Origin of the sequence: Kerstersia similis, assembly GCF_965139615.1 — a bacterium.
In the GTDB taxonomy this organism is placed as follows: domain Bacteria; phylum Pseudomonadota; class Gammaproteobacteria; order Burkholderiales; family Burkholderiaceae_B; genus Kerstersia; species Kerstersia similis.
In genome coordinates this window covers 1-99,322 of the sequence record NZ_CBCSIQ010000017.1, presented here as the reverse complement: position 1 = coordinate 99,322, position 99,322 = coordinate 1, and the positions used below count along the sequence as shown (strand labels likewise).

The window sequence follows — 99,322 nt, the reverse complement described above, 5'->3', positions numbered from 1 at the left end:
CTCTCACGCCCCCCACCCTGCTCCGCGCGCCACCCCCAGCAAACGCTGGGTGGAAATGACCTGGCCCGAGTTCGATGCACTGCCTGCCGACACCGTCGCCATCCTGCCTGTCGCCGCCATCGAGCAACATGGCCCGCACCTGCCGGTCTATGTCGATGCCTGCCTGAATGCCGGGGTGGTGGAACGCGCCATCGAACTGCTGCCCGACCACATCCCCGGCGTCTTCCTGCCCATGCAGGCCATCGGCAAATCCAACGAACACCAGGCCTACCCCGGCACCTTGACGCTCAGCACCGAAACCCTGATCGGGCTGTGGACCGACATCGCGGAAAGCGTGCACCGCGCCGGCATCCGCAAGCTGGTGCTGTTCAACTCGCATGGCGGCCAGCCACAAGTCATGGACATCGTGGCGCGCGAACTGCGCGTGCGCCTGGACATGTTCGTAGTCTGCGCCGCCACCTGGAGTTTCGGCTCGCCCGATCCCGAGGCATTCCCCGCGCTCGAACGCGAACATGGCATTCACGGCGGCAGCAAGGAAACCTCAATGATGCTGGCGCTGCGCCCCGACCTCGTCCACATGGACCGGGCCGACAACTTCGTCCCGGCCACCATCGCAATCGAAAACAACTACCGTCATCTGCGCGCCGAAGGAAAAGTCGGCTTCGGCTGGCAAACCCAGGACATGAACCTGTCGGGCGCCTGCGGCAATGCCCTGGATGCCGATGCCGAACGCGGCCAGGCGATTGTGGAGCACTCGGCCAGGGGGCTGGTGGAGCTGATCGCCGAGGTACACGCCTACCCGCTGGATGCCTTGAGGAGCCGCGCATGAAAACCGAGCCCCTGCTCCCCCTGGGGGCCTCGGCAGCCAACCAATGGCAGGTGAACGCCCGTCAGGCCGTGCTGGTGCGCCCGCCGCGCCACAGTCGGCCCTTGGCCTTCCCGGCGCTGCCGCAGCATCTGACCGTGGATGCCAGCCGCAGCGCACTCGTCGTCATCGACATGCAGAACGATTTCTGCCACCCCGATGGCTGGCTGGCCGCCGTGGCCGGCGTGGATGTCAGCGCCGCGCGTTTGCCGATAGCCCCCTTGCGCAAACTGCTGCCCGCAGTACGCCACGCCGGCATCCCCGTCCTCTGGCTGAATTGGGGCAATCGTCAGGATCGCCTGAACCTGAGCCCCTCTCTATTGCACACCTACAACCCGGCAGGACGGGGCACCGGCCTGGGCGACCCGCTCCCTGCCAACCAGGCGCCGGTGCTGCAGGCCGGCTCCTGGGCGGCCGCCATCGTAGATGAACTGCAGCCTGCGCCGCAGGACATCCAGGTCGATAAGTACCGCATGAGCGGATTCTGGGATACCTCGCTGGATGCCATTCTGCGCAACCTCCAGGTCTCGACCCTGCTCTTTGCCGGCGTCAATGCCGATCAATGCGTGCTCGCCACCCTGATGGATGCGAACTGCCTGGGCTACGACTGCATTTACCTGGACGACTGCTGCGCCACGACCTCTCCCGGCTTCTGCCTGGAAGCCACTCGCTACAACATACGCCAATGCTTCGGCTTCACCGCGCTCAGCACGGACCTGCTGCAAGGACTTGAATCATGCCGTTAACTGCCATCCTCAAATCCATGGCCGATTGCCCTGCCTACCGCATCTCGGCCAATGACACCAATTACTTTGCCTTGCTGTTCGACGGCGCAGGAGAAGACTGCGACCTCGTCGCCGTTGTGGAAATATTCGAACCAGGCGGCCGCACTCCGCCGAACGTCCACCAGCGCGCCCATGAAATGTTCTTCATCCTGGCAGGCGAAGGCGAAGCCCGGGCCGATGGCGCGGTGCTGCCCTTGAAAGCCGGCGATGCCTTGCTGCTCAAGCCCGGCGTGACACACGCCGTGGTCAACACCGGCCCTGGCAAGCTCTACAGCCTCACGGTCATGACCCCTGACGAAGACTTCGCTGCCCTGATCCGGCGCGGCATTCCGGTGGAACTGGGCGACGACGACAAGCGCGTCCTGAACGGTATCCATCACGGCATCAATCGCGACCTTGAGCGCTAGGAACCACCATGGACGAAAAACCGCATACGGCAGCCCCAGCGCCCGGCCACAGCCACCCAAGCCCCAGCCGGACGGCCTGCGATCCGTCTCCGGCGCGCGCCTACGCGCTGGCAGCCCTGCCCCTGCAAGGCTACAGCCTGGATGACGCGGCCACCGAACGCGTGGCCGCCGTCTTCGAGCAATTGGCCTGCCTGGCCGCTCCCCTGCAAGCGCTGGAGCTGCCTGCCGACCTGGATCCGGCGCCTGTGTACTCCCCCTGACCGGCGAACGTCACGGCAAGCCGGCCCCGCCTGAGTCCGACTTGCCGCATTGCCCCCGCGCCCACCCAATGAAAACCGCGTATCCGGAGCCCCAGATGAACTTCCCCGCCTTTGCCGATATCGCCCGCCGCATTGCTGACGGCGCCGTCCCGGCCACCCATTACGCAGCCCAGGCACTGGCCCGCATACGGACTAGGGACCCCGGCCAATGCTACACCGCCATCACCCAGGAACGTGCCTTGGCCGAAGCGCTCGTCTCCGGCGCGGCGCAAGCCGCAGGTAGCGATTTGCCGCTGGCGGGGGTGCCCTATGCCGTCAAAAACCTGTTCGATATCGCCGGCCTGCCCACCCTGGCCGGCGCGCACCTGCGCGAACAGCAACCGCCAGCACAGGCCGATGCCGAGGTCATCCGCCGTCTGCAGGCAGCGGGCGCCGTTCTGACAGGCGCGGTCAATATGGACGAAAACGCCTATGGCTTCACCACCGAAAATACCTGGTACGGAACCTGCCGCAACCCGCATGATCCTTCCCGCCTGGCCGGCGGCTCCTCCGGCGGCAGCGCAGTTGCCGTCGCCGATGGCATGGTCCCGCTGGCGCTGGGATCGGATACCAACGGCTCCGTACGCGTGCCCTCGTCGCTATGCGGCATTTTCGGTCTGAAACCGACCTTTGGCCGCCTGCCCCGCAATGGCAGCTTTCCGTTTGTACACAGCCTGGATCATGTCGGCCTGATGACCACCCGCGTGGCCGATCTGGCCACCGCATACGATGTGCTGCAAGGGCCTTGCGAAGACGATCCATACTGTGCCCGCCGCCCGGCCGAACCGGTGGCTGCGGCGCTGCAGGCGGCACCAGCGCGCCCCCTGCGCGTGGCCGTGCTGGGTGGCTATTTCCAGGCCTGGGCCAACGACGAAGCCAGGCGCGCCGTGGACATGGCTGCGCATGTGCTGAACGCCACCGACACGGTCACGCTGGCGCAGGCGGAACTGGCCCGCGCCGCCGCCTTCGTGATCACCGCAGCAGAAGGCGGCAACCTGCACCGCGCCACACTGGCCCGGCACTACCAGGACTATGAGCCGCGTTCCCGCGACCGTCTGGTCGCCGGCAGCCTGGTGCCGGCCAGCTGGGTAGAACAGGCTCAACGCCTGCGCCGCCGTTTCCACGCACAAGTGCTGACGCTGTTGCAGCACTACGATGTCCTGCTGGCGCCCGCCACCCCCACATCCGCACCGCTGATCGGTACCACGGCAGTCCCCCTGAATGACCATTTCGTACCGACCGCACAAGCTATGGGCCTGCTGACCCAGCCCATTTCATTCATCGGCCTGCCGGTCTGTGTCGCGCCCATCTGGCCGGGCCTGGGTGCAACAGCGCATCTGCCCCTGGGGGTACAGCTCATTGCCGCGCCCTGGCGGGAAGACCTCTGCCTGAACGCGGCACGCCAGCTGGAACAAGCCGGAATCGCCATGGTTCGCCAAGCCGCCTAGGGCCCCAGCGCACCGGAACATCCAAGAACGCAAGGCACATCATGACTCTCCCGCGCCACTCAACCGGGGTCGCCGTCGCGCCCCACGCCTTGGCCAGCCGCTCCGCGCAATCTGTCCTGCGCGACGGCGGCAATGCCATCGAAGCCATGGTTGCCGCCGCCGCCACGATCGCCGTGGTGTACCCGCATATGAACGGGATTGGAGGCGACAGTTTCTGGCTACTCGGCACGCCCAAGGCAAACAGCCTGATATCCCATGGCATAGATGCCAGCGGCGCAGCCGCCCGGGCAATCAGCCCGGCCAGCTATGACGGCCAGCCGCGCATTCCATTTCGTGGCGGCCAGTCGGCCATTACCGTCGCCGGCACCATCTCCGGCTGGGAGCAAGCCCTGGCCTATAGCCGCGCCCACTGGCAGGGCACCCTGCCGCTGTCCCGGCTGCTGGCCGATGCCATCCATTACGCCCGCGATGGCATCCTCACGACAGCCAGCCAATATCGCAACACCGTCGCCAAACGCGACGAACTGCTGTCCGTCGCCGGCTTTGCCGACACCTTCCTGATCAACGGCGCAGCACCCGCCACCAATAGCCTGTTCCGCCAGCCCAGGCTGGCCTTCACCCTGGAACGCCTGGTTGCGGACGGGCTGGACAGTTTCTACCGCGGCGACTTGGCGCAGGATATTGCCAGCGATCTGGCCCACTGCGGCAGTCCGTTGAACATCGCCGACCTGCAAACGCACCATGTCAGGCACGTGCAGCCTCTCTCGCTGCATCACACCCTGGGCACGCTTTACAACATGCCGCCGCCCAGCCAAGGCCTGGTGTCCCTGATGATTCTCGGCCTGATGGATCGCCTGGGCGCCAGCCATATGGATCCCCTGGGTGCGGACTTCGTCCATCTGGCCGTTGAAGCGGCCAAGCAGGCTTTCACCATCCGCGATGCGCACATCGGCGACCCGCGCTGCCTGCGCAGCGACCCAGCGTCCTTTCTCAGGCCCGCCGCCCTGGACGCCATGGCGGCCCGGATAGACATGCGCCAGGCGGCGCCATGGAATCAGGGCAAAGGCCCGGCCGATACGGTCTGGATGGGTGTCATGGATCACGCCGGCCGCAGCGTGTCGATGATCCAGAGCATTTATCATGAGTTCGGCAGCGGCCTGGTCCTGCCCACCACAGGCATCAACTGGCAGAATCGCGGGGCCTCCTTCTCTCTGGACAAACACCATATCAACGCACTGGCGCCGGGCAAGCACCCCTTCCACACCCTGAACCCGGCCATGGCGCGACTCGATGACGGCCGTACCATGGTCTATGGCACCATGGGCGGCGATGGCCAGCCGCAAACGCAATCCGCCGTGTTTGCGCGCACCGTACTGCACGGCTGGACACCCCAGGCAGCCATAGATGCACCGCGCTGGCTCTTGGGCCGCACCTGGGGCCAGCAGTCGGACACCTTGAAACTGGAAAACCGCTTTCCCGCCGCCACCGTGCAACAGCTGGCGGCGCGCGGCCACGATATAGAAATGCGTGACGCCTACGACGAAGCATTCGGCCATGCGGGCTGTCTCATCCGGCAGGCCGATGGCCGCTTCTACGGTGGCGCTGACCCTCGCTCCGACGGCTCGGTGGCATGGGTCTAGCGGTCGGCAGACGGAACACTTGCCTTTCTTTCGGAAAATCTGCTGCGGTACACGTTAAAATCGTGGGCTACCCTTCATTTTTTCTCTTGCCCCCGGGATAAACACCCGTCACGGCACCGCCCATGAAAGAAACCACACTCCGCCGCACCGGCATCGAGCCGGCCGCGCCCGCCCCCATTCCCGACACTGCCCAGACCCTGGCCCAGTTCGCCGCCGCCGACGGCTCGACGCGCAAACTCTACATCCGTACCTTCGGCTGCCAGATGAACGAGTACGACTCGGACAAGATGGCTGATGTCCTGCGTGAAAACGAAGGTCTGGAACTGACCGACGACCCGGAACAGGCGGATGTCATCCTGTTCAATACCTGTTCGGTGCGCGAAAAGGCGCAGGAAAAAGTCTTTTCCGACCTGGGACGCGTCAAACACCTGAAGCAGACCAAGCCTGACCTGATCATAGGCGTGGGCGGCTGTGTCGCCAGCCAGGAGGGCGACGCCATCGTCGCCCGCGCGCCCTATGTCGATGTCGTCTTCGGCCCCCAGACCTTGCACCGCCTGCCCGACCTGATCGCGCGCCGGCGCGAGGAAGGCCGCTCACAGGTGGATATCAGTTTCCCGGAAATCGAGAAATTCGATTCCATGCCGCCCGCCCGCATCGACGGCCCGACCGCCTTCGTCTCCATCATGGAAGGCTGTAGCAAGTACTGTAGCTTCTGCGTCGTGCCTTACACGCGCGGCGCAGAAGTCTCACGCCCCTTCGATGATGTGCTGGTGGAAATCGCCGACCTGGCCGACCAGGGCGTACGGGAAGTCACCCTGCTGGGCCAGAATGTGAATGCCTACCGTGGCGCCATGGGCGACACCGACGAATTCGCCGATTTCGCCCTGCTGCTGGAATACGTGCACGAAATTCCCGGTATCGAGCGCATTCGCTACACCACCTCGCACCCCAAGGAAATGACGCCGCGCCTGATCGCCGCGCACGGCAACCTGCCCAAGCTGGTGCCTTTCCTGCATCTTCCTGTGCAAGCCGGCAGCGACCGGGTGCTGGCGGCAATGAAACGTGGCTATACCTCGCTGGAGTTCAAGTCCATCGTGCGCCGGCTGCGTGCCGCTCGCCCCGGACTGACGCTGTCCTCCGACTTCATTGTCGGCTTCCCCGGCGAAACCGAAGAAGATTTCGAGAAGACCATGAAGCTGATTGCCGATGTGGGCTTCGACACCTCTTTTTCCTTCGTTTACTCCCGCCGCCCCGGCACGCCGGCCGCGGATCTCAGCGACGATACGCCGCAAGACGTCAAGCTCAAGCGCCTGCAGCGCCTCCAAGCGCTCATCAACGAGCAGGCCGGTGCCATCAGCGCCGCCATGGTCGGCACGACCCAGCGTGTGCTGGTCGAAGGCGTCTCGCGCCGCGATCCCAACGAACTGATGGCGCGCACGGAAAACAACCGTACCGTCAATTTCCCGGCGCCGCAGCGTCTCATCGGGCAAATGGTTGATGTGCTCATCACCCATGCCAATACCAACTCGTTGCGCGGGCGCATTGCCCTGCGCGAGCAGGACATCGCACCGGCCGTCATGGCAGAATCCATCAATGAGTGAAAACCACAGCCCCAAACCGCCCGCCACCGATATCCTGCTGGAAGGCGACAACACGCACCTGGCCAATCTGCTGGGCCCGCTGGACGAAAACCTGAAGCAGATCGCCAACGGCTTGGACGCCACGCTGGTACGGCGCGGCAACCGCATCAGCATCAGCGGCAAGGATGCCGGCATTGCCGCTCAGGCGTTGCAACGCCTGCATCAACGCGCCGCACAGCAGGCGCTGACGGTGGACGATGTGCAGCTGGAACTGGTTGAGCTGGGCGCCAGCCGCGCCGCCGCCAGCCAGGACTTCGACCCGGCCGACCTGCCCCCGGTGGATGATGCCAGCGGCGGTATCGCCCTGCGCACCCGCCGCAGCGACCTGCGGCCGCGTACGCCGCGCCAGCGCGAATATCTGGACAATATCCTCAAGCACGACATCACTTTCGGGATCGGCCCTGCCGGTACGGGCAAGACCTGGCTGGCTGTTGCCTGCGCCATTGATGCGCTGGAACGCGACACGGTACAACGCCTGATCCTGACCCGGCCCGCCGTCGAAGCCGGGGAACGCCTGGGCTTTCTGCCCGGCGACCTGACGCAGAAGGTGGACCCGTATCTACGGCCGCTGTACGACGCCCTGTACGACCTGATGGGCTTCGAAAAAGTGCAGCGGCTCTTTGAAAAGCACACCATCGAAATCGCGCCGCTGGCCTATATGCGGGGCCGTACGCTGAACCATGCCTTCGTGATCCTGGACGAAGCCCAGAACACGACGCCGGAACAAATGAAGATGTTCCTGACGCGTATCGGTTTCGGCAGCAAAGCCGTCATCACTGGCGACCCCAGCCAGGTGGACTTGCCCAAGGGTCAGCGCAGCGGCCTGGCGCATGCGGTAGGCGTGCTGTCCGAGGTCAAGGGCATTGCCACCACCCAGTTCACCAGCCGTGACGTCGTACGTCACCCGCTGGTTGCCCGCATCGTGGATGCCTACGAACGCCATGATGCGGAAAATGCCTGAACCGATGAAGCGCTCCCCTGATTCCGCCCCCAGCGCAGCAGCGCCGGCGCTATCGCTGGCAGTGCAGTACGCGGTTCAGGAAGCCCGCCTGCCGCGCTGGCGCCTGCGGCGCTGGCTGCAGCTGGCGCTGGCAGAAGCCGCGGCCGCCGCTGAGGCCGGCCTGGCCGATGCGCCCGGCTTCCAGGCGGCCAGCCTGACCCTGCGTTTTGTGGATGCCGAAGAAGGCCATGCCCTGAATCTCGAATTCCGCCAGCGTGACTATGCCACCAATGTGCTGACCTTCGAATACGGCACCGACCCCGAAGGGACTGCGCACGGCGACATCGTGATCTGCCTGGAAGTGCTGGAACGCGAAGCGGTCGAACAAAACAAGCCGTTCCTGGCGCATGCCGCGCACCTGACCGTGCATGGCGCGCTGCATGCCCTGGGCTACGACCACATCGAGGAAGATGAGGCCGAGCGCATGGAGGCGCTGGAAACCCGGATTCTCGCCCGTATGGGCCTGCCCGACCCCTATGCCCCGCGTTGATGAAAGGCGGCACGCCCTGGACAGGGCGTGGCCCGCCAGCCCTGGGCTGACTGGCAATAAGCTTTAATTTCTGGTAAATATTTCGGGGTTTTCTCGTATTTGCCCATAAATCGCCACATATCCCCGCTTTTATTGGGTTATGCTGGTTTTCCCATAATCAGTCCTCAGGACGATGTCAGACCCTTATCCTGCAACCAGTTCCGACACTTCGGAACGCAAATCGACCTCCGCCAAATCCCTGTTCCACAGGCTGTTTTCGCGCCAGCATATCGAGCTGGACAGCCTGGACGACGTCAAGGCGCTGATCGCCGCCGCCCAGGAACACCAGCTGCTCGACCCGGATACCCTCTCCATGCTCAACGGCGTGCTGGAGGTTTCCGAGCTGACCGCCGGTGACGTCATGGTGCCGCGCTCGCGCATCGACATGCTGGATATCGCCACGCCGGTTCCCGCCATGCTGTCCGCCGTCCAGGAAACCACGCACTCCCGTTTTCCGGTCTATGAAGACGACAAGGAAAACATCATCGGCATTTTGATGGCCAAGGATCTGCTGCGCTTGACGCTCAATCCTGAACTCGATGTGCGCAGCCTGTTGCGCCCTGCCATCTTCATCCCCGAATCCAAGCCCCTGACCGTCCTGTTGCGCGACTTCCGCAACAAGCGCAGCCACCTTGCCCTGATCATCGACGAGCATGGCGGCATCTCGGGGCTGGTCACGATGGAAGATGTACTGGAAGAAATCGTGGGCAATATCGAAGATGAATTCGATGCCGATACCCCGACCATCTTTCCGGAAAGCGCCAGCTCATGGCGCGTCGAGGCCACCACTGAAATCGAGGATTTCAACGAAGCCCTGCACGCCGATCTGCCTACCGACGACTATGACACGGTCGGCGGCTGGCTGGCTGATGAGCTGGATCGCATCCCGCACCGTGGCGACCGCCATCAGCATGGCGATCTGCTCTTTGAAGTCCTGCGAGCCGATGCCCGCCGTGCGCTGTGGCTGCGTGTCTCGCGCCAGGTTGCGCCGCAGGCCGAGCCCGAAAACAAGGAGGCGCGCTGAGGCAACCCCCAGCGCCATCCCGCCCGCACCCGCAACGGCTGCCGGACAGATGTCCGGCAGCCGTTTGCCTATGCGTCACCCCTGCGCTGACAGGCTACACTTCTGCCCAAGCTTTCCCTCCGGCCATGCGCCCCGGCCGCGACCGGCACCCGTATCAACCCGGCTGACGGCACCGCGCCCGAGCCCATGCCGCCCTTGTTTCTCCCTTGCTGACCACGATGAACCGCTCCCGGCACCCGGACGCCCCTCTGAACCGCCTGCCCTGGCTCCTGGCCGGCGCCCTGCTCTACGCCCTGGCCTTTGCCCCCGGCCCGCTGCCTGCCTGGCTACTGCCAGCCGCGCAATGGCTGGGCCTGGGCCTGCTGGCCCGGCATACGCTGCTGGCGCCGACCCCATGGCGCGCCGCCCGTGATGCCTGGCTGTTCGGCATTTTCTTTTTCGCGCTGGGCACCTACTGGATCTTCATCAGCCTGCATACCTATGGCGGCATCCCTGCCGTACTGGCAGTCTTGGCCGTCGTCGCGCTGGCAGCGGTCATGGCGCTCTACTTCGGACTGGCTGCCCTGGTCGCGCGCTGGCTCGCGCCTGCCGGACTGGGACTGCCGGCAATCCTGGCCTGGAGTGCTGCCTGGACAGGTGCGGAATGGCTGCGTGGCACGCTGTTCACCGGCTTCCCCTGGCTCAATGCCGCCTATGCCCAGGTGGATGGCCCCTATGCCGGCTGGGCCATTCTGGGGGGTGCCTATACCGTTGCATTCTGGGCGGCGTTTTCCAGCGCCGCGCTGCTGGTCTGGCTGCCCACCGGCCTTCAGGCCACCGCGCGACGCATGCCGGCGCTGGGGCTGGCGCTGCTCGCTGCCGTGGCAGGTGTACTGATGGCCCGCACCAGCTGGAGCGAAGCCGAAGGCGAACCGCTGCGGGTCGCGCTGGTACAAGGCAATATCGGGCAGGACATCAAATTCGATCCCATCCACATCGTCAATGCGCTGCAGACCCATTTGCAAATGAGCGCTGCCGCACTGGAAAGCGAATCAGGGGCGGATCTGGTCCTGCTGCCGGAAACCATGATCCCGCTGTTCCAGCATCAATTGCCCATGGCTTTCTGGGAACAATGGCGTGATCTGGCCGCCAGCCACAATGCCGTCGTGCTGATGGGCGTGCCGCTCTACTCCGGCCCGCCCGACCGCTATACCAATAGCATTGTTTCGCTGCACGGCGACACCGACCTGAATGCGCTCTATGCCGGTACGCCGGATGAGCACTACGACAAGCAGCACCTGGTGCCATTCGGGGAATTCATCCCGTCCGGGTTCCGCTGGTTTGTGGATATGATGGAAATGCCGCTGGGCGACTTCAACCGGGGCGCCATGTCTCAGCCCCCCTTCCCCGCCCATGGCCAGTCGGTCGCTGCCAACATCTGCTACGAAGACGTTTTCGGTGAGGAACTCCTGCCCGCTGTGCGGGGCGGCGCGACTCTGCTGGCCAACTTCAGCAATCTCGGCTGGTTCGGCAGCAGCTGGGCACTGCGCCAGCATTTGCAGATGTCACGCATGCGCTCCCAGGAAACAGCCCGGCCCATGCTGCGCGCCACCAATACGGGTGCGACAGCGATCGTCGATGAACACGGCCGGGTACAGCACAGCCTGCCCACTGCCTCTGTCGGTACGCTGTATGCCAACGTACAGGGCCGCAGCGGCCTGACGCCCTATGTCCGCACCGGCAACACGCCGATACTGGTCATCATTGTCCTGTTGCTGGCCGGATTGGGCGTGGCACGCTGGCGCCGCCAGACGGACACCAGGCAGCCCTGACTCTGCGTAATGTCCTTGTACAAGCCGCACCAGCCGTACGGATTTCACCTATTAGATGTGAGATAAAAGAAATTAGGAAAAATTCCTGACATTTGTTGCTTTTTTCTTTTCAGTCGTTAACAGCCGGCCGCCCCAGGCGAGAACGCCAATTCATATTATCTGCGTCGAAGTTCTTCGAAATTCTTCCTCGCAGGAGTTAAATATGTTCAAGCGTCTGGGTGCCGAGCTCTTCGGTACATTCTGGCTGGTTTTCGGCGGCTGCGGCAGCGCCATTCTGGCTGCGGCCTTTCCCGAGCTGGGCATCGGCTTCGCCGGTGTCGCGCTGGCCTTCGGCCTGACGGTGCTGACCATGGCCTATGCAGTCGGCCATATATCCGGCGGCCACTTCAACCCCGCCGTTACCTTGGGCCTGTGGGCCGGCGGCCGCTTCAAATGCGGTGAAGTCATCCCCTACATCATCGCGCAAGTCATCGGCGGCTTGCTGGCCGGTGCAGCGCTGTACCTGATTGCCAGCGGCAAGGTGGGCTTCGATGCCACGGCCAGCGGTTTTGCGTCGAACGGCTACGGCGAACACTCTCCCGGCCACTACTCGTTGCAAGCGGTGGTGATTGCCGAATTGATCCTCACGGCCTTCTTCCTGCTGATCATCATGGGCGTCACCGACAAAGCGGCATCAGCCGGCTTCGCTCCGCTGGCCATCGGCCTGGCGCTGACGCTGATCCACCTGATCAGCGTGCCCGTCAGCAATACGTCCGTAAACCCGGCGCGCAGTACCGGCGTCGCCCTGTTCCAGGGCACCTGGGCCGTCGAACAGCTTTGGGTGTTCTGGCTGGTTCCGCTGGTTGGCGGCATCGTTGGCGGCCTGATTTACCGCATCCTGTTCACCAAAACGCAGTAAGCGGCTGGCGCCAAACGGCAAGCAGCGAACCCTGCCGCTTGCCGGATCGCATCTCGTGCACCTCAGGCGGCTGGCGTCGCCAGCCGCTGGGGAGACACGGCATCATAGATCGCCAGGTGCATCTGGACGATCTTGCCGATATCGAATTCCGCTTCCGCCAGCAGGCGCCCCTGGCGCCCCATTTCCTGGCGCTGTGCGGGATCGTCGGCCAAGGCCATGACAGCCTGCGCCAGCGCAGCGGCGTCTTTCACCGGCACCAGCACGCCCGTTACACCCGGCGTGATGGCATCCCGGCAACCCGCAACATCCGTGGTCACCACGGCACGGCCGCAGGCAGCTGCCTCGACCAGCGACTTCGGCAAACCTTCCCGGTATGAGGGCAAGGCCACGATATGCGCCGACGCATACAAGGCGGCAATATCGCGCCGTTCGCCCAGCACTTCCACGACCCCTTCTTGCTGCCAGGCCTGCACATCGCCATCCGTCACCGAAGCCGGATTGCCCGGATCCGGCCGCCCAGCCAGCAGCCACTGCACCTCTGCGCCGGCCGCTGCCGACAGGCGTGCGGCGGCGACATACTCTTCTACCCCTTTGTCACGCAGCAAACGTGCCGCCATGACGACGCGTACCGGGCCGGCCGGCTCAGGCAGAGCCGGGTAGCGCTGCAGATCCACGCCTGATCCTCGGATCATGACCACCTGGGCCGCACGTACGGCCCCGGCTTGCAGCAAGGCATCGCGATCTTCCGCGTTCTGGAAAATGACGCGGCTGTTGCGGTGCCCCAATGCGCAGCGATAAAGCTGCAACGCCACCCGCCGTTTCCAGCCATTCTGACCCGTGAACAGAAAACCCAGGCCAGAGATGGCCGCGACCATACCAGGCACGCCGGACAAACGCGCCGCCATGCCACCATAGAGCACCGGCTTGATCGTGACCAGATGCACCACATCCGGCCGCACGCGGTGAAACAGGCGCCACAGCGACCACAGTGTGCGCAGTTCCTGCAAAGGGTTGCCGCCGCTGCGCGTCATGGGCAGGCTGTGATGCACCAGCCCGTGCGTCAAGACTTCCGGCACACTCGGTCCGGGCATGGTCGCCAGATGCACCTCATCCCCGCGCGCCAAGGCCGCCTGCGCCAATGGCAGACGATGCGAAAGAAAAAATGCCGGGTTATTCACGACGTACATCAAGCGGCGCGGCCGCTGTGGCGGGACCGGCCCGTCACTCGCCAGACGCCGCAAGGCAGACAAGCCCTGCCGCTCACGCAAACCACCCCAGACATCCTGATAACGCCGGGCCATCCGCTCCAGGCCGAAACGCGCCTTCACGCTGGCGCGACCGCTATCGGCCCCGGCGCCGCGCGCCTGCCAGGCCTGCGCCATGCCTTCTGCCAATGCCGCCGGATCTCGGGCAGGCACCAGCCAGCCATCCGGGCCGACAATCATCGCCGCATCACCGACATCCGTCGCAACCACCGGCGTCCCGCAGGCCATGGCCTCCGCGACCACATTGGGAAAGCCTTCCGCCAGGCTGGACAGCACATGCGTATCCAGCGCGCTCATCACGGCGGGAATTTCCTGGCTCGGCCCCGCCAAAATCACATCATCCTCAATGCCCAGGCGCTGCAACATATCCACCAGCGCCTGATTGCCGGCATCCATGTCCCTGCCCACCAGAACGCAACGCAATGGCGCATCCGGATACCTCTGCCGCAAACGGGCAAAAGCCTCCAGCAGATTGGCGTGATCCTTGAGCGGATCCCAGCGCGCCACACAGCCGAACAACCAGGTCTCCGGCCCCACCTGCCACGCCTTGCGCAAGCGCGTGCGGCCAGCCTCGTCGTGCGTAAACCGGGAAAGGTCATACCCGTTGGGAATCGTGACCAGTTTCTCGCCAACATAGCCAGCCTGCTCATGGCGCATGCGCGCATCCTGCGCGCAGCAAATGATCAGCCTTGGCAGCCAGGCTGAGCACCAGGCGCCCAGACGGAAGGTCAGGCGTGCCAGCCGGCTGCTTTTTTCCAGGCTGACCCCGGCATTGCGTATGCCCCAGACCACATTATTCAGGCCGACGCTGCGCGCAGCCAGGCCACCAATCACATTGCCGTGATACATCCAGGTTTGTACAGCATCCGGCTGCATGCTGCGCAGCAGATTGCGCAATTGCCGAAAGGCCTGCCACATCCCGCTGCCGCGCGTCGCACCCAGGGTGATGACCTCCGCGCCAGCCTGGCGCAGCGGCGCGCCATAGACCCCCTCGTCAGACAGGGAAATCACCGTATGCCGACAATGCGCCAGGCTGGCCTGCACCAGCCGCAGCAGCACCGCTTCCGCGCCGCCCTGGCCCAATCCGCCGATCACATGCACGACCCGCAACTGCCCTGCCGGTGTTGCTCCTGCCTGCGCCGTGCCTTCGCTTTGTTCACTCATAGACTTTCACTCCTCGTCGTCCGCTACTGCTGCAGGCAGAGATCAGGCTCCGGCCATTTGGGTTCAGGCCGGTGCCAGAACGCCCAAGTCCGCGAACAGCGCATCCCAGCGCGCCAGTACAGCCTCCAGGCTGTAGCGCTCACGCACATGGTGCGCGCCGCGCAGCCCCAGCTCGTCCCGCAACGAGGCATCCGCCATCAGGCGCGCCAGGGCAGCCTCCAAGGCTGGCGCATCACCGGCAGGAACCAGCAAGGCATCTTCACCCTGGCGGCTCATTTCCGCCGGTCCCGACGGACAATCGAAGGACACACAGGGCAAGCCCAAAGCCATGGCTTCCAGCAAGGCATTGGGAAAACCCTCCACCTCGGAACTCAATACAAACGCCTCACCGCCCGCGAGCGCATCCCAAGGCTGCGCCGTGCGGCCTGCCAGTTCCACGCGCTGCGTCAATGCCAGACGTTCTATCTGTTCCTGCAGGGCCTGCCTCAAGGGCCCCTCACCCCATATGCGCAACCGCCATTCAGGATATCGGGGCGCCAGGCGGGCAAACACGTCAATCAACAGATCAAACCGCTTGGCACGCGTCAGCCGTCCCATCGCCATCAGGGTGGGCGCTTCCTGCACCCGGTTCTCCAAATGCAAAGGCAGCGGCCGCCGCAGCAGCGCATCCGGCAACGGATTGGGCATGACTGCCAGCCGCCGGACACCGGGCAGGCTTTGCCGCACCCAGTCGGCGGCAGCTTCCGTCTGCACCGTGACCGCGCTAGCGCGCGGATACGTCCAGCGCCGCGCCCGCGCCAACATCTGGCTGACGTTGTGCCCGGCAGCGGGATGGGTACGCTCGCAGACAATCAAAGGAATCCGGCTGCCCAGATTGGCCAGCACCGCCGCCACATTCACGTTGGTCAGGAAGGAAACGATGACATCGGGCCGCTCGCGCCGGATGAAGCGCCGCAATGCGCACAAACGCCGCAAGCCTCGCAACGGGCCACGGCCGGCACCGCGCAGATCGGCCAGCCAAACCATCCGCACACTGCCCGATACTTCATACACGCATTCGCCACGCCCGGAATACGTCGGCATCAGCACCACGTCATCGCCCCTGGCGGTCCAGGCATTGGCCAGCGTTGCGGCAACGCGCTCGGCGCCCCCGCCATGCATGGAACTCAACAGGAAAAGGATTTTCATCGTGACGATGACAGCGGTTCTGCGCTGACTTCCTCAAACAGATTTTCCCAGCGGCCCAGCACGTTTTCCACGGAAAAGCGCTCGCGCACCGCCAATCCCTCTTGCGCCAGGCGGGCCCGGCGTGCCTCGTCCGGCATCAATTCATCCAGCGCGCGCGCCAGAGCCGCGCTATCCGCTGCCGGTTGCACCAGCACCCCATCCACATCATTGCGGATGATTTCACGCGGTCCGGTATCGCAGTCGCAGGCCAGCACCGGGCAAGCGCTGGCCATGGCTTCCAGCAAGGTGTTGGACAAACCTTCCACCCGCGAACTGAGCACATACAGATCCGCACGCTGATACCAGTCACCAATATTGCCTACCCGGCCAGGTAAATGCACCCGCCCTCGCAAGCCATGCCGCTCAAGCGCCAGGTCCAGCGCCGTGCGCTCTGCACCCTCGCCAGCGATCCAGAGATCCCAGTCCGGATACTTGCCGGCCACCTGGGCAAAAGCGTCGATCAGCAGATCGAAACCCTTCAGATAATGCAGCCGCCCGACGGCAAGCAAAACCTTGCGTCCTGCCGCTGGCGGCTCTACCCAGGGAGACATGTCCGTCAATGGCCATTGCACCGGATTCGGAATGACCGCCGTGCGCGTGCCGGGAATATTGCTTTCCAGCCAGCTGGCCGTGCTGCGCGTCAATGCCACCACCCGGCTGGCGCGAGGATAGCTGCGACGCCGCAGCCAGCGCCAGAGCCGCCCGATGGGCTGCGCCGGAGGATGCGTATGTTCCGTCGCCAGCACCCGACAAGGCAGGCCACGCGCTGCCAGGATTGCCAGGATGGACGAAGTCCGCATCATGCCCAGCACGATGTCGGGCTTGCGCTCCTGCAACAAGCGGCGCAAGCGGCGCAAGCGACGGACATTGGCCAGCAAGCCGTTCCAGCCGCCGCCGCTCGTGCCGGCTGTACCCAGCACCTCGCGGCGCACGCCCAGCTGCAAGGGGTAGGCGTCATCCACCGTATCGGTCTGGGTCACTACTGTCACCTGCCAGCCGCGGCGCGCCCATTGCGCCGCCAGCTCGGCGGCCACGCGTTCCGCGCCACCGCCACGCAGGGAATGGATGAAAATCAACAAGCGACGGGGCTGCCCCGCGCTCTGCGCCGTCAGCATATCGTTCGCATTACGGTTCATTGACGACTCCGTGGCGGCTTGGCCTGCACCGCCGGTTCCCGAGAAACAGGCGAGCTGCGCCAAGCGACTATGGCATAACAGGTAAAGGAACTGGCATACATCATGACTGTCGCCAGCATGATACCGGACACTCCCATGACAGGCGCCAGCACAAGGTTCATCACTGCCTTGACCGCGAAATTGGCGACGGCAATCGCGGCCATGATGCGGTAGCGCCGCTGGCTGGCCAGCAACTGCACCAGTACCAGCACACCGAAATAGAACGGCAGCTGCAGCAAGCCCCAGCGGAATACTTCCGTCACGATCACCGTATCCTGCGCGGTAAAGGCGCCGCGTTCGAACAGAAAACGCACCCCCCAGGGCGCCAGCACCCATCCTACCAGCACAGCCAGCAGACCCGCGGCAATCATGGCAAGCGACCATTTCAAGGCCATGGTGCGAGCCTGTGCCGCCTCGCCCCGATTCTGGATATCCGCCAGCACCGGCAAGGCCGCCCGGCCGACGGACACCGCGCCTATGCCCAGGATCAAGGCCAGCAAACGTGCGGCATAACCCAAGGTCGCATTGGCGTTCTGTCCGAGATTCGCGGCCGTGTATTGGTCGATAGGCCCGACGAAACTCATGGCCACCTGCCCGATCAGCATCACGCCAGCCGCTTCCATAATGCCATGCCAGCGCGGCGATGAGTGCCGCAACGACGGCAGCGCCAGCACGCCATCGGCGCGCCTGGCCAACCAAGCCAGCCAGACCGCCTGCAGGATGAAACCGAACAGGGAGCCCCAGAGCAACGGCCGCACGTCATCCACGGCCGGCGCGAGCAACAGGACGCAGACCAGCAGCAACAGTGCCGGCACGCCGTCCAGCAAGGTATTCACATGCCGTTCGTAGGCGCGCAGTCGGGCAGCGCTCAAGCCGGACCAGACCGTCAACGCGGCAATCGGTGCAAAACCCAGCACCAGGGTTTGCGAAAACTCACGGGTGGATGCCGACAACCCCTGCCCGGCAAACGCCAGCACCCAGGGCCATAATATCCAGGTCAGGCCGGCCAGCAACAAGGCCAGCAACATGCCCCAGCCAGTCATCTCGCGGATGAACAAGCGGCGCTCATCCAGGCTGCCACGGCGGCCTTGTACCAGAACAGGAATCAGCACCACAGACAGGACGCCCACCAGCGTCACCGGCAACCATGTCGCCATGGTCATGGTGAATTGGTAAGCATCCACGGCCGCGCTCACGCCATAGCGATAGGCGACGGCCATTTCCTTGAACGCACCCATCGCCTTGCCCAGCAGCAGAAAAAACGCCACACGGGAAGCGCCTTTCAGCACCCGGAGGTGATCCGGGTGCAAGCGAGGGCGGAACCGAGACAAAATAAAGGTTTCCTGCTAAGGCGCCGGCTCAGCGCAGAAAGCCGATATACCAGGGCATGGCCAGCTCCACGCCTTCGCGGATGGTAGCCGTCGGCTCGTAGCCCAGCAAGCGCTGCGCCTTGCCGATATCAGCCTGCGAGTGACGCACATCGCCCGCGCGGAAGTCGCGGTGCACCGGCGCCTTGCTGTACTCAACGCCATTGCTGCTCAAGGCGCCGCGCAGTATCTCGACCAGTTCGTTGAGCGAGGTACGGGCATTCACGGCCACGTTATAGACCTGATTGAGGCTTTCTTCCTCGGCCACCGCAGCCAGGATATTGGCTTGCACGGCATTATCGACAAAACAGAAGTCGCGGCTGGTCTCGCCATCCCCGTTGATGAACAGGTCTTCATTGCGGATCATCGACGCCACCCACTTCGGAATCACGGCGGCGTAGGCGCCCTCCGGATCCTGGCGCGGCCCGAAGACGTTGAAGTAACGCAGACCGACACTCTTCACGCCATAGGCACGACCAAAGACATCCGCGTACAGCTCATTGACGTACTTGGTCACCGCGTACGGGGACAGCGGGCGGCCAATCAGGTCTTCGACCTTGGGCAAACCCGGATGATCGCCGTAGGTGGAGCTGGAAGCCGCATAGACAAAGCTCTCTACGCCGGCTTCCTTGGCTGCGATCAGCATATTCAGGAAACCCGAGATGTTCACCGCATTGGTGGTCGCCGGATCGGCCAGCGAACGCGGTACCGAACCCAGGGCAGCCTGGTGCAGGATATGCTGGACACCCGCCGCTGCACGATGGCAGGTTTCGATGTCACGGATATCGCCCTCGATGAACTGGAAGCGGGCCCACTGCGCCGGCGTCACGCGCGACTGGACTTCATCCAGGTTGCGTTGGTAGCCGGTGGCAAAGTTGTCCAGGCCGACTACCGTCTGGTCGAGCTTCAGCAACTTTTCCAGCAGATTGGAGCCAATGAAACCAGCGGCGCCGGTCACAAGCCAGGTACGGGGCGTCTGCTGCAGCGCTGCCTGTACGGATTCGAAACGGGTCATGAATTCCTCTTTACAAACGAAGATCGGCGTCGTCCGCTGACAACACGTACTTCAAGTCATACAAAACGTGAACGGGCTTGCCCAGCTTGCGGATGGCAGCGGCGCCCATTTCCACGAACTGATGGTGCGACACGGCCAGGATGATGCCGTCGTATGCGCCAGCAGCCGGCTGCTCCACCGGCGTGATGCCGTATTCGTGCTGCGCTTCGGCCGGGTCCACCCATGGATCGTACACATCCACTTCGACGTTGTAGTCCTTGAGTTCCTTGACGATATCGACCACACGCGTGTTGCGCAGATCCGGGCAGTTTTCCTTGAAGGTCAGGCCCATGATCAGCACCCGGGCGCCCTGCACCTGGATACGCTGCTTCATCATGGCCTTGACGAGCTGCGACACCACATAGCGGCCCATGTCATCGTTCAGGCGACGGCCGGCCAGGATGATTTCCGGGTGATAGCCGATGGCCTGCGCCTTGTGCGTCAGGTAGTAAGGGTCCACGCCGATGCAGTGGCCGCCCACCAGGCCCGGACGGAACGGCAGGAAGTTCCACTTCGTGCCCGCCGCCTGCAGCACCGCTTCGGTATCAATGCCCATGCGGTTGAAGATCAGCGCCAGCTCGTTGATCAGCGCAATGTTCACATCGCGCTGCGTGTTTTCAATCACCTTGGCCGCTTCCGCCACGCGGATGCTCGGTGCCTTGTGCGTGCCCGCCACGATGATGGAGCCATACAGCTGATCCACCAGCTCGGCCACTTCCGGGTTGGAACCGGAAGTCACTTTCTTGATGGTGCTCACCCGGTGCTGCTTGTCGCCCGGGTTGATGCGCTCGGGGCTGTAGCCCGCATGGAAGTCCGTGCCGAACTTCAGGCCCGACACGCGCTCGAGCACCGGCACGCAGTCTTCTTCCGTCGCGCCCGGATACACCGTCGATTCGTAGATCACGATATCGCCGCGCTTGAGCACGCCGCCTATCGTTTCGCTCGCCTTGATCAAGGGCGTCAGGTCGGGGCGCTTGTAGTCGTCGATGGGCGTCGGCACCGTCACGATATAAACATTGGCCTGCGCCAGCTCGGACTTGTCCGCAGAAAAACGCAGCTGCGACGCTTCGGCCAATTCGGCTTCGCTGACTTCCAGGGTGTGATCCTTGCCCTGCTTCAATTCAGCAATACGCGCGGCATTGATATCGAAACCAATGACCGGGCGCTTCTTGCCGAACTCCACTGCCAGCGGCAAACCGACATAACCAAGGCCGACAACGGCCAACTTCACTTCATTCAGTTTCAAGATCATCCTCCCTGCCGCCTTTGCGACAAGCGTTTCAACAAGTGAATAGATTCAACGCCGCGGGCGGTTGGCCGACGGCAACAACAGCCAGCGCGGACGGCGCCAGGACACCAGGCGCGAATACAGCCAGATATAAGCGCCGGCAAAGGCCAGCATGCCGCCGCACAGCGCCCAGGCGTTATCCCACCAGAGCGTTGCCGGCGCCAGCACGACCAGCGTCAACACCCATAGATAAGGCGACGTCATGGCATTGCAAAATGCCGGCACTTCCTGGCGGCGATGGCGGCTGAACGTGGAACGCACCAGGCGGCGGAAAACCAGCTGGTGCAAATGCAGCGCATCGGGCTGATCGACCGGCACACCGCGTTTGAAACGACGCCGCCAGATCGAAAAAATGGTTTCAAAGATCGGGTAGAACAAGACCGCCAAGGCATAGAACGGCGACACCGAAGGATTGCGCACGACCAGCAGGACCGCCAGTTCGGCCAACATGAAACCCAGGAAATAAGCGCCGCCATCCCCTAGAAACACTCGCCCGAAAGGGAAATTCCAGACCAGGAAACCCAGGGTTGCCGACGCCAGCGCCGCAGCGATCATTGAGATAGGCATATCGCCCACCTGCAGGGCGACCAGGGCGAGCGACACGGCGATCAAGGTGGCCACCATGCCCGCCAGGCCATTCATGCCATCCACGATATTCAGCGCGTGCGTGCAACCGCCCACGGCAAACATGGTGAAAATCAGGGAAATCGGCCAATAGGCCAGAATGGCATCGGCCCAGCCGATCCCGACACGGCTAACACCGCCCAGCAACCACCAGGCGATCGCTGCCGACAGGAACGCCGCCAGCAGACGCTTGCTGGCTCCGATATCCTTGGTGATGTCTTCGAGCAAGCCGGCCACGAATACCGGTAGCGCCGAAACGAACAGGGCCGGCCACAGCCAGCCCAGGGTCATATTGCCCGGCCCCAGCACCAGCAGACCCGCCAGCGAACCCGCCAGGACAGCCAGCCCCCCCACGCGGGGCGTGGCGCGGCTATGGGAGGCCTGCGGCTTGTTCAGATCCGCATCACCGGTAAATGCGCCATGCCAGCGCTCGGAAGCCACGATCAGCCCTCCGACCACGAATGCCACGACACAGATGGATAGCCAGGTCACACAGTCCCCCGATAAATACTCAGAGCAATATTGGAAAGCAACACTACGCCCTGGTTCCCGTGAAGTTGCATTTGCGCAACAACACGAACAAATAGACACAGAAGCCCATGCGCGCGCAAGTCATCAAGCCTTGTGCGGCCTGCCCCATGACTACGCATGAGGACTGGCGATGGCGGCTCATTCTACTGCGCCTGCCCAAGCCATACATCACCTATATGAGCAAAAAAGACATCTCGCTTGCCGATTCTTGACAAAAGCCGACACGATGCACCAAAGCCGGTCAGATTGCCTGGGCAAAACGACTGGCAACAGGCGCATGGCGCCTGCGCCGGGACGGATTGGCAGGAACGCCGGCCCTTGCCGGCAACGGGCAAAAAAAAGGCCCGAGATTTTTCAATCTCGGGCCAAATCCACCAAAGGAGGAGGGTGGAGGAGACAACCGTGGCATGCCTTTCAGGTGATGCAGAAACTAGGGACTTTCCCTGTAGTACCTGCCCTGAATGAACCGGGGTTTTCACCGCGCCGCTTCATCTGTGGCATCCATGAGTTGAATATTAAAACAGTTTTTGGTGCAACGCAAGAACTCCATGTTGCCCGCTAACGTTTGATTGCAAAAGCTTATTTCCAAAATACGCTGCATCGCAGCATTTTTCCTGGGAAAAACATCGTCTCGCACCGACGAAATGGCAAGAGGGATAACCCTCGAGAAATATCCCTGGGCTTTCCCGAACCCTGGCCGGCAGCCATTTGCGGGACAAACGCCCCCTGCGATGACGCCGGGTTTTCCCTGCTTGCGCAACGCATCAAAGCCAGCGTCTATACCGGACTTCGCCCCAAGGTTATGATGTCGCCATCACACCACACTCGCTGACAAGGTTTCATCATCATGGAATGCACCATCGACTGGGGCGGCCCCGACGGTATGCTATTTGTGGCACGCACCGGGAGCGGCCATGTCACCACCATGGATGGCGCGCTCGAAGGCGGCGGCAACAATCTGGCGCCGCGTCCCATGGAGTTGCTGCTGGCAGGCGCCGGCGGTTGCGCATCCTATGACGTCGTTCTGATCCTCAAGCGTGGCCGCCATGCCATCAGCGGCTGCCGGGTCACGCTCCAGGCCGAGCGCGCCGAAACGGATCCGAAAGTCTTCACGCGCATCAACTTTCATTTCACCGTGACCGGCCGCAACCTGCCGCGCGCTGCCGTCGAACGCGCTGTCACGCTGTCTCACGACAAATATTGCTCGGCCTCCGCCATGCTCGGCAAGACCGCCGAACTGAGCTGGTCGCTGGACATCATCGAAACCCACCCCCAGGATAATTAAAGCCATGCGCCAGTACGAAGACTTCCTGCGCCACGTCCACGAAAATGGCACGATCAAGACCGACCGCACCGGAACCGGCACGCGGTCCGTCTTCGGCTACCAGATGCGCTTCGACCTGTCGCAGGGCTTTCCGTTGATCACCACGAAAAAGCTCCACACCAAGAGCATCATTCTCGAGCTGCTCTGGTTCCTGCGCGGCGACAGCAATGTGCGCTGGCTGCAGGAGCGCGGCGTCAGCATCTGGAATGAATGGGCGGACGCCGATGGCAATCTCGGCCCGATCTATGGCGTGCAATGGCGCTCATGGCCCACGCCCAGCGGCGGCCATGTCGATCAGATCAGCCAGGTGCTCGAACAGATCCGCTCGACCCCTGACTCCCGCCGCATGATTGTCTCGGCCTGGAACGTGGCAGAAATCCCGAACATGGCGCTACCGCCGTGCCATGCGCTCTTCCAGTTCTATGTGGCCGATGGCCGCCTGTCCTGCCAGCTGTACCAGCGCAGCGCCGATATTTTCCTGGGTGTTCCATTCAACATCGCCAGCTACGCCCTGCTCACCCATATGGTGGCCCAGCAGACCGGCCTGCAGCCTGGAGATTTCATCTGGACCGGCGGCGATTGCCATATCTACAGCAATCACGCAGAGCAGGTTGCGCTGCAGCTGTCACGCGAGCCCTACCCCTACCCGCGCCTGGAAATCCTGCGCCAGCCTGCCAGCCTGTTCGACTACGAGTTGGAAGACTTTCGCCTGGTCGATTACCAAAGCCACCCGCATATCAAGGGCGCCGTGGCAGTCTGAACACGCCCACGCCCGGCCATGCCGGCCCCGGACGCGGGCCTGGCATGGCAACCTGAAACGCCACGCCTATTCAACGCACCACGAGACGCCTGATGTCTGTCCTGCCTGCCGCCCCGACACTGATCGTCGCCTATGCCGCCAACCGCGTGATCGGACGGGACAACACCTTGCCCTGGCGGCTGCCGGGCGACCTGGCCCACTTCAAGCGCAGCACCCTGGGCCATCCCGTCATCATGGGGCGCAACACCTGGGAATCTTTGGGGCGCCCCTTGCCGGGCAGGCTGAATATTGTGATAAGCCGTAACTCTTGTTACGAAGCGGCCGGCGCCAGTGTCCATCCGTCACTGGAAGCCGCACTGGCGGCTTGCGCTGCCGAGGCATCGCCCTATATCATCGGCGGCGCGCAAATCTACCAGCTAGCCCTGCCTCTTGCCCGGCGCATCGTCGCCACGGAAGTTCACGCCAGCATCGAGGGCGATGCCTACTTCCCTCTGCTGCCAGCGAACGAGTGGAAAGAAACATCTCGCAGTGAACGGCAAACTGAAAATGGCTATGAATACGACTTTGTCGTCTATGAGCGCACGGCGCCGCCGGCTGCCGCCTGATAGCCGCCCAGAACTCAATCTTCGCAAACAGGAACCCCTTCGACCATGAAGAAAACCCCCATTGCCATCGCCGTTGTCGGCGTTCTGGCCGTCGCCTATGTCGGCAGCTCCTGGTATATCGGCACCAAGATCGAAAAGATGGTGGATACCCAGATCACGCGCCTGAATACCCGCCTGGCATCGGAGTTTGCCCTCAATGGCATCGACAAGCCGCCTTACATCGAAAAGATCAGCTACGAACGCGGCGTCTTCTCCAGCGAAGCGCGCTATCGCCTAGGCATCCGTGGCGAAGAAACGACCTTGACGCTGCATGACGCCATCAGCCACGGCCCCCTGCCCTGGGCCGCCATGAGCCATGGCATGTTCGCCCCGGCGCTGGCATTCAGCCATTCGACCGTGGACGCCAACGACCCCAACGCCGCAAAGCTCAAGACTTACTTCGGCGACAAAGAACCGTTCATCGGCTACACCCGCGTGGGCTTTGGCGACACCATCGCCTTTGACTGGACCATCTCGCCGCTCAAGCATGCGGCCGACGACGTCACGATTGATTTCGCCGGCATGAACCTGGTCGGCACGGCCTCGACCGATGGCCAGGAATGGGATGCCAAGGGTGGCAGCGACGGCCTCAAGGTCCAGGCCCTGCAGGTGGCGAACCCCTTCCTGATGTCTTTCGGCAAAATGGACTTTACCGCCAAGACCCAGCGCAGCGCTTTCGATATCGGTGTGGGCGACAGCTCCCTGTCGGTTGATGGCATCGCCATCAACAACATCGGCGACAACCCCGAGCACAACATCCTGATCAAGCGCATCGCTGTCCAGTCCGGCGTCGCACTGGAAGGCAAGAGCGCCTACAACCTCAACGCCGTTTATACGGTCAATGGCATTACCGTTGGCCAGCAGCCATTCGGCGATGTCGTCCTGGATGCCCGCATCAACCGCCTGGATGGCGCCGCCTTGCAGGGACTCAGCAAGGCTTATGAAGAGCTGATGAACAGCGGCAAGCTGCATAGCATCACCGACCCGACCGAAATCCTGAATATGCCTGGCGTGCAGGACAACCTGATCGGGCTGCTCAAACAGGCACCGCAACTGCTGATCTCGCTCAATGCCAGCAATACGGCAGGTCAATCGGCATTCGACCTGACGGTGGACACGGCCGCACCAACCAACCCTGCCCGCCCCGGCCCGGAAATCGTGCAACGTATCCATGCCACGCTGTCGCTGGACAAGGATATGGTGGCCAATACCTATCAAAGCGCCCTGATGCTTGACGGCGCCAGCGCCGAGGATGCCAAGGCCACCGTTGACGCCACGCTGCCCGCCGCGCTGGAAGGCCTGGTCGAAGAAGGCGCCCTGTCGCTGGCTGACAATGGCAAGTACACCGGCTACCTCACTTTCGAGAAGGGCAGCCTGGTCATCAATGGCGACGAAGTCCCGCCGTTCATGATCCCCTTGCTGATCGGCATGCTGGCAAGCGGCATCGACACGCCCGACTTCTCCCAAGGCAGCGCGCCTGAACTGGAAGAGTTCCGCTTCGAAGAAGAACAAGTCGCTCCTTCCCAGCAATAAATCTCCCATGCCGCCGGCAACGGCGGCCCAATGAAAAAAGCGCCTCATCCGTCAGGATGAGGCGCTTTTTCATATCGGTGCCAGCGGCTGGCAGGGCGGGCAACGCTGGCCATGCACAGGCGCACGGCGAACCGCACGAGACCACCCAGGAGGCTCAGCTGCCGTTTGCCACCGCCGCATAGCCCGCCGCATCCAGCAGGTGCTCGATATCTTCGATCGCGTCCGGCACGATGCGGAAGATCCAGGTTGTATAAGGATCGCCGTTCAGGCCGGAAGGATCATCCGCCAACGCTTCATTGAACGCCACAACGCGCCCCGCCACCGGCGCATGGATGTCCGAGGCCGCCTTCACCGACTCGACCACACCGGCGACCTGCCCGGCTTGCAGCGCCTGGCCGACCGGCACATCCCCCACGTACACGACATCCCCCAGCTGATCCTGTGCAGGATCGGAGATGCCCACGATACAGCTGTCGCCGTCGCGCAGAATCCATTCGTGGGTGGCGGCGTAACGCCTATCGTCAGGTATATGCATGCTTGGGTACCTCTGGACGGAAATCATGAAATCAAGCCGCGATCATACAGGATAGGCCTGTCACGCCGGCAAGAAAAAGCCATGCCCGGCAAGATGCCGGGCATGGCGGTCAGGGAATCACGTTCCCCGGCAACGGCCAGCACCAGATGGCGGCGCCAGCCTGTCAGTTGGCTATCAGGCAGCCAGCGCTTCTTCGTAGCGACGGCTGACTTCTGCCCAGTTCACGACATTGAAGAAGGCGCCGATGTACTCGGGACGGCGGTTCTGATACTTCAGGTAGTAGGCGTGCTCCCAGACGTCCAGGCCCAGAATCGGGGTACGACCGTCGATCAGGGGGCTGTCCTGGTTGGCGCTGCTTTCCACTGCCAGCTTGCCGGCCTTGTCCACCGTCAGCCAGGCCCAGCCGCTGCCAAAGCGCGTCAGTGCGGCCTTGATGAAGGCTTCCTTGAAGGCTTCGAAACCGCCCAGGTCATTCTTGATGGCTTCCGCCAGCTTGCCGGTCGGCTCGCCGCCGCCGTTGGGGGACATGACCGTCCAGAACAGCGAGTGGTTCGCGTGGCCGCCACCGTTGTTGCGCACCGCGCCCTGCACTGCTTGCGGCAGGCTGGCGAAATTGCGCAGCAGGTCTTCCACGGGCTGCTCGGCGATACCGGCGCCTTCCAGCGCGGCATTCACGTTGTTGATGTAGGTCTGGTGATGCTTGGTATGGTGAATCTGCATCGTCTCCGCGTCGATGTGCGGTTCCAGTGCATCGTAAGCATACGGAAGGGGGGGAAGGGTATAAGCCATTGAATTCTCCTGTTGTACTGCCGCAGCCGTCTGGAACAGGCGCAGCGCACCCTTCCAGGACTACAGCAACGTTGCTCTTCTTGCCATCGCAATAATGGCAGAATCCGGGGCATAACGTCCACTCATCCACGCAAACGGACGAGCAGCCGCACACCCTCAAGCATACGCGATCAACAGGAAAATGGCCTAGACGGCCCTAATCAGTGCAGGGTCAAGGCCAGCAGGCGCTCATGCTCCGGAAAGCGCCCTCGCAACTCCGCCAACACCCCTCTTGCCTGCTGGCCCCAACGCACCGACGCCTCACGCCAGCCCGGCGCCAGCGCGCCATCGTGAGCGGCCTGCGCCAGAATTTCGTAGGCCACGCAGACATGCTCTATCTGCATATCCCGGTGCCCCAGGCGCTCATACAGCCGCGCCAGATTGCGGTGGGATGCAAACAACGCCGACGCCCCGGCCTCGGCATCTGCAATATGGGGGAAACATGCATCCGCCAGACTGAGCGCCGCGCGGTATTGCGTCATGGCGGAATGGCCATCGCCACGCGCCAGCGCACGATCGCCGCGTTCCGTCAAACGGCGCCAGGGGTCAAGCGGGCAACGTTCGGAGAACGACGTTTCAGCCAGAATGGACGATTGGTGCATGGTCACCCCTGCGTAGCGGATCATATTCAAGGCACATATATGCTAATAATAATGCTTCGCATTAATAAAAACAATATATGCCCATGCCTCACCTCCCGGTGATCCGTATCGCTTCGTTACTGCCGCAATCGAGAACCGCCACCGGCCTGTATTTGCCTGCGCCCTGGCGGCTTTTTTCGGGCCGGGCCAAGCCCGGCGCCGGCGGCGCTACACCGCTTTCCCGCAGGCCACCGCCGACGCCCAGGCCCACTGGAAGTTATAGCCGCCCAGCCAGCCGGTGACATCCACAACTTCGCCGATGAAATGCAGCCCCGGCACGCGCCGTGCTTCCATGGTCTTCTGGTTCAATTCCCGGGTATCGACGCCGCCACGCATAACTTCGGCTTTCTTGTAGCCAGCCGTCCCCGAAGGCACCAGACGCCATGCCTGAATCGCCTGCGCCAACTGCCGCAACTGCCGGTCAGGGACATCCGCAAGACGCGCAGCAAAAGCGTCGGGCAAGCCTGCCTGCGCAGAAAGCCAATGTTCGGCCAAGCGCCTGGGCCAGAGTTGCGACAGCACCGTCCCCAGCTGCTGCCGGCTGCCAGGCTTGGCGCGCAGCAATTCGGCTTCCATATCCAGGGCAGGCGCCAGATCGACGCTGATGGGCTCGCCAGGCTCCCAGAAACTGGAGATCTGCAGCACCGCCGGCCCTGACAAGCCGCGATGCGTAAACAGCAAATCCTCCAGGAAGGCGCCGCCGCCACGCTTGGCCGCGCCGGCGGCAATGCCTACCTCGACCGCCACCCCAGCCAGGCCGGCATAAGGCTTCCAGTCTGCCGCATCAAACACCAGCGGCACGAGTGCGGGACGCGGCTCAATGATCTTCATGCCCCACTGGCGGGCCAGCTTGAGGCCGAAATCACTTGCCCCCAGCTGAGGAATAGCCATCCCGCCCGTCGCCACCACGACGCGCCGCGCCGTGATCAGGCCGGCACTGGTCTCCAGCGCATAGCCCTCGCCATCGCTACGTACCGCGTCGATACGGGTTTCCATGCGCCAGCGCACGCCTCCCTGATCGCATTCGGCGCGCAGCATGCCAATGATGTCTTCGCTACTCTCGTCGCAGAACAGCTGGCCCTTGTGCTTCTCATGCCAGCGGATCTTGTGGCCGCGCAGCAGGCTCAGAAAATCCTGAGGGGTATAGCCCGCCAGCGCGGAACGGCAGAAGGCAGGATTGGCGGACAGATAGTTCGCCGGCCCTGCCCCCAGGTTGGTGAAATTGCAGCGCCCGCCACCCGAAATACGGATTTTTTCCGCCAGCCGCGCCGCGTGGTCGATCAGGACCACGCGGCGGCCACGCTGGGCCGCCACCGCAGCGCACATCATGCCGGCCGCACCGGCCCCCAGCACGGCGACATCGAACTGCGGCTGCCTGCCGCCCATGGCTGCAGTAGTCGAGGAAGGTGCCGCAACCGGGGCCGGCGCCGGGTTTATGCCAGGCTGCTGCGTCACTCCCGTTCCCGGATGCAATCCACGTAATAGCGCACCGAGCCATCTTCACGCACTTCGGAACCCAGACCATGAATATCCACCCCGAAACCGGGGAAGCGCGCATTGAACTCCTGCGAGAAGAACAGGTAGTCAACGATGGTACGGTTGAAACGCTCGCCCGGGATCAGCAAGGGAATGCCCGGCGGGTAAGGCGTCAGCAGAACGCCAGTCACCCGGCCTTCCAGCTCGCTCAGCTCCACACGCTCGATTTCGCGGTGCGCCATGCGGGCAAAGGCGTCCGACGGTTTCAGTGCCGGTTCCATATCGCTCAGATAGACCTCTGTGGTCAGACGCGCGATATCGCCCGCGCGGTAGGCCACGTGGATCTGCTGGCACAGGTCGCGCACGCCCAGGCGCTCATAGCGCGGGTGATTGCGGCAGAAATCGGGCATGGCGCGCCAAAGCGGCTGATTGCGATCGTAATCATCCTTGAACTGCTGCAATGCCGTCAGCAGCGTGTTCCAGCGGCCCTTGGTAATGCCGATGGTGAACAGGATGAAGAACGAATACAGGCCGGTTTTTTCCACCACCACGCCGTGCTCGGCCAGATAGCGCGACACGATAACGGCCGGAATACCGCTTTCATCGAAGCGGCCGGAAATATCCAGGCCCGGCGTCACGATGGTGGCCTTGATGGGGTCGAGCATATTGAAGCCCGGTGCCAGGTCGCCAAAACCATGCCAGGTAGCGCCGGATTCCAGAATCCAGTCGTCGCGGTTGCCTATGCCTTCGGCGGCCAGGCGGTTCGGCCCCCAGACCTTGAACCACCAGTCGTTCTTGCCATACTCGGAGGCCACCTTGCGCATGGCACGGCGGAAATCCATGGCCTCGCGGATGCTTTCCTCGACCAGTGCGGTGCCGCCCGGCGGCTCCATCATGGCCGCGGCAACGTCGCAGGACGCGATGATCGCGTACTGCGGCGAAGTCGAGGTATGCATCAGATAGGCTTCGTTGAACAGGTTGCGGTCCAGCGTGCGGGTCTGGGACTCCTGCACGATGATCTGCGAGGCCTGCGACAGACCGGCCAGCAGCTTGTGCGTCGAGTGCGTGGCATACACCATGGCATTCTCGGTACGCGGACGATCCGGGCCGATGGCATGCATATCACGGTAGAACTCATGGAAAGCCGCATGCGGCAGCCAGGCCTCGTCGAAGTGCAGCGTGTCGATTTCGTTGCCCAGCACTTCCTTGATCATCTCGACGTTGTAGATGACACCGTCGTAGGTGCTCTGCGTCAGCGTCAGGATGCGCGGCCGCTTGTTGACGGCTTCACGGGCAAACGGATTGGCCTCGATTTTCCTGCGGATATTGTCCGGATGGAACTCTTCCAGCGGGATCGGGCCGATGATACCCAGGTGATTGCGCGACGGGCGCAGGAACACAGGGATCGCCCCCGTCATCGTGATGGCGTGCAGGATGGACTTGTGGCAGTTGCGATCGACCACCACCACATCGCCGGCAGCGACGTTCGCATGCCACACGACCTTGTTGGAAGTGGAGGTGCCATTGGTGATGAAAAAGCAGTGGTCGGCATGGAAAATACGCGCCGCGTTGCGCTCGGATTCTGCCACCGGCCCGGTGTGATCAAGCAACTGGCCCAGTTCATCCACGGCATTACAGACGTCGGCGCGCAGCATGTTTTCGCCGAAGAACTGGTGGAACATCTGCCCCACCGGGCTCTTCAGGAAGGCCACGCCACCGGAGTGGCCGGGGCAGTGCCAGGAATAGGAACCATCCTGGGCATAGTCCACCAGCTCGCGGAAGAACGGCGGTGCCAGGCTTTCAACATAGGATCGCGCTTCGCGGATGATATGGCGGGCCACGAACTCCGGCGTATCCTCGAACATGTGAATGAAGCCGTGCAGCTCACGCAGGATATCGTTCGGAATATGCTCAGAGGTACGCGTTTCGCCGTAGAGATAAATCGGGATCTCGGCATTGCGGAAGCGCAGTTCACCAATGAACGAGCGCAGATTCTTGATGGCGCTGGCGACGTCCTCGGGCGAATCGACATCGAACTCTTCGTCGTCAATCGACAGAATGAACGCACTGGCGCGGCTTTGCTGCTGGGCGAACGAACTGAGATCGCCATAGCTGGTGACACCGATGACCTCTACGCCTTCGGCCTGTATGGCTTCGGCGAGGGCGCGGATGCCCAGCCCCGACACATTCTCGGAGCGGTAGTCTTCATCAATGATGAAAATGGGAAAACGGAATTTCATCGGGTGCTCCCGGCTACAGGAAAAAACGGGGCGAGTGTACAGCCTGCGGGCGACCCACTGATGAAGCGCAGCGCGAATTCATCCAGGGCGTCGCATGTTACCGACACACTCCAAGGAAAAATGCCATCGCATCAAAAATGATGCGATGGCAGCGAGAAATGGTAGCGCCTGCCCCACCGGGGAACAGGACTTCAAAACCGGCACGCAACCGGCTCAAAAACACGCAGCAGTCCAGCCACTGCGCCTTGACACACCCTGGAAAACCGGGTCTGCAAATCAGGTGCGGGGCAGCGTGACGCCACGCTGTCCCAGATACTTGCCGCCACGGTCGCGGTAGGACACTTCACACACCTCGTCACTTTCCAGGAACAGGAACTGGGCACAGCCCTCGCCCGCATAGATTTTGGCAGGCAGCGGCGTGGTGTTGGAAAACTCAAGCGTGACATGGCCTTCCCATTCCGGCTCCAGCGGCGTCACGTTCACGATGATGCCACAGCGCGCGTACGTGCTTTTGCCCAGGCAGATCGTCAACACGTTGCGCGGAATGCGGAAATACTCCATCGTGCGCGCCAGCGCAAAGGAATTCGGCGGAATGATGCAGACATCGCCCTTGAAATCCACCAGCGAACGCTCATCGAAAGATTTGGGATCGACAATCGTGGAGTTGATATTGGTAAATATCTTGAATTCATTGGCACAGCGCACATCATAGCCATAGCTGCTGGTTCCGTAGCTCACGATACGCTTGCCATCTTCTTCGCGCACCTGACCCGGTTCATAGGGATCAATCATCCCCAGCGCGGCCTGTTCGCGAATCCAGCGGTCGCTCTTGATGCTCATTCTGTCGTGCTCCTTGATTAGCCTCGCATTGTAGCGATTGTGGCCGGCAGCGGGCAGCCTGCGCCGCCCTTTTTGCACGGGCACACCTGCCATTCTGCAGCCGGGGAGCACTCCCCGGCTGCAGGCCGCCTATTCCTGATAAATGCGGCGGTACGTGAGGCCCAGGCCATTGACCTCGCCCACGCGCAGGTCGGCCGACAAACGGCGCGACATCCAGTAGCTCAACCGCGCCACCAGCCCGGATCCCGACAAGGCCTGTTCGACCGTCAGCGCGAGGCCGTCAGAGAAACGCTTACTGGCAACCAGAAACTGGTTTTCCACGGTATCGTCATTGCCCGACGCCTGGCTGGCAACGGTCGTATCCGGCAACAGGCTACCCGCCGTCCCCATGGCGCCGGACTTGATCCCCACGTCATCGAGCCCCAGCTGTTTGTACATCGGCGTGCCGCCACTGAAGAGCGAAGCCCCCACCGCCAGCAGCAATGCCGCATCGTTGCCGCTCTGGTCCGGCCCGCGCCCCAGAATCAGCCAGGACAATTTCTCCACTTCGCTGACGTTCGGATACGACACCAGGGTAATGCGCGGCCGCTGGGCCGTGCCTGTGACCTTCACCCCCGCCTCCACCGTTTCCCCGCGACGCAGGGCCTCGATATCCAGCAGCGGATTGTCCAGCATGCCCTGGAAGGTGATGTTGCCGCGCGTCAGCTGCAGCTTCTGGCCGTAGGCCTCGAAACGGCCGCCACGCGTGCGCAAGGTTCCTGCCGCCGACAACTGGCCATTTTTCATCATCAGACGCAGCGAACCTGTCAGGCCGGAGTCGATACCCATGCCGGTCAGGTAGAAACGCGGCCCCAGATCCACCACCAGATCCATGGACATATCCAGGCCGTCATCGCTTGCCACATGCGGCGTCTGCGCCGTCATGATGTGTACATCGTCGTCCAGCGTCGGAACCGCGGACAGCATATCCGCGCTGACCCAACCGGCATCAGCCACGATTTTTCCGGTGATATCGACCTTGGGCAGTGCCGCTTCCACGTCAATCTTGCCGGAGAACATGGCATAACGATCATTACGCTGCACGATGGGATAGCGGAACAGCTCCACCTGCAACCTGCCAGCGGAATCCAGCAGGCGCCAGCGCCCAGACACATTGAGGAAACCGTTCTGCGCGTCTTCCTCTTCCGTGATCCAGGTACGGGTACGCCACTCCGGCGGCGTCACGCGCAGCACAGCCGGGAAGCGCAGACTGTCCAGGATCACGACATCGTTCTCGATCCGCAGGGACAGCGTGCCGTCCAGCAGGCGTATCCCGTCATCAATACGTACAACGCGCAGCTTCTGTCCCGTCACGCCGCCCTGCAGCTTCCAGTCGCCCTCCAGGGATCCCTGTGCCGTCAGATTGGCCGTCAATTCGCCGTTGATTTCCTGCGCATCGCCCGCAAACAGATTCACCCACGCAAGATCCAGCTTGTCGGTACGCAAGGACGCATTGATGCGCGCATCAGGCGCCAGTTCCGGCACGCCGTCGCGAGCGCCAAGCGTCGTGTCCGCCTCCGCCTGCACGCCCCCCAGCAGCTTGCTGCTCAGCGCCAGGCTGACATGCGCCCGACTGTCATGCCCGCGCCCGGGGGTGAGATCCACCTTGATTCCCAGCGTTTCCAGGCCCACCGCCTTACCGCTGCCACCGGGCAGCACCACATCTCCAGACCGGCGGGCAATGGATACATGACCGCCCAGCGTGCGGTCAAAGCGCAGGTCCCACGCGCCGTCCAGCACCAGGTTGCGCAACAGGCCCAGCTCCTCCGGCTCGCCCTTGATATCCGCCAGACTCAGCACCGCCATGATCCAATCACGATTCAAGGCCAGCGCGTCGATACGACCAGCCGTCTGCCAGCGCGCCCCGCCGCCACGCGCGCCCAGGCTTTCCAGCGCCAGCGCCTGACGGCGCGGCAGGCCCAGGCGCAGCGCCGTCGCACCGACCTGCCACTGCCATTGGCTGGCACTGGCGTCCGGCATGAATGCCACATCCATGGCCCGCTGCAAGGCAACACTCAGGCCGGCATGGCTGACATCCAGTTGCCGCAAGGTCCCGCGCCAGCCAGTCAAGCTTGGCTGAAAACCGCGCCCGCTGCCCCAGCCCCCCTCCAGGTTCACTTCAGCCTGCACCGGCGCCTCGCCCAGCGCCGTACTCTTGCGATCGCCCATGGCATAGCTGGCCTCCAGCCGGGCGCGATGCGCGCCCACCGTACCACCTACCGTGCCTTTGGCCTGCACTGCCCCCGGCAAGCCAGGCCACCAATTGGACAGATGCGATAGCGCCACATCCAGCTTCATGTCCGCCTGGGGCGTGCCCCAACCGCCCGCCAGGCTCACCCTATCGCTGCCCAGGGCCAACGCGACATCCACGCCGCTGGCGCGCGTCAACATCCAGTCCGGTGCCTGCAAGGCGTCCGACCACGGGAAATCCACCCTCGCCACGACCTTGCCACTCAGAGGATGGCCATTCCAGCGGCTCGTGTCGGCAATATTCAGCTTCAGATCCAGCCACTCCGGCCAGCTTTGGTCGCGCAAGGTCACATCAAAACTGCCGTCCATCGTCAGCAGCCCCGGCGGCACCGCCCCTCCCGACAACAAGGCGAGATCCAGGCGGCGCACCTGCAGATCCCCGCGCAAACGGTCGTGTTGCACACTGTCCGCCGTCGCACGGTTCAAGGCGACATTCAAATGCGCCGCCGAACCATCCGCCAGGGTCAATGCCAGCGCAGCATCCTGCAACGGAAATGCAGCTTCAAGCGCCAGCTGAGTCTTGGCATCTATGGCCAGCCCCGGCGCATTGCCCTGCAGTGCCAGCGCCATCTGCTCCAGTGAACCGTCCAGCTGTATGCTGGCCTTGGCCTCGCAGGCCGCATCAGTCGGCCGCCCGGGCAATTCTTTCAGGCACACCGGGGAATCCGCGCCGCGCCCCTGGGCATGCACCTCCAGCGCAAGATTCATGGGCCATGGCGCAGCCAGCTTCGCCAGGCGCGCTTCCCCAGAAATCCAGGCATCAGCCATCTCATGGCCGATTTCCAGGCTTGTCAGCCGCAGCTGGGCTTCGCTGCCTGCCGCCAGGCTGGCCTGCAAACTCTTGATCGTGATCGGCAAGGGTTCGCCGTTCTGCGTCAGGATGAATTCGCCCACCGCCACCTTATCGGCGCGGATATCTACCGGCAGGTTGACCGCCAACGGCTCATCGCTCTCCGGCTCATCCTCATCTTCGCCACTGAGCGCCACGCTCAAACGGCTGGCCGACAGTTCACGCACCCAAACCTGCTTCTCCAGCAGGAAGCGCCATTCGCCGCGCAACACCAGATCGCTGGCATCGACATCGACGCCGGGCAGGCTCAAGACCAGCTTGCCAATCTTCACGCCATGCCAGATATCCCCTTCGATATTCTCCACCGAACCGTCCAGCTGGGATACCGCCAGCCGCAGCGCAGCGCGCGTGCCCGCCTGGGTCAGCAGCACCCAGGCCACCAGTGAAGTCAAAAGAATGACGCACAGCACCACGGTGGGCAGCCCCCACCACAACAGGCGGCGCAGAAAGGAACGTCGCTTTTTCAAAATGCGATCCCCAGCGAAAAGTGCAGCCTCAAATCATGGTCCTGCTGACCATACGCCAGATTCAATTCGATCGGCCCGGCCGGCGTGCGCACGACACCCCCGACGCCATACCCCAGCTTCATGTGCATGTCCTGGAAGGAATCACTCACATCGCCCGCGTCAAAAAACACGGTCATGCCCAGCATATCGGTGAAGAAATGCATGTACTCGATACTGGCGACCGCCATGGTTGCGCCGCCCACCGTCGCGCCATGAGATTCGGCGCCTATCGACATATAGCGGTAGCCACGCACGGTGCGCGCGCCCCCGGTACGGAAACCGAAGTCGTCCGGCACCCGTGTGCGGCGCTGTGACCAGACCTTGCCGGCTTCACCACGCATGGTCAGCACATCGCGAGGGCCGACGGGCCACCACTGCTGCAGACGCAAGGACGCACGGGTATAAGGCGCGCCATCATCCAGCGTCAGGCCGACACCGCCCTGCAGGTCGATGACATTGCCTTTGCGCGGGTCATATTTGTCGTTGACGTCAATTCGCGTCCAGCCTGCCGTTCCCGAAAAAGTCGGCAGCTCATCGGCCTCGACATTGCCGATTTTCACCCGGTCGTGCGCCAGCAGCAAACCAAAGCGCGTCTCGTACTCCACCGGGTTATCGCCCTTGCCATAGCGCGTGCGCGTACGTGTCGCCCCCAGCGCGTAACGGGTCAGATCCAGGCCTTCGATATCCGAATGGCGCACCAACAAACCGATGCTGTCCTTCTGCCCCTGTGCGGTCGGCGGCAGGTACACATCCAGGAAGGCGCGCTGGCGTTTCCGATCCACCCCCAGGCCGGTTTCCATGATGACGGGATGGCCCAGCACCACGTTCTGCTTGTAGAGGGTTTCAAAGCGCACCCCGACATCGTCATCGACGCCCAACCCGAGCGCAAGCTCGCGCGCCGCCGCTTCCGCTACCGACACCTTGACCGGCACGATGATGTCCTCCGGCAAGCCGGGCGGCGGCGCCTCGGAGGGGTCGGTATCCGGGGTTTCGTCCTGCCCCGGCATCACAAATGCCCCCCGGAACAGGTTGGTTTCCTGCAGTTCCTGCTGCCAGTTCTCGAACTCGGCGCGGTTGTACAGTTCGTGCGGAGGGTATTCGACATAGCGTGTCACCAACCGTTCCGGCACACGCTTGAGGCCGTCGATTTCCAGTTCGCCCAGGCGTACGCGGGGACCGCTATCAACCAGTACATTCAGGGCCACCCGCGCATTCAGCGGATCGACATCCGCGCTGGTATGCGCCAGCCGTGCCCGGTAGAAATCCTTTGCCGACACACTTTCCAGCAAAGCGGTCTTGGACTTGCTCCAATTGTTATTGATGAATAGCTGCCCTTCCGGCAACTTCCAGGCCTCGATCAAGGCAGCCCGGCGCTCCGCGTAGTCTTCACCCGAAATACGCCCCTGGAAACGGATTTCCACGTTGGATACCGTGGCCCGCTTGCCCGGCTGAATCTCGATATCCCAGGTTTCGCCTGCGACATCCTCACCCACCTCCAGGGTCACGACCGGGCTGAAATACCCCTGCGTAGCCAGTGCCGACAATACCGCTTCGCGCGCCCGGCGCCGCAGGCGTGAAGCCTCGCCGCCGTCCTCGTCATCGTCCAGCCGGGCAATCGTATCCACGGCCTCGTGAATGATGCCCAGCACTTCTGGCGGCAAACCGCCAGGGTCGATGGTGACCTCCGGCCTGGCCCAGGCCTGGACGCAAAGCAGGGAGAGCAGGCTGGCGCATGTCAGTCTGGCCGCGAAACGCATCGTTCAAGCCCCCTTGACCACGACAGTCGGGATCTTCATGGAGCGATCGCGCGGCAAGCGTGCCACGCTGGCAGCAAGGCGCTGGGCAATCTGGTGATAAATGGCTGCCACCGGCCCGTCAGGATCCGCCACCACGCTGGGGCGTCCGGCGTCGGCCTGCTGGCGGATATCCAGCGCCAGGGGCAGGCTGCCCAGGAAGGGCAGTTCAAATTGCGCGGCCAACGCCTGCCCGCCCCCTTCACCGAAAATATGCTCGGCATGCCCGCACTTCGAGCAGATGTGCACAGACATGTTTTCCACGACACCCAGTACCGGCACATCCACTTTCTCGAACATGCGCACCCCGCGGCGCACATCCAGCAGTGCCAGATCCTGCGGTGTCGTCACCACCACGGCCCCCGTGACCGGCATCTTCTGCGCCATGCTGAGCGCGATGTCGCCCGTGCCCGGCGGCATATCGACAAAGAGGTAGTCCAGGTCGCTCCAGTTGGTCTGGTTCAACAGCTGATCCAGCGCCTGCACCACCATGGCGCCACGCCAGATCGCCGGCGCATCAGGGGCAATCAGCAGGCCGATCGAGTTGGCCTGCACGCCATACCCCACCAAGGGATCCATGGTCTTGCCATCGGTGCTGCCCGGCTTGCCTTCCAATGCCAGCAAGGCAGGCACGCTGGGCCCATAGATATCCGCATCCAGCACACCCACGCGCGCGCCCTGCGCGGCCAGTGCCAGCGCCAGGTTCACGGTTGTGGTGCTTTTGCCGACGCCACCCTTGCCTGAGGCGACGGCAATGATATTGCGGATATTGGGCAGGGGTTTCAGGCCGCGATGCACCACGTGAGTCTGCACCCGCCACCCAAGCGTCACTTCCGCCTGCACGGCGCCTGCGCGGCGCAGGGCCCCTTCCGCTTCCGCCTGCAGCACGGCATTGGCCGTTGCCACGGGATATCCCAGCGTCAGGCTGACGGATACGCGGTCGCCGTCAATGCGTACCGCCTGGTCTTTCAACTCATGATCCAGCGGCAATTCCGTTGCCGGATCAACAACTTCATGCAACGCGGCGCGGATTTGCTGTATCGTCAAACTCATGTCACTATGGCTCTTAGTGGTGTAACTTCAAATGCTGCCGGAAAAAACCGGTACCTACCCTAAAGAATAGCGGATCGGCCAGCGTTTCCACCGATTTACCTTGCAACGGGAACTTTTCGCCACGCCAGCCCTCAGTCCTATACCATGACCGATACTATCGCACGCTTCTTCCGTTACGTCCTGCTGTTCACGCTGGGACTGGTTGGCCTGTTCATGGCGCTGATTTTCATGATCTCCAGCGCCATCGCAGTCGGCATCCTGTACATCTGGGCACGCCTGCGCGGCCGCCCCTTTGGTGTGAAGGCCTACTGGCAACAGCGCAGCGCCGGCCGCAGCCCCCAGGCCCAGGCTTGGCAGCAGCCCCGCCGCCCCTATGGCAACAAGTCCGGCAAGGACGACATCATCGACGTGCAGGTCCGCGACCTGCCCTGACAGCATCACCAAGGTGAGCTTGCCCTGATAAGCTCACTGATACCGTCCTGCCCCCACAGCGCTGCATGCGCCGCCTTTCGATACCTGCCCGTGCATACGGGCAGGTGCTCAGCCAACGGCAGCAACATTGCCAGCCGGACATCGCCGCGCTGACCGCTGTCTGGTACACCACTCAGGCTATCCCTGACGCACCCCTTGTGCTGGCGAATAGCGCAGGTTTTCTGCTGTCAGCGCATTCGCATTGCGGTTGGCGAAATAGATCCAGCGGCCGATCATCACTATCAATGCAATCAACAGGCCAATCTGCAACAGGCCTACGGTTCCCTGCCGCATTGCATTGGCCGTGGCCGCGTCGAGGGCCTGGGCATGGCTGGCAAAAACCTGATGATCCAGGTCGGTCAGCAAACCGAACTCCACCATATCCGATAACCAGGCCACTGCGGACAATGCAATATTGGCCAGCAGCAGGCGGCGTATCCAGCGCGTGGAGCGCGTCAAATCCCTGAGTTCCGTCTATGCCTCATGCAGGCAAACCAGCCTGCCTGCCGCTCATCCCGGACACAAATAGGAATGATACTCTCTTTCAACAATTCAGCTGCTGATCAAGGCGCTTGCAGCACGGGTCAAGGAATGCAAAAACCATGGCAAAAATGACACAAGCCAGCGCAAAACAATGCGCTGGCTTGTGCTGAAACGCCGCAACGGCGGCGTTTGAATCTGGCGACCTTATCCCGTTGCCAGCGTAACGGCTCAGGCAGCCACTTCCGCCTGCCCTGCCGCCGGTTGGCGGATCAGGTAGTCGAATGCGCCCAATGCCGCCTTGGCGCCCTCACCCGCAGCGATGATGATCTGCTTATAAGGCACGGTCGTCGCGTCGCCGGCCGCAAACACGCCCGGCAGCGAGGTAGCGCCACGCGCGTCCACTTCGATCTCGCCATGCTTGGAGAGATTCAGTGCGCCCTTGAGCCATTCGGTGTTGGGCACCAGGCCGATCTGGATGAAGACGCCAGCCAGTTCGACCTTGCGGCTTTCACCGCTCTTGCGATCGGTATAGACCAGACCGTTGACCTTCTGGCCGTCACCCACGATTTCCGTGGTCTGCGCATGCAGGATGACTTCGACGTTCGGCAGGCTGTAGAGCTTGCGTTGCAGCACGGCATCGGCACGCAGCGCTTCGCCGAATTCGATCAGTGTGACATGACCGACTACACCGGCCAGGTCGATGGCCGCTTCCACGCCGGAGTTGCCGCCGCCAATCACCGCGACGCGCTTGCCCTTGAACAGCGGGCCGTCGCAGTGCGGGCAGTAGGCCACGCCATGGTTGCGGTATTCGCGCTCACCCGGCACGTTGATTTCACGCCAGCGTGCGCCAGTTGCCAGGATGACCGAACGGCTGCGCAGTTCCGCGCCGTTTTCCAGCTTCACCGCCAGCAGGCCATCGCCCTCTTCCAGCGCGACCACGCGCTGAAGATTCATGATATCGACGTCATAGGCCTTCACATGCTCTTCGAGTGCCGCAGCAAAGCGCGGGCCTTCGGTATGAGGCACCGAGATGAAGTTCTCGATGGCCATGGTGTCGAGCACCTGGCCGCCGAAACGCTCGGCCACCACACCGGTACGAATCCCCTTGCGGGCTGCATAGACTGCTGCCGCGGCACCGGCCGGACCGCCACCGACCACCAACACATCGAAGGCATCCTTGGCATCCAGCTGGGCGGCCTTGCGGGCAGCGGCGCCGGTATCGAGCTTGGCCAGGATTTCCTCGACCGATGAGCGGCCCTGACCGAACACTTCACCATTCAGATAGACCGTAGGCACCGCCATGATCTGGCGTTGCTCGACCTCGTCCTGGAACAGTGCGCCGTCGATGACAACGTTGCTGATGCGGGGGTTGATCACTGCCATCGCATTGAGCGCCTGCACCACATCCGGGCAGTTCTGGCAGCTCAGCGACATATAGGTTTCAAACTGGTACTCGCCATCCAGGTTGCGGATCTGCTCAACGACTTCCGGCTCGAACTTGATCGGATGGCCGCCGACCTGCAACAGGGCAAGCACCAGCGAAGTAAATTCGTGGCCCATGGGAATTGCGGCAAAGCGGATGCCGATATTCTCGCCCGGGCGATTGATACTGAAAGACGGCTTGCGCACGCCGGCCTCGTCGCGTTCGACGTAGCTCACGCGTTCGGACAGCGCTGCAATTTCCTGCAGCAGTTCACGCAGCTCCTTGGACTTGGCGCCATCGTCAAGCGAGGCAACGAGTTCCACCGGCTGCGTGACTCGTTCCAGATAGGCTTTCAACTGATTCTTGAGGTTGGCATCCAACGACATGAGAAGCTCCGGTATTCAATAGTTTGTATCCGTGGCAGCATGCCTTGTGAGCATGACACCGCTGTTGCCGGGGCGCCGCCTGAGCGGCTGCCCTGGCCGGGGGCTGGCACTGGCCTGCCCCCGCGGTACGGCCCTGGCTCTGCCTGGGCCGTTTCTCCGGCTCCGAGCGCGGAGCTTAGATCTTGCCGACCAGATCCAGCGACGGGGTCAGCGTGGCTTCGCCTTCCTTCCACTTGGCGGGGCAGACTTCGCCCGGGTGCGAAGCGACGTACTGGGCAGCCTTGACCTTGCGCAGCAGTTCGCTGGCGTCGCGGCCGATACCGTTGTCATGGATTTCGCACAGCTTGATCTGGCCTTCCGGGTTGATCAGGAAGGTGCCACGCAGGGCCAGGCCTTCTTCTTCGATCAGCACATCGAAGTTGCGTGCCAGGTTGGCGGTGGGGTCGCCGACCATGACGTATTGCACCTTCTTGATGGCTTCCGAGGTGTCGTGCCATGCCTTGTGGGCGAAGTGGGTGTCGGTCGAAACGCTGTAGATTTCCACGCCCAGCTTCTTGAACTCTTCGTAGTGATCAGCCAGATCTTCCAGTTCGGTCGGGCAAACGAAAGTGAAGTCGGCAGGATAGAACACCACGACCGACCACTTGCCGGTCAGCGATGCGTCGCTGACTTCGATGAACTTGCCATTTTGGTACGCTTGAGCCTTGAACGGTTTGATCTGGGTATTGATAAGAGACATGGTGATGATCCTGTTGTCTGGGTTGAACATGTCGGCACCGTTGCCGGTACCTCTCTTGCAGGCATATAGTGCCTTTTCTTTTCAGATATGAAAAGTGAATTAATTCTATCCCATTGATTGATTTTTTCAATGATACCCAAATGACGCCCGAGCTGGCCTGAAGCGGGCGCCAACCCGCGACAGCAGCGGAACATCCTCAAGGACAGCATAGCGCCGCAAGAGCCAGCCCATCTTGTTCGCCATCAAAACCGTACGCTTTCCCCAGGCTGCCGGCAAAAAGCGCCGCCAGGCCCTAAAATGGCCGAACCGGCTGAATCCGGCCGGCTTTTCTCCAACCTTTTTATAGTCGCCATGTCACGCACACTGTTCGTAACAACCGCCCTGCCCTATGCCAACGGCTCCTTCCACGTGGGCCACATCATGGAATACATCCAGGCTGATATCTGGGTGCGGGCGATGCGAATGGCGGGACACACGGTGCATTTCGTCGGCGCGGACGATGTCCATGGCGCCCCCATCATGCTCAAGGCCGAGAGCGAAGGCATCACACCCCAGGAACTGGTGGCGCGCTATGCCGCCGAACGCCCGATGTACCTGAACGGCTTCCATATCCGGTTCGATCACTGGCACAGCACGGATTCGCGTGAAAACGTCGAGTTGTCCCAGCATATCTACCGCAGCCTGCGGGACGCCGGCCTGATCGAAACGCGCACCATCGAGCAGTTCTATGACCCGGTCAAGGGCATGTTCCTGCCCGACCGGTATATCAAGGGCAGCTGCCCCCGCTGCAAGGCGCCCAATCAATATGGCGACGCCTGCGAAGTCTGTAGCGCCGTTTACAGCCCGACCGAGCTCATCGACCCGTATTCGACGCTGAGCGGCGCCCGTCCTGTGCTCAAGCAGTCCGAACACTTTTTCTTCAAGCTGTCCGACCCCCGCTGCGTGGAGTTTCTCAAGCAATGGACGACCGGCAGCAACGCACAGGGCGCGCGTCACCTGCAGGCCGAAGTGCTGGCCAAGACCCGCGAATGGCTGGGCGCCGATGGCGACAGCGAAAGCGGCCTGGCCGATTGGGATATTTCCCGCGACGCACCGTATTTCGGCATTGAAATCCCGGATGCTCCAGGCAAGTACTTCTATGTCTGGCTGGACGCGCCGGTAGGCTACCTGGCGTCGCTCAAGGCCTACTGCAACAAACAGGGCCTGGATTTCGACGCGCTGCTGGACCCGTCCGGCAATACCGAACAGATTCACTTCATCGGCAAGGACATCGTCTATTTCCATGCGCTGTTCTGGCCGGCCATGCTGAAGTTTGCCGGCCGCAAGACGCCGGACCAACTCAACGTACACGGTTTCATCACCGTCAGCGGCGAGAAGATGTCCAAGAGCCGGGGCACGGGCATTTCCCCGCTGCGTTATCTGCAGATCGGCATGAATGCCGAATGGCTGCGCTATTACATCGCCGCCAAGCTGAACAGCAAGGTGGAAGATATCGACTTCAACCCTGAAGACTTCATTGCCCGCGTCAATAGCGACCTGATCGGCAAGTACATCAATATCGCCAGCCGCGCGGCCAACTTCATCGCCCGCCATTTCGATGGCAAGCTGGCCTATCAGGGCGATGCCGCTGCCTTGTCCGCTTCGCTGCAGGCCGCTGCCGATCAGATGCGTGCCGACCTGGAAGCCCGCGAGTATGGCCGTGCCATTCGCGATGCCATGGCGCTGGCAGACCGCATCAATCAGGAGTTCGATACGGCGCAACCCTGGGTGCTGGCCAAGAACTGGCAGGAAGCCGATGCAGAACGCCAGGCGGCGCTGCAGGATATCTGCTCGCGTGCCCTGGCCGGATTCAAGGCGCTGACGGTCATGCTCAGCCCCATCCTCCCCGAGCTGTCGCAACGGGTAGCGGGCGAGCTGTTCGGCCTGGATCGCGGATTCGTCTGGCAAGACGCTGGCGAATTGCCGACCAGCGTGGCGCCGTTCAAGCATCTGATGCAGCGGGTCGCGCCGGAAATGCTGGATCAACTGTTCGAACCGCCGGCAGCGCCGGTGGTCGTGCCCGGTGGCGAACCCATCGCCGAGACCATCAAGATCGACGATTTCGCCAAGATCGACCTGCGCATTGCCCGCATCGTCGAATGCAAGCGTGTCGAAGGCTCCACCAAGCTGCTGCAGCTGACGCTGGACGCCGGCGAAGGCCGTCATCGCAATGTGTTCTCCGGCATTCAATCCGCCTACGAACCGGAACAGCTGGTCGGCAAGCTGACCGTGCTGGTCGCCAATCTGGCGCCGCGCAAGATGAAGTTCGGCGTGTCCGAAGGCATGGTACTGGCTGCCAGCCACGCCGACGACAAGGTGGATGCCGGCCTGTATATCCTCGAACCCTGGCCTGGTGCGCAACCCGGCATGCGTGTCGGCTGATACGCATGCCGCGCCGGGGCCGCATGTCTGCGTATCCGGCGCTCAACCCAACCGCCGTCCAAACAACAAGCCCCCGCGATCCCAACAGATCGCGGGGGCTTGTTGTTCAGCCTCGCCGGTACCGGCCCGCCTGATCCGCGGGGGCCTCAACGACTGCGGCCGGCGGGCTCAGGCCGCCGCTTCCTGATGTGCCAGCGGACTGGGCTGCAGCGCAGGATCCAGGGTTTCGCGCTCATCGAACACAAAACAAGTGCCCCGATAGCCCGGGCCGCCTGTTTCCTCGAAATACTTGAGAATGCCGCCATCCAGCTGGTAGATATTTTCTATCCCCTGTTCGGCCATGTAAATCGCCGCTTTTTCACAGCGGATGCCGCCAGTGCAGAAGCTGACGATTGTCTTGCCTTGCAGCTCGTCCTTGTGCGCCTGCACTGCCTGCGGGAACTGCGTGAAGCGGTCGATGCGCCAATCCAGCGCGCCCTCAAAAGTACCGGCATCCACCTCAAAGGCGTTGCGCGTATCGAGCATGACCACCGGCCTGCCCTCATCGTCGCAGCCCTGCTCCAGCCAGCGCGCCAGGGTACGCGGCGCAACCGCTGGCGCCCGCCCGCCTTCCGGACGAATGGCAGGCTCGTTCATACGGATGATTTCCCGCTTGATGCGTACCTTCATGCGCTTGAACGGTACATCGTCGGAAAGACTGTATTTGACTTCCAGGGACGCAAAACGCGGGTCGGCTCGCAGCTCGGTCAGCCACGCCTCGATATCCTCTGCACGTCCGGCCAGAAAAAGATTAATGCCTTCTTCGGCCAGCAGCACGGTTCCCTTCAGCGACAGCGCCAAGGCGCGCGCCAGCAGCCGATCGCGCAGGCCGGGCAAATCGTCCAGGGAAACAAACAGGTAAGCAGCAATATTGGTAACGGCGGCGGACATAAGGGAATTCTGCACTTCCAGCGGCGCATGGCGCCTGATCAAAAAGACAGCTGGCCAGGCACGACGGCATCTGCCGCTAGCCTGGCCAAGCATCAATTACTCGACAACAGAGCGTTGTTCCAGCACGCCATCCAGCACCCAGCGCACGGAAGAGGCATCTGCCGGCGGGTGATCTACCTGAATCTCGTTGATGCGCAACAGATAGGAGGTTCCCGGGTGGAAATCAAAACCGTCGATCTCGCCGTAGAACAGCTGCCATGGGGAATCCTTGCTGTCGCGCACCCGGTAGCAGGTCTGACGCGCCACGCCCGTGCAGTTTACCTTGTGATCATCCAGATAGATCTGGCGTTTGCTGCCTTCGTCCTGCAGCGTGCCGGAACGCCGCGAAAAGGACAGAACATCGCCATCATCGACGACCAGCACCAGATGACGCGGCTGGGCCAGCGGTTCCGGCGCCGCCGAAACGATGGATGCCAGCCCATGCAGGTAATCGGTTTCCAGTGCCATGACATCGGACATGCAAGCCATGCGGGTCGAGCCCAGACCGTCAATGGTGAGTGCGGCCGCGCCATCGGAGCGGAACTCGCCGAAATAGCGATTGCAGCCGCCAAAGCCGCTGACCCGCCCTTCCCGCGAGATATCGTCACGCGAGAATTCCAGCGTCAAGGCCCGGTTCATGCCTACACGCACCGGGATATCGCGCACCCGGCCATCCGCAGAGGCCCAACGCACCAGTTCCCAACTCGTGTCGTCATAAGGACTCTGAAACGAAACCGGCGCGGCCTGCTTCGCAGCCCCCGCGTCTTCGCCGGTGGACAGCGTGCCACACGCCGCCAAGCCTGCGCCCAGCGCCGCCCCGACCAAACACTTTATCGTGATACCCATGCGCCCCAACGCAATCTCCTGGAGATTCGCCTGTTCAAGTTCGTCGGCACGCAGGCCGTCGATAGGAATAATTCTGCATCCTGGATAACAGGCACACGCTGATTATATGTCCAAGCCACACGCTCTCTGGCCCCGGGCATCCTGCATCTGCACGGCCTGCATGGCGCCATTCGTTGCGCCGCGGTCTGCCCTGCAGCGAATCCGCCTCGTGTCTGGCAGAGTATCATGAGAGGCGTGCTTGGCTGTTTTTCAGTGCAGTCATAAGCTCATACGTTCAATGACCCGGGCCCCCATCATGCTTTCATTGACCTCTCTTGGCGGCGCAGGCACCGTCACCGGATCGAAACATCTGCTCACCCATGGCAATACCCGCTTGCTAATTGACTGCGGGCTGTTCCAGGGGCTGAAGAATCTGCGCGAGCTGAACTGGGAAGGCTTGCCACTGCCTGCCGATAGCATTGACGCCGTTGTTTTGACGCATGCGCACCTGGACCATTCCGGCTATCTGCCGCGCCTGGTGCGTGACGGTTTCCGCGGCCCGATCTATGCCACGGAAGCCACCTGCGATGTCGCCGCCCTGATTCTGCGCGACAGCGCGCACCTGCAGGAAAAAGATGCGGAGTACGCCAATCGCAAAGGGTATTCACGCCATGCCGTTGCAGAGCCGCTCTACCGCGTACGCGATGCGGACCGGGCCATCACGGCCATGCTGCCCGTGCCCTGGCACCAGACCATCGAACTGCCCGGCGGCGCAGCGCTGTGCATGCGCCGCGCCGGGCATATCCTGGGTGCCGCCAGCGCACAAATTGATCTGGCCGGGCGCCGTATCGTTTTCTCGGGCGACCTGGGCCGCTACAACGACCCAGTCCTGCCCGATCCCGAACCCGTGCCGGCCGCTGACTATATCGTCATCGAATCGACCTACGGCGACCGCATCCACGATGATGCCGACGCCATCGCCCTGCTGGGCGACATCATCGAACGTACCGCCCGCCGTGGCGGCACTGTCGTCATCCCGGCTTTCGCCGTGGGCCGGGCGCAATCATTGATTTACTTCCTGTGGAAACTGCGCCAGGCCGGCCGCCTGCAGAATATTCCGGCCTACCTGGACAGCCCCATGGCCGGTAGCGCCACTCAACTGCTGCACGCCTACCCGGAAGAACATCGCTTGCAACCGGGCGACTACGAAGCTGCCTGCCAGGCCATCGCCTATGTGAACGACGTCGAAGCGTCAAAGGCCCTGTCGGCCAATCGCTATCCCAAAGTGATCATTTCCGCCAGCGGCATGGCGACAGGTGGCCGGGTTCTGCACCACTTGGCCGCGTTTGCCCACGATCACCGCAATACCATCCTGTTTTCCGGATTCCAGGCTGCCGGCACGCGGGGACGCAAGCTGTTGCAAGGCGCACGCGAGGTGAAGATCCACGGCAACTGGGTGCCGGTACGCGCGGAAGTCGCAGAGCTGCCCATGCTCTCGGCCCATGCGGACAGTAATGAACTGATGCGCTGGCTGTCGGGTTTTCGCAGTCCCCCTCAACGCGTTTTCATCGTTCACGGCGAACCTGATGCCGCCGACGCCCTGCGCGTGCGGATCGAACGGGAACTGGGCTGGTCGGCCTGCGTCCCCCGCCAGGATCAGACATTCCAGCTGTGACCGATTACTCATGCTGACAGACGCTCATCGTTCCTGACCGTTGCCCATGACGCCGTCAAATACCGACCTGTCCTCCCGCGCTGCCCTCATCCCGACATCCCGCAGGCGCCAGCGGGTCATGACCGCCATGGCGCCCTGGCTGCTGCTGGCACTGCTGTTGCTGGCCTGGCACCTGCAGCGCTGCCTCACGACCTGGCAGCAGCGCCTGGGCCAGGAGTTCACCAGCCTGGTGCATTATGCCGATGTCCAGCAGCAATTCCTTCTGGCGCTGGACAACAGCAGCCGGCGCCTTTCCAAACTACCGCCCAGCCCGCTCGCGGAAACCGGTACCTTGCTCTCGCCCCCTCATCTCCTGCCCTATACCTATCAAGCCAGGCAGTCACAGGCAGACCTGCCTTATGCGCTGTTGTGCGCACATTCGCCCGGCTGCGCCGACATGAGCCCGGCCAAGCGCGACGCCTGGCATGCCCTGGGCAATTACCTGGCAGATTTCTATGCCTCGTTCTGGTCCGGCATGAATGCAGCCGGCCCCACCCTGCTGGTCAACGAAAGAGAGACCGGCAATAGCCTGGGCCTGCCCGCCGCAGCCCTGAGCGCGGCCAGGATGGACACTCCCGGCGTCATACCGCCAGCTATCGCCTGGAGCATTCTGGCTCAGGCCTATCCGAGCAGGCCGTCTGTCACGCCGACAGGGAGCATACGCTGGCTCCCGCTTTTTCCCGGCACGGACATCGTCGCGGGGGTCAATGCCATCAAGCTGCCTGCGCCGCTGTGGCCCGAGATCGAATCGACTGCCGCGCCGCATTTTGTCGCGGCCACGCTCTTTCACCTTAACGCCTATCTCTCTGCGCCCACACGCGAAGGCGTAATGCAACTGACCTTGCACGGTCAGACGCTGATTAGCACGGATGCCCTGCCCGCCATACCGGATGCCAGGCCCCTGCGCCTGACGGCGCAAGGCGTTGCCTTCCAGTTTTCATTGCCGCCCGCCAGCCATGCCGTCCTGCTCGTTCCCTACCACGCATTCTGGCGAGCCCCAGGCTGGCTCTCCGCCACGCTGCTGGTGCTGCTGCTTCTGGCCGGACTCTCCGGCTGGCGCGCCACGCACAGGCCAGGCCATGTCCCTGCGAAACTGCCCCAGCCTGCCCCGCCCCCTGTCACGTCGCTCCCCGGCCCGAGGACGATGCCTGGCCTGGAACCCTTTGATCCGCGCCAGTTGCTGCAATCCTGCGTCGATGCACATCAGCCCGCTGCACGTACAAAAGGGCTGCTGCTATTCAGCCATATCGACACGGATGTACCGGCCTGCGTGATTGGCGACCCAGACCGGCTGACGCTGATCCTGCATCAGCTGCTGGGCAATGCCATCCGCTTCACCGAAGCCGGCCATGTCATCGCCCGCCTGCATGCCCGGCCAGACGGCGCGGCCCGCACGACACTCATGTTGCAGGTGGCAGACAGCGGCCCCGGCATTCCCTCGCAACAATTGCAGTCTCTCTCCTGGCTGTTCCAGGCGCCGACCACGCCCGCCCTGCATGAATCCGATGCCATGCCGGGCCTGACCCTGGCGGCACGCCTGGCGCGTGCGCTGCCTGCCTCCCTCCGCATCACCAGCGAACCGGGTCTGGGCAGCAGTTTCAACCTGACGCTCACACTGCCGCTGGGCCCTGCCGACACTGCGGCAGCCAGCCCCCGCCTCGACGGATTGCACATCAGCGTGCGCAGCCCTCATGCCGAACTCACCACTTCCCTCTGCCAGTGGTTCCGGGCCTGGGGCGGCCATGCCTGGCCTGCCGGCACCATTTCCGGTCCGCCAGGGAAGCACCAGGTGCTGCTGGATGCCCTCATGCCGCAAATACGGCGGCCTGGGCATTGGGCCGGCTGCTATGCCATCGCCGGTATGGACGGTGCGCCCGGCACCGGGGCCGACCTCAGCCTGCCCCGAACCGGGGCCATGGCCATTGCCCGCGCCCTGCAGGCTGCCCTGCTCCGTCCGCCCGCCACGCCCGAGGAAAAGCCGCCGGCCACGACTGGCATGCAAACCCCCCCCCATCCGCCACAAAGCCGGATACACTCGCCCGATCACTAATTAAGCTGGACTTGATCCTAGCCAAGTCCGGCGTGCGATTCCGCGATACCATGTGTGCGGATCGCTGGCGCGATGCTTGATCTGCCGGCATGACGGCAACATGCATGTGCCCCTACCTGGATGAGTCGGATACCGGAACCTTCATGAAGACACTACGCATCGCTTTCGCCGACGATCACCCTATCGTTCTGGCAGGCTTGAGCAACCTGATTGCCAACGATCCGCGCTTCATTCTGTCCGGCACACTGGAAACCCCGACTGCGCTGGTGCAACATATCACCCAGCATCGCCCGGATATCGTGGTGACCGACTTTTCCATGCCCGGCGACGAGCATTACGGCGACGGCCTGAGCTTCATCGGCTATCTGGTACGCAACTTTCCCGCCACCCGCTTGCTGGTGCTCACCATGATTACCAGCCCGCCCATCATTGCCTCGCTCTACCGTGCAGGCGTCAGCGGCGTGGTCCTGAAATCCGACCAGCCCCATGACCTGCTGGAAGCACTGGATTGCCTCTATGACGGCAAGCGCTATCTGCGTGAAGATCAGCCACGGGATCTGGCACCTGAACCCCACAGCGACACCTCAAACGGTTCTACCGCGCAGCACGACCGGGCCACCAAACTGCTCTCGCCCAAGGAACTGGAAGTACTGCGGCTATTCATTGCCGGGCATTCTTTGACCCATATTGCGCAAACGCTCAATCGCAGCATCAAGACCATCAGTAATCAGAAGCGCTCGGCCATGCGGAAACTGGATCTGCCCAGCGATCAGGCGCTCATTGAATTCTGTGTCCACGCAGGCCTGTTCCGCTGAGAGTTCCGCCCCAGGTGAGGACACGGCAACTCCCCGGATGGCCCGCTTCGCCGGGCTTGCCTTCCGCACGCATGACTCCTGCCATGAGTGCCTCCAGGTACCCAAATACCCGGCTGTCGTGCCCGGTTCGCCTGCATGCCTGCCTGGGCGGCATCGTCCGGCACAGCCGCCTATCTTGACTTCGCCCGCCAGATCGGCTGTCATTACATCAGAATTTTATTTATTTCGACGGCATTGCCCTGGCGCTTAAGGCATGATGGCGGCTGATTCCCGCCCTTGCCGCTGGCCGTCGAGCGATGCCTGCACACCCCTGACCCGATGTAAGCATGTCACAGCCATCGCTCACTCCCATCCGGCGCTTGCTTCTGCGCCAAAGCACTGCGATCTTCGGCAGCAGCCTGCTGGTACTGTTGTTGAGCTGCATGTTGACCATGGGGATGCAATTTGTCCTGGAGCAAGAGCGCGCGGCCCTGACCGCAGACTTCACCACCACCATTGCCTACGTCCGCGAACAGGAGCAATTCCTGCGCCAGCTGCAGGACGAAAACACACGCGTCCAATCGCTGCTTGACCCCCAACCGACCCTGAGACGCCCCGCCACACCCTCAAGAAAAGAGCATCTGCCGGAGACAGGCCCGGCGTTTTCACTGCTGACCCGCAATACCGCCGAACCGATGTCCGCCGAGCAAAAGCGCGCTTTTCAAGCACTGGCATCGCACCTGACATCCATCTACAACACTTTCTGGGCTTTTTCCTATTACCCATCGGCAAATTTGCTCATGCTCAATGAGGACGGGCAGACCATCATTACCGTGCCCGCCATTGATGCCGCCAATACGCCGGAACCGCTGACGCCCGAGGTATTGCAGCAAATCAGCCAGGTTGCACAGCAGCATGCCACGACCTTGCGCGCCGATGTTCAGCGCATGGCCCCCGAGACCAGCGCCATCGTGCATTGGTACCCCATGCCCGGCATGCCGCACGAAATGCTGGCCTTCATTCCCTCGGGCGTACCGCCTTCGGCCTGGCCGGCAGGCAGCCCCGCGCCTGACGAGCACTACCTGGTCTCGCTGATGAACCGCCAGCGCCTGCTGACTGCCAGTGGCGCGCACGAAGCCAGCTCACATCTATTCTGGCTCTCCAATGCCCGGCAAGGCATTCTGCTGGGCGGAGAGAATGCGCCCGTCATGCGTCCGGACGGTTTCCGGCTGTCTGCGGAAGGACTGGAGCTTTGCCTGCGCAGCCAGCCCGGGGACTGGGTCGGCTGCTACCGCATCAGCTACGGCAGTTTCGTGGCCCACAATATATGGATCCCCGTCACAGGCGGCCTGCTCCTGCTGCTCTGCCTGCTTTGGGGCATAGGTTATTTGCGCTGGTATCAGCGCAGCATCATCGACCCGGCCCAGCAGGCCCAGGACGCGCTGCAGGAAAGCGAGATGTTCAACCGCGCACTGGTGGATACGGCCCCCGTCGCGCTTTGCCTGTTGAGCTGTCCGGATGGACACATCATTTTTGCTTCGCCCCTGGCGCGCCGTTGGCTGAGCCTGGTGCCGGATGCCACCGCCAACGGCAGCGCTTTGCAACGCCTGGCACTCGAAGCACTGGAACCCGGCGAAATCGAACAGGTGGATCTGCCGGGCGGGCTCAGCCTGCATGTGTCCTACTCGCCCATGCGTTATCGCAAGCAGGATGTCGTGTTGTGCGCGTTCACCGACATCACCACGCGCGCCGAGGAGCAGCGGGCGCTGGAGCGCGCCAAACAGGCGGCAGACGAGGCCAATGCGGCCAAATCCATGTTCCTCTCCACCATGAGCCACGAAATCCGCACGCCGCTCTATGGCGTGCTCGGGACGCTGGAATTGCTTGCCCTGACCAAGCTCGATACCGTGCAGCAGCAGCATGTGGCACGTATCCAGAGCGCTTCGCAACTGCTGATGCAGCAGATCAGCGACATCCTGGATATCGGCAAGATAGAAGCCAACCAGCTGCAATTGGAGCCTGATCCTTTCTCCCCTCGCCGGATGATGCAGGAATGTGTCGGCTCGTACGCTGGCATGGCGCAGCAGAAGCAATTGCTGTTGTTTTGCCTGACCGACCCGCAGGTTCCCGATATGCTGGAAGGCGACGCCGTGCGTATCCGCCAGGTGTTGTCCAACCTCGTCAGTAACGCCATCAAGTTCACCGAGGCGGGTCAAATCGTTGTCAGGCTCAGTCTGGTCCGGCAAGAGGATGACCATAGCATCTTGAAGTTCCAGGTCGCTGATACCGGCATCGGGATTTCACAGGAAGCGCAACGCGAACTGTTTTCTCCCTTTTTCATGGTCGAAGCCAGCCGCCACACCATCCGTGGCACGGGACTGGGGCTTTCCATCTGCGAACGTCTGGTGCACCTGATGGGTGGCACCATTCAAGTCACCAGTGAACCCGGCCTGGGCAGCCAATTCTCGGTTGAACTGCCGCTGCAGCACACCGATGCAGAAGTGCCCGCCGCACCCGTGCTGGACGGCCTGACAGTCCTGCTCCGCACGGCCAACCCCGAGTTGACTCGGAACCTGGAGTGCTGGCTGATTCGCTGGGGCGCACAGGCCGGTGCCGCGCCGGCGGTGTTGCCGATGCCGGATAAGGATACCTGGCTGGTCGATGTACAGATGCCTGCCCCCGACTGCCCACCGAACTGGGCAGCGCGTTACATGAGCCTGGCCCCCAGGGAGGGCACCGGTACCCACCCTGGCATAGATGCCTGCAGCGTTGATGAGATTGCAGCCGGCCTGGCGCGCCTGGGCCAACCGCCCGAGGCCGTGCATGTCGCGCCCACGCGGCGGCTGGCGCTCAAGGCGCTCATTGCCGAAGACAACCCCATCAACCAGGCCACGCTGACCCATCAGCTCGAACAACTGGGCTGCCAGGTCAGTGTCGCGTCCGATGGCGAACAGGCACTCGAACTCTGGCAGCAAGGAACGCATGATTTCGTGCTGACCGATATCAACATGCCCCGCATGAACGGCTACGAACTCAGTCGCGCACTCCGTGACCTGGGAGTCCGTGCGCCCATCGTCGGTATTACGGCCAATGCCACGCGCAACGAAGGCCGTCATTGCATGGAAAGCGGCATGAATACCTGGCTGGTCAAGCCCATCAACCTGAATTCCCTGTACCAGCAGCTGGCGCGCCTGTTCCCCGCAGCGGTGCATCCCGCCACACCGGCTCCCGCGACCTCGCCTGCCCCCGTGCCGGCAGCGCCGGAGCCGGCCCCAGAGACCTCGGCGGCCCCCACGCCACCTGCGGCTGCAACGGATTTCAGCCATACGCCCATCCATCCGGTACCCGAGGCCTATCGGACGCTCTTCCTGGACACGATGCAGGCGGATCTGGACAAGCTGGAGCAAGGCCGCCAAGCCGAGGATGTCGAGCGTATCCTCCACACCCTGCACCGCGTGGCGGGCGGCTTGACCAGCATCAACAATCAGCCCTTGGCCAGCGCCATCGTCCTGCTGCATGAACAGCTGCGCACCGACGGCCTGACACCCTCAACCCGCCAAGCGCTACAAAGCCTGGCGGATCGACTGGGCGAAATGCTGGCCAACACCTGAGGAGCGTATGGCGTGCGTCCGTGACGGCGCCGATGCACGTTACCGATACCGAGGGGATTGACTGATGCCGAGGTGCGTTACTGATGGCGTTTACGCAGCACTTTGCCAATATCCGCGGCCAGACGCTCGACCTGATCTTCGTGCAAGGCGGAAATGGTGACGCGCAAACCGCAGGCCGGGGCCTGCACGCCGAATACATCCCCGCTGCGCACCAGCCAGCCGTGGCGGGCCAGCAAAGCGGCATCGGCCTGCCCGGTCGGCTCAGGCAAAGGAATCCAGAGATTCAGGCCATCCACGGGCTCTGCGACGGCTACGCCTTGCGCCGCCAACGCCTGCTTCAGGATATTCCTGCGATAGCAGTACTCCTGCGTTGCCAGCCCCATGCGTCCCGCCAACGCGGGTACCTGCAGGCAGGCCACCGCAACCTCCTGCAACAGATGGCTGACCCAGCCCGTCCCTGGCGCCAGGCGCAAACGCAGTCGCTGCGATGTCTGCGGGTCGCTGGCGACCAGCGCCAGCCTCAGGTCGGGGCCCAAGGCCTTGGAGACGGAACGTACCAGCGCCCAGCGTGAGCTGGACGCCGGCACGACCTGCCAATAACGCTTGTACGCCAGCAGGGCAAAATGGTCGTCCACGATGACCAGGACATGCGGGTAGCGCGCCAGCACTTCCTGCAAGGCCTGCGCTCGCGCACTCGTCAGGCTGCAGCCAGTCGGATTGTGCGCGCGCGGTGTCACGATGACAGCCTGCGCACCTTGCTCCAACGCTTGCTCCAGCGCCTCCGGCCGCATGCCGTCACTATCCATAGGCACACCGACAGCCTGCAACCCGGCAATACGCAAGGTATTGATGCTGCTCAGGAAACAGGGATCTTCCACGGCAACCTTATCGCCTGCGACCAGATAGGCCGCCAGCAGCCGTTCAATGGCATCGACCGCGCCATGCGTGACATCCAGCGCGTAATCACCCGGACAATCCCGTCCCAGCCATTGCTGGCCATAACTCGCCAGTTCCGCATGCACGGGATCGCTCCCATACAGCTGATGCTGGTAGGGCCGGCGTGCCAAGGCCTGATTGATATCCGGCAACCAGGCAGGATTGGGATTGCCGCTGGCCAGATCCACCAAAGGCGTTCCTGCCATCCAGCCTTCCTGCTCACCGGGATCCAGTTGCTCACGGATCACCGTGCCACGCCGGCCTTGCGTCGTCGCCAGGCCCGCTATCGCAAGCTTTTTATATACCGCCGCAACCGTGTTGCGGTTGACGCCCAAGGTCACGGCCAGATCACGCACTGGCGGCAGCACCTGCCCAGGCTGCAACTGCCCCGCCTGCACCTGCAGGCGGATACTTTCAAAAATGCTGGTGACGGTTTTGCCCGTAATGCTCATTTTGACCTATGACAATATATAATTTGGCACAAGATGATTTTATAAGAACCTGTCATTTGGCCCGCCACGCGTTGATGGTTCTTGACACTCTGCCCCCAGGGATGGCGCCGTGAACGATATTTACCCTGCGCCGGCCTTGGCCGACGGCGTGCCGACCGGCACGCGCCAGGCGGCTGCGCCCTCCCGCCATCATCGAAAACCAGACCACGCACAGTTGCCACACGGCAGGCATCGGCCTTTTTGATCGCTTATTCCGGGATCCTTCATGCACACTTATCGCCTTATCATCCAGCGTCACGGCAAGCTGCTGGGACATTTTGAATCGGCAGTATCCTGGTCGCGCGATGCCATTGCCGACATTGCCAGCCGCTTCCCCCTTGCCGACGGCTATCAGCTCGAGCTGCTGATCGAAGACGGAGAACGCCGCATCGTGGAAAGCACGCCCGCCGGTGTACGGCTGCTGTCACGCGAACCGTTCTTCAAGCCGGCCCCCTGGCAAGCCGAGCAACCCGATTGATCGCCCCCCGGCTGCATCGCAGGGCCAGACCTGCCACGCACCACAAACAGAACGGCTGCGGATCCTCCCTGTATCGGGAGTCTCCGCAGCCGCAGCCCGCAGAAGATCAGAAACTATCAGCTCTTGTCTTGCGGCTGTGAATCATCCGGAACCAGATGGTGCGTTGCACGGCCACGCGGACGGATGAAGAAGTGCCCATCCGGCGCGTTATCGGTCGTCACCGGCACCAACTTCACACTCAGCTTCTTGCCATGCTTGTTATGCAGGGCATAGATCACGAACGGCACCAGGAACACCACGATGAAGCTTACCGCCAGCAGCGTCACGTAGATCTTCCCATCCGCAGCCGACGGCAGCGTGCTGGGCGGAACAAAGGAGATGCAGAAAGCGAACACCGAGACCACGAAACCGACGATGGCCATGATCAGCTTGAAGCCCTTGCCGCCAGGAACCGAGAAACCACGCTCCAGGTTGCCTTGCTTGCGAATCAGTTGGATGTAACCCAGGAACAGCATGAAATAGCTGCTCAGGTAAATCACCACTGTCAGAGACATGGCAACCAGGAAGGACATGTTGTTGCCGCCGCCAACGTTGGTCAGCACGATGATGGCCACGGTGGAGATCAGCAATTGCGTGATCACCAGATTGACCGGCACCTGGTTCTTGTTCACTTTGGCCAGGCCGGCAGGCAGAATGCCGCGCTGTGCTGCCACGAACAGACCACGCGACGGGCCAACGATCCAGGAAGCGATTTCAGCCAGCACGCCCAGCACCAGCAGCGCAGCAACACCACGCACCGCCCATTCCAGGTTGGGGCCATGATGCAGGATCAGCACTTCAAAGGTTTGCACCACACCGGCGGACAGGTTGATCTTGTCCAGCGGGATCACGGCTGCAACAGACAGGCCGCCGATCGAGCTGAGCAGAATGGCCGCAATCATCAGGATGAAAATTGCCAGCGGATAATCCCGGCCGGGATTGGCCATTTCATTGACGTGCGTCGCCGATGCTTCCACCCCCATGTAGCTCAGGATGAAGGCCACGAACACCACCAGCGTGCCCAGTTGGGTCAGATCCGGGAAGAAGGTTTCGGAGGTGAACTCGATCTGCAAAGGCGCACCGCTCATCAGATAGCTGATGGACAGGCAAACCAGGATGAAGACCGGCAGCAAGATCCCGCCGAAGAACCCGACCTTGGCAATACGCGCCGTGTACTTGGTACCGCCAAACTGGGTAATGGCCAGCGCCCAGAGGATGATCAGCGCCCCGATGGTTTTGGTCACCGGATCCTGATTCAGTGCCGGCCACGCCAGGATGTAGGAAAGCGCGCCGAGCACAAAGTAGAGCATCGTCACGAAACCGACGGCGATCTGCAGGTAGCCGAACATGATCGCGGCAAACCCCCATTTTTCACCCAAGGTATTGGATACCCAGGTGAATACACCGCCCTCTTCCCATCCTTTGACGGTTGCCATTTCCGCCGAACATAGGCCGACGGGAATAAACCAGAGCAAACCGCCCAGCACCAGGAAGAACACCAGGCTGAAGCCTGAGGTTGCAAAGGTGGGATATTCATAGGGTGCCATCACCATGGAAGCAGTGATGGAGAAGAAGCCCAGCAAGGAAAGCTGCTTGGCAGTGACACCTGTCTTTTTCACATCAGTCATGGTCAACTCACCGGAATAAAGGCATGAAACGCGTCGCGCCAGCCAGGAGGCCGCGCGCATGGCTCCGCTTTCCGTCCACGCATGGCGCGGAAAGCGAAGAACGAACATTGCTGCAAAATAGGCGGTGCAACAGGCACCGGCCCATACGGTATGACAACATTCCACCGGCACCCGGCGGACGCGGAAAAACACGGCAAGCTTCGTGCTCCGAAGAGCAGCGAAGTCCTGCCATTATGGTTCAAGGGTTATTCTCAGCTTTCCCTGAGATGAAACTATATGAAACAAAATCCACCGTTTTCATGCAGCGTTGCACTAGGATGACGCATGCCTCTAAAACCGCCTGAAAGCCGCTCAGACGCTGGATCCGGCACTTTCCAGCAGCGTGAAATCGAACAGCTTTTCGGGGGCTTGAACAAGAATTTCATGGGCGAGTTTCCGGCGCAACAAACGGAAGGATTCCGCGTCCCCCGGCTGCCGCGACGCAAGCAGTTCGAAGAATGCCGGCGGCAACACGCCCTCGCGCAATACAGCGCGTATCTCCTGCCCACGGCAGGACAAAACGAAGCTGTATGAACGGGCGCCATCCAGACTGTACCGTGCCCAGGGCAGGCTGGTATCCACCTGATAACAGCCACGCGTCACCACGCGCGCAATGAACTCGAAGGCATCGCGCACGCCCGGCCCAGGGTGGCCGCTCACGACTCGCAGCTCTGCACGGCCGGGCAAATCGCCGGACACGCGTGCCAACGCGCCATACATCCCCATATAGGTCACCGCCAACATCGCCAGCGCCCCCTGCCCATGGTAGGCGGCGACAGCGTCAAAGGGGATATCCAGCACGCTTTCTTCCCCCATGACCTGCACGACATACACATTGGGGAAAACGGCGGCAGCAGAAATTTCGGTCTGCATAAACACTCCAGGAAACATGGAAAACAGCAAGGGAAAAGCCTGCGCCGGAGCGACAGACGACATGGGGACGCATGCAGGCGCACACGGCCCCGATACAGGCAACAAGGGGAATGGACGACGACGCCCCTGGCCGGGACTACTCGCGCATGGGAAGAGACTGCCGCTTCAGCCAGGGTAGAAACCCATGCAGAAAACGCGTCGTCGCAGGCATGAAGTGGCTACCATGGTGGTACATCGGATCCAGCGAGCTCAGGATCAGGCGGCCGGGTGTTGAACGGCAGTCGTCATACAGCACGGAGCCGACACCCGCCTTGTCGATCAATGACACCGCCCCGGGCGGCGGGAGATACGCGCCATGCTGATGCCAGGTGGCATCAGCCAGCGTGATGTGGCGGAACAACTCGTGCTCCGGTGCGGCCAGGCGCAGGCCGGAATCGGCACCTGGCTCTTTCCACCACCAGAAATTGACCGGACTATGCACATACTGCACGCCGTCCAGCCATTGTTCGGCGCCGTTGCCGCCCATGACAACCAGCGTCTTGCCCTGTTGCAAGAAGTCGTGGAACAAACGACGGACACGCACCAGCTGGTCCACGGGCGAAGCACAGGACACGATGAAGATATCGCATGACGCCAGCGCCGCAGCATCGAGATCCCGCACATAGACGATGGCATCCAGGCACGCCGCCAATGCCGGCGTCCGGAATGTCCGATGGTGGTAGTAGGTGCCGGCATCCAGCGCGGCAATGACAGGAGCGCGCTGCGGCCCCTGCCCGGCCAGAGGACGGATTTCGGAAAGGAATGACATCAGTTTGCTCCCATCGCCAGCCAAGCGAGCAATTGCGGCACGATACGCGCCGCGGAGTCCTGCCCGTTCGCATACATCCAGAGATCATTGCCGGAATGCACCAGCAAACGACCGCCTCCTGGCAGGGACAGCAACCAGTCGATGGGCTGGCTGTCCGGGCCCAGCGTATTGAGCACCCGGGCGTCCGGCGGCGGCGGATTCGCGCCACGGGCATAAAAACCCGCCACGCCCCGGCGATACGTCAGATGCTCCGCGTCCACGCCGTCGAACACAGGATGCCGCTCCCCCCGTGCAACCTGCAAACCCGCCAGCCCTGGACAGGTTTGCACTTCAAACGGCTGCAGCCAGCGCAGGAAGGGATAGGCGATATGGCCATTGATGACCATCGTGCCGCCTGCCAGCAACCATTGCTCCAGCTGCGGCCGCAACGTCATCAGGAAGCGCTGATCGGCATTGGCCGGAATCAGCAGGGCTCGCCAGTTGGCCAAAGTCCCGGCGGCATCCGTTTCCAGGTCATAAAGATAAAGATTTTCCACCCTGGCGGCGGACCCGCCCGTCAGGGCTTCAGGCCCGCTGCCCTGGCGGCTGTTGAGATAGGCCACACGTTTCATGCCTCTGCTCCTTGGAACAAGGGGATCACACCCAGCACCAGCCGCCCTGCCGCGTCCTGCGCCTGCCCCAGGGCCACGGGCATTTGATAGACCCGCCCCAAGCGCTCCGGCCCGCACATCAGCGCGGTCGGCCCGGCCTCGCAGCTGTCCGGATAGAGCAGCAAGGTCTGATCCGCGATATGCAGCGCGTGCTGGGGGCTATGGGTGGAAAAAACGATGCAAAGCTGCTGTTCGCGTGCCAGCCGCGCCAGGATTCCCAGCACGAGATCCTGATTGCGCAAATCCAGCGCCGCCATCGGCTCATCCAGCACAATGATGGGACTGGCGCTAGCCATCGCTCGCGCGATGTGCACCAACTGCTTTTGCCCGCCGCTCAGTTCATGAAAGCTGCACTGCGCCATGCTTGCCAGGCCGACCGCCTCCAGGCAAGCCTCTGCCACGCGCATATCCGCCTTGCCTGGCGATTGCCACCAGCGCAGATGGCGTGCGCGCCCCATGGCCACCATGCTCAGCACAGGGTAAGGAAACATGGACTCCCCCTGCTGCGGCACATAGGCCGCATGGCCGCCCAACTGCACCTGCCCCGCGCCTGCCGGCAACAAGCCCAGCAAGGTGCGCAGCAACGTGGTCTTGCCGCGTCCGTTGGGGCCCAGCACCGCCATGATCTGACCTGCCGCCAGACTCAGGTTCAGGCCGCGCAGCAGCGTCCGGCCCTGGCCGGCAACACGGACATCAAGATTGCGAACATCAATCATGGCGCCATCCCCGCGCATGTGTACGCCGCAATAGCCAGGCGAATACCGGAGCGCCGATCAAGGCCGTCATCACACCCAGCGGAATCTCGGCGCTGCTCAAACTGCGCGCCAGGGTATCAACCATCACCATGTAGCTGCCTCCAACCAGCGCGGACGCTGGCAACAGAACCCGGTGATCCGGCCCGACCAGCATGCGTGCAAAATGCGGCACGACCAGACCGACCCAGCCCACCGTGCCGGAGACGGCCACACTGGCGGAGACCACCAGCGTCACGCAAGCCAAGAGCCCCCAGCGCAAAGGCTCCACCGCCACCCCTTGCGCACTGGCCTGCTCATCCCCCAAGGACAGAATGTTGATGCGAAAGCGCAAGGCATACAGCAACAGGCTGCCCGCCAGCATCGGCACCACGATCACTGCCAGCTTGAAATAGGACGCCGTGGCAAAACTGCCCATCAGCCAGAACACAATGGCAGGCAGTGAATCATTCGTGTCTGCGAAGTAAGTTACCAGCGAAATCAAGGCCGCGAAAAACGCACTGCACACCACGCCGGACAGCACCAGCATCAGCATGGTGGTGCGGCCTTGCGAACGCCCCATGTAATACACCGCCGCAACTGCCAGCAATCCACCGGCGAAAGCACTGCCCATGATGAGCGGCAGCGAGGTGAACAACAGAATGGCCAGGCACCCGCCCAGTGCCGCGCCGGACGAAATGCCCAGCACCTGCGGCCCGACCAGCGGGTTGCGAAATGCCCCTTGCAATGCCGCCCCGCACAAGGCCAGGCTGCTGCCGACCAGCACCGCCATCAGGATACGCGGCAACCGCACCTGCCACAGAACGCGGCGCTGCATGTCCGTGATATCCGGCAGCAGCGGCAGCCATCTGTCGGGCAGCACCGGCTCCAGCAACATGGCGCCGATCTGGCTCAGAGACAAGGCATAGCGTCCCGTCGCCAGGGCCAGCAGCATCATGGCCAGCAACAGCCCGCCTAGCAGCAGCCAGATCCAGGCGGCCGCAGCAGGTGTGCCGGTTGGCCGGGGCGCCACGGCGGGTTTTCCTGCGATTCGGATTCCGACATCAACACTCATCGCGCAAACCTTTCGTAGCCTTGCGCACCGGCATTGGCAGCCACATGCAGGACTTCGTCGATATCTTCCGGCGTTGCCGTGTAGCCATACAAATGCTGCAACTGCAGGGAAATTTCCTCACGCAAAGGCCAATCAAAGCGCGACGGATGCAGAATCAGGCTCAGCCATTGCCAGTACAGCGGCGACTCCTGGCTGGGCGGATCCCAGCGGTAGCCGGCTGCGGGAATTTTGTAAACACGACGCTGCTTCACGGCATCCAGATCGGCCAGCATCGGATCGGCATAGATCGTTGCCGGCGTCAGGCCGGGCTCAAAATTATTCAGCAGCAGCACTTCCGGATTCCAGGCAAGAATCTGCTCGACATTGACGATGTTGGCATTGCCAACGGCCGCTGCGACATTACGCCCGCCGGCCAGCTCCACATCGAACTGGAAATTGCCGCTGCCCCCTGCGACGGTGTACTGCGGCGCATGGCGCGACAGCAGCATCACGCGCGGCCGCTGATCCTGGGCAATGCCGGCCGTTACCGCGCGGATCCGGCGTTCGACATCGGTGCGCCAGGCCAATTGCGCCGCCGCCTTGTCTTGCGCGCCCAGGGCCTGCCCCATCAGCCGGATCCATTCGCGCGTGCGGGCCTCGTCGCCATAGAGCAGTGCCGCCACCGGCAGGCCGGCACCACGCAAAGGCGCAATCAAATCATCTCCCATATGCCCCCACTGCCAGACCAGATCCGGCTGGATCTGCAGCAGCGTTTCCACATTCGGTACGAAACCTGACCGTGTCACATCGGCGCGAATACTGTTGCTTGCCGGGAAAATCCGCGCCAGCAAACCCTGGCGCATGAAAGCATGTGCATCCGGATGCATGCCGGCCAGCCGTGCCGTGTCGCCCGCCAGGGAGAGGTACATGGATCCCGCCGGCATGGGCAAGGTCACCGCCCGCTGGACAGGCGCTGCCAGGATGACCGGCTGGCCCAGCATATCCTGCATTTCAATGCGGCCGGCGGCCGGCACAGGCTGAGCCAACCCCGGCGACGCCTGCAGCAAGGCCAGCATCCATACCGGCGCCAGGGCCAGCCGGCGCAGGCGCCGGGACTGCGCAAGACCGGGCATGGTGAATGTCATGGCCATCAGAAGCTGGTGCGCAGCGTCAGGTTGAAGCTGCGCCCCGGCGATACCAGCGGATTGAGCGCGGACATCGGACGGTTCACAACCGAACTAGTACTGGCGGAGCTGTATTCCTTGTCGAACAGATTGGTGATGCCGAACACCAGCTGCGTATTGCGGGCCGGGCTGATACCCAGGCGGTCCAGCTGCAGCTGCGCATACAGATTGACCAGCGCGTAACCTGCGGTGCGGTATTCGCTGGCCGCATCCCAGCGGTTCTGTCCCTTGGCGTACTGCACTTCACCCGTTACCGCCCAGGCCTCGTTGGCGCCCACATATTGCACGCCTGCCGAACCGCTCCAGGGAGCCAGGCCGACCAGAGGCACATCGGTGCGCCGATTGGTGCCATGCACATAAGCCACGCTGCCATGCAGGTTGACCTGTGGATCAATCTGCCATTTTCCCGCCAGCTCAAAGCCCTTGATGCGGGCCTTGCCGACGTTGCGCGTCTGGTTGGCCAGCGAACCCTCGTAAGTGGTTTGAACGGTTTCCAGGAAGTTCCGGTAGCGCGCGTCAAACGCGGCAAAATCCACAAAGGCCTTGGCCATGTGCAAACGCATGCCAATTTCTGCCGTGTTGGAATACTCGGGCTTCAGGCCAGGATTGGGAATGGTGTAGGTATCGGTATTGGCATTCCAGCCCGAACTGAACATTTGCGAGTGCCAGGGCATGCGAAAACCCGAACCGTAGCTGGCCGTCAGCTCCACCATCTCCGTCAGGAAATACGAAGTGCCGACACTGCCGGTCCAGGCATGCGTGCTGCTGTTTTTGGCATCCTCAAACAGCGGGCGCAGGGCTTCGTTTTCCAGGAAGGCGATTTCCACATCCGAGCGGTAGTAATCGAAACGCCCGCCTGCATTCAAGGTCCAGCCGGGCCGGGCCTCCCAGTTGCCCAGCACGAACATACCGACATTGGTTTGCGTCATGGAGCGGCCCGTCAATTGATAGCCGGTATCCGTCGAGGTGCCTGCGGCCACATTCTCGACCTGCACGCGGGTCTTGTTGCCCAGCCAGTGATCGTGGGCAAAGTCCACGCCGAACGCGGCATCCATGCCATAAGCGTTCTTGGGCGTTTCAAATGTGATGTGGCCACCAAAAATATTCGGCCCGCGCACATTGCTGGTCTGCGTGCGTATCGTGTTGCCATTATTGCTGACCGTCGTGGACGGCAGCTTGGACTCGAAGAAATTCAGATACAGGCTGGAATCTATCCGGCTGAACAGCCAATCGTCATACGTCCCTTCATAGCCCAGGCGCAGCTGGTGGATGCTGAGCGGATCACGCCGGCTCCAGGCCGTATCGCTCGTGCTGGCATTGGAGGTGCCGTCACGGATTTCGCCATAACGGTAGCCGAACTCATAACGCTCCTTGGCATTGGGCATATAGCCCGCGACAAACCCGCCGCTCGCCGTCTTGTAGTGACTGTTGGCAATGTCGCCTGCCGGCGTCTTGTAATCCTGCGCACGCCGTCCGGTCACATAGGCCATGAAATCGAAATTATTGCCCGCCGCCTCCAGGCTCACGCTGCCCTGCAAGCCGTTGCCATTGGAACGGTAGCCCACTTCGGCCTGTCCGCCTTGCAGCGTGAACGTATCGCCCAGCGTCCCCTTGGGCTTGCGCGTCACGAAGTTCACCATCCCCGACAGGCCGTCACTGCCATAGCGTATGGATGCCGGCCCACGAATCACCTCGACCCGCTCCAGTTCCGACGGCCCGACCATCATGAACTGGAAGGCCGGGCGGCCACGGAAACGGTCTCCGTTGATGAACATCGGAACCCGGAAGCCGCTGCTGTTCATGCCCCGCAGCACAATGGTGCCATCCAGGCTGCCGGTGCGGGAAATCGTCACACCCGGTACGCGCTCCAGCACATCCAGCGTATTCATGGCGCTGACCATATCCAGCTCATCACGCGTTACGACTGACGTATGCTGCGACGGCAAGGTCTCCAGCGTCACCGTCTCCGGCTCGCTGCCGATGGCGCGCACACGGGACTCGCTCCGGCGCAGCTTCTGCCAGTTGGGCTCACCCTCGTCGCTTTGTACGGTAATGGCCTCAAGCGTGCTGACCTGTGCCTGCGCAGCTGGCCAATAAATTGCCGCGCCTGCTGCAATCGCAGCACAAAGCGCTTCGCGCAGCGGAGTTTTCATGGGTGTCTGTATCATGGTCGTTCGTGAATGCTGAAAAAACGGACGCGCACGGCTCCGCCGTGCAGATGCGAGGCCGGGACCCGAGGCAACGGAACAGGCTCCGCGCTGATCGGCCCGACGACATACCTGCTGCCGGAACGGTTTGCTGTATTTCCTGGGGGAGAATCCGTCACTGATGGCCTGGCCAAACCCTCTGTGAGTGATTCCGGTCGTAAAATCATAAATAAGAATCAGTGCTTTTAATGTTAACCAACACACCCCTATTTCTGAAATGACGTTTGTCAAGTGTCAGACTGCTTCGTCAGTGACGGCTGAGCGCCTGCGCCAGCATCCCTGGTTCAGCCCGCTGGAAGCGGAAACCTTCCAGGCGCTGATCGCCCACTGTCGTGATGTGCAGTTCCAGGCAGGCCAGGAAATCTTCAGCCATGGCTCGCCCTGCACGGAATGCCTGCTGGTTTGCGAAGGCCAGCTGCAAGGGCTGCGCTACACCCAGGAAGGCGAAGAAAAGATCTTCGGCCATATCGCACCCGGCGCATTTATCGGCCTGCACTCCCTCTTTGCTGACCCGCCTCTGCACTGGCATACCATACGTGCCGAAACCCAGGGCCGCGGCTGCCTGCTGAGTGCCACGGCACTGCGCCAGGCCAGCCAGGCTGCCCCTGCTCTGGCCATGCATATCATCGAACACGGCGCGCGCCTGCTGCGCCATCACACAGAACAAATCGACTGGCTGACGTCCAGCACGGCAGAACAGCGCCTGGCAGACTACATCCTGCGCTTCGGCAAGCCGCAACACGATGACGCCCGCATCCAGCTGCCGCTTTCCTGGGCACAGATCGCCACCAAGCTCGGCATGCGCGCCGAAACGCTCAGCCGCCTGCTGGCCAAGTGGCGGCGTCAGGGTTTCATTCGCAGCCAGCGGGCTTCGCTCTATGTGCTCGACAGCAACGCCCTGCGTGAAATCGTGCGTACCGACCGCGTCATCTGAGCCCGACGGGCCCGGCACGGGTGCAGATGCAGTACATTGCCGCCATGGAACGCATCGCCATTTTCTATTCGACCGTCGATGGTCATACCCGTACGATCTGTACCCGCCTGCAAGCCGCCATGGCCGCGGCGGGACATGATGTCACGCTGGTTTCGCTGGATCAGCCGGATGACCCGAATTTCGCGCACCTGCAGGATTTCGACCGGCTGCTGATCGGCGCCAGCATCCGCTACGGCAAGCACCGTCCTGCCGTCTTCCAATTCGTCGCGCAGCAGCGCGCCCTGCTGGAAAGCAGGCCCGCCGCCTTTTTCACCGTCAATCTGGTCGCACGCAAACCTGGCAAGGACACGCCTGAAGGCAGCCCCTACCTGCGCAAGTTCATCGAACAGTCGGGCTGGCAGCCCAGCCTGACCGGCGCCTTCGCCGGACGGCTGGACTATGCCAGCTACGGCCCGCTGGACCGCACCATGATCCGCTTCATCATGTGGCTGACCAAAGGCCCGACCTCGGCATCGGCCCCTGTCGTGTTCACCGACTGGGCCAGCGTGGATGATTTCGGCCAGCGGTTCCTGGCCCTAAGCTGAACCGCCGCCCCCGGTGGGCCGGGGACCAGATACCTAGGCCTGACGCCTCAGGCTTCGGCCTGTGCCGCCGCTACGGCTTCAGCGGCCTTCTTCTTGCCCGCCGGTGCTGCGGCACTGGCCGCCTGCGCCTTCTGTTGCGCAACACGGGCGCGATACTTGGCCAGGAAATCGGCAATGCGGGTAATGGCTTCTTTCAGATCCGGCTCATGCGGCAGGAACACCATGCGGAAATGGTCTGGGCTGGGCCAATTGAAGCCTGTGCCCTGCACCAGCATGACGCGGGTCGCTTCGAGCAGCTCCAGGAAGAACTGGCGGTCATCCTGGATCGGATAGATTTCCGGATCCAGGCGCGGGAACATGTAAAGCGCAGCCTGCGGCTTGACGCAGCTGACGCCAGGGATGGCAGTCAGCATTTCATAGGCCAGATCCCGCTGACGGCGTAAACGCCCGCCTTCGCACACCAGATCATTGATGCTTTGGTAGCCGCCCAATGCCGTCTGGATCGCCCATTGCCCCGGCACATTGGAGCACAGGCGCATATTCGCCAGCATGTTCAGGCCTTCGATATAGTCACGCGCATTCTGCTTGTCACCCGACACCACCATCCAGCCGGCGCGATAGCCGCAGGCGCGATAGCTCTTGGACAAGGAATTGAAAGTCAGCGTCAGCACATCGGTGGACAGGCTGGCCAGGGCCGTATGCGTGTTGCCGTCATACAGCACCTTGTCGTACACCTCATCGGCCAGAATCACCAGGCCATGCTCGCGCGCGATGTCCACCAGGGACCGCAGGATGTGGTCCGGGTAGAGGACGCCGGTCGGATTATTCGGGTTGATGATGACGATTCCCTTGGTACGCGGCGTGATCTTGCGGCGGATATCGTCAAGATCAGGAATCCAGCCCTGGCTTTCGTCACAGAGATAATGCACCGGCGTGCCGCCGGACAGGCTGGTCACCGCCGTCCACAAGGGATAATCCGGCGCCGGAAGCAGCAATTCATCGCCATCATCCAGCAAGGCATTGGTCGCCATGGCGATCAGGTCGGAGGCGCCATTGCCCAGATAGACGTCGTCCAGCGTCACCCCCTTGATGCCTTGCTGCTGGGTGTAATGCATGACGGCCTTGCGGGCTGCGAAAATCCCCTTGCTATCCGAATAGCCAGCCGAATTGGGCAGATTGCGGATCATGTCCTGCTGCACTTCCTCAGGCGCGTCGAAACCGAATACGGCCAGGTTGCCGATATTCAGCTTGATGATTTTCTGGCCTTCGTCTTCCATCTGCCGGGCTCGCTCCATGATGGGTCCGCGGATGTCATAGAGAACGTGAGCAAGCTTGTGGGATTTATTGATCGGTTTCATGGTTGCGGCGCATCAGGGAGTTCGCGGCCGCCACAGGCATCGCGCGACAGGAGGCAGCGGTGCCGCCGGGGCGGGCGGAATTAAACAGGAACCTACAGGGCAGCCAGGGTCAGCAGGAGTACTGACGCCATGGATGGATGGCCTGTATTCGACTAAGTATATGCCCAGTCCGGCGCCGTGGGCGTTCCGATATGCACGGGATGTTCACCGCCCGCCACGTTACCGTGCGGCCGTGCGCCAGCGCCTGCTGCCAGAGCGCGCCGCGCGCGTGTCAGGGCTGCCCGGGAAAACGACGGCGCAGCGCCCATGGCTGGCAAAGCGGACTGGAATGTACTGCCGATGTGGTACGGAATGACAGTCCATTACTTCCCTAGAATGCGGATTCCTCCCCAAGCTGCACCGTGGTCAGGCCTGCCCGCCCCGAACAGACGGACTGGCCCGCTGGCCGCATCCTTGTTACCGCGCGCCGGACAGCCACAGGAACAGTCTTGGGCGGAACCGGCTGCTGCCGGCCAACCTTTCCTCACCGTATTTGGGGCTGCCCGATGAATACACTGCCTGACCGTCTCCGTCCCGCCGACTTCTTTCCCTTGTGCGTTGCCGCGCTCGTTTCCGTACTGGTGAACTATGGCGGCACCTTCGTGCTGGTGTTCCAGGCGGCAGGCCTGGCCGGCCTGTCACCAGCCCAGACCGCGTCCTGGGTCTGGGCTGTGTCGATTGGCGTCGGGGTCACGGGCATTCTGTTGAGCTGGCGCTACCGTGAGCCCATCATTACCGCCTGGTCCACCCCAGGGGTTGCCTTCCTGGCCACGGTCATGCCATTCACCCCCTATGGCGAAGTCATCGGTGCCTACATGCTGTCCGCATTGGGCTTCATTCTGCTGGGCCTGTCCGGCGCATTTGAAAAGCTGGTGCGCATGATCCCTGCCGGGATTGCCGCGGGCCTGCTGGCGGGTATCTTGCTGCAATTCGGCGTCAATGCATTCGGTGGCGCAAGTGCCGAACCCTTGCTGGTCATCACCATGGTCATGGCCTACGCCGTGCTCAAGCGCTACACCTCGCGCTTTGCCGTCGTCGGCATCCTGCTGATCGGCCTGGTCATGCTGATCGTGCAGCAACGGGTGGATTTTTCCGCGATCCACCTGCGCCTGGCCGCCCCCGTATTCGAGACACCGCAATTTTCCTTGCATGCGTTGCTGGGTGTTGCCCTGCCGCTGTTCATCATCACACTGACCGGGCAGTACATGCCCGGCATGCTGGTACTGCGCAATGACGGATTCAAAACCAGCGCCAACCCCATCCTGAGCGTGACCGGCCTGGGGTCACTGCTGATGGCTCCCTTCGGCGCCCATGCGTTCAATGTCGCCGCCATCACCGCAGCCATCTGTACCGGCCCGGACGCCCACCCGGATCCGCGCAAACGCTATGTCGCCGGCCTGGCCTGCGGCGTGTTCTATATCCTGGTCGGCACCTTCGGCGTCACCCTGGCGACCCTGTTCATGGTTCTGCCCAAGGCATTCATCACGACGCTGGCCGGCCTGGCGTTGCTGGGCACCATAGGCGGCAGCCTGGCGCAGGCCATGAGCGATGCACGGACACGCGAAACCGCGCTCATCACCTTCCTGGCAACGGCCGCCAATATCACGCTGCTCGGCGTGGGCGGTGCATTCTGGGGCCTGTTGGCCGGCCTGGGCGCCCACGTATTGATCCACGGACGCCTGCGGCCACGCGCCGTCAGCGCGGCCGGCTGACATCACCGGCAGGCCAGCACCTGCGCCAAGCGCCGCATGGCTTCGCGGATTTCATTATCGGTCAGCGAGGCATAACCCAGCAGCCATCCCTGACGGGGCGGCTGCCCCCTGAACAGACGGCTCAACCCAGGCAGCCGGATCCCCGCCTCGGCCGCACGCCGTATCGTTTCCGCCTCCTGCCAGCCCGGCAGCAGAAAACAGGGAACCTGCAGGCCACCGGCCGGCCTGGCGGCCACCACGACATCGCCCAGCTGCCGGCCGATTTCCTCCAGCATGACCTCGCGGCGCGCCGCATAGAGTTTGCGCATGGCCCGCACATGCGAGTTGTAATGGCCGTCGTCCATGAAGCGTGCCAGGGTCAGCTGCAGTATCTGCGGCGTATGTCCGTCCATGATGCTGCGCAGATTCGTAAAGGCCGCGACCAGCGCATCAGGCACCGCCATATAGCCTAATCGCAGGCCGGGATACAGGGTTTTGCTGAATGTGCCGACATAAATGGTACGACCATGGCGATCCAGGCCCTGCACGCAGGCAGTCGGCAAGCCGTCATAGTGGAACTCGCTGTCGTAGTCATCCTCGATGATCCACTTGCCGTTTTCCTCTGCCCAATTGATCAGGTCCAGCCTGCGTTCCAGCGGCAGCGTCGCGCCACTGGGATATTGGTGCGAAGGCGTCACGTACACCCCATTGGCGCCGCTGGCATCGGCGCGCAGCAAGTCCGTGCGTATCCCCTGCCCATCCACCGCAATAGGCACCACCCGCGCCTGTGCGGCGGAAAATGCCTGGTAGGCGCCGAAATAGCCGGGGTCTTCCATCAGAATGGGCTGCCCGGCATCGGCCAGCAGCTGCGCGCACAGATACAGCGCCTGCCGGGTACTGCTCAATACGATAATCTGCGCAGGCGTGACCTTCGCGCCACGCTCCAGATTCAGATAGGCGGCGATGGCGGCGCGCAAGGGCTCCTCGCCTTGAGGATCGCCATGCAACAGCATGCCGGTGCGGTGTTCCCGCAAAGCCTGACGCTGCAGGCGCTCCCAGATCAGGGTCGGGAAACTGCGCGTTTCAGGCAAGCCGGTCGCAAAGGCCTGGATCGCCCGCGTATCGTGTACGCCCCCCTGTGCCATCAGCTGCTCGCCCCGGCGGCTCAGCCCGGCCACCGGTGGCGTGCCAGCCGCCGGGCTGCCTGTGCGGCGCCCCCGGCGCGCAGCCGCACCGCGCAGCTCCGTTCCCAGCGTCTCAGAAACGTAGCTGCCGGAACCGCCACGCCGGACAATGAAGCCATCGCGCTGCAGCTGCACGTAGGCGTTCTCCACCGTTTCACGCGATATGCCCAGAGATTCCGCCAGCGTCCGGGTTGCCGGCAGCTTCAAGCCCGCCGACATGACACCATCCAGGATCAGATGACGCAGCGCACGCTGCAAGCGCAGGTGCAGCGCCTGGCGCTGCTGATCTGGCCGGGCCAACTGTATCTTCAGCGTTTCCAGTTCGAAAGTCCGGTTCATGGGCGGCACCGTATGCGTCTATCGCGCGCAGCCATTCAGGCCTTCAGCGCACGGGATGGATCAGATGGATATCCTCAGGCTCGAGACGGTACAGGCTGCTATCCGGCCTGGGCGCAAGCCGGGCGCCTTTGGCCAGATAAAAATCCACCGTCCTGCGTGTGGAGGTCGCGGAAATATACAGGCCTTCGCCGCCCAGCGCTTGCACATCCGCCAGGCAACGCTCGTACAGGGCCGACGCCAGGCCGTGCCCGCGCCAATCATGGCTGACATGCAGAAAGGCCATCTGCCGCAGCGTCGGCCAATCCCCTACCGGCGCACTGTCGAGCACGCTGGCCGCCACCAGGCGATTGCCCTCGAACACGCCACGAAATATCCCGCCACGCTCGAAACAGGCCAGCAACAGCGGCGCCTGGCTTTCCGGCTCGCCGTCCGGCCAGCCGCGCGTGTCGTAAAACTCGCGGCGCAGCGTCAATTGCCCATCCACTACGGCATAGACCTCATCGACCCGTTCACGGCGGTCTATGGTCCAGAGCGCCGGCAATTCGGCACGCGTCAAACTCCTGGTCACCAGCCCGTTGCCGGCGGTCACTTCATTCATGATTCTGTTCCCTGGCCTGCCGCTTCCAATGACATGCCGGCCAATCCCCTGGAGGGCAAACGTCGCGGCAGCAGCATGGCGCCTCTTGCACACAAAAACGCATGCTACCGAAGCCAGACGGCGGCGTACACCCGGCCCATGCGCTGGCGGCTTGCCGCAAGCACGCCCCTGACAGGCTACGAAGCCACACCGGGCCGCCCGATACGGACACGAAACAGGCTCGCCATCCCGCTCACCGCCCGTGCCATCATCAGGCGCCTACGGCAAGATCGTCCACATCCGCCAGACTGCCGCCAGCCGCCACGATTTTTTCATAGTTGCGTCGGCGCTGTTCATCCAGCTCCGTATTACTGACGCCGCGTGTCCAATACCCGGCAATGGCTATCTCGCTTTTATTCAGACCGGCCGCGCTGAAATGCTGGCGAATGGCCCGCATTTCGTCGCGCTCGCCAGCGCCCCACACGACATAGCGTCCGGGATCAGGCAGTTCGCGCGCGTGCCTGGCCAGCACGCCGCCCGCCCCGACACCGTGTGCATCCACACGCTGCAGATCAAGCCCTGCCATGACCGGCAGCTCAGCGAAGGCCGCGACATCCGGCGTGGCGACCCAGCCCACGCCGTGCAATCCCGCCGGGCGCTGGCTCAGCAGCGCATACAAGGCCGGAATGGCGGTGGCATCCAGAAACAAGGCGACCGGACGGTCATCCTTCTCGGGTATCAGGAAATGCGGCCGCGGGCCACTGAGCGCGAAGCGGCTGCCTGGCTGCAAATCTGCCACCCAGCGCATCATCGGGCTGCTACTGCCATGCATCACCACATCAAACTCCATCGTGGCGCTCTCGGCCTCGAAATGACGCAAGGTGTACACCCGCGAAGCATCGTCGTAATCGCTGCCCAGCCGCAAGCGGATCGCAACATTGGGCAGTTGCCAATCCGGGCTGGGCCGGGATGCATCCAGCCGCGCGCGGATACGCGTCACATCCGGCGTCGGGCGCTCCATCGCCTCGACCCGCGCTGTTGTATGGATCAAACCATGGTCATGGTCCGGTGTGCTGAGCATGCCCGTCGCCTTCCCGGGCGCCTGATTCGATGGCGTCATGAACACTTTCCTCGCAGGAACTCGATAATTAGTTACACCATAGTAAACTAATTGCACGACCCAATGGAAATGAAAATATTCCGCAACCGGCTTACCATTCCGGTATCCCCCAGGCCTTACCCCTTCAACACTCCCATGACCAGCGCTCCTCCTCCACGTGGCCGGCGGCCCGTCATCACCCTGGCACGCATCGCCCAGGCTGGCACGGAAATGACATTGCCGCATATCACCTTCACCGGCGTTGCCGCGCGTCTTGGCGTCAGCCACGTGGCCCTGTACAAATACGTCGCCAACCTTGATGAACTCAAGCAAGTCGTCGCTGATGCCATCTTCAACCAATGGCACATGCCTGCCCCCTGTACGGACGATACCGGCAGCCTGTCCGACTACCTGGCCGTCTTTGCCCGCTCCCTGCGCCAGCTCGTGCACCAGAACCCCGGCCTGGCGGGCTACCTGACCCGTCACGACCAGAAAACGCCCGCCATGCTGGCCCGTATCCTGGATCACCACGCGCAGATCGCCAGCGCCTACGCCATTCCTACCGAAACCGCCGGGTGGCTGCTGTCCACCGTGGCCTACCACTGCATTGCGCTAGCCGATACGGTCTATGCTCGCCCGGCGGACACCGCCGCCCCAGCCAGCGCAGCAGCCCAGGACGCAGCATTCGCGCTCAGCATGCAGGCGCTCATTATTGGTGCGCTTCAGCTGACCACGCAGCAGGACGGACGCCCGCGCGCGCCATCCGCGCAAGCTCCCCTGGTAAATTAAACGCCGCCGCCACACCCCGTGTTTGCTTGCCTCCCCGTGGCGCCATTTTCCAACCTGTGCCGGCTTGGCGTGCCTTCGCTGTGGCCGGACAGCTTCACGCCAGGAGTCTGCAGATGAATTCCCGAGCCGCCTTGGACGCACTGTGGCAATTGAGTGGCCTGCCGTCCGACGCATTGGATTGCATTTCCCTGACCGGCCGCGACCCGGTGTTCCCTTCCTCTTTCGCTGTTGGCACGGCAGCCCAGGCCAGCATTGCTGCCGCCGCCCTGGCCGCCTGTGAACTGGGACATGCGCGTGGCGTTCCCCGGCAGGACATTGCGGTGGATATGACCCATGCCGCCGTCGAATGCACCGGCTGGTTTTCGCTGGATGGCACCGCGCCGGATCTGTGGGACCCTTTCGCCGGCCTGTACCGTTGCGCCGATGGCCATGTCCGCGTGCACACCAACTTCCGCCATCACCGTGATGGCGCGCTGCGCCTGCTTGGCCTGGATCCGGACTCGGCCACGCGCGCGGATGCCGAACGCGCCATGCTGCACTGGCATGCCCTGGACTTCGAACAGGCCACGGCCGAACGCGGGCTGGTGGCCACGGCGCTGCGCCGCTTCGACCAATGGGACGCGTCACCACAAGGCCAGGCCATTGGCACCCAGCCGCTGCTGAGCATGACCCGCATCGGCGACGCGCCGCCCCTGCCGCTTCCCGCGCTGGCCCAGGACGAACGTCCGCTCTCGGGCATACGCACGCTGGACCTGACACGCATCCTGGCCGGCCCGGTAGGCGGGCGCGCGCTGGCATCCTTTGGTGCGGACGTCATGCTGGTCAACTCGCCGCAGCTGCCAAATATCGCCGCCATCGCCGAGACCAGCCGCGGCAAGCGCTCTACCCATCTGGATCTGCGCACCGAGGACGGATGTGAGACCTTGTGGCGGCTCATAGGCGACGCGCACGTTTTCTCCCAGGGCTACCGGCCTGGCGGGCTGTCGGATCTCGGTTTTTCACCGGCCGCGCTGGCGCAGCGCCGGCCTGGCATCGTGGCCGTGTCCCTGACCGCCTATGGCACCCAAGGGCCATGGGCGGAACGGCGCGGCTTTGATTCGCTGATCCAGACTGCCATGGGTTTCAACCATGCCGAAGGCGAAGCTGCGGGCGATGGCAAGCCGCGCGCGCTGCCCATGCAGATCCTGGACCAGGCCAGCGGCTTCCTGATGGCCTTCGGCGCGGCTTGCGCACTATGGCGCCAGCAGCAGGAAGGTGGCAGCTGGCACGTTCAGGTCTCCCTGGCTCAGACCGGCCAATGGCTGCGCGGCCTGGGACGTGTCGAGCATGGACTGGCGATAAAAAAGCCGGACGACACCCCCTGGCTGGATAGCGCGCCGTCCGGTTTCGGGCTGCTGCGCGCCATTCGTCCCAGCGCGCAACTGCGACGCACCCCTGCCGGCTACAGCAGGCCCTCAGTTCCGCCCGGAACGAACCGGCCCGAGTGGTAAGGCCGGCACCACCCAGGCCGGCCTGATGATGCCCCCCGATCAGAGCAATCCAGAGCAGGCCGGCCCAGACCAGCCCCTTCCCAGCAGACCGTCACGATCGGGCCGGGCCGGGCAGACCTGACAGCGCCAGCGGCCAGCGTTACACCGCCGATCCTGCGGGTCGTGCTGTCGTGACGCCGTGATGGGCATCCCTTGCCCTGCTGCGGCGGGCATTCCAGACACCCAGCGCCACAATCACGGCGGTCAGCAGTGCTGTCGCCAGCACTTCATTGCGGTGTTTCTCAAGCGTCAGCATGATGCCCAGCGCCAGCACGATGAAACCGATCACCGCCCAGGTCAGCCAAGGATAGAGCCACATGCGGAATTCGATTGGATGGCCGTCTGCAATCAACTGGCGCCGCATCCGCAACTGGGAAATGGCAATGACCAGATAGACCAGCAAGGCAACCGCCCCCGAAGACGCCAGCAAAAAGGTGAATACCTTCTCCGGCATGAAGTAATTGACGGCTGTCGTCAGAAAGCCTACCGCCGTACTGGCCAGCACCGCCGCCCTGGGCACATGGTTGATGCTGGTCTGTTGCAGCGCCGCCGGCGCATCACCGCGACGCGCCAGCGAGAACACCATGCGCGACGAGGTATAGATGGCGGAGTTCAGGCAGCTGGCCACCGCCACCAGCACAACGATATCCACAATCAGCTTGGCATGCGGAATATTGAGCAGTTCCAGGGCACGCTGATAGGAACCGACCTGCAGGAGCGTCGGGTCATTCCAGGGCACGATAGACACGACAATGAAGATGGATACCAGGTAGAACAAACCGATACGCCAGATCACCGAATTGGTCGCGCGCGTGATCTGGCGAGCCGGATCACGCGATTCGGCTGCCGCAATGGTCACGATCTCCGTGCCCATGAAACTGAACATGGTCGTCAGCAAGGCACCCAGCACCGCTGCCGCGCCGTTGGGCATGAAGCCGCCGGTGGATGCCATCAGCGCCGCCAGCCCGCTGGCGCGGTGATCCGGCAGCCCACCAGCCAGCGCAATGGCGCCCAGCACGATAAAGGCAATGATGGCCAGCACCTTGAGCAGCGCAAACCAGAATTCGAACTCGCCGTAGCGCGCCACGCTGAACAGATTGGTGACCGTCAGCAAGGTGGTCACGACCAAGGCAAACACCCAGGTATCAATCATAGGGAACCAGGCATTCAGGATGGCTGCCGCCGCAATGGCTTCCAGCGGAATCACCAGCACCCAGAACCACCAATACAGCCAACCAATGGTAAAGCCGGCCCAGCGCCCGATGGCACGATCCGCATAGGTTGAAAACGAGCCGGTATCCGGGGCGGCAACCGCCATTTCCCCGAGCATGCGCATGACCAGAACCACCAGGGTGCCGGCAATCAGATAGGCCAGCAGCACGGCCGGTCCGGCGGCTGCGATGGCATGACCGGAACCAACGAACAGTCCTGCGCCGATCACGCCGGCAATGGACAGCATCGTGACATGGCGTTGTTTCAGCCCCGGCGCCAGGGCCGCATTCCGCTGGTTGTTGAGCTGCGAAGCCAAAATGACTTTTGACATATTTTTGTCTCCTGTATGCATCGACAGGGCCAGGTTCCGCGGGGATACGGCAACGGTAAGCACATATCATCGGGACGCTGCCTGCCATGCGGCGGCGCATGTTTTATAAGGTGGAAGGCCGCCATCATTTGTTGTCTCGCCAAGGCCTTGTGGGCCTTTTCTCCTTTTGTTCACTGCCACTACCCTCTACCACTGCCACCGTCTGTTCCGGTCTAGCTCCCGTAACGAAAACAGGCATGACCGGTGCGGGTCATGCCTGTTTATGTTCTTGCCTAGAGGCTGGGGAATGCGAACTGTGAAGCCTCATGGGTGGCGCGCTGCGGCCAACGCTGGGTAATGGCCTTGCGGCGGGTATAGAAGCGCACGCCATCGGGACCATAGGCATGCAGATCGCCAAAGAGCGAACGCTTCCAGCCGCCGAAGCTGTGATAAGCGACCGGCACGGGCAAGGGCACGTTGACCCCGACCATTCCCACTTCGATTTCATCGCAGAACAAACGTGCCGCTTCACCATCACGCGTGAAGATGCAGGTACCGTTGCCATACTCATGTTCGTTGATGAGCTGCATGGCGGCTTCCAGGCTATCGACCCGCACAATGCACAGCACCGGCCCGAAAATTTCATCGGTATAGATGCTCATGTCCGGCCGGACATGATCAAACAGCGTGCCGCCAACAAAGAAACCCGACTCATAGCCAGCCACCTTCAGGTTGCGGCCATCCACCACCAGCTTCGCCCCGGCCTGCACCCCGGCGTCGATATAGCCTTGCACCCGGTCGCGCGCTGCCGCCGTCACCAGCGGCCCCATGTCCAGCCCGCAGGACGTCCCTGCCCCTATCCTGAGCGCCTGGATACTGGGCACCAGTTTTTCCACCAGCGCATCCGCGACCGCGTCGCCCACGCACACGGCAACCGATATCGCCATGCAGCGCTCGCCGCAGGAACCGTAGGCCGCGCCCATCAAGGCATTGACGGCATTATCGAGATCCGCGTCCGGCAGCAGCACGGCATGGTTCTTCGCGCCGCCCAGGGCCTGCACCCGTTTGCCATGGCGGCAGCCTTCGGCATAGATGTACTCGGCAATCGGCGTAGAACCGACAAAGCTCAGGGCCTTGACCTCGGGCGCGACGATCAGCCCGTCCACGGCCTCCTTGTCGCCGTTCACCACATTGAGCACCCCCTTTGGCAGGCCCGCCTCCAGGAACAGTTCGGCAATGCGCAAGGTGGAGCTGGGATCGCGTTCCGAGGGCTTGAGAATGAAGGTATTGCCGCAAGCGATGGCCAGCGGATACATCCACAGCGGCACCATGGCCGGGAAGTTGAATGGCGTGATGCCGGCCACGACACCCAGGGGCTGGAAATCGCTCCATGCGTCGATGGCGGGGCCGACATTGCGGTTGTATTCGCCCTTGAGCAATTCCGGCGCGGCGCAGGCATATTCAACGTTTTCTATACCGCGCTTGAGCTCGCCTGCCGCGTCTTCGATCGTCTTGCCATGCTCCTGGCTGATCAGCAACGAGATTTCATCCTGGTGCTGCTCCAGCAACTGCTTGAAACGGAACAGCACCTGGGCCCGGCGCGCCGGCGGCGTATTGCGCCATGCGGGAAATGCGGCGCTGGCCGAAGCGATGGCCTGCTGCAGCGTTGCGGCGTCGGCCAGCGCCACCTGCCCGGTGACCTCGCCTGTCGAAGGATTATAGACATCCGCCTGGCGGCCGCCCCCCTGAACCCGAACGCCATCAATCAGATGCGGAATGATCGACATACTCTTGTCTCCTCGGATGAATCTTGGAAATTGTTGTTATTGCGCGATGGCCACCGGGCCGTCCATGGCCTGAACCGCCCGGTGACGCAGGCGAGCCGCGCCGGCCTGCGTGTAATCCTGGTGAGTGCTCAAGGCACCTGGTTGAGAACCTCGCCCACGGCATTGAACAGGCTGTCGAGTTCGGCTGGTGTAGCGGTGAAAGGCGGCCCGAACTGCAGGGTGTCGCCACCGAAGCGCACATAAAACCCTTTGCGCCACAGCGCCAGCCCGGCCTCGAACGGACGGATGGCGGGATCGCCGTCGCGGGGCGCCAGTTGCAGGGCGCCGGCCAAGCCGCAATTGCGGATGTCGATGACATGGCGAGTGCCCTTGAGGCCATGCAGCGCCTGCTCGAAGTGCGGCGCCAGCGCGGCGGCGCGTTCGATCAGGCTTTCGCGTTCCAGCAGTTCCAGTGTGGCCAGCCCCGCAGCGCAAGCCACTGGATGCGCGGAGTAGGTGTAGCCATGGCCGAACTCGACCAGATGCTCACCGATGTCCTGCCCCATGAAGGTGTCGTAGATCGCATCGCTGGCAATCACGGCCCCCATCGGGATGGCGCCATTGGTCAGCTGCTTAGCAACCGTCATGATGTCCGGCGTCACGCCGAAGAATTCCGCGCCGGTCGTGCTGCCCATGCGGCCAAAACCAGTGATCACTTCATCGAAAATCAGCAGGATATTGTGCTGGTCGCAGATTTCGCGCAGGCGTTGCAGATAGCCTTGCGGCGGCACCAGCACGCCGGCCGACCCGGACATCGGCTCGACGATCACGGCGGCGATATTCGACGCATCATGCAGTTCGATCAGGCGCAGCAGATCGTTGGCCAATGCCACACCGCCAGTCTCGGCCTGACCGCGCGTGAATTCGCAACCGGCCTGCAAGGTGTGCGGCAGGTGGTCCGCATCCATCAGCACACCGAACATCTTGCGATTGCCGCCGATACCGCCCAGGCTGGTGCCCGCGACGTTCACACCGTGGTATCCACGCGCACGGCCTATCATTTTCGTCTTGGACGCCTGACCACGGATACGCCAATAGGCACGTGCCAGCTTCACGGCAGTATCCGCACACTCGGAACCCGAGTTGGTGAAGAACACATGGTTCAGCTTGCCCGGTGCCAGCTCGGCCACTTTCTCCGCCAGCTGAAAGGCCAGCGGATGGCTGAATTGGAAGGCCGGCGCATAATCCAGCGTGCCCAGTTGCTGAGCGACCGCTTCCTGGATTTCCGTCCGGCTATGGCCGGCACCGCAGGTCCAGAGACCGGACAGGCCGTCGAACACCTTGCGGCCCGTGGCGTCGATCAGCCAATGGCCGGATGCCGCGATGATCAGGCGCGGGTCCTTCTGGAAATTCCTGTTGGAACTGAAAGGCATCCAATGCGCCTTCAGGTTCAGGCCCGTCTCCGTCTCGGATGGGGAAAATGTCTGCAAATTCATCGCGATACCCCTTTATTGTAAGGAATGATGCGACTCATTATGCCCAGCAGATTAGATGAGTAAAATACAAATGTTCTCAACAATACTTATCTATTTTCTAACCTGAATGGAAAAGAACTTTTTGGCCCAGGTCACGGATTTCGATCTGCGCATGCTGCTGGTTTTCCGTACCGTGGCCGAATATGGGGGCTTTGCCGCTGCGGAAAGCGCGCTGGGCATCACTCGCTCGGCCATCAGCCAGCATATGTCCGACCTGGAAAAACGCCTGGGCATGCGCTTATGCCAACGTGGCCGCGCAGGGTTTGCCCTGACCGACCAGGGTAGGGAAATCCTGAGGGCCAGCGAGGCCCTGCTGGCATCCATCGAAGACTTCCGGCGCGAAGTCAACCAGCTGCATAACCATCTGCGCGGCGAGCTGAATCTGGGGCTGATGAATAACCTCGTGACCCAGACCCGCACCCGCATCACCAACACGCTGCGCGACCTGCGCCGCCAGAGCGACGGCATCCGCATCAACATCAGCATGAGCACACCCGGAGACATCGAGCGCGGCCTGTTCGACGGACGCCTGCACATCGGCGCCCTACCCGATATCACGCCGCTTTCCGGGCTGGAATACCTGCCGCTCTACGATGAAATTTCCCTGCTCTACTGCAGCCATCTGCATCCGCTGGCTTGCACTGGCGGCCAGGCGACTCTGGCGCAGATCCAGCAGGCCGGCACCGTGGCCCCGGGCTATCGCATGACTGCCGAAGCCTTGCGGCTGCACCAGGACCTCAACTGCGTCGCCCGCGCCACCGACCGCGAAGGCATCGCCTTCCTGATCCTCACCGGCGAATACATCGGCTTCCTGCCCTGCCACTATGCCGCCACCTGGGTAGAAAAAGGCCTGATGGTGGCCTTGCAGCCCGAACGCATGCAGTTCACCGTACCGCTGACCATCGCCACCCGCAAGGGCAGGCGCTCGAACCTGCTGGTCGATCACTTCCTGACGACTCTCGCCAACGACGGTCAAAGCCCACGCTGAGTAAAGCCTTGACGCGCGCTGGCCCGGATACCATCGACGGCATCCGGGCCAGCCGCCGCCTTGTCTTTATGCATGATTACAAATGCCGATGGCTGCATACCATTGGCACACCTGCCAACTGGCCGATCAAGGCCGCCATCCCCTCGGCGCTGGACTGATCCAGCCCCGCCAGCCGCACCATGCGAAAGCCCATCGCCAGGCTGTATTGCCAATCCAACTCCAGGATGCGATAGCTGCGTCCCTGGGCCGTGCAATACCACTGCGCCGCAGGATCATCGTAGGCCGCACCGATGAAATCGGCCGGCGAATCGAACGGCGGCAGGCAAACCAATGCTTCCTGCGTGCCGGGCAAACAGGGATTGTCCAGATTTTCCCCAACGGCCACTGCTGGCGCCGGGCCGTCGTAAGCCAGCAGCATCAACGGAAAATCCACGGGCTGCGCATCATAGGCAGCCTGTGCTTCCTGGCTGAGCCAGGGCCGGGCTGCCGGCCCCAGGCAGTACTGCGGGCTGTGCCAGTCACTGCCTTCGTCATCCGAATACAGGCGCGCCAGCTCGATGCCCCGGCTGGCCAGCAAGGCCTGCGTTTCTTCTATCGTCGCGTCGTGCCGAATCGGCAGATCCGCCGGCAGATAACCGGCCCGCACATACTGCACCAGCACATCGCCCGTCGTGCGCTGGCGCTCGTCATACTGGTACGACCCGGCATTCAGGGCCGCCAGCGCAAAACTCAGGTTCAACAGGGCTGGACGCGGAATCATGGCGCCACGAGGCTCCAGCACATATCCGCCCGCCAGCAAGCGGGCTTGCAGCGCGCGCCAGTCCGGCGGCGGCAAGTGCATATCGCGCGGACAGAGGAACTGGTGGTTTTCAGACATGGGATCGACTCGTCATGGAAAAAACAGGCGCGGCACAAACAAGCATAGCCCGGACCAGACAGTTGGCGGCACTCGCGCGGCAAGCCGGCCGAGTTTCACACGTGGCTCATGGCCTGCCCCTGGCGCACCAATTGTCCTTCCTGCCAGCCAGGATGAAACTCCAGCGCTGCCTGCGGCATCAGCACCACGACGGTGGAACCCAGCTGGAAATGCCCCATTTCAGCGCCTTGCGCCAGATCCGTCGCAGGCTCGCCGCCACGATAGGCCCATTGGCGTATCGGCCCCCGGCCCGTCTGGCTGACCTGGCCATGCCAGACGGTCGAAATGCTGCCGACGATGGCCGCGCCGACCAGCACCATGGCGAAGATCCCATGCTGCGGATGCTCGAACCAGCAGACGAGCCGTTCATTGCGGGCCAGCAGGCTATCAATGCCACGCACGATATCCGGTCGCACCGAAAAAAACGTTCCAGGCACATGCCGCATGCCCAATAGGCGCCCGGCACACGGCATGTGGACGCGGTGATAGTCACGCGGGCTCAAATATACGGTGGTAAAGCGCCCGCCTTCGAAATGGCGGGCAAGCTCCGCATCGGCCAGCAGTTCATCGACGGCATAGGCTCGCTGCTTGGCCTGGATCATCCGCCCGGCGCCTATCCAGCCCAGCTGGCTCACCGTGCCGTCAGCGGGGCTGACCCAGCGTGACTGGGCAAGGGGACGCGCGCCAGGCCGGAGTTTCCGGGCAAAGAAGTCATTGAAGCTCGGATAGTCGGCCGGCATCGGGCGGCCTGCTTCGTGCAGGGTCACGCCATGCCGCCACATGAAAGACCGGATCAGGGCCTGCGCGACCAGCGGATGGCGATTCTGCGCCAGATGGCCAGCCACACGCGTCAGCAGGCGCAAAGGCAGGAGATGCTGCAACAGGACGGAAACGGACATGGCATGGATAACGTAGGCAAGTGTTGACACGGATATTATTGTACCGGTACATAATATATACTGGCATATGACAAAATTGGCTATCTGGAACCCGCCATCAATCCCTGGCTGTGTACGGCACCGAGCCCGGCCAAGGCTGTTCCGGCACCCCCAACACTTTTTTGCTCAGGCCCTCCTGATCCGGTCCGAGCCTGCCCACCACCCCGACGGGTGACATTCTTCGATCTGAAACCATGACAACACAGCAGCGCCCCTTCAATTTCGGCCCCGGCCCGGCAACACTGCCCGCAGAAGTCCTCCAGCAGGCTGCTGACGAATTGCCGGATTGGCACGGCAGTGGCATGAGCGTGATGGAAATGAGCCATCGCGGCCCGGAGTTCATCGCCATCTACGAGCATGCGGTCTCGGGACTGCGCACGCTGCTGGATGTACCGCCCGACTTTCACATCCTGTTCCTGCAAGGCGGCGGCATCGGCGAGAACGCCATTGCACCGCTGAATCTTTCGCAAGGTGGCGTTCTCGATTTCGTATTGACCGGCAGCTGGAGCAGAAAGTCCTATGAAGAAGCCGGCCGCTATGCCAGCGCCGCACGTATCGCCGCCAGCGGCGAAACCTCTGGCCATACAGGCATTCCGCCAGCGGCAAGCTGGAATATCAGCCCCGGCGCGGCCTATGTGCATCTGTGCAGCAACGAGACCATCCAGGGCGTGCAGTTCCATGAACTGCCGGATCTGGCCGCGCTGGGCACCGACGCGCCGCTGGTCGTGGACTGTTCCTCCGATATTGCTTCCAGGCGCTTTGACTGGCGCCGGATCGGCATGGCGTTTGCCGGGGCGCAGAAAAACCTGGGTCCGGCGGGCCTGACGCTGGTCTTCGTGCGCGAGGCCTTGCTGGGCCGGGCCATGCCCATTTGTCCCAGCGCATTCAATTACGAGCTGGTGGCGCGCAACCAATCCATGTACAACACCCCGCCGACATGGGGCATCTATCTGGTCGGCCTGATGGTGGACTGGATGCTGCGTCAGCGTGAAGGAGAACTGAGCGGCCTGGCAGCGCTGGAAGTCCGCAATCAGCGGCAGGCAGCCAAGCTGTATGCCGCCCTGGACGCCAGCGATTTCTATATCAATCGGGTCGATCCGGCTGTGCGCTCATGGATGAACGTCCCCTTTACGCTGGCCGACGCACAGCGCGACGAAGCGTTTCTCGATGGCGCGGCCCGGCACGGGCTGCTTCAGCTCAGGGGGCACAACTCCGTGGGCGGCATGCGCGCCAGCCTTTACAACGCCATGACCGATGAGGGTGTCGATGCCCTGATCGCCTATCTCCAGGACTTCGAACGCAGGCAGGCATGACCATGGAAAACTCGTCTTTCATCAGCCCGCTGATTCGTGATTTGCGCCCCTATCAGCCCGGCGAACAGCCGCTGGACGCAGGCGTCCTCAAGCTCAATACCAACGAGAACCCATACCCGCCCTCGCCGCGAGTCATAGACAGCATTTGTGATGAAGCGAACCGGAATCTGGCGCTGTACCCGGATCCGGAATCCGAGATGCTGTGCGCCACGATTGCCTCGTTCTACGGTGTCAGGCACAGCCAGGTCTTCGTGGGCAATGGTTCCGACGAAATCCTGGCCCATGCCTTCAGCGCCTTCTTCCGCCACGGCCATGCCAGGCTGCTCGTGCCGGACATCACCTATGGTTTTTATAAAGTCTATTGCCAGCTGTTCGGCATCCCGCCCCTGCCGGTCGCTGTCGATGACGCGCTGCGCCTGGATCCGGCGAAGTTTGCCGAACAGGCCCAGGCCGAGGGTGATATCGCAGGTATCGTCATTGCCAATCCCAATGCCCCGACCGGAGAAGGTCTCTCCCTGGATGCGATCCGCTATCTGTTGGCCATCAACCCTGATCGTGTTGTGCTGGTGGATGAAGCCTATGTCGATTTCGGCGGCCATTCCGCGATCAGCCTGGTGGCGCAGCACCCCAATCTGCTGATCGTCCAGACCCTGTCCAAATCGCGCGCGCTCGCCGGCCTGCGCGTGGGCTTTGCAATCGGCCAGGAAAGCCTGATCAATGCCTTGAAAGGCGTGAAGAACAGCTTCAACTCCTATCCGTTGGGGCGTCTGGCCCAGCAAGGCGCCATTGCCGCCTTCGAAGACCTGACCTACTTCGAACAGACACGCAAAGCCGTCATCGCCACTCGGGAACACTTGGCACAACAACTCGCCGGCCTGGGTTTCGATGTGCTGCCATCCTGTACCAACTTCCTATTTGTCCGGCACCCGGATCACGATGCGGCGCAGCTGGCCGGCCAGCTGCGCGCAGCAAAAATCCTGGTGCGCCATTTTCCTCAGGAACGGATCGCGCAATTCCTGCGCATCTCTGTCGGCACGGATCTGCAGACGGCACGCCTGCTGAACGTGCTGGCCGGTGTGCTGGGCCGGACAGCAGCCAGGCGGGAAAGCAGGCCGGCGCCCCCCGCCGCTGGCCGCCACTGCACTCAGGCCACGCAGTCCACGAAATAACGCGCCTGGCCCGCCGCGTCCTTCACTTCCACGAAACCGTGGATATCGGTGCTGAATCCCGGCGCCAGACGATGCAATTCACGAGAGAACTGTAGATACTCGACAATCGTCCGATTGAAGACCTCGCCAGGAATCAACAAGGGGATTCCTGGCGGGTATGGCGTAATCAGGCTGGTCGTGATGCGGCCTTCCAGCTGGTCGATTTCCACCCGTTCTGTCCGGTGCGTGGCGATATGCGCATAGGCTTCGCTGGGCTTCATCGCCGGTACTGCTTCTTCCAGGTACATGCCGGTCGTCAGGCGGGCAATATCGTGGCGTGCATAGATGGCATGGACATGTTCGCAGAGGTCACGCAAACCCATTTCCTCGTAGCACGGATATTTCTGGCAGAAATCCGGCAAGATGCGCCACATCGGAACGTTGCGGACGTAGTCGTCCTTGAACTGCTGCAAGGCCGTTACCAGGGAATTCCAACGGCCTTTGGTAATGCCGATGGTGAACATGATGAAGAAGCTGTAGAGCCCGGTTTTTTCAATGATCACGCCGTGCTCTGCCAGGAACTTGGTCACGATGGGCGCAGGTATCCCGGTGGCGTCAAAACGCCCGTCCAGATTCAGGCCAGGCGTCACGATGGTGGCCTTGATCGGGTCGAGCATATTGAAGCCTGCCTCTATCTCGCCAAAGCCATGCCACTGCGCGTCCTGGCCAGCGCCGGACAATACCCAGTCCTGCGCGCTGCCCATGCCTTCCATTTCCGGCGTCTCCGGCCCCCACACCTTGAACCACCAATCCCCGGCCGGAAACTGCTCGCCCACCTGGCGCATGGCACGACGAAAATCCAGCGCTTCGGCAATGCTTTCCTCAACGAGCGTCTGGCCTCCCGGCGGCTCCATCATGGCGGCGGCCACATCGCAGCTGGCAATGATGGCGTACTGCGGCGATGTGGACGTATGCATAAGATACGCCTCGTTGAACAGGTGCCTGTCAAAACGCGGATTCGCGGCATCCTGCACCAGGATATGGCTGGCCTGGCTGATGCCAGCCAGGAGCTTGTGGGTCGATTGCGTGGAATACACCACGGAACTGACCGGCCGCGCGCGTTTCTTGCCCATGGCGTGATACGTGCTGTAGAACGGATGAAAAGCCGCGTGGGGAATCCAGGCTTCGTCGAAATGCAATGCCTCGACATAGCCATCCAGCGCGGACTTGATGACTTCAGTGTCATACATGATGCCGTCATAGGTGGACTGCGTCAGCACCAGCACACGCGGCGTGAGCGCATCCGTGTCCCTGCCGGCCAGCAAGGGGTGCTCACGCATCCTGGCCTTGATGGCTGCCGGGGAGAACGCCTCGCGCGGAATCGGTCCGATGATGCCAAGATGGTTGCGCGTGGGGCGCAGGAAAACCGGAATGGCGCCTGTCAGCACGATGCTATGCAGGATGGACTTATGGCAATTCCTGTCCACGACCACGACATCGCCAGGCGCTACCGCATGCTGCCAGACGATCTTGTTGCTCGTGCTGGTGCCGTTGGTCACGAAAAAGCAGTGATCCGCATTGAAGATGCGCGCCGCATTGCGTTCGCTGGCACCGATGGCGCCATTGTGATCAAGCAACTGGCCCAGTTCCTCCACGGCATTGCAGACATCCGCACGCAGCATGTTTTCACCGAAGAACTGATGGAACACCTGCCCCACCGGACTCTTCAAAAAAGCCACGCCACCGGAGTGTCCAGGGCAGTGCCAGGAATAGGAGCCATCTTCCGCATAGTCCAGCAAGGCCTTCAGGAACGGCGGCTTGATGCCGTTGAGATAGTTTTTCGCCTCGCGGATCAGATGGCGTGCAACGAATTCCGGCGTGTCCTCAAACATGTGCAAGACACCGTGCAGTTCGCGCAGGATGTCGTTCGGCATGTGGCGCGCTGTTTTCGTTTCTCCGTACACATAGATCGGCACATCCACATTGCGCCGCCGCACTTCACGGATGAATGTGCGGATGTTCTGCAGTGCAGGCGCGGTTTCAGCGTCGTGGGTGAACTCCTCATCGTCTATGGAGAGGATGAAGGTGCTGGCGCGGCTCTGCTGCTGGGCGAATTGGCTGAGGTCGTGGTAGCTGGTGACGCCGAGGGCATCGAACCCTTCGGACTGGATCGCCTGCGCCAGTGCGCGTATGCCCAGGCCCGAGGAGTTTTCTGAACGGAAGTCTTCGTCAATGATGACGATGGGAAAGTGGAACGGCATGGCGTGTCCTGTCGAGGGAAAAGGGTTCGAAAACTGGAAAGTGCTGGGTTCCGAGGCCTGCTGCCCCCCAGAGTGTTGAAAAACACTTGCCCAAATCTTCGACACGGATCATAATACGTTTTGTCCCATGACAAAACACGGCGCGGTAGCAAAGTGGCCATGCGATGGATTGCAAATCCATTCAGGTTGGTTCGATTCCAACCCGCGCCTCCACCAGCCTTTGCCCTGGTCCATTGCACCAGCCTGGGCTATGGCAAAATCCAATCTTTCAGATTGGCAGGCCAAAATGAGTGCTGGCCTGTCCGGAACAGATCTTTGTCACGGAACGATATGGCGATACAAGGCAAGACCGCTGCGGAACTCTTCGACTGCGTGCGCGCCCTGGCGCAATCGCAACAACTACGCCCCGGTGACTCCCTGCCGCCGGTACGGGATCTGGCGGCCACGCTGGGCATCGGCAGGAATACCGTGGCGGCGGCCTATCGTCGGCTGGTGGTTGCAGGCATCGCTTCCACCCATGGCCGTCTCGGCACGATCATCCGCAATCAGTGCGATCCTGGCGAACAGGAAGGAACACTGGCAGGCTCTCCGCTGACCGACCTGGCCAGCGGCAACCCCAATCCTGACTGGCTGCCGGATATCGCCGCAGCCTTGCAGCGCAAGCCCTACCAGCCTCGGCTCTATGGCGAACCTTCCGTCAACCCTGGCCTGAAGCAGCATCTCCAGCAGTGGATGACGCCGGATTGCCCGCCACAGGACATTGAGATCGACCTGGCGCATGGCGCCATCGACGCCATTGAAAGACTGCTTATTGCCTATCTGGCTGCAGGCGATAAGGTCGCGGTCGAGAACCCCTGCTTTCTGAGCAGCCTGCATACTTTGCGCACCCTGGGCCTGCAGGCAAGTGGCGTACCTGTCGATGCCGAAGGCATGCTGGCGGGTGAGCTGGAAACCGCGCTGGAAAAAGGCGCCCGGGCGGTCATCCTGACCCCGCGGGCGCACAATCCCACCGGCTGCAGCCTGAGCGAAAAGCGGGCCCGCGCCATCTCTCGCGTACTGGCCCGGCACCCCAACGTTCTGGTCATCGTGGACGATCACTTCGCCCTGCTGTCGGACGCCACCTATCACTCCGTCATTCCGAAAGAGGCGGCGCGCTGGGCCCTCATCCGTTCATTCACCAAGGCCCTCGGGCCGGATATCCGCATGGCGGCCATCGCCAGCGACAGCGTCACTTCACGACAATTGCGCCTGCGGCTGACGTCCGGCACGAATTGGGTCAGCCACCTGCTGCAAGACATCGTCGAAACCATCATCACCCAAGCTGAAACCGCCAGCCTGCTGGCCAGTGCCCGGGCGGACTACCGCCAGCGACGCCTGGCGCTGGAACAGGCCTTGCACCACGAAGGCGTGGGATTCCAGCCCGACGGGGACGGCCTCAACCTCTGGATCCCCCTGGAGACAGACGACCAGGCTGTTGCGCTGGATCTGGCCCGCCAGGGCTGGCTGGTGCGCCAGGGCCGGAGTTTCTCGGTGGATGAGGCCGTCCAGGGGCTGCGCATCACCATTTCAAGCATCAGCCCGGCGCAATGCGCGCAGTTGGCCCGGGATATCCGGCGCAGCCTGGGTTAAGACGGCTGGCGCGATCCTTGCGGATTTGCAAGGATCGCGCCAGCCCCCCATGTGCCGGGTCAGCGGTACACGGGATGTCTGCGGCAGAGCGCCACGACCTGCTCGCGCACCTGTGGCACCACCGCTTCCAGACGCCCCGCTTCCAGGGCATCCAGCACATCGCACAGCCAGCCTGCCAGCTGTTCACATTCAACCACGCCGAAGCCGCGCGTCGTGACCGCGGGCGTGCCGATACGCAGCCCGGAGGTCACAAAAGGCGAGCGCGGATCATTGGGTACGGAGTTCTTGTTCGTCGTGATATAGGCATCGCTCAGAGCGGCATCGGCATCCTTGCCGGTGTAGGGTTTGCTCGACAGGTCGATCAGCATCAGGTGATTGTCGGTGCCGCCGGAAACAATGCGGTAACCGCGCTGCATCAGCACCGCCGCCATGGCGCGGGCATTGATCAAGACCTGGCGTTGATAGGTCTTGAACGCCGGTTGCAGGGCTTCCTTGAAGGCAATGGCCTTGGCTGCGATCACGTGCATCAGCGGGCCGCCCTGAACGCCAGGGAATACGGCGGAATTGAGCTTGCGGTAGAACTCGTCATCCTGGCCTTTGGCAAGAATGATGCCGCCGCGCGGGCCGCGCATGGTCTTGTGGGTGGTGCTGGTCACCACATGGGCGTGCGGCAGCGGGTTCGGATATTCACCGGCAGCAACCAGGCCGGCAACGTGCGCCATGTCCACCCAGAAGATGGCCCCCACCTTGTCGGCAATGGCGCGCATGCGTGCCCAGTCCTTGTAGCGCGAATAGGCGGAAAAGCCCCCGATCAGCATCTTGGGCCGGGTCGCCAGCGCAATGCGTTCCATCTCGTCATAGTCGATCAGGCCTGTTTCCGTATTCAGGCCATAAGGCACGATCTTGTAATGCCGGCCGGAGAAATTCGACGGGTTGCCGTGCGTCAGGTGGCCGCCCTGGGCCAGATTCATGCCCATGACCGTATCGCCAGGCTGGGCCAGCGCCAGGAACACAGCGGCATTGGCCTGCGCGCCGGCATGTGGCTGGACGTTGGCGTAATCGCAATCGAACAGCTGCTTGAGACGTTCGATGGCCAGGCTTTCGGCCACATCCACGTTTTCACAGCCGCTGTAATAGCGCTTGCCCGGATAACCTTCGGCATATTTGTTGGTAAACACCGAATTCTGGATCGCCATGACCAGCGGACTGGCATAGTTTTCGGAAGCGATCAGCTCGACATGGTCCTCCTGGCGGCGTTCTTCACGCTGCACGGCGGCGGCAAGCTCGGGATCGAATTCGGCAAGGGTCAGGGATAAGTCGTACATGATGAAAGTCCTATCGTCGGAAAGGGGGATGTTTCGAGGCGCGGGACGCGCCGGGGATGTCCATATCCAGCTGGCGGCGCAGCTCCCGGAAAAGATCACTGGCTGCCGCCAGCGCGGCGGCGGCCGGTTTGTCCGCCAGTTGCGCGGCCAGCCACGGGCCGATGATGAGCGCATCCGCCATGCTGGCAAGCCGACGGGCGGTTTCCATCTCTCCGGCGCCTGTAGCCAGCCCCAAGGGAATGGCAATATGCTGGCGTATGCGCCATAAGCGGTCTTGCACCTGCACCAGTTCTGCGGGACGCACAGCGGCCTCGCCGGTGAAGAAGCGGCCATGGGCATAACCGCTGGCACGACCGGCCAGTTGCCGGACCTCATCCTCTGCAACCGCTGGCGCCAGGCCGACAATCCAGTCCAGGCCGCAGCCGCGCAGCGGCAACGCCAAGGCGTCAGACAAGGTGGGAGACGGGTCGAAAACCAACACGCCATCCCCCCCGGCCAAGGCGACCGCTTCGGCCAGTGCCGCTGGCCGAAGCCAAGCACCGTGGCCTTCGATGTACCGGGCCGGGCCTGCCAGCACGACGGGGGTAGCGGTATCGGACAGGCGGAACTGCGCAACCTGATCCAGTATCTGACGCCAGCGGGTCGCCAGAGACCCCGCCCCATCGTCACCGGGAACATCAGGCACAGGCTGAACGCAGGTTCGCAGCTCCACGGCTGGCATGCCCAGCTCGATGATGTCCGCCCCGGCCTCGACCAGCACGTGCATCAATGCCGGCGTGATCTCCGCATGCGGATAGCCTGCTGTCACGGAGGCTATCAGTGCCTTGCGTGACTGCTGGCCCAAGCGCTCGAAGGTGGCGGCGATCCGTCCCATACCCCGGCCTCCGGTTCAGTCTTGAATCTGGTAGGTGAAATGGCGCAGGCGCTCACCCGGCAAGGCGTGCTGCGCAGGATCATGAACCGAACCCTCGCGGCAGACCGGCGGCAACAGCAATTCGGCACACTGCGCCCGGCTGGTACGGTGCAAGGCCCGCACCACCTGATCACATGCCAGCGAAGCAGCCTCCGGCAGCTCGACGCCATTGAGCCAATGCCCGGTCAGGGCGGCGCAGAACATATCGCCGGTTCCCTTGGGTGCCAGCGCGATGCGTGGATGCGTAATGACTTCAGCCTGCGTGCGTGTCACCAGCACCACCTGCATTTCGTCGCTGGCACAGGCCTCGGGCGCAGCGCTGGTCACGGCGACCCATTCGGTCCGGCCCGTCAGCAGCGTACGCGCAGCGGCGATAACGCAAGCGGTGTCCCCCACTGGCAGGCCGGTCAGCTGGGCCAATTCGAAACCATTGGGCGTCAGCCCGTCCGCCAGCGGCAGAATATCGCGGCGATAGGCGTCCACCAGCCCGGCATCGACATAGATGCCGTGATCGTGATCCCCCAACACCGGATCGACCACGATACGCATATCCGCCTGCCGGCACAGTTGCTCCCTCAGCCAGCCCACCAGCGCGCCTGCCTGTTCCGGGCCGCCCAGATAGCCGACCAGCACCGCCCGCAATGCCTGCAAGGCACCCCGCGCCACAAGATCATTCAGATAGCCGGCAAACCATTGCACAGGCACCGCACCACCATGGATGCTCGGATAGTGTGGGGTATTGCTGAACAGCACGGTCGGCACCGCGGCCACAGACACGCCCAAGGCTTCCAGGGTAGGAACGGCCACGCTATTGCCCACGCGGCCATAGACCACCTGGGACTGCACGGACACCACATCTATCGGCAGCGGATTCATGATGATGCCTCTGGACTGTCCTGGGCGCCGGCAGCCGATGGCCAGTAATAGCTGTCCGGCAAGGGACGGGCGCCGAAAATGGCCTGGCCCACACGCACCACCGTGGCCCCCTCCTCGATGGCGATTTCGAAGTCGCCCGACATGCCCATGGACAGTTCCGCCAGGTCTATCCCTGCCGGTGCGTCCTGCCGCAGCCTGTCGCGCAGATTGCGCAGCAGGATGAAACATTGCCGCACGCGCTCGGCTTCGGCGGAAAACAGTGCCAGGGTCATCAGGCCGCGCACCCGCAGCGCGGAAAACGCAGGCAACTGTTTGATGAAACCTTCGACATCTTCCGGCGCCAGGCCGTACTTGCTTTCCTCCCCGGAAGTATTCACCTGGACAAACACATCCAGCGACCGTCCTTCGGCCTGCAAACGCTTGTCCAGCGCTTCCGCCAGGCGCAGGCTGTCCAGGGCCTGGAATTCGCTTGCAAAGCGTGCCACCAGCCGGGCCTTGTTGGTTTGCAGGTGGCCGATCACCGACCAGCGCAGGTCGGTCAGATCCTGCATGGCCTCCCACTTGCCATAGGCCTCCTGAACCTTGTTTTCCCCCAGCAGGCGGCAACCGGCGGCATAGGCCAGGCGCAGACTGGACTCGGGCTTGGTCTTGCTGACCGGCAGCAGCCGGACGCTGGCGGGATCGCGTCCCGCTCGCAGGCAGGCAGCGGCGATACGCGCCTGCACATCAGCAATATTCTGGCGAAAATCTTCGACGGTAGCGGCCTGCGGATAGCGGCCATGCTGGTCGTGCCGAGTTTGAGTTCCTATTGATTCCGACATGGCGTAACTGTGGCTCCTGAGATACATGCGATTGATCCAGACTCATGACTGATTTATATATCCGAAATGGCCCATAAAACCTGACCACTTTTTCACAAGCATATAGACCAATTGTTCAAGCACGCCCAACTTGAATCCGTCAAAGCATGGATCGCCGACCCTACGCATAGCGCCTTGCCACTGCATGCCCGCATCCGGCGGGCAATACGGCAACTGATCCTCAGCGGTGCGCTGGAAGCCGGCCGCCCCTTGCCCGCATCGCGCCTGCTGGCTCGTTCGCTGGGCGTTTCACGCGGCACGGTGGAGGAAGCCTATGGCCAGCTGCAAACCGAGGGCTTCATCGAGCGACGGGTAGGCAGCGGCACCTATGTCTCCGAGCAGATACAGCGCCGGCCTGGCCGCCAGCGCTCGCCACAGGCAACCCAGCACAGACCGGCGCTGCGCCTGAGCCAGCGTGGCTGCGCCATGCTGGAAAGCGGCGGCCTGCGCGACTTCGTGGCGCCGCGCGCCTTTGCTCCCGGCGTGCCGGAAACCCGCAACTTTCCGCTGCATACCTGGGAACGCCTGCAGCGCCAGGTCATCAAGGAATATGGCACCAGCATCCTGCTGCACAGCCCGCCGCAAGGCCTGGAAGCGCTGCGCCAGGCCATTGCCGACTACGTCAATCTTGAACGCGGGGCGCATGCCTCAGCAGACCGGGTACTGGTACTGACCAGTTCCCAGCAGGCCCTGACCCTATGCGCCAATGTTCTGCTCGATGCCGGTGACCGCATCTACATCGAAGACCCCGTTTACCATGGTGCTCGCAAGGCCTTCGACGCTGCCGGCCTGACTTGCGTGCCTGTGCCCCTGGATGCCGAAGGCATGCGAACGGAATACCTGCGCCAGGCCAGATCGCCGGAAGCGTCGGCCACGGCGGTATTTCTCACGCCCTCCCACCAGTTTCCCACCGGCACGACGCTGGCACTGGAACGACGCCTGGCCATCATCGACTGGGCTCAGCGCGAGCAGGCCTGGATCATCGAAGACGACTACGACAGCGAATTCCACTACGTCGGCAAGCCCACGGCCTGCGTGCAAGGACTGGACCCGCATGACCGCACGATCTACATCGGCACCTTCAGCAAATCGCTGTTTCCCGGCCTGCGCATCGGCTATATGGTCCTGCCGCCGCAGCTCGTCGCCCCCATGAGCGTCGCGCGCACCCTGCTGGACGGGCACAGCGCGCCCATTCCCCAGCTGACCCTGGCGCGCTTCATAGACGGCGGGCATTTCGGCGCCCATGTCCGCACGATGCGGGCCGTCTATGCCGAGCGGCGCGACGTCCTGGCGCGGCTGGTGCGCGAACACCTGGGCGGCTTCCTGGAACCCCGCATCCCCGACGGCGGCATGCAAATGCCGTGCCTGCTGACCCAGGACATCCCTGAAACCGAGGCCGTCGCCACGGCACGCAGGGCAGGCATAGACCTGCTGGGCCTGACCGCCCTGCACGCCTCCACACAGCACCGGGCCGGGTTCCTGACGGGGTTCGCAGCGCATACGCCGGGCGAAATGGAAATCGCCGTCAAGAAGCTGGCGAGCGTGTTGCGTGCGCTGGAAAGAAAGGGTGGGGAATGGCGGTGAGGGGTGGAAAGACTTGATTCGGACGAATGAAGTCGGACTTGGCACCCAACCCTTTAATGAATCATTTGAAATCCTCGCTAAAGAAGCAAGGATGTCACGTACTTGGGAGCGATATGATGACGGCTGCCACTATCCAAAGGCTTCAATAACAAAGCCTATATTTTTTCTATTATGGACAAAATTTATCAATAAAGACCATAATAGCAAACATGCCACGTAAACCACCCATCCTCTTTCCTCAAGAGCAGCATCTCCTGTCAGCGTTGGGAGAACGGCTGCGCCTTGCCCGCAAGCGACGCAAGTTAAGCAACGCCATCGTCGCGCAACGAGCAGGAATATCAAGGACCACCCTGTACAAGGTTGAGGCGGGTGATCCAGGGGCCACGCTGGGGTCCTATGTTCGGGTTCTGGCCGTACTAGGTCTTGAGGGCGACCTCAATCAGCTTGGGGCCGACGACAAAGTTGGTCGGAAACTGCAGGACCTGGCGCTTGAACCAACTTCCAAGCGCCGCCCGACCACCCCTACCAAAGTGGCCAAACCCTCGTCAGCCTCAAACAACGAGGAGTCAACATGAGCGCGCAGGACAATACCTTGGAAGTCTGGTTGGACGATGACCTTGGCCCTGCACGCCAGGTCGGCACGCTCGCCCATGACCGCGGCCAGATCCGCTTCCATTACGAACGCGATTGGCTACAAGACCCTCGCGCCTTTGCGCTGGACCCTGACCTCTCTCTCGACGAACACCCTTTTTTCCCCAAGCCTGAGCTAGGCAACTTCGGCATCTTCCTGGATTCGTCACCAGACCGATGGGGACAAACATTGATGAAGCGGCGCGAGGCGTTGCTGGCTAAGGACGAGCAACGCTCTCCCCGTACGCTGTACGCCTGGGACTTCCTGATCGGCGTGCAAGACCTCACGCGCCAAGGCGCCCTGCGCTTTCGCCGGCCAGGTACGGAAGCGTTTCTCGGCGACGAGAAAATGGCGGCGCCGCCGGTGACAACACTACGAGAGTTGGAAGCCGTGGCCTACCAACTCAGCAACCGGCGTATCGACGATCTGGATGCGCTACGAAAGTGGCTCGCCGTACTCGTCGCACCTGGCGCGTCTTTGGGGGGCGCAAGACCAAAGGCCAACTTTACCGACACCGACGGCTCACTCTGGATCGGCAAGTTCCCAGCCAGGGATGACGATCGAGACGTCGGCGCTTGGGAGTATGTCGTCCACCAGCTCGCGCAAGAAGCGGGGATAGACGTACCGCCTGCGAAGCTCATCAAGCTAAACAACGACTTCCATACCTTCTGCATCCAACGGTTCGATCGCACCAAGGGTTCGCGACGCTTCTATGCCTCGGCAATGACATTGCTTCGCAAGACTCAAAGTGAAGGGACGAGCTATCTGGAATTGGCGCAGTTCATTCGCACCCAGGGGGATGCCGAGCATGCGGATGCAGACTTGGAACAGCTATTCCGGCGAGTGGCGTTCAACGTCGCAGTTGGCAACCGCGACGACCACCTTCGCAATCACGGATTCGTGCTTGGCAAAACCGGATGGAGGCTTGCCCCCGCGTTTGACGTCAATCCGAATATCGACAAGGCCGAGCATGTCTTGAACCTTGACGACGTAGATAATCGACCTAGCCTGGAAACAGTCCTCAGCACAGCCGCTTTTTATTGGCTGAACGATGTGCAAGCACGGCAAATTGTGGATGAAATCGTCGTGGCCGTCGGTCATTGGCAGCACGTTGCTCGTCGAACTCATATTAGCGGTGCGGATATTGATTTGACTGCGGGAGCGTTCTCGGCAAACAAAGTATAGGGATTAAGGCTGCCGTGCAGAGGACTGCTTTCGGCCAGAAGCTGCCCTTGAAGTCGTGCTGCCAGTGACAGCTTCAGGCTGGAAGCAGACATGTTCAGGCGCTGTGCAACGTTTTTGCGGGTCGCAATCCCATTCGCCCACAGCCCATGGTGCCGCTTGCTCTGAAAAGTCAGTAGGCCGCGGCTCAGCGGTAGGGCAAAGCTCGTGGGTCCGAGCGCCTGCTAAGATTCCTTGTCAGTGCGCATGCTAGATTTCCCGGATAACGATAGAGTGAAGAAGAATGCAATGAAACGCGTAGCAAGACAGTCAACTAGGCTTGGCGCATTAGATTTGGCTGCGGATATTGGACAGGAGTTCAATCTTCCACTGAACCGCATTGGCGAGGTGTTTTCCTTTGACGAAGCCACCAAGCTTGGAATTGAGGATATGCGTCTTCTGATCGGCCGCCGGGCCGAGAAGATGTTCGAGTACATGGTGGCTTCGTTGGGGCAGGCAGAGCTGATTGCTTCAGAAGATACAGCGGCCCCACTCTATGACGGGGCCGATGTCCAAGCCCCCGACTACTTCGTAGCGCTAAAAACTGGTGAGCGCTACTTCGTGGAAGTCAAGCACGCGCGTACGGAGACCATCAGTAAACCGGTGACGTTCAGCAAGAATTACTTGGCAAGGCTCAAGCGCTATGCCTATCTCAAGGGCCACTCACTCACGATTGCCGTTTATTGGCAGTCGTTTGGGCAATGGACCATAAACAAGGTAGAAGACTTCGAGACACCAAAAGGTACGATAAATCTACGATTTCCAGATGCCCTGCAGCGAAACATTGCCGGAGCCTTTGGCGACCGAATGATTGGCGTAGTTCCCCCGCTCATTTGCCGCATACATGCAAAGCCAGAATGCCCAAGTGCAATCAACGAGGACGGTGTCGCTAACTTCATTATCAGCGCCCTCTCGTTCTATTCTGAGGGAAGGGAGATACTCTGTGAATTAGAGCGGCAAGTGGCGTTCTACCTGATGTTTCACTCAACTTGGGAAGAACACGGCCCCGTTGCGAAGATGGACGGCGACAGGGTGGATTTCATAGAATTTTTTGCACAGCCGCCCGAACGCAATGAGGCACAGGAGTTCGAGATGATTGGATCGACCGCTGGCATGGTCTCTAGGCATTTTGAATGGCTTACGACGGCGGACGCACGCATTGTTCGCCTCACCCCTCAACTTACGCCAAGCGAGATGGCTCCCGCCTTTGACGATTCCTATAGAGGAGAGATTCTCCGCATGTGGCTTTTCCATATAGAGCCGAACTACGAGCCCCTCATTCGCAAAGTGGGTCGGGGCCTGTCAGAGATTTCGTGTTTAAGGCATAACATGCACTCAAGGAGTGATTATGCCTCGCAAGACAAAGACCCCACTGCCGGTATTGCCGGTTATTCCAGCCGAACTGCTTGAACAGTT

The 99,322-nt window shown here is 62.4% G+C and carries 80 protein-coding genes, 1 tRNA gene and 1 pseudogene; 37 read left to right on the top strand and 45 right to left on the bottom strand.

Annotation, left to right across the window (positions count from 1 at the left end; all coding sequences use genetic code 11):
- The 12 genes from ACNA1V_RS11725 to aqpZ all read left to right on the top strand — a co-directional run.
- Positions 1-829: creatininase family protein (locus tag ACNA1V_RS11725; RefSeq protein WP_415833788.1), on the top strand; the 829-nt coding region annotated here is incomplete at its 5' end.
- Positions 826-1,611: a cysteine hydrolase family protein gene (locus ACNA1V_RS11720; RefSeq protein WP_415833787.1), complete on the top strand. Its 786-nt coding sequence runs from the start codon at positions 826-828 to the stop codon at positions 1,609-1,611. The genes ACNA1V_RS11725 and ACNA1V_RS11720, both read left to right, overlap by 4 nt.
- Positions 1,602-2,057 (top strand): cupin domain-containing protein, encoded by a 456-nt coding sequence (locus ACNA1V_RS11715; protein ID WP_415833786.1) that lies wholly within the window; start codon positions 1,602-1,604, stop codon positions 2,055-2,057. Before ACNA1V_RS11720 ends, ACNA1V_RS11715 begins: the two co-directional genes overlap by 10 nt.
- An 8-nt stretch (positions 2,058-2,065) precedes the next feature.
- Positions 2,066-2,317: a DUF4089 domain-containing protein gene (locus ACNA1V_RS11710; RefSeq protein ID WP_415833785.1), complete on the top strand. Its 252-nt coding sequence runs from the start codon at positions 2,066-2,068 to the stop codon at positions 2,315-2,317.
- Between the two features lie 95 nt (positions 2,318-2,412).
- Positions 2,413-3,804: an AtzE family amidohydrolase gene (locus ACNA1V_RS11705; RefSeq protein WP_415833784.1), complete on the top strand. Its 1,392-nt coding sequence runs from the start codon at positions 2,413-2,415 to the stop codon at positions 3,802-3,804.
- Between the two features lie 41 nt (positions 3,805-3,845).
- Positions 3,846-5,444, top strand: a complete 1,599-nt coding sequence (locus ACNA1V_RS11700) for a gamma-glutamyltransferase family protein (RefSeq protein WP_415833783.1) — start codon at positions 3,846-3,848, stop codon at positions 5,442-5,444.
- Positions 5,445-5,566: 122 nt separating this feature from the next.
- Entirely contained in the window at positions 5,567-7,045 is a 1,479-nt protein-coding gene (gene miaB, locus ACNA1V_RS11695) for a tRNA (N6-isopentenyl adenosine(37)-C2)-methylthiotransferase MiaB (protein ID WP_415833782.1), read from the top strand.
- Complete coding sequence (locus ACNA1V_RS11690) at positions 7,038-8,045, top strand: PhoH family protein (RefSeq protein ID WP_415833781.1); 1,008 nt, start codon at positions 7,038-7,040, stop codon at positions 8,043-8,045. Before miaB ends, ACNA1V_RS11690 begins: the two co-directional genes overlap by 8 nt.
- A 4-nt stretch (positions 8,046-8,049) precedes the next feature.
- A complete protein-coding gene (gene ybeY, locus ACNA1V_RS11685) occupies positions 8,050-8,574 on the top strand; it encodes an rRNA maturation RNase YbeY (protein ID WP_415833780.1) in 525 nt (174 codons plus the stop codon).
- 172 nt (positions 8,575-8,746) lie between these two features.
- On the top strand, positions 8,747-9,637 hold the full coding sequence (locus tag ACNA1V_RS11680; protein ID WP_415833779.1) for an HlyC/CorC family transporter: 891 nt from the start codon (positions 8,747-8,749) through the stop codon (positions 9,635-9,637).
- A 218-nt stretch (positions 9,638-9,855) separates the two neighbouring features.
- Positions 9,856-11,448 carry an apolipoprotein N-acyltransferase gene (lnt, locus tag ACNA1V_RS11675; RefSeq protein ID WP_415833778.1) on the top strand — a complete coding sequence of 531 codons (1,593 nt, stop codon included), beginning with the start codon at positions 9,856-9,858 and terminating at the stop codon, positions 11,446-11,448.
- A gap of 202 nt (positions 11,449-11,650) precedes the next feature.
- On the top strand, positions 11,651-12,346 hold the full coding sequence (aqpZ, locus tag ACNA1V_RS11670; protein ID WP_415833777.1) for an aquaporin Z: 696 nt from the start codon (positions 11,651-11,653) through the stop codon (positions 12,344-12,346).
- Between the two features lie 62 nt (positions 12,347-12,408).
- On the opposite strand, the gene ACNA1V_RS11665 is transcribed toward aqpZ, so the two are convergent.
- The 8 genes and pseudogenes from ACNA1V_RS11665 to ACNA1V_RS11630 form a co-directional block, all read right to left on the bottom strand.
- Positions 12,409-13,533: a glycosyltransferase family 4 protein gene (locus tag ACNA1V_RS11665; RefSeq protein WP_415833793.1), complete on the bottom strand. Its 1,125-nt coding sequence runs from the start codon at positions 13,531-13,533 to the stop codon at positions 12,409-12,411.
- A gap of 192 nt (positions 13,534-13,725) precedes the next feature.
- Positions 13,726-14,775, bottom strand: a pseudogene (locus ACNA1V_RS11660) (glycosyltransferase); the annotation flags it as partial.
- A 63-nt stretch (positions 14,776-14,838) separates the two neighbouring features.
- The gene (locus ACNA1V_RS11655; RefSeq protein WP_415833776.1) at positions 14,839-15,963 is read right to left on the bottom strand and encodes a glycosyltransferase family 4 protein; all 1,125 of its coding nucleotides are present in this window, start codon (positions 15,961-15,963) and stop codon (positions 14,839-14,841) included.
- Positions 15,960-17,138 carry a glycosyltransferase family 4 protein gene (locus ACNA1V_RS11650; protein WP_415833775.1) on the bottom strand — a complete coding sequence of 393 codons (1,179 nt, stop codon included), beginning with the start codon at positions 17,136-17,138 and terminating at the stop codon, positions 15,960-15,962. The genes ACNA1V_RS11655 and ACNA1V_RS11650 overlap by 4 nt, the downstream gene beginning before the upstream one ends.
- Entirely contained in the window at positions 17,135-18,508 is a 1,374-nt protein-coding gene (gene murJ, locus ACNA1V_RS11645) for a murein biosynthesis integral membrane protein MurJ (RefSeq protein ID WP_415833774.1), read from the bottom strand. Before murJ ends, ACNA1V_RS11650 begins: the two co-directional genes overlap by 4 nt.
- Positions 18,509-18,536: 28 nt before the next feature.
- Positions 18,537-19,559, bottom strand: coding sequence for an SDR family oxidoreductase (locus tag ACNA1V_RS11640; RefSeq protein WP_415833773.1), 1,023 nt, complete (start codon positions 19,557-19,559; stop codon positions 18,537-18,539).
- 10 nt (positions 19,560-19,569) lie between these two features.
- On the bottom strand, positions 19,570-20,850 hold the full coding sequence (gene tviB / locus ACNA1V_RS11635; protein ID WP_415833772.1) for a Vi polysaccharide biosynthesis UDP-N-acetylglucosamine C-6 dehydrogenase TviB: 1,281 nt from the start codon (positions 20,848-20,850) through the stop codon (positions 19,570-19,572).
- Positions 20,851-20,895: 45 nt separating this feature from the next.
- Positions 20,896-22,002: an MraY family glycosyltransferase gene (locus ACNA1V_RS11630; protein ID WP_415833771.1), complete on the bottom strand. Its 1,107-nt coding sequence runs from the start codon at positions 22,000-22,002 to the stop codon at positions 20,896-20,898.
- Positions 22,003-22,888: 886 nt separating this feature from the next.
- On the opposite strand from ACNA1V_RS11630, the gene ACNA1V_RS11625 reads away from it, so the two are divergent.
- The 4 genes from ACNA1V_RS11625 (at position 22,889) to ACNA1V_RS11610 (ending at position 26,302) form a co-directional block, all read left to right on the top strand.
- Positions 22,889-23,326, top strand: coding sequence for an OsmC family protein (locus ACNA1V_RS11625; RefSeq protein WP_415833770.1), 438 nt, complete (start codon positions 22,889-22,891; stop codon positions 23,324-23,326).
- 4 nt (positions 23,327-23,330) lie between these two features.
- Positions 23,331-24,125 carry a thymidylate synthase gene (locus ACNA1V_RS11620; protein ID WP_415833769.1) on the top strand — a complete coding sequence of 265 codons (795 nt, stop codon included), beginning with the start codon at positions 23,331-23,333 and terminating at the stop codon, positions 24,123-24,125.
- A 101-nt stretch (positions 24,126-24,226) separates the two neighbouring features.
- A complete protein-coding gene (locus tag ACNA1V_RS11615) occupies positions 24,227-24,730 on the top strand; it encodes a dihydrofolate reductase (protein WP_415833792.1) in 504 nt (167 codons plus the stop codon).
- Between the two features lie 45 nt (positions 24,731-24,775).
- Entirely contained in the window at positions 24,776-26,302 is a 1,527-nt protein-coding gene (locus tag ACNA1V_RS11610) for a YdgA family protein (RefSeq protein WP_415833768.1), read from the top strand.
- A gap of 154 nt (positions 26,303-26,456) precedes the next feature.
- On the opposite strand, the gene gcvH is transcribed toward ACNA1V_RS11610, so the two are convergent.
- From gcvH to apbC, 9 genes are all read right to left on the bottom strand, one after another.
- Entirely contained in the window at positions 26,457-26,837 is a 381-nt protein-coding gene (gcvH, locus tag ACNA1V_RS11605) for a glycine cleavage system protein GcvH (protein WP_415833767.1), read from the bottom strand.
- A 174-nt stretch (positions 26,838-27,011) separates the two neighbouring features.
- Positions 27,012-27,626, bottom strand: coding sequence for a superoxide dismutase (locus ACNA1V_RS11600; RefSeq protein WP_415833766.1), 615 nt, complete (start codon positions 27,624-27,626; stop codon positions 27,012-27,014).
- Between the two features lie 200 nt (positions 27,627-27,826).
- Positions 27,827-28,291 (bottom strand): hypothetical protein, encoded by a 465-nt coding sequence (locus ACNA1V_RS11595; protein WP_415833765.1) that lies wholly within the window; start codon positions 28,289-28,291, stop codon positions 27,827-27,829.
- A 183-nt stretch (positions 28,292-28,474) separates the two neighbouring features.
- The gene (locus ACNA1V_RS11590; protein WP_415833791.1) at positions 28,475-29,692 is read right to left on the bottom strand and encodes a BaiN/RdsA family NAD(P)/FAD-dependent oxidoreductase; all 1,218 of its coding nucleotides are present in this window, start codon (positions 29,690-29,692) and stop codon (positions 28,475-28,477) included.
- Between the two features lie 65 nt (positions 29,693-29,757).
- On the bottom strand, positions 29,758-32,022 hold the full coding sequence (locus ACNA1V_RS11585) for an Orn/Lys/Arg family decarboxylase (protein ID WP_415833764.1): 2,265 nt from the start codon (positions 32,020-32,022) through the stop codon (positions 29,758-29,760).
- 276 nt (positions 32,023-32,298) lie between these two features.
- Positions 32,299-32,862, bottom strand: a complete 564-nt coding sequence (dcd, locus tag ACNA1V_RS11580; protein WP_415833763.1) for a dCTP deaminase — start codon at positions 32,860-32,862, stop codon at positions 32,299-32,301.
- Between the two features lie 129 nt (positions 32,863-32,991).
- The gene (locus tag ACNA1V_RS11575) at positions 32,992-36,468 is read right to left on the bottom strand and encodes a translocation/assembly module TamB domain-containing protein (RefSeq protein ID WP_415833762.1); all 3,477 of its coding nucleotides are present in this window, start codon (positions 36,466-36,468) and stop codon (positions 32,992-32,994) included.
- Positions 36,465-38,264, bottom strand: coding sequence for an autotransporter assembly complex protein TamA (locus tag ACNA1V_RS11570; protein WP_415833761.1), 1,800 nt, complete (start codon positions 38,262-38,264; stop codon positions 36,465-36,467). Before ACNA1V_RS11570 ends, ACNA1V_RS11575 begins: the two co-directional genes overlap by 4 nt.
- Positions 38,265-38,267: 3 nt before the next feature.
- On the bottom strand, positions 38,268-39,353 hold the full coding sequence (apbC, locus tag ACNA1V_RS11565) for an iron-sulfur cluster carrier protein ApbC (RefSeq protein ID WP_415833760.1): 1,086 nt from the start codon (positions 39,351-39,353) through the stop codon (positions 38,268-38,270).
- A 144-nt stretch (positions 39,354-39,497) separates the two neighbouring features.
- Here apbC and ACNA1V_RS11560 point away from each other — a divergent pair, with 144 nt between their 5' ends.
- The gene (locus ACNA1V_RS11560) at positions 39,498-39,785 is read left to right on the top strand and encodes a hypothetical protein (protein WP_415833759.1); all 288 of its coding nucleotides are present in this window, start codon (positions 39,498-39,500) and stop codon (positions 39,783-39,785) included.
- A 177-nt stretch (positions 39,786-39,962) separates the two neighbouring features.
- On the opposite strand, the gene ACNA1V_RS11555 is transcribed toward ACNA1V_RS11560, so the two are convergent.
- From ACNA1V_RS11555 to ahpC, 3 genes are all read right to left on the bottom strand, one after another.
- On the bottom strand, positions 39,963-40,283 hold the full coding sequence (locus ACNA1V_RS11555) for a DUF4328 domain-containing protein (RefSeq protein WP_415833758.1): 321 nt from the start codon (positions 40,281-40,283) through the stop codon (positions 39,963-39,965).
- Between the two features lie 252 nt (positions 40,284-40,535).
- Positions 40,536-42,116: an alkyl hydroperoxide reductase subunit F gene (gene ahpF, locus ACNA1V_RS11550; protein WP_415833757.1), complete on the bottom strand. Its 1,581-nt coding sequence runs from the start codon at positions 42,114-42,116 to the stop codon at positions 40,536-40,538.
- A 175-nt stretch (positions 42,117-42,291) separates the two neighbouring features.
- Entirely contained in the window at positions 42,292-42,855 is a 564-nt protein-coding gene (gene ahpC / locus ACNA1V_RS11545) for an alkyl hydroperoxide reductase subunit C (RefSeq protein ID WP_415833756.1), read from the bottom strand.
- A gap of 351 nt (positions 42,856-43,206) precedes the next feature.
- Here ahpC and metG point away from each other — a divergent pair, with 351 nt between their 5' ends.
- Positions 43,207-45,276 (top strand): methionine--tRNA ligase, encoded by a 2,070-nt coding sequence (metG, locus tag ACNA1V_RS11540; protein WP_415833755.1) that lies wholly within the window; start codon positions 43,207-43,209, stop codon positions 45,274-45,276.
- A gap of 168 nt (positions 45,277-45,444) precedes the next feature.
- Here metG and ACNA1V_RS11535 read toward each other — a convergent pair whose 3' ends face one another.
- Together ACNA1V_RS11535 and ACNA1V_RS11530 are read right to left on the bottom strand one after the other, a co-directional pair.
- Positions 45,445-46,206 carry a sulfurtransferase gene (locus ACNA1V_RS11535; RefSeq protein WP_415833754.1) on the bottom strand — a complete coding sequence of 254 codons (762 nt, stop codon included), beginning with the start codon at positions 46,204-46,206 and terminating at the stop codon, positions 45,445-45,447.
- Positions 46,207-46,302: 96 nt separating this feature from the next.
- The gene (locus ACNA1V_RS11530) at positions 46,303-47,091 is read right to left on the bottom strand and encodes a DUF4377 domain-containing protein (protein WP_415833753.1); all 789 of its coding nucleotides are present in this window, start codon (positions 47,089-47,091) and stop codon (positions 46,303-46,305) included.
- Between the two features lie 295 nt (positions 47,092-47,386).
- On the opposite strand from ACNA1V_RS11530, the gene ACNA1V_RS11525 reads away from it, so the two are divergent.
- The 4 genes from ACNA1V_RS11525 to ACNA1V_RS11510 all read left to right on the top strand — a co-directional run bounded on the left by ACNA1V_RS11525 (position 47,387) and on the right by ACNA1V_RS11510 (position 55,239).
- The gene (locus ACNA1V_RS11525) at positions 47,387-48,745 is read left to right on the top strand and encodes an MBL fold metallo-hydrolase RNA specificity domain-containing protein (protein ID WP_415833752.1); all 1,359 of its coding nucleotides are present in this window, start codon (positions 47,387-47,389) and stop codon (positions 48,743-48,745) included.
- Between the two features lie 46 nt (positions 48,746-48,791).
- Positions 48,792-50,834 carry a sensor histidine kinase gene (locus tag ACNA1V_RS11520; protein WP_415833751.1) on the top strand — a complete coding sequence of 681 codons (2,043 nt, stop codon included), beginning with the start codon at positions 48,792-48,794 and terminating at the stop codon, positions 50,832-50,834.
- 143 nt (positions 50,835-50,977) lie between these two features.
- Positions 50,978-51,649, top strand: a complete 672-nt coding sequence (locus tag ACNA1V_RS11515; RefSeq protein ID WP_415833750.1) for a response regulator — start codon at positions 50,978-50,980, stop codon at positions 51,647-51,649.
- Between the two features lie 326 nt (positions 51,650-51,975).
- Positions 51,976-55,239, top strand: a complete 3,264-nt coding sequence (locus tag ACNA1V_RS11510; protein ID WP_415833749.1) for a hybrid sensor histidine kinase/response regulator — start codon at positions 51,976-51,978, stop codon at positions 55,237-55,239.
- A 77-nt stretch (positions 55,240-55,316) separates the two neighbouring features.
- Here the strand turns inward: ACNA1V_RS11510 and ptsJ (ACNA1V_RS11505) are convergent, their stop codons facing one another.
- The gene (gene ptsJ / locus ACNA1V_RS11505) at positions 55,317-56,627 is read right to left on the bottom strand and encodes a MocR-like B6 salvage transcription factor PtsJ (protein WP_415833748.1); all 1,311 of its coding nucleotides are present in this window, start codon (positions 56,625-56,627) and stop codon (positions 55,317-55,319) included.
- Positions 56,628-56,892: 265 nt separating this feature from the next.
- Between ptsJ (ACNA1V_RS11505) and ACNA1V_RS11500 the strand changes: the two genes are divergently transcribed.
- Positions 56,893-57,144: a cytoplasmic protein gene (locus ACNA1V_RS11500; RefSeq protein ID WP_415833747.1), complete on the top strand. Its 252-nt coding sequence runs from the start codon at positions 56,893-56,895 to the stop codon at positions 57,142-57,144.
- A gap of 116 nt (positions 57,145-57,260) precedes the next feature.
- Here ACNA1V_RS11500 and gadC read toward each other — a convergent pair whose 3' ends face one another.
- The 8 genes from gadC to ACNA1V_RS11460 form a co-directional block, all read right to left on the bottom strand.
- On the bottom strand, positions 57,261-58,811 hold the full coding sequence (gadC, locus tag ACNA1V_RS11495) for a glutamate:gamma-aminobutyrate antiporter (protein ID WP_415833746.1): 1,551 nt from the start codon (positions 58,809-58,811) through the stop codon (positions 57,261-57,263).
- A 351-nt stretch (positions 58,812-59,162) separates the two neighbouring features.
- Positions 59,163-59,723 carry a hypothetical protein gene (locus ACNA1V_RS11490; protein ID WP_415833745.1) on the bottom strand — a complete coding sequence of 187 codons (561 nt, stop codon included), beginning with the start codon at positions 59,721-59,723 and terminating at the stop codon, positions 59,163-59,165.
- A gap of 136 nt (positions 59,724-59,859) precedes the next feature.
- Entirely contained in the window at positions 59,860-60,531 is a 672-nt protein-coding gene (locus ACNA1V_RS11485) for a hypothetical protein (RefSeq protein WP_415833744.1), read from the bottom strand.
- On the bottom strand, positions 60,531-61,142 hold the full coding sequence (locus ACNA1V_RS11480; protein ID WP_415833743.1) for a hypothetical protein: 612 nt from the start codon (positions 61,140-61,142) through the stop codon (positions 60,531-60,533). The genes ACNA1V_RS11485 and ACNA1V_RS11480 overlap by 1 nt, the downstream gene beginning before the upstream one ends.
- Positions 61,139-61,897: an ABC transporter ATP-binding protein gene (locus ACNA1V_RS11475; RefSeq protein WP_415833742.1), complete on the bottom strand. Its 759-nt coding sequence runs from the start codon at positions 61,895-61,897 to the stop codon at positions 61,139-61,141. The genes ACNA1V_RS11480 and ACNA1V_RS11475 overlap by 4 nt, the downstream gene beginning before the upstream one ends.
- Positions 61,890-62,945, bottom strand: a complete 1,056-nt coding sequence (locus tag ACNA1V_RS11470; RefSeq protein ID WP_415833741.1) for a FecCD family ABC transporter permease — start codon at positions 62,943-62,945, stop codon at positions 61,890-61,892. Before ACNA1V_RS11470 ends, ACNA1V_RS11475 begins: the two co-directional genes overlap by 8 nt.
- A 38-nt stretch (positions 62,946-62,983) precedes the next feature.
- Positions 62,984-64,111: an ABC transporter substrate-binding protein gene (locus ACNA1V_RS11465; protein ID WP_415833740.1), complete on the bottom strand. Its 1,128-nt coding sequence runs from the start codon at positions 64,109-64,111 to the stop codon at positions 62,984-62,986.
- A 5-nt stretch (positions 64,112-64,116) separates the two neighbouring features.
- The gene (locus ACNA1V_RS11460) at positions 64,117-66,303 is read right to left on the bottom strand and encodes a TonB-dependent receptor (RefSeq protein ID WP_415833739.1); all 2,187 of its coding nucleotides are present in this window, start codon (positions 66,301-66,303) and stop codon (positions 64,117-64,119) included.
- Positions 66,304-66,607: 304 nt separating this feature from the next.
- Between ACNA1V_RS11460 and ACNA1V_RS11455 the strand changes: the two genes are divergently transcribed.
- Together ACNA1V_RS11455 and hemG are read left to right on the top strand one after the other, a co-directional pair.
- Positions 66,608-67,291, top strand: a complete 684-nt coding sequence (locus ACNA1V_RS11455) for a Crp/Fnr family transcriptional regulator (protein ID WP_415833738.1) — start codon at positions 66,608-66,610, stop codon at positions 67,289-67,291.
- A 26-nt stretch (positions 67,292-67,317) separates the two neighbouring features.
- Complete coding sequence (gene hemG / locus ACNA1V_RS11450; protein WP_415833737.1) at positions 67,318-67,875, top strand: menaquinone-dependent protoporphyrinogen IX dehydrogenase; 558 nt, start codon at positions 67,318-67,320, stop codon at positions 67,873-67,875.
- Between the two features lie 47 nt (positions 67,876-67,922).
- On the opposite strand, the gene ACNA1V_RS11445 is transcribed toward hemG, so the two are convergent.
- Entirely contained in the window at positions 67,923-69,233 is a 1,311-nt protein-coding gene (locus tag ACNA1V_RS11445) for a pyridoxal phosphate-dependent aminotransferase (protein ID WP_415833736.1), read from the bottom strand.
- Positions 69,234-69,778: 545 nt separating this feature from the next.
- Between ACNA1V_RS11445 and ACNA1V_RS11440 the strand changes: the two genes are divergently transcribed.
- Complete coding sequence (locus tag ACNA1V_RS11440) at positions 69,779-70,984, top strand: benzoate/H(+) symporter BenE family transporter (RefSeq protein ID WP_415833735.1); 1,206 nt, start codon at positions 69,779-69,781, stop codon at positions 70,982-70,984.
- Positions 70,985-70,986: 2 nt separating this feature from the next.
- On the opposite strand, the gene pdxR (ACNA1V_RS11435) is transcribed toward ACNA1V_RS11440, so the two are convergent.
- From pdxR (ACNA1V_RS11435) to ACNA1V_RS11425, 3 genes are all read right to left on the bottom strand, one after another.
- Complete coding sequence (gene pdxR, locus ACNA1V_RS11435) at positions 70,987-72,486, bottom strand: MocR-like pyridoxine biosynthesis transcription factor PdxR (protein ID WP_415833734.1); 1,500 nt, start codon at positions 72,484-72,486, stop codon at positions 70,987-70,989.
- A 43-nt stretch (positions 72,487-72,529) separates the two neighbouring features.
- The gene (locus ACNA1V_RS11430) at positions 72,530-73,084 is read right to left on the bottom strand and encodes a GNAT family N-acetyltransferase (protein WP_415833733.1); all 555 of its coding nucleotides are present in this window, start codon (positions 73,082-73,084) and stop codon (positions 72,530-72,532) included.
- Positions 73,085-73,334: 250 nt separating this feature from the next.
- Positions 73,335-74,183: a siderophore-interacting protein gene (locus ACNA1V_RS11425; protein WP_415833732.1), complete on the bottom strand. Its 849-nt coding sequence runs from the start codon at positions 74,181-74,183 to the stop codon at positions 73,335-73,337.
- A gap of 135 nt (positions 74,184-74,318) precedes the next feature.
- Here ACNA1V_RS11425 and ACNA1V_RS11420 point away from each other — a divergent pair, with 135 nt between their 5' ends.
- Together ACNA1V_RS11420 and ACNA1V_RS11415 are read left to right on the top strand one after the other, a co-directional pair.
- Positions 74,319-74,951, top strand: coding sequence for a TetR/AcrR family transcriptional regulator (locus ACNA1V_RS11420; RefSeq protein ID WP_415833731.1), 633 nt, complete (start codon positions 74,319-74,321; stop codon positions 74,949-74,951).
- Between the two features lie 113 nt (positions 74,952-75,064).
- Positions 75,065-76,441 (top strand): CoA transferase, encoded by a 1,377-nt coding sequence (locus ACNA1V_RS11415; protein WP_415833730.1) that lies wholly within the window; start codon positions 75,065-75,067, stop codon positions 76,439-76,441.
- A gap of 139 nt (positions 76,442-76,580) precedes the next feature.
- On the opposite strand, the gene gabP is transcribed toward ACNA1V_RS11415, so the two are convergent.
- From gabP to aptA, 3 genes are all read right to left on the bottom strand, one after another.
- Positions 76,581-78,023, bottom strand: coding sequence for a GABA permease (gabP, locus tag ACNA1V_RS11410; RefSeq protein ID WP_415833729.1), 1,443 nt, complete (start codon positions 78,021-78,023; stop codon positions 76,581-76,583).
- A 272-nt stretch (positions 78,024-78,295) separates the two neighbouring features.
- Entirely contained in the window at positions 78,296-79,807 is a 1,512-nt protein-coding gene (locus tag ACNA1V_RS11405) for a CoA-acylating methylmalonate-semialdehyde dehydrogenase (RefSeq protein ID WP_415833790.1), read from the bottom strand.
- A gap of 110 nt (positions 79,808-79,917) precedes the next feature.
- Positions 79,918-81,264: an omega-aminotransferase AptA gene (aptA, locus tag ACNA1V_RS11400; RefSeq protein ID WP_415833728.1), complete on the bottom strand. Its 1,347-nt coding sequence runs from the start codon at positions 81,262-81,264 to the stop codon at positions 79,918-79,920.
- A 106-nt stretch (positions 81,265-81,370) separates the two neighbouring features.
- Between aptA and ACNA1V_RS11395 the strand changes: the two genes are divergently transcribed.
- Positions 81,371-82,291 carry a LysR family transcriptional regulator gene (locus ACNA1V_RS11395; protein WP_415833727.1) on the top strand — a complete coding sequence of 307 codons (921 nt, stop codon included), beginning with the start codon at positions 81,371-81,373 and terminating at the stop codon, positions 82,289-82,291.
- 76 nt (positions 82,292-82,367) lie between these two features.
- Here ACNA1V_RS11395 and ACNA1V_RS11390 read toward each other — a convergent pair whose 3' ends face one another.
- Together ACNA1V_RS11390 and asd are read right to left on the bottom strand one after the other, a co-directional pair.
- Entirely contained in the window at positions 82,368-83,168 is an 801-nt protein-coding gene (locus ACNA1V_RS11390) for a hypothetical protein (protein ID WP_415833726.1), read from the bottom strand.
- Positions 83,169-83,263: 95 nt separating this feature from the next.
- A complete protein-coding gene (gene asd, locus ACNA1V_RS11385) occupies positions 83,264-84,106 on the bottom strand; it encodes an archaetidylserine decarboxylase (protein WP_415833725.1) in 843 nt (280 codons plus the stop codon).
- Between the two features lie 233 nt (positions 84,107-84,339).
- On the opposite strand from asd, the gene serC reads away from it, so the two are divergent.
- Entirely contained in the window at positions 84,340-85,458 is a 1,119-nt protein-coding gene (gene serC / locus ACNA1V_RS11380) for a 3-phosphoserine/phosphohydroxythreonine transaminase (protein ID WP_415833724.1), read from the top strand.
- 2 nt (positions 85,459-85,460) lie between these two features.
- Positions 85,461-86,627, top strand: coding sequence for a histidinol-phosphate transaminase (hisC, locus tag ACNA1V_RS11375; RefSeq protein ID WP_415833723.1), 1,167 nt, complete (start codon positions 85,461-85,463; stop codon positions 86,625-86,627).
- Here hisC and ACNA1V_RS11370 read toward each other — a convergent pair.
- Positions 86,603-88,867, bottom strand: coding sequence for an Orn/Lys/Arg family decarboxylase (locus ACNA1V_RS11370; protein WP_415833722.1), 2,265 nt, complete (start codon positions 88,865-88,867; stop codon positions 86,603-86,605). The two genes, hisC and ACNA1V_RS11370, sit on opposite strands and share 25 nt — an antisense overlap.
- Positions 88,868-89,006: 139 nt before the next feature.
- On the opposite strand from ACNA1V_RS11370, the gene ACNA1V_RS11365 reads away from it, so the two are divergent.
- Together ACNA1V_RS11365 and ptsJ (ACNA1V_RS11360) are read left to right on the top strand one after the other, a co-directional pair.
- A tRNA-Cys gene (locus tag ACNA1V_RS11365) sits at positions 89,007-89,080 on the top strand.
- A 117-nt stretch (positions 89,081-89,197) separates the two neighbouring features.
- On the top strand, positions 89,198-90,496 hold the full coding sequence (gene ptsJ / locus ACNA1V_RS11360; protein ID WP_415833789.1) for a MocR-like B6 salvage transcription factor PtsJ: 1,299 nt from the start codon (positions 89,198-89,200) through the stop codon (positions 90,494-90,496).
- A 59-nt stretch (positions 90,497-90,555) separates the two neighbouring features.
- Here the strand turns inward: ptsJ (ACNA1V_RS11360) and glyA are convergent, their stop codons facing one another.
- The 4 genes from glyA to ACNA1V_RS11340 are packed head-to-tail and all read right to left on the bottom strand — an operon-like array spanning position 90,556 to position 94,431.
- A complete protein-coding gene (glyA, locus tag ACNA1V_RS11355; protein ID WP_415833721.1) occupies positions 90,556-91,821 on the bottom strand; it encodes a serine hydroxymethyltransferase in 1,266 nt (421 codons plus the stop codon).
- A gap of 10 nt (positions 91,822-91,831) precedes the next feature.
- Positions 91,832-92,695 carry a tryptophan synthase subunit alpha gene (locus ACNA1V_RS11350; RefSeq protein WP_415833720.1) on the bottom strand — a complete coding sequence of 288 codons (864 nt, stop codon included), beginning with the start codon at positions 92,693-92,695 and terminating at the stop codon, positions 91,832-91,834.
- Between the two features lie 15 nt (positions 92,696-92,710).
- Positions 92,711-93,610 (bottom strand): pyridoxine/pyridoxal/pyridoxamine kinase, encoded by a 900-nt coding sequence (pdxK, locus tag ACNA1V_RS11345; protein WP_415833719.1) that lies wholly within the window; start codon positions 93,608-93,610, stop codon positions 92,711-92,713.
- Positions 93,607-94,431, bottom strand: a complete 825-nt coding sequence (locus ACNA1V_RS11340) for a YggS family pyridoxal phosphate-dependent enzyme (protein WP_415833718.1) — start codon at positions 94,429-94,431, stop codon at positions 93,607-93,609. The genes pdxK and ACNA1V_RS11340 overlap by 4 nt, the downstream gene beginning before the upstream one ends.
- Before the next feature lie 111 nt (positions 94,432-94,542).
- Here ACNA1V_RS11340 and pdxR (ACNA1V_RS11335) point away from each other — a divergent pair, with 111 nt between their 5' ends.
- From pdxR (ACNA1V_RS11335) to ACNA1V_RS11320, 4 genes are all read left to right on the top strand, one after another.
- Complete coding sequence (gene pdxR, locus ACNA1V_RS11335; protein ID WP_415833717.1) at positions 94,543-96,054, top strand: MocR-like pyridoxine biosynthesis transcription factor PdxR; 1,512 nt, start codon at positions 94,543-94,545, stop codon at positions 96,052-96,054.
- Between the two features lie 209 nt (positions 96,055-96,263).
- On the top strand, positions 96,264-96,629 hold the full coding sequence (locus ACNA1V_RS11330) for a helix-turn-helix domain-containing protein (RefSeq protein WP_415833716.1): 366 nt from the start codon (positions 96,264-96,266) through the stop codon (positions 96,627-96,629).
- Positions 96,626-97,870, top strand: coding sequence for a type II toxin-antitoxin system HipA family toxin (locus ACNA1V_RS11325; protein ID WP_415833715.1), 1,245 nt, complete (start codon positions 96,626-96,628; stop codon positions 97,868-97,870). Before ACNA1V_RS11330 ends, ACNA1V_RS11325 begins: the two co-directional genes overlap by 4 nt.
- A 270-nt stretch (positions 97,871-98,140) precedes the next feature.
- Positions 98,141-99,316: a hypothetical protein gene (locus tag ACNA1V_RS11320; RefSeq protein ID WP_415833714.1), complete on the top strand. Its 1,176-nt coding sequence runs from the start codon at positions 98,141-98,143 to the stop codon at positions 99,314-99,316.
- Positions 99,317-99,322: the final 6 nt, after the last annotated feature.

Bases quoted from the DNA above. Each gene is read 5' to 3' on its own strand.
- ACNA1V_RS11525 (WP_415833752.1), top strand. From the start codon at position 47,387: ATGCTTTCATTGACCTCTCTTGGCGGCGCAGGCACCGTCACCGGATCG.
- ACNA1V_RS11500 (WP_415833747.1), top strand. From the start codon at position 56,893: ATGCACACTTATCGCCTTATCATCCAGCGTCACGGCAAGCTGCTGGGA.
- ACNA1V_RS11655 (WP_415833776.1), bottom strand. From the start codon at position 15,963: ATGAAAATCCTTTTCCTGTTGAGTTCCATGCATGGCGGGGGCGCCGAG.
- dcd (WP_415833763.1), bottom strand. From the start codon at position 32,862: ATGAGCATCAAGAGCGACCGCTGGATTCGCGAACAGGCCGCGCTGGGG.
- ACNA1V_RS11390 (WP_415833726.1), bottom strand. From the start codon at position 83,168: ATGTCTGAAAACCACCAGTTCCTCTGTCCGCGCGATATGCACTTGCCG.
- ACNA1V_RS11340 (WP_415833718.1), bottom strand. From the start codon at position 94,431: ATGTCGGAATCAATAGGAACTCAAACTCGGCACGACCAGCATGGCCGC.
- asd (WP_415833725.1), bottom strand. From the start codon at position 84,106: ATGTCCGTTTCCGTCCTGTTGCAGCATCTCCTGCCTTTGCGCCTGCTG.
- ACNA1V_RS11720 (WP_415833787.1), top strand. From the start codon at position 826: ATGAAAACCGAGCCCCTGCTCCCCCTGGGGGCCTCGGCAGCCAACCAA.
- ACNA1V_RS11425 (WP_415833732.1), bottom strand. From the start codon at position 74,183: ATGACGCCATCGAATCAGGCGCCCGGGAAGGCGACGGGCATGCTCAGC.
- pdxR (WP_415833734.1), bottom strand. From the start codon at position 72,486: ATGAACCGGACTTTCGAACTGGAAACGCTGAAGATACAGTTGGCCCGG.
- miaB (WP_415833782.1), top strand. From the start codon at position 5,567: ATGAAAGAAACCACACTCCGCCGCACCGGCATCGAGCCGGCCGCGCCC.
- ACNA1V_RS11530 (WP_415833753.1), bottom strand. From the start codon at position 47,091: ATGGGTATCACGATAAAGTGTTTGGTCGGGGCGGCGCTGGGCGCAGGC.
- ACNA1V_RS11715 (WP_415833786.1), top strand. From the start codon at position 1,602: ATGCCGTTAACTGCCATCCTCAAATCCATGGCCGATTGCCCTGCCTAC.
- lnt (WP_415833778.1), top strand. From the start codon at position 9,856: ATGAACCGCTCCCGGCACCCGGACGCCCCTCTGAACCGCCTGCCCTGG.
- ACNA1V_RS11330 (WP_415833716.1), top strand. From the start codon at position 96,264: ATGCCACGTAAACCACCCATCCTCTTTCCTCAAGAGCAGCATCTCCTG.
- ACNA1V_RS11395 (WP_415833727.1), top strand. From the start codon at position 81,371: ATGGAAAAGAACTTTTTGGCCCAGGTCACGGATTTCGATCTGCGCATG.
- metG (WP_415833755.1), top strand. From the start codon at position 43,207: ATGTCACGCACACTGTTCGTAACAACCGCCCTGCCCTATGCCAACGGC.
- ACNA1V_RS11480 (WP_415833743.1), bottom strand. From the start codon at position 61,142: ATGAAACGTGTGGCCTATCTCAACAGCCGCCAGGGCAGCGGGCCTGAA.
- ACNA1V_RS11440 (WP_415833735.1), top strand. From the start codon at position 69,779: ATGAATACACTGCCTGACCGTCTCCGTCCCGCCGACTTCTTTCCCTTG.
- aptA (WP_415833728.1), bottom strand. From the start codon at position 81,264: ATGAATTTGCAGACATTTTCCCCATCCGAGACGGAGACGGGCCTGAAC.
- ACNA1V_RS11325 (WP_415833715.1), top strand. From the start codon at position 96,626: ATGAGCGCGCAGGACAATACCTTGGAAGTCTGGTTGGACGATGACCTT.
- ACNA1V_RS11535 (WP_415833754.1), bottom strand. From the start codon at position 46,206: ATGTCCGCCGCCGTTACCAATATTGCTGCTTACCTGTTTGTTTCCCTG.
- aqpZ (WP_415833777.1), top strand. From the start codon at position 11,651: ATGTTCAAGCGTCTGGGTGCCGAGCTCTTCGGTACATTCTGGCTGGTT.
- ACNA1V_RS11490 (WP_415833745.1), bottom strand. From the start codon at position 59,723: ATGCAGACCGAAATTTCTGCTGCCGCCGTTTTCCCCAATGTGTATGTC.
- ACNA1V_RS11515 (WP_415833750.1), top strand. From the start codon at position 50,978: ATGAAGACACTACGCATCGCTTTCGCCGACGATCACCCTATCGTTCTG.
- ahpC (WP_415833756.1), bottom strand. From the start codon at position 42,855: ATGTCTCTTATCAATACCCAGATCAAACCGTTCAAGGCTCAAGCGTAC.
- ACNA1V_RS11445 (WP_415833736.1), bottom strand. From the start codon at position 69,233: ATGAAACCGATCAATAAATCCCACAAGCTTGCTCACGTTCTCTATGAC.
- ACNA1V_RS11510 (WP_415833749.1), top strand. From the start codon at position 51,976: ATGTCACAGCCATCGCTCACTCCCATCCGGCGCTTGCTTCTGCGCCAA.
- ptsJ (WP_415833789.1), top strand. From the start codon at position 89,198: ATGGCGATACAAGGCAAGACCGCTGCGGAACTCTTCGACTGCGTGCGC.
- ACNA1V_RS11520 (WP_415833751.1), top strand. From the start codon at position 48,792: ATGACGCCGTCAAATACCGACCTGTCCTCCCGCGCTGCCCTCATCCCG.
- gcvH (WP_415833767.1), bottom strand. From the start codon at position 26,837: ATGCATATACCTGACGATAGGCGTTACGCCGCCACCCACGAATGGATT.
- ACNA1V_RS11590 (WP_415833791.1), bottom strand. From the start codon at position 29,692: ATGGGCGGCAGGCAGCCGCAGTTCGATGTCGCCGTGCTGGGGGCCGGT.
- ACNA1V_RS11430 (WP_415833733.1), bottom strand. From the start codon at position 73,084: ATGAATGAAGTGACCGCCGGCAACGGGCTGGTGACCAGGAGTTTGACG.
- gabP (WP_415833729.1), bottom strand. From the start codon at position 78,023: ATGTCAAAAGTCATTTTGGCTTCGCAGCTCAACAACCAGCGGAATGCG.
- ACNA1V_RS11585 (WP_415833764.1), bottom strand. From the start codon at position 32,022: ATGAAATTCCGTTTTCCCATTTTCATCATTGATGAAGACTACCGCTCC.
- serC (WP_415833724.1), top strand. From the start codon at position 84,340: ATGACAACACAGCAGCGCCCCTTCAATTTCGGCCCCGGCCCGGCAACA.
- ACNA1V_RS11415 (WP_415833730.1), top strand. From the start codon at position 75,065: ATGAATTCCCGAGCCGCCTTGGACGCACTGTGGCAATTGAGTGGCCTG.
- hemG (WP_415833737.1), top strand. From the start codon at position 67,318: ATGCAGTACATTGCCGCCATGGAACGCATCGCCATTTTCTATTCGACC.
- ACNA1V_RS11570 (WP_415833761.1), bottom strand. From the start codon at position 38,264: ATGCGTTTCGCGGCCAGACTGACATGCGCCAGCCTGCTCTCCCTGCTT.
- apbC (WP_415833760.1), bottom strand. From the start codon at position 39,353: ATGAGTTTGACGATACAGCAAATCCGCGCCGCGTTGCATGAAGTTGTT.
- ACNA1V_RS11620 (WP_415833769.1), top strand. From the start codon at position 23,331: ATGCGCCAGTACGAAGACTTCCTGCGCCACGTCCACGAAAATGGCACG.
- ACNA1V_RS11485 (WP_415833744.1), bottom strand. From the start codon at position 60,531: ATGTCATTCCTTTCCGAAATCCGTCCTCTGGCCGGGCAGGGGCCGCAG.
- gadC (WP_415833746.1), bottom strand. From the start codon at position 58,811: ATGACTGATGTGAAAAAGACAGGTGTCACTGCCAAGCAGCTTTCCTTG.
- ACNA1V_RS11625 (WP_415833770.1), top strand. From the start codon at position 22,889: ATGGAATGCACCATCGACTGGGGCGGCCCCGACGGTATGCTATTTGTG.
- ACNA1V_RS11465 (WP_415833740.1), bottom strand. From the start codon at position 64,111: ATGACATTCACCATGCCCGGTCTTGCGCAGTCCCGGCGCCTGCGCCGG.
- ybeY (WP_415833780.1), top strand. From the start codon at position 8,050: ATGAAGCGCTCCCCTGATTCCGCCCCCAGCGCAGCAGCGCCGGCGCTA.
- glyA (WP_415833721.1), bottom strand. From the start codon at position 91,821: ATGTACGACTTATCCCTGACCCTTGCCGAATTCGATCCCGAGCTTGCC.
- ACNA1V_RS11370 (WP_415833722.1), bottom strand. From the start codon at position 88,867: ATGCCGTTCCACTTTCCCATCGTCATCATTGACGAAGACTTCCGTTCA.
- ACNA1V_RS11650 (WP_415833775.1), bottom strand. From the start codon at position 17,138: ATGAACCGTAATGCGAACGATATGCTGACGGCGCAGAGCGCGGGGCAG.
- pdxK (WP_415833719.1), bottom strand. From the start codon at position 93,610: ATGAATCCGCTGCCGATAGATGTGGTGTCCGTGCAGTCCCAGGTGGTC.
- ACNA1V_RS11710 (WP_415833785.1), top strand. From the start codon at position 2,066: ATGGACGAAAAACCGCATACGGCAGCCCCAGCGCCCGGCCACAGCCAC.
- ACNA1V_RS11460 (WP_415833739.1), bottom strand. From the start codon at position 66,303: ATGAAAACTCCGCTGCGCGAAGCGCTTTGTGCTGCGATTGCAGCAGGC.
- ACNA1V_RS11700 (WP_415833783.1), top strand. From the start codon at position 3,846: ATGACTCTCCCGCGCCACTCAACCGGGGTCGCCGTCGCGCCCCACGCC.
- ACNA1V_RS11560 (WP_415833759.1), top strand. From the start codon at position 39,498: ATGACCGATACTATCGCACGCTTCTTCCGTTACGTCCTGCTGTTCACG.
- ACNA1V_RS11705 (WP_415833784.1), top strand. From the start codon at position 2,413: ATGAACTTCCCCGCCTTTGCCGATATCGCCCGCCGCATTGCTGACGGC.
- ACNA1V_RS11610 (WP_415833768.1), top strand. From the start codon at position 24,776: ATGAAGAAAACCCCCATTGCCATCGCCGTTGTCGGCGTTCTGGCCGTC.
- ptsJ (WP_415833748.1), bottom strand. From the start codon at position 56,627: ATGAGCATTACGGGCAAAACCGTCACCAGCATTTTTGAAAGTATCCGC.
- ACNA1V_RS11665 (WP_415833793.1), bottom strand. From the start codon at position 13,533: ATGTACGTCGTGAATAACCCGGCATTTTTTCTTTCGCATCGTCTGCCA.
- ACNA1V_RS11640 (WP_415833773.1), bottom strand. From the start codon at position 19,559: ATGACCCGTTTCGAATCCGTACAGGCAGCGCTGCAGCAGACGCCCCGT.
- ACNA1V_RS11680 (WP_415833779.1), top strand. From the start codon at position 8,747: ATGTCAGACCCTTATCCTGCAACCAGTTCCGACACTTCGGAACGCAAA.
- ACNA1V_RS11420 (WP_415833731.1), top strand. From the start codon at position 74,319: ATGACCAGCGCTCCTCCTCCACGTGGCCGGCGGCCCGTCATCACCCTG.
- tviB (WP_415833772.1), bottom strand. From the start codon at position 20,850: ATGATCTTGAAACTGAATGAAGTGAAGTTGGCCGTTGTCGGCCTTGGT.
- ACNA1V_RS11595 (WP_415833765.1), bottom strand. From the start codon at position 28,291: ATGATCCGCTACGCAGGGGTGACCATGCACCAATCGTCCATTCTGGCT.
- ahpF (WP_415833757.1), bottom strand. From the start codon at position 42,116: ATGTCGTTGGATGCCAACCTCAAGAATCAGTTGAAAGCCTATCTGGAA.
- ACNA1V_RS11600 (WP_415833766.1), bottom strand. From the start codon at position 27,626: ATGGCTTATACCCTTCCCCCCCTTCCGTATGCTTACGATGCACTGGAA.
- ACNA1V_RS11690 (WP_415833781.1), top strand. From the start codon at position 7,038: ATGAGTGAAAACCACAGCCCCAAACCGCCCGCCACCGATATCCTGCTG.
- ACNA1V_RS11475 (WP_415833742.1), bottom strand. From the start codon at position 61,897: ATGATTGATGTTCGCAATCTTGATGTCCGTGTTGCCGGCCAGGGCCGG.
- hisC (WP_415833723.1), top strand. From the start codon at position 85,461: ATGGAAAACTCGTCTTTCATCAGCCCGCTGATTCGTGATTTGCGCCCC.
- ACNA1V_RS11350 (WP_415833720.1), bottom strand. From the start codon at position 92,695: ATGGGACGGATCGCCGCCACCTTCGAGCGCTTGGGCCAGCAGTCACGC.